This window comes from Mesorhizobium sp. AR07, from assembly GCF_024746815.1.
Classification (GTDB): Bacteria; Pseudomonadota; Alphaproteobacteria; order Rhizobiales; family Rhizobiaceae; genus Mesorhizobium.
Genome location: NZ_CP080525.1, coordinates 5,588,118 through 5,702,561 on the forward strand (window position 1 = coordinate 5,588,118; position 114,444 = coordinate 5,702,561).

Genomic DNA, 114,444 nt, shown 5'->3' on the forward strand with positions numbered 1-114,444 from the left:
AGGAATTCGAGGTCACTGACTTTCAGGACCGCGTCCTGGACATGGGCCGAAACGATGCTCAGATCCTGATCGTCGAGTGCGATAAGCTTAAGGGCGGTCATGCGGATTTCGCACCTGAGGGTTGATTGTTCAGCCTTCTGTTAGGCGGTCTTGGCGATCCGTGCAACCGCGACACGGCTTCGGGTTTGCGCTGCCCCTCATCGCCCTGCCGGGCACTTCTCCCCGTATAGAGACGGGGAGAAGGAAGCTTTCGCTGAGGATTTCGCCAATATCCGGCGTTGCAGAAATGGGGCCGACGTTGCGGACAGCCCCTTCTCCCCGTCACTATACGGGGAGAAGATGCCGGCAGGCAGATGAGGGGCGGCACCGACTTTGACAATTGGTCATATCAGCATTCATCCACCGCCTTGCGATTGAATTAAGCCGTAATCCGCTCGATCACCGCGCCGCAGTTGGACAGCTTTTCTTCCAGCCGCTCGAAGCCGCGGTCGAGATGATAGACGCGGTTGACCGTGGTCTCGCCTTCGGCCGCGAGACCAGCGATGACCAGCGACACCGAGGCGCGCAGATCGGTCGCCATGACCGGCGCGCCCTTCAGTTTCGACACGCCGTCGACGATCGCCGTCTGGCCAGAAAGCGTGATGTGGGCACCCAGCCGGGCCAGCTCCTGTACATGCATGAAGCGGTTTTCGAAGATCGTCTCGGTGATGCGCGACTTGCCCTTGGCCATGGTCATCAGGCCCATGAACTGCGCCTGCAAATCGGTCGGGAAGGCCGGGAACGGTGCCGTCGTAACGTCCACCGGTGAAATGCCGGCGCCGTTGCGCCGCACACGAATGCCGGAATTGGTCGGCGTAATCTCGGCGCCGGTCTGGGCGATCACGTCGAGCGCGGTCTGCAGCAGATCGGGGCGAGCGCCTTCCAGCACGACGTCGCCGCCGGTCATCGCCACTGCCATGGCATAGGTGCCGGTCTCGATGCGGTCGGGAATGACCCGGACGCGGGCGCCGGAGAGTGATTCGACGCCATCGATGGTGATGGTTGGCGTGCCGGCGCCGGAAATCTTCGCGCCCATGGCGTTGAGACATTCGGCAAGGTTGACGATTTCGGGCTCGCAGGCGGCATTTTCAAGTACCGTCTCGCCCTTGGCCAGGGATGCGGCCATCATCAGCACATGAGTGGCGCCGACCGAGACCTTCGGGAATACGTAGCGGTTGCCGACAAGGCGACCATTCCGGGTCTTGGCGATGACATAGCCAGTGTCGACGTCGATATCGGCGCCCAGCACCTGCAGGCCTTCGAGGAACAGATCGACCGGGCGCGTGCCGATGGCGCAACCGCCCGGCAGCGACACCTTGGCTTCGCCCATGCGGGCCAGCAGCGGGCCGATCACCCAGAACGACGCGCGCATCTTCGACACCAGCTCGTAAGGGGCCGTGGTGTCGACGATGTTGCGGGCGGAGAAGTTGATGGTGCGCGAATAGCCCTCATTCTGCTTCTCGCGGCGGCCATTGACCGAATAATCGACGCCGTGATTGCCGAGGATGCGGATCAGCTGCTCGACATCGGCCAAATGCGGCACGTTTTCCAGCGTCAGCGTGTCGTCGGTCAGGAGCGAGGCGATCATCAGGGGGAGCGCGGCGTTTTTCGCGCCCGAGATCGGAATGCTTCCGGCAAGCTTGTTGCCGCCGACAATTCTGATGCGATCCATGGAAGAACGTCCCTCTCGGCTCAAAAAGGCCGGTTCAATCGTTTGAGTATCGGCCCGTCTAGACCATTGGCCGGTCTGGTTCAAGAAATAGGATTTCCGGCTATCCGAACCAAGAGTGGCCGATTTGAGTTAATCTTTTTGCAATTCCTTCGATGCAGCGAGCCCTTCTGGCCGCTCATCGGCCTCTCCGGTGCGCTGCTTGTCGGCGTCGCCGGTGCGGCGCGAGCGCGACTGCGCCTTGCGCTTCTGCAGATTGGCGCGCAACTGCTCGGCGAGCCGGTCGTTGCGGGTCGCGCCAGACTTTTTCACTGGACCAGTCTTTGTCGTGTCGTTCATCGTCCCGTCTCAGCTGGCGACCAGCCAGCCCGCTGATCAGGGATAGCCAACATTGTGGCGCCGCCATGTCATCAAAAGCCATCCGGCAAAGGCTTTCACAGAAGCGTTGCACTTGGCCTTGCGCTTGCCGGTTCGATATGGCAGAAGCCCCGCCATCAGCGGCTGCGGTAGCTCAGTGGTAGAGCACTCCCTTGGTAAGGGAGAGGTCGAGAGTTCAATCCTCTCTCGCAGCACCATCCCATCTCTTTGAAATCGTTGCGCGACAGCGCCAAAACGCTGCAGGGATAGCCGCAGCAGACGAACGCCGATATTCCGCGTGCTCGATCAGTTCGATAGGGCGCCGATGGACTGGCGATTGTCATCAACATCGAGGCGGGCATCTCGCAAGTGCCTGCAACCAATGGAACGGAGGCGCAACGGCCCGAGCGGCGCGCCGTCGTAGGCAACACTCGGCGAGATGCCTTAGAACCAACCCCGCCACTTGAACCACGCCAACGGAATGATGGCGCTGAGAGCGATCATTGCCAGCCCATAAGGGTAGCCGAAGGCCCAGTCGTATTCGGGCATGGTCTTGAAATTCATGCCGTAGATACCGGCAATCAAGGTCGGGGGAATGCCGACGATCGAAACGATGGTGAGAATCTTGAAGATGTCGTTTTGGGCGATGCCGATCAGCCCGACCATGGCATCGAGCAGGAATTGCACCTTGTCGGATAGATGGACCTCGTAGTCGTCAAGAGAAGCCACGTCCTGCTTCAGGCCGTTCATTCGCGGCGTCATCCGCCCGTCACCCCAATCCGCGGTCATCCCGCACGCGAAATCGATGGCGCGTCCCAGCGCCAGCAAGGCATCGCGCTTTTCCGAAAGATAGTCACCCAGTCGGCCGACATGGCGCAACTGGGCGCGAATGACCTTGTTTGAGCGGATCGCCTTGCGGCCCGGGCTGTCCGGCACATGGAAAGCGGTGGCGGACAAGACGCGCAGTTCGGCCGCCGCGTGCTCGAGACCGTCGGCGAGGCGATCGATGAGTTCATCGCAGAGGTCGACGAACACCTCCAGGCTCGAGGTCGGGCATTGACCGGAATCGCTGAAGCGTCCGGCAACCGCGTCGAAGGCCGGCAACGTGGCGAAACGAACGGTGACGAGGCGCTCGCGCGACAGCACGAACCCGACCGGCGCGACTTGCGGTGCGCCACCTTCGACAAGCGTGACCATTGGCACGCTCATCGAAAGCACGCCGTCGCGGATTCTGAGCCGGCTGGAACTTTCGATCTCGCTGAGACTTTCGCGACTGGGCACCGCGACGCCGGCCAGCGAATCGGCCTCGGCGAGTTCCGCCGGTGTGGGGTCATGAAGATCCAGCCAGATCGCTTGGCGCTGCGATCCTGGCGTTCTGTTCTGGGGATAAATGCTCAACATTGACGGGGCTTGGCCATGAGAGGAGTCCGACGCTCTTAACATGCCATGGCTGTCGGGGCGAGCATCCGGATTTGCCCGAGCATCAGACATGCAAGCCATTTGGAGACCCATTCTCGGCGTGAACACTATTCGTTAACCAAGATGCTGTTCATCGACATGACGTGTTTTGGGATGGATGCCGTCTGTCCCGGTCAAGCCCATGCCTTCTCAGGTCAGGTCAGGGCGCGGAAAAGAAGGCCCTCCTCATTCCGGCGAAGACGTCAAATCGCCCCAGACAAGTACAATGTGCAAGGCATGAATGTGATTGAAAGCGAACAAAACGCGCCCGGCGTTTCCCATCGTTGGTCACGGTTGCCGGCCATCATGCTCGCATTCCTTTGCATGTGCATGACCAGCGCGTTCGCGGAGACTCGCGCCTTGAAGATTCAACATCTTCATACCGGCGAGAAGGCCGAGATCGTCTTCAAGCGAAATGGGCGCTACGATCCGGCGGGATTGAAGAAGATCAATTTCATGCTGCGTGACTGGCGTCGCAACGAGCCGACCAAGATGGATCCGCGCCTGCTCGACCTTGTCTGGCAGGCCTATAGAGCCAGCGGCTCGACGGCCTATATCAACGTGGTCAGCGCCTATCGATCGCCTGCGACGAACGCAATGCTGCGCGGTCGTTCGAAGGGCGTGGCTCGGGAAAGCCAACACATGGTTGGCCGGGCGATGGACTTCTTCCTGCTGGATGTGCCGCTGAAGAAGCTGCGCGACATCGGCCTCAAGATGCAAGGCGGCGGCGTGGGCTACTATCCTACCTCCGGTTCGCCTTTCATACACATGGACGTTGGCAATGTGCGGCATTGGCCGGGCATAGCCCGCCAGGAACTCGCCAAGGTATTCCCAAACGGCAACACACTGCATGTGCCGAGCGACGGCAGACCGCTGCCCGGCTACGAGCAGGCGCTTGCCGCCTACAAGTCGCGCAAGGGCGCAGGTACGCCCAACATCGAACTGGCCAACATCGAACTGGCCAAGATCGAACTGGCCAAGATCGAACTGGCAAGTGTCGACGGCGACCAACGCAAGCCGCGTGGCCTGCTTGCGACGCTGTTGGGTGGGCGTGGCGGAGGCGAGTCGGACGATATCGGGGAAGCGGTGCCCGCGCCGCGCAAACCGGCGAAGTCGGTCGAGCCCCGGCAGGCCGGACAGGGCATCGCGGTCGTGCCGCCGCGGGAAGCTCGGCGTGCCGACATCCAGATGGCTTCCGGCGCCCCCGATGAAGACCCGCTCACCGGACAGAAGCGGGAGACGCCTGAAGCGATCGTCATGGCGATGGCGCCGGGCGCAGTGCCGCTGCCGGCCTTCGCACCGCGCGCCGAACTCACGGCGAGTGTTCCGAGCTCCGAAACCGTGCCGTTCGCAATTGCCGGCGCTTCCATGGCGCGGGCCGAACTGCTACCCGCGAAACCGGCGGTAAACGATGCCGACATTCGCTTGGCCAAGACGGATGCCGCTCCGCCAAGCGCCGCGCCGAACATGGTGGCGCTCAACATCCCATTGCCGACATGGCGGCCGGAAAACCAGACAAGCCCGGCGCGTCAGCCGCAAGCAGCCAAATCTGGCTATGCAATCGGCACCTTGCTGGCCATGCATCACCCGGATGAGGGCCTCGATGGGCTGGCCGGCCGGCCGATCGCCCACCCCGCATCGAAACCCGAAGATCGCGTCAGGACCAGTCCGAAGGCCGACCGTGTCCAGCCGCGCACCGATCCCGGAGCGTCCGTGGTCATTGTGCCCGCGGCGTTGACCAGTCGACCGCTTGCCACAGGGCGCGGCATCACCGGCGGAACCGGGTCGACAACGGCGCCTGTCATTGCGGCCAATTTCATCCGCACGGCGCCAGAGCAGATCTATCTTGACGGATTTCGGCCGCGAAGAGAGCCGTCCGACCATCGCCGCTTCACCGGCTCCGCGGTGAAGTTCCTGCCCGTCGCCAGCTTCAAATAGGCTGGTTGCGGGCGAGATTGACGTGCGGGTAAGCTGCCGCCGAGATTCGCCGGATCGCTTCGATCCGATCTTCGCCGCTTCCTGGCAAGCGTGGATCAAGCATAGTTCGTCCGAACGGCCTATGCCACCGACCAGCCGCCATCGACAAGAATGTTGGCCCCCGTAATCATCGACGCCGCCGGCGATGCCAAAAACACCACGGTTCCCGCGACGTCGATCGGGTCGCCGATGCGGCCGAGCGGAATGTGGCCGAGCACATGGGCGTGAAAGTCCGGCTCGGCGAGCGAAGGCCGCGTGCCGTCGGTCCAGATGAAGGTCGGCGCCACGCTGTTGACGGCGATCTTGTGCTGCGCCCATTCGGCGGCCAGGCAGCGCGTCAGATGGTTGATCGCCGCCTTGCTCATGCAGTAGATCGCCTCGCCCTTCAGCGTCACCGTGCCAGCCTGCGAGCTGATGTTGATGATGCGTCCGGATTTTTGGGCGATCATCAATCGTCCGACCGCCTGGGTGGTGAAGAACGTACCCTTGAGATTGACGTTCACCGTCAGGTCGAAATCTTCCTCGGTCACGTTCTCGGCCAGGTTTTCCGGCCCGAGCCCGACATTGTTGACCAGCACGTCGATGCGGCCGAAGGCGGCGTGCGCCTCGGCGATGGCCTTTCGCACCGTGGCGAGATCGGTCAGATCCATCCGCACGGCCAGCGCCCGGCGGCCCAAGCTCCCGATCTCGGCGACAAGCTCCGCTCCGTCGGCCTTGCCGCGCACGCCGACGATCATGTCGGCGCCGGAGCCGGCACACGCCAGCGCACAGGCGCGGCCGATGCCGCGCGAAGCGCCGGTGACCAGCACCACCTTGCCGGCCAGATCGAATTTCGGCGTGAATTCTGTCATCGCAACCTCCCCTGAAAGGGTCTCGGGCCGAAACCATCGCGGCCTTTGCACTGAACACTATCGGGTCGCGGTGTGAAAGCCAGCCGGCATCTGGAGACATCTCGTGGCAAGAACACCGCCTACGCCCGGAGCCATGCCCCGGCCATCACGATGCTATCTCCCGAGGGAAGATTGCGCTGTGCGGGTTCCGGGATGGGCGATCCGGCTTGCGCGATTGACAGTCGAGAGTGCGCGCATGTGCGTGGCGGTTGCCGCGGCACTCGTGATATCAGTTAGCCGCGTGACACAGTCTATCATCTGTCGTATATTGACATAAAGATATCCTTATGTGACAGGAATAAGCCTGTCGCGAAAGGGATAAAAAATGTCGCAGAATTCTGCATCGCTGGACGCATTGTTCGGCCCCGTCGCGGCCAAGCCCGACGGTTCGGAAGTGCTGGCGGCACTCACGGTGGCGGCACGCGAACGCATCCTCATTCTGGACGGCGCCATGGGCACGCAGATTCAGGGCCTCGGCTTCGACGAGGGCCAGTTTCGCGGTAAGGCCTTCGCCGGCTGCGCCTGCCACCAGCAGGGCAACAATGACCTGCTGATCCTGACCCAGCCCGGGGCGATCGAGGAGATCCACTATCAGTATGCCATATCAGGTGCCGACATTCTCGAAACCAACACCTTCTCCTCGACCTCCATTGCGCAAGCCGACTACGGTATGGAAGATGCCGTCTATGCGCTGAACCGTGACGGGGCGCGGCTGGTGCGGCGCGCCGCTGTTCGTGCCGAGCAGCAGGATGGCAAGCGCCGTTTCGTCGCTGGTGCCCTCGGTCCGACCAACCGCACGGCCTCGATGTCGCCTGACGTGAACAATCCCGGCTATCGCGCCGTGACCTTCGACGATCTGCGACTGGCCTATGGCGAGCAGTTGCGCGGGTTGATCGATGGCGGCGCCGACATCATCCTGATCGAGACCATCTTCGACACGCTGAACGCCAAGGCGGCGATCTTCGCCTGCAACGAAATCTTCATCGAGAAGGGCGTGCTCCTGCCGGTGATGATTTCGGGCACCATCACCGACCTGTCCGGCCGCACGCTGTCGGGCCAGACGCCGACCGCCTTCTGGCATTCGGTGCGCCATGCCAGCCCCTTCACCATCGGCCTCAACTGCGCGCTCGGCGCCAAGGCCATGCGCGCGCATCTGGCCGAGATTTCGGGTGTCGCCAACACCTTCACCTGCGCCTATCCGAATGCCGGCCTGCCCAATGAATTCGGCCGGTATGACGAGAGCCCTGAATTCATGGCCGCGCAGATCGAGGATTTCGCCCGCGAAGGGCTGGTCAACGTCGTCGGCGGCTGCTGCGGTTCGACACCGGATCACATAAGGGCGATTGCCGAGGCGGTGCGGAACTATCCGCCGCGCGTCATTCCGGAGATTGAGCCCAGGATGCGGCTTTCGGGGCTGGAGCCGTTCACGCTGACCGACGAGATTCCCTTCGTCAATGTCGGCGAGCGCACCAATGTCACGGGATCGGCCAAGTTCCGCAAGCTGATCACGGCGGGCGATTATGTCGCCGCGCTCGACGTGGCGCGCGACCAGGTCGCCAATGGCGCCCAGATCATCGACATCAACATGGACGAGGGGCTGATCGATTCGAAGAAGGCAATGGTGGAGTATCTCAACCTGATCGCCGCCGAGCCGGACATCGCCCGCGTGCCTGTCATGGTCGACAGTTCGAAATGGGAGATCATCGAGGCCGGCCTGAAATGCGTGCAGGGCAAGCCGCTGGTCAACTCCATCTCGATGAAGGAAGGCGAGGAAGCGTTCCTGCATCATGCCAGGCTGGTCCGCGCCTATGGCGCGGCGGTGGTCGTCATGGCCTTCGACGAGGACGGCCAGGCCGACACCAAAGCGCGCAAGGTCGAGATCTGCACCCGCGCCTACAAGCTGCTTACCGAGCAGGCGGGCTTTCCGCCTGAGGACATCGTCTTCGATCCGAACGTGTTCGCCATCGCCACCGGCATCGAGGAACACAACAATTACGGCGTCGATTTCATCGAGGCGGCGCGCCAGATCACGTCGACGCTGCCGCATGTCCATATTTCCGGCGGTGTGTCGAACCTGTCCTTCTCGTTCCGCGGCAACGAGCCGGTGCGCGAGGCCATGCATGCCGTCTTCCTCTACCATGCTATCCAGGCAGGCATGGACATGGGCATCGTCAATGCCGGCCAGCTTGCCGTCTACGACACGATCGAGCCGGAGCTGCGCGAGGCCTGCGAGGATGTCGTGCTCAACCGCGTGCCCAAGGCAGGCGGCACCGCCACCGAACGCATGCTGGAGATCGCCGAGCGCTTCAAGGGCACGGCGGGCCAGGAGGCCAAGGAGCGCGACCTTGCCTGGCGCGACTGGCCGGTCGAGCAACGCATCAGCCATGCGCTGGTCAACGGCATCACCGAATTCATCGACGCCGACACCGACGAGGCGCGGCTGGCCGCCGAGCGCCCGCTGCATGTCATCGAAGGCCCGCTGATGGCCGGCATGAATGTCGTCGGCGACCTGTTCGGCGCCGGAAAGATGTTCCTGCCGCAAGTGGTGAAGTCGGCGCGGGTGATGAAACAGGCGGTGGCCGGGCTGCTGCCGCACATGGAGGCCGAGAAACTGGCCAACGCCGCCAACGGCATCGACAATGGCGAGCGCCAGACGGCGGGAAAGATCCTGATGGCGACGGTGAAGGGCGATGTCCACGACATCGGCAAGAACATCGTCGGCGTGGTTCTCGCCTGCAACAATTACGAGATCATCGATCTCGGTGTCATGGTGCCGGCGGCAAGGATCCTGCAGACGGCACGCGAGAGACAAGTCGACATCATCGGCCTGTCCGGCCTGATCACGCCGTCGCTCGACGAGATGGTGCACATGGCCGCCGAAATGGAGCGCGAGGGTTTCGACATCCCGCTGTTGATCGGCGGCGCGACGACCAGCCGCGTGCATACGGCGGTGAAGATCCACCCGCGATATACCAGCGGCCAGACGGTCTATGTCACCGACGCCAGCCGGGCGGTCGGCGTCGTGTCCAACCTGCTGTCGAACGAGACCAAGGGCGGCTATGTCGACACGGTGCGGGCAGAATACAAGAAGGTCGCCGATGCGCATGCCCGCTCCGAAGCCGACAAGCAACGGCTGCCGCTGGCCAAGGCGCGCGCCAATGCGCACAAGGTCGACTGGTCCGCCTACGAGCCGCCAAAGCCGTCCTTCACCGGCGTGAAGGTCTTCGAAAACTATGACCTCACCGAACTCGCACGCTACATCGATTGGACGCCGTTCTTCCAGACCTGGGAGTTGAAAGGGCGTTATCCCAAGATCCTCGAAGACGAAGCTCAGGGACCAGCGGCGCGCCAGCTGTTCGAGGATGCGCAAGCGATGCTGAAGAAGATCATTGCCGAGAAATGGTTCGCGCCACGCGGCGTCATTGGCTTCTGGCCGGCCAATGCCGTCGGCGACGACATCAGGCTGTTCACGGACGAGGCGCGATCGCAGGAATTGGCGACGTTCTTCACCTTGCGCCAGCAACTGACCAAGCGCGACGGCAAGGCCAATGTCGCGCTGTCGGATTTCGTCGCCCCGTCGGACAGCGGCAAGCCTGATCATATCGGCGGCTTCATCGTCACCGCAGGGATCGAGGAGGTGGCGATTGCCGAGCGTTTCGAACGGGCGAACGACGATTATTCCTCGATCATGGTCAAGGCGCTGGCCGACCGTTTCGCCGAGGCCTTCGCCGAGCGCATGCACGAGAAGGTGCGCAAGGAGTTTTGGGCTTACGCAGCCGATGAGAACCTGGCGCCCGACGAACTGATCGGCGAGCCCTATCGCGGCATCCGCCCGGCGCCCGGCTATCCGGCGCAGCCCGACCATACCGAGAAGGCGACGCTGTTCCGGCTGCTCGACGGCGAGGGCAATGCGGGCGTGAGCCTGACCGAAAGCTATGCGATGTGGCCGGGCTCGTCGGTGTCCGGCATTTATCTCGCGCATCCCGAAAGCTATTATTTCGGCGTCGCCAAGGTCGAGCGCGACCAGGTCGAGGACTATGCGCGCCGCAAGGCGATGCCGCTTGCCGAAGTCGAACGCTGGCTCGGACCTATCCTCAACTATGTGCAGGTGCCTCATGCCGAGGCGGCTGAATAGCGGCGGCGAGCTCTGTGGCAAGCAGCATTTGCGCTGGTTGCTGGCTTGTGATCCATGGCGTGACGGTTACACCTTCGGGGTAGCCGTCTTTTGCAGTTGGAGCGCCAATGACCGTACTCACACGCCGCGGACTTTTGAAAACGGCTGCGATTGCCGGCGCAAGCGGGGTAGGGCTCGCAGCCATGGGCAGGTTTGGCGGCTGGGCCGCCGCCTGGCCTGAGCCGATGGTGCTGCAGACGGCCAAAATCCAGACGAAACTGATGGATGTCGGCCCGACCAGGGATGTGCTGACCTATGGCGGCGCCGGAATGCCGCCGGTGCTCAGGATGAAAAAGGGCGAGCCCTTCGCCGCGCGTCTCGTCAACGCCATCGACGATCCCACGACGATCCACTGGCACGGCATTCGCGTGCCCAACAAGATGGACGGCGTGCCGTTTCTGGTCCAGCCCTACGTCTATACCGGCGATCATTTCGACTACGCCTTCACGCCGCCCGACGCCGGCACCTTCTGGTACCACCCGCATTGCAACACCCTGGAGCAGATGGGCCACGGCCTGACCGGCGTGATCGTGGTCGAAAACCCCGGCGATCCGAAATTCGATGCCGAAATGGTCATCAATCTGCGCGACTGGCGCCTCGGCGACGACGCCCAGTTCATCGACCAGTTCCGGCCGCGCGATGCCGCGAGAACCGGCACCTACGGCACCGTGCGCACCGCCAACTGGCTCGATCAGCCGCAATATGACGCGCCGGCCGGAGGGCTGGTGCGGCTCAGGGTCGCCGTCACCGACGTCACGAGGATCTATGCCTTTCGCGTCGACGGCGCCGAAGCCATGGTCATCGCACTCGACGGCAATCCGGTGCCGCAGCGTTTTTCCCCCGATGCTCTGCTGGTTGGACCCGGCCAGCGCATGGAGCTGGCCATCCGCATGCCCGACGACGAGGGCGCGGTCGTCGGCCTGCGAGACGTCAGGGGTACCAAGCCCAAGACGGTCGCGACCCTGCGCGCGATTGGAAGCTCGCTCAAGCGCGACATGCGTGATGTTGCACCCCTCGAGGCCAATCCGGTGGCGGAGGTGGATCTCTCCACCGCCGGGCATATTTCCCTGGCGCTCAGCGCCACGGCGGAAAATGTTCCGAGCGATGGCATCTGCGGTTCGCTGGGCTACAGTTTCTGGGCAATCAACAAGGTGCCGTGGCCCGGCGATACAAAGGATCCGACCGCGCCGCTGGCCGAACTGAAACTCGGCCGGAGCTATGTCATCGACATGGAAAACCTGACGCCGCAATCGCATCCGATGCATCTGCACGGCATGAGTTTCAAGGTGTTGTCGTCCTCGACACGCCCGGTTCAGCCGCTGATTTCTGATACCTATCTCATCCAGCCCAACGAGAAGGTGAGCCTGGGCTTCGTCGCCGACAATCCCGGCGACTGGCTGCTGCACTGCCACATCATCGAGCACCAGAAATCTGGAATGACGAGCTATGTCAGGGTAGTGTGAAGCCACGCTGGCCGATGTGCGATCAGGCACGCGTTGACGGGCGAGAAATGCCGCGCTTGCGGTTTCGTTGGCAAAAGGGGGCGGTTCCCTGCTATTGCCGCCTCCAAATCAGGAAATCATGGGACAACCCTGCATGACCAATGTCGCCCTGACCGGGCTTGCCCGCGATCTTGCCAGCCGTGCCGCCGAGGGCCGCCCGGTGCGCATCGGCGTCATCGGCTCGGGCGAGATGGGCACCGATCTGGTCACGCAAGGCATGCTGATGCCGGGCATTTCGGTTTGCGCCGTCTCGACCCGCCGCCCGCACACCGCGCGCGAGGCCATACGCATCGCCTATGGCGACGAAGCCATGGCGGTCGAAGCCGATACCGCGTCGAAAGTCACCGGCGCCATCGAGAGCGGCAGGATCGCCATCACCTCCAACGAGATGCTGGTCACCAATCCGCTGATCGACGTCGTCATCGACGCCACCGGCAAGCCGGGTGTCGCCGCCGATTTCGACCTGATGGCGATGGAGCACGGCAAGCATCTGGTGATGATGAACGTCGAGGCCGACGTCACCATCGGCTGCTACCTGAAGCAACAGGCCGACCGGCTCGGCGTCGTCTATTCGGTCGGCGCCGGCGACGAGCCGTCGAGCTGCATGGAGCTGATCGAGTTTGCTTCGGCGCTTGGGCTAACCATCGTCTCGGCCGGCAAGGGCAAGAACAACCCGCTCAACCACGATGCCGTGCCCGACGACTATCGCGCGGAAGCGATCCGCCGCAACATGAACCCGCGCATGCTGGTCGAGTTCGTCGACGGCTCGAAAACCATGGTCGAGATGTGCGCCATCGCCAACGCCACCGGGCTGGTGCCGGATGTGCCGGGCATGCACGGCCCCAAGGCCGACCGTGACGACCTCGCCAAGGTGCTCATTCCGCGCGAGGATGGCGGGCTGCTGTTGAAGAAGGGCGTCGTCGACTACACGATCGGCAAGGGCGTGGCGCCCGGTGTCTTCGTCATCGTCGAGGCGACGCATCCGCGCATCATCGAGCGCATGGACGATCTGCATATCGGCCACGGTCCCTATTACAGCCTGTTTAGGCCCTATCATCTGACCTCGCTGGAAGTGCCGCTCACCGCCGCCCGCATCGTGCTTTTCGGCAAGCCCGATATGGTGCCGCTGCCGCGCCCGGTGGCCGAGGTGTGCGCCGTCGCCAAGCGCAACTTGGCCGTCGGCGAGACCTTCGATGCGATCGGCGAGACCTGCTACCGCTCCTGGACGATGACCGTCGGAGAAGCCCGTGCCCAGCGCGCTGTGCCGGTCGGCCTGCTCGAGGGCGGCAAGGTGCTGAAACCGGTCCGGAAAGGCGAACTGCTGACTGCCGACAATGCCGCGCCCGACCAGACGACGAGGCTGTTCGCCTTGCGGCGGCTGCAGGACGAGATGCTTTACGGAGCCTGAACGGCTAGTTATCGACGTTGGCGCCGCCCCTCATCCGCCTGCCGGCACCTTCTCCCCGTATAGTGACGGGGAGAAGGGATTGGCCGCAACGTAATGCCGCCCCTGCAACGTTGGCGATTGGCGAAGTCATCGACGAGAGCGCCCTTCTCCCCGTCACTATACGGGGAGAAGTGCCCGGCAGGGCGATGAGGGGCGGCGCGACATCCAAAGCCTTCTTGCGGCGAGTCGGTCCCGCAAAAAGGCTGAACCGGCCAGACGGCCTTACTTCCCCAATTCGATCGACCGCAGCCGCGCCGCTTCCACTGCCTGTGTGAGCAGATTGGTCAGCCTGTCCTCGCCCATCAGCACGCCAAGCGCGGCTGCCGTGGTGCCGTTGGGGCTGGTCACCTGCTGGCGCAGCACGCCCGGCTCCTCGCCGCTTTCGGCGGCAAGCGAGGCAGCGCCGTAGACGGTCTGCATCGCGAGCAGCTTGGCGGTTTCGGTCGGCAACCCAGCCTTTTGGGCGGCGACGGTCAGAGCCTCGATGAAGTGAAAAATATAGGCCGGCCCCGACCCGGATACGGCGGTCACCGCATCCATCAGGCCCTCGTCGTCGATGGTGGCCACTTCGCCGCTCGCCGACAAAAGGTCGGCGACGAAACGCTTGGTATCGTCGGAAACCAGCCTGTTGGAAAACACCACCATCATGCCCTTGCCGATGGCAGCCGGCGTGTTGGGCATGCAGCGCACGACAGGTGCGCGGTTGCCTAGGATCTCCTCGAAGGTGGCGGCCGGCGTCCCGGCGGCGATGCTGACGAAAGTGGTGCGACCGTCGCCGAAGCGCTTGTAGGCGGCGGTGACGTCGCGGATCACTTGCGGCTTCACCGCGATGACGACGAGATCAGGCACGGCATCGGCCGGAATGTCGCCGGCGTCCGCTGCCGTGCCGCAGCCCAGCGCTGCCGCGCGCTGGCGCAAATCGGCATTGGGCTCGACCACGAAAACCGCTGATGGCGCAAGCTTGCCGGATTTCAGCCAGCCCGAGAGCATGGCGTAACCCATATTGCCGCAGCCGGCGAGAACGAGCCTGATCGTCATGGAAACCCTCCGAAGGAAAGGCCTTCACATAGACGCTCGTGGTTCAGTGGGGAAGCCCCGTCAGGACGGACGGGAAGATCGCTCATTGCGATCGGGATCGCACACCACGATCGGGCTCGCGCAACGCCATCGGCCGCAGCGAGACTTGTCTCAGGCCGAGCACACCGAGCACGAAGAACAGCCAGACCGGGTCGCCGCGATGGAAGAAGAAGCTTTCGAGGAAAGCGTTCAGCGCGGTGAACAGCACCACCATCATGAAGAAGTCGCCGAGATAGATGTTTTCCTTGCGCAGCGGAATGCGCATGTAGTCGCGCAACGGCGCGATGAGAAAGGTGTAGACCGCCACGCAAAGTGCCGGAATGCCCATCAGCACGGCGATGTCGAGATAGCCGTCATGGCCGTGCACGATGGTTCTGATGTCCCACGGCCGGTCGAAGGGCTGGTCCTGGTTGAGCAGCAGCGGCGTGCCCCAGAAGCTTTCATAGCCGTAACCGGTCCATGGCTTCTTCGCCAGCATGGAGCCGGCAAACTCCCACAGCGTCGTCCGCCCGGTATAGGTCATGTCGGGGAAATAGATCGCCGCCAGATGTTTCACCGGCGGCAGGAAGACGATGCCCAGCGTGCCGACCGCCGTGCCGATGATCGCCAGCGCAAACAGGACCGGTGTGCCGAGCCGCATGCCCATCAGGCTCGGGAACATCACGATCAGGATCGAGAACGGCACCAGCCCGGCCGTCGTCTTGGAGCCGGTGTGCAGCATGAAGACCATCGCCGCGCAGAAGATTCCGGCACCCCAGAACCGCTGCCCGCGCCGGTAGAGATACAGGCCCGCGAAACTGAAACAGGCCATGATCGGCCCGGCGATGTTCTTGTGCGTGAACACGCCGCGCCACAGGCCGGCATGTTCGGGCTCCTGCGAGTCCGCGGTGTGCAGCGCCTCGTGCGGAAAGACGATGAGGCCAAGATAGGACAGGCCCATGACCACGACGGCGGTGAAGATGATGACCTTCGAGAAGGCTTCGGCGTCGCGCGGCAAGACCAGGATCGTCGCCATCGTCAAAATGCCGATCAGCGTGAACGAGGCGGCGCGCATTGCCGAGGGCGGGTCGGTTGCCAGCACCACCGACAGGAGAAAGAAGCCCAGCATCAGCACCCAGGACGGGCTGAGCAGCGAGCGCACGATACGCGGGTCGGCGAAGGCCATCAGCGAGAAGATCGACACGGCACCGAGCGAGCCGAAACCAAGCTGGTTGACGATGTCGCCGCCGTTGCCGGTCAGTTCGGCGCCGCCCGGCTGGAACGGCCGGAAGGACACCATGATGACGGTGAACAGCAGTGCCGCGATCGCGGTCGCCACGCCGTCGCGCGTGAAAGCAGCGCTGAGCGGCGCGCGCTCAGTTTTTCTCAGGCTGGCGGTATTGCTCATTGGCATATCCGAATTCGGCCAGCACGCGGCCCAGCGCCACATGGACGGGGTAGATGGCGATCGCCGGCGAACCGGTCAGCACCAGCCGAACCAGGCCGCGAAACGGTGAGGCGGCAAGCAGCGCCAGGCTCTTCGCAAGCACCTTGGCGCCGGCCAGCGGCGTACCGGCGCGCTTCTTCTTTTCGACCAGTGTCGAGATCACGCCGTTGCGCAGGCTGCGGGCACGGATCCAGTCGGCTTCGACGCGCCGCGCCGGGACGGTCTCATGCACCTGTCCCTCGGCGCACCAGCCCAGCACAAAGCCCCTCTGTGCGGACCGGCTGAGAAAATCGGAATCACCACCGCCCATGAAGTTGAACTTCAGATCGAGAAAGGGCGGACCCATGGCGATCAGTACGTTGCGCCCGACCAAAAGATTGCCGGACGAATAGAGCGCCGGCACACGCCCGGTTTTCCGATAGGGCGGTGCGAAGACCGGGTGATCGGCCCACCTGGCATGGGCCGGGTCGGCAAAGTCAGGCACCTGCGGGCCGCCGACGATATCGGCGCCGAGCGTTTCGGCCGCCCCGCACATCCGTTCCAGCCATTGCGGATCGGCGATCTCGTCATCGTCGATGACCAGCATATGCCTGAAGTTCGGGAACTGCAGGATCGCCGTCTGCCAGCCGGCATTGTAGGCGCTGCAATTGCCGCGCTGATGCGCGATGATGACCATGCCTGATATCTCGCCACGCTCGAACAGCGGCAGTGCGGCCTTGGCGCCGGCACGCGCCTCGGCTTCGTTTTCCATGACGATGACGGCAAAGCGCCTGCCGGTCTGCTGCGCTCGTAGCGACGCCAGCGTTTCCAGCACCTGCTCGGGCCGCTTGAAGGTCGGCAAGGTGACGACCGCTTCGATGGTCTCGGCCGCAAGCCGAGGCGAGCGTCCCGCGATCGATACCGAACCGTCTGATGGCAAAGGGATCATCCGTTCCAGCCACATGGTGAATTGGGGCTCTGGTAGCACCACGGTGATAAGGTTTCGTTAATCACCTTGCACGGAGAAGCCCGTCAGGCACGGGCTTTCGGTCGTTGATTGTGCTCGCTTAATCAAGGGTTCACCGCACTTTGCTACCGGCTACACCACAGGATAGGTGAGATGCATCTGCTGTTCGCCACATCGATCGTGCCCGACGGCGCTCTTGCCTCGGGCTATGAGATCGCCAACGCTTCAATTATCGCCGCCTTGCGGCGCGCTGGCGCGCGCGTCACGGTCATCGGCTTCACCTGGCCGGGAAAACCCGCGATCGATCCCGAAAACACCGTGGTGCTAGGGGCGATCGACGTGCGCACCGACAATGCCTCCGCACCCCAAAAGCTCGCCTGGGTCGGCAAGGCCATGCTTTCTGGCCTCACCTTCGCGTCGGTCAAGTTGCGCGCCGTGTCCGACAGCGATGTTCTCGCCGCGGTCGCACGCGCCGGCCCGTTCGACGGCTATGTGCTGAATTCCGTGCAGTTCGCCGGCGCCTTCGAAAAGCTGTTCACTGAGCGGCCCTCGATTTTCGTCGCCCACAATGTCGAGCATCTTTCGGCGCGGGAGAACGCCGCTGCCGCCGGCAGCCTCTTCCAGCGCCTGCTGTTCCGCCGTGAGGCGAGGTTGCTCGAGACCATGGAGGAGCGTCTCTGCAACCGCGCGCGATTCGTCTTCACCCTGGCCGAGGAAGACCGCGCGGCACTCGGTGTCGCCTCCGACGACCGCTCGGCGGTACTGCCATTGGTGACCGGCGCGCAGGCGTCCGAACCGAAAGGCCAGCGCCGCATCGATTGCGACGCGGCGCTGATCGGCACCTGGACCTGGCAGCCGAACCGCATCGGCCTCGACTGGTTCCTGGAGAAAGTCGTACCGCACCTGCGGCCCGGTTTCCGCATCCGGATTGCCGGCAGCATGCCGTCGGGCGTCACGTCGAAGCATCCGGGTGTCGAATTTGTCGGCAGCGTGCCGGACGCGCAGGCTTTCGTGCGCAGTGCTGCCGTCATCCCGCTGATCAGCACCGCCGGCAGCGGTGTCCAGTTGAAGACCATCGAAACCTTCGAGCTCGGCCTGCCGTCCGTCGCCACCAGCCGCTCGCTGCGCGGCATCGACCATCGCCCGGCCAATTGCGTCGTCACCGACGATCCCGCCGCCTTCGCCAGCGCACTGGAGGGCGCGGCAGCAGACATTCGCGATGTTGACGGCAGCGCATTCCGTCGTTCGCAACTCAAGGCGCTCGATGCCGCCATCCGGCTCGGCCTCGAAAAACTCGGGCCTGTCAGGCAGGAGGCGTTTGCATGAACATGCACAGCGCCCGCGCCGCGTTCGGGCTCGACACCTTGAAGACGATCCTCGGCATCCCGGTGCTTGCGATCCGCTGGGACGATGCCATCAGCTTGCTGAACCGCCTGATTGCCGAACGGCGTTTCACCAAGGTCAGTTTCCTCAACGCCCACAACGCCAACATTGCCTACACCGAACCGGTCTTCGCCGAGGCGCTGGATGATTTCCTCATCCTGCCCGACGGCATCGGTGTCGATCTGGCGGCGAAACTTCTTTATGGGACGCCGTTTCCGGACAATCTCAACGGCACCGATTTCGTCCCCGCTTTCCTGCAGGCCTCGACAGCGCCGCTGACCGTCGGGCTGCTCGGCGCGACGCGCGCCAACGCCGAAGCGGCCTCGGTCAAGCTGGCGGCACTGGCCGTGCAGCACAGGTTCGTGGTCATCCATGACGGGTTCTTCTCGGCTGCCGAGGAGGCGGGAGTAATCGACCGGATCGAAGATTTGCGGCCGGACGTGCTGCTCGTCGCCATGGGCGTGCCGCGCCAGGAATTGTGGATCGCGCGCCATATCGACGCGCGCCACTGCACGCTGCCGATCGCCGTCGGCGCGTTGCTCGATTTCCTGAGCGGCGCGGTGCCGAGGGCGCCTTTGTGGATGCGCCAACTGCGGTTGGAATGGCTGTTTCGGTTGGCTGTCGAGCCGAGCCGCCTGTGGCGCCGCTATGTGGTCGGCAATCCTCTGTTCCTGCTGCGCGTCGTCAGGCAGAAATTCTCGCGCGGGACCGTCTCCGCTGGAGACATCAAGTGAACAGCCGATTCGTGCCAGGTGCCGTTGTCGACCCAAGTCCGCTTCGGCAGATCCCGACAGCGGCAATCGTGACGGCAAGCTATGCGCCCGATTTCGAGCGCTGCCGCCTGCTGTGCGAAACGCTTGACCGCCACGTTTCCGGCGCGGCGCACCACTATGTCCTGGTCGAGCATCGCGACATCAGGCTGTTTCGCCAATTGGAAAGCAGCCGTCGCAGCGTCGTCGACGAGCGGGAATTGCTGCCGCGCTGGCTGCATGCCTTCGACGATCCGCTCAGCCTGTTTCGCCGGCGCGTCTGGCTCAGCCTGAAGACCCAGCCGCTGCGCGGCTGGCACGTGCAGCAATTGCGCCGCATCGCGATATCGGCGCATGCATCCGAAGACGTGCTGATCTTCTGCGATTCCGATGTCGCTTTCCTCAAACCTTTCGACTGCGGCGCCTTTTGGCGCGACGGCAAGGCGCGGCTGTTCCGCCGCGACGGCGTGCTGGCGGATGAAGGTCATGAAGAGCATCGCATCTGGTCGCGCAACGCCGGCTCTGCGCTTGGCATCGACCCGTCCCGGACATCGGTCCACGACTACATCTCGACGCTGATCGCGTGGCGGCGCGACACCGTGTTGGCCATGTGCGGACAGATCGAGAAGGTCCACGGGCGCGGTTGGGTCGAGGTCGTCGGCTCGGCACGCAAATTCTCCGAATGCATGATCTACGGCCGCTATGTCGACGATCTGCTGGACGGTGCCGGCCATTTCCATGGCTCGGAGGAGTTCTGCCGCGTCCACTGGACTGGTGAAGCGCTGTCGGACGACGAGTTCCGCCGCTTCGTTGCCGCCATGGCGCCGGAGCAGGTAGCGATCGGCATGCAATCCTTCATCGGCACCGACGTTGGTCGCATCCGCCGCCTGATCGGCTTGGACTAAGGTGTGTTGAGATTCAGGTCAGGCCGAACCGAGAATGGTGGTTTTCGAGAACCGGAGCGGACATTCGGGTCGGTGAGCATCGGAAGCGCAGAAAGCCGTCGTTTGCACGCCTGAACATCAACACAGCCTAGACCGGCTTCGCCGGCTTGCGCATTGCCGAATAGGTGAGCAGCGTCGAGGCGAGATACAGAAGCAGGAAGACGACGTTGAGCGACAGGACCAGATTGGGCGTGTCGAGGATGGTCGTCAGCACGTAGGTCAGCAACAGCCCTTTCAGTGCGGCGAGCAGGCCCAGATTGAGCGCCCGCACCAGCGTCTGGCCACGGGCGAACAGCAGCTCCGCCTGGTATTCGACCAGATTGCGCAGTCCTGGAACGCAGATCGCCAGCGCAACGAGGGGCGCTGCCTCGGAGACATTCTTGCCGAGCGCGTTGGGAAAGAAGTGCAGCACGATGCCGAGTGTCAGCAGCGCCGCCGTCGAGACCGCGAACACGCCGCCTTCGATGCCGCTCTTGACCGCGAGGCGCGAGAGCATTTCCGGAGCCCGCATCATGCGCTGCACCAGCATCATCGAGAAGGTGCGGATCGGAATCGCCGTCAGGTCGACCAGCCGCATGATGATCGCGTAGATGCCGGCCAGATGCGGTCCGCCGATCGCCAGAACCAGCAGCTTGTCGAACTCCGATTGCAGGTAGAACAGCACTTCGGCGCCAGCCACGTAAATGGAATCGGCCAGCCGCCTGAGATAAAGCTCGATGCGCAGCCGCAGCCGCTGGCGTGGGTAGAAGAAGACGAAAGCCAGCAGCAGCGAGGCGGTATTGGCGCCGATATAGAACCACGACCAGATCCAGACGCTGTGCTGCGCCCAGAACATGAACAGCACCGCGCCGAGCGCCCGCAACGCCGTCGCCAGGATGGCCAGCAGGGCGGCGCGGCCGAATTTGCCCAGACCGTTGTTGACGATCAGCGCTACCTCCACCGGCCGCCACAGCAGCGCTTCGGCAAAGACGATTGCCGCAAACACCGACAGCGGCACGGTGTCGGCGAAGAAGATCAGATAGACGCCGAACGAGGCGGCGGCCAGCAGCGGCAGCGACAGCACGCCAAGCAGCAGGAAGCCGGCGGTGAAGGTGCCGATCAGATTGGGGCGGATGGTGGCGGTGCGATAGAGTGCCGAGATGAAACCAAAGGCGAGCAGGCGCGACAGCATGACGCCGGCCGCCGATGCGGTGGCGAACATGCCGAACTCGGAAATGGACAGCGTGTTGGCGAGTGCGATGAAATAGGCGAGTGAAAACACCAGCCGCCCGCCGGCGCCGCTGATCGCCGAGAAATAGTCGCGAAGCAGCCCCCGGCGTTCGGCCAAAAAAGTGCCGATCCGGGCGAGAGGCCGCCTTTGCGGTATGTCACTGGCTTGCGTCATGTCTCGGTGAAAAGCATAGGTGTGAAAGTTTAACGCGCCGTGTGAAGCCTAAGGGTGCGTTAAAAAATATACGCAACCGGAGCGAGAAACGGCACCTTCCGCAGGCAAAAATTAACCTTTTGTTTTCCATGCCTGTTTAGCGTGGCTTAACGAATGGCCAATCGCCGTTTTGCAGGCCGCCAAAGGTAAGCTCCAGACGATGGTCGACAGGGAAAACCGCGAAGACTGGAAGCGTGAGCGTTCGCTGCTCGCGCTCGGTCAGGCTGTGCGCGGCGACGACGAGGCCGATGCTTCGCTGGTTTCGATCGGGGATCGGGCAGATCGGTCATGGCGCGAGGATGCCGCCACACGCCATCGTCTGGCCCGTTCGCAGCGCGAAGCGCGGTCGAATCCGAAGCAGGATCCTGCAGCGACAGACATGGCTAAGGCTGGTTATGGCGCTGCTTCGTCAGCCCAGATGCCGCCCGAACACGGTCCCTCCGCCGACGATTTTTCACCTACCAGGTCGGCACCGTCGGGCTATGCACAAAATGCGTCCCGGACAGAGTCCGTTGCTGCAGAAACCGCAGGCACCCATCGCCCCGATCGGACATCCGAACCTTACTATCCAGACTATCCAGGCGACGCGCCGGCCTCCCGCAGTGACAGTGCGGACAGCCAGCAGTGGAAGCCGCTGATCAATCCGATGCAGGTGGTTCGCGGTGTCGGCAAGTCGAAGCTGCTGATCGTGGCGACGACGCTGCTGGGCGCCGGGCTCGGCATTGCCATCGCGCTGTCGACGCCGAAGAAATACGAAGCCACCACCGAACTGATCGTCGATCCGCGCGACCTGAAGCTCACCGACCGCGATCTCACCCAGTCGGTCGTTGCCTCCGACGCCACGCTGGCCATCGTCGAAAACCAGGTCCGGGTGCTGACGTCCGGCACGGTTCTCAACAAGGTTGTCGACAAGCTCAATCTGGTCAACGACCCGGAATTCAATGGGCAAGGCAGCGGCGGCCTCGGCGTCATGTCGCTCATTCGCTCCATCGTGTCGCGGCATGACGGGCCGGGCGGTGTCGACGACACCCGCCGGCGCGCGCTCGCTGTCGGCAATCTGGCCGAAAGCCTTTCGGTCGAGCGCGGCGGCAAGACCTTCGTCATCACCGTCAGCGCCACCACCCAGAACGGCGAGAAATCGGCTCTCATCGCCAACACCATGACGGATGTCTTCCTGCAGACCTTCGGTCAAATCCAGTCCGATACCGCCGGCCGCGCCACCGACGAACTGACGGCCAGGCTTGATGAACTGCGCAAGGGCGTCGAGGCTGCCGAACGCAAGGTCGAGGATTTCAGAGCCTCGCACGACCTTGTCGACGCACAGGGCCACCTCATCAGCGACGATGAGATGCTGAAACTCAACGAGCAGCTGTCGGTCGCGCGCGCCCGCACCCTGGAGCTCAATGCCCGGGCTGCGTCGGCGCGTTCGGTCGACGTCAACTCGGTTCTCACCGGCACCTTGCCGGAGGAGATCAACTCCAACACGATGAGCGATCTGCGGTCGCAATATGCGTCGCTCAAGCAGGAGGCCGACCGAGCGGCCATCAAGTTCGGCCCGCGTCACCCCGAACTCCAGGCGCTCAATGCCCAGCTTGCCGGTGCACGCGACCGCATGGCGGCGGAGTTGCGACGCATCGGCTCGTCGCTGCAGGTCGACCTCAAGCGCGCTGTCCAGCTCGAACAGGATCTCGCGTCCCGTCTGGCGCAGCTGAAGGTCCGCAGCGGCGACGTCAACAGCGACCTGGTGTCGATGCGCGAACTGGAGCGCGAGGCCGCGGCCAAGCGTTCCGTCTATGAACAATATCTGCTGCGCGCCAAGGAGACCGGCGAGCAGAAGGACATCAACACCGCCAACATCAATGTGATCTCGAAGGCTTTCGCGCCGCTCGAACCGAACGGGCCGTCGCGGGTCTTGGTGGCGCTTGCCGGCCTGTTGCTGGGCTTTGCCTCGGGCGTTGGGCTCGGCGCCATGCGTGGCGCCTATGAGAGCTTGCGCGAGACCGCGACGTCGCGCTCGCGCTACAATCGCGGCACGGACGAACGCCGCACGCCTTACGAAGACGAGGCATATCAGGCAGCACCGCCGCCGCCACCAAAACCACCGGCACCGCCGCAACCTGCACCGCCACCGCCAGCGGAACCACCGCCTGTTCAGCAGGCTGACATCACGCCGGCCGAAGGTCCCGGCCGGATCAGTGCGTTGCTGTCGATGCTGCGCAAGGCCGTGTCCCGCAAGCCGTCCGCGGAGGAGCCCGTCGATGCCGGTGAGTGGGTCTCACCCTTTGCTGAAGACGGGAAGCCAACGCAAGATCCGACAGATCCTGTCCATCCCGGATGGACCCCTCCGGTCCATCCGGGATGGACAGCTGCCTTTGCGCCTCGGCAGCCGGTTGCGGCGGCCTATCCGCCGCCGCCTTTCCAGCCCGGCGCACATATGGCGCCGCCGCCGCTGCCTCCTCACATGGTGTCGCAGCAGCGGCCGTATTCGGGGCCGCAAGCCTATCCCTATGGACAGCCGATGGGCTATCCGCAGGCGCAGCCCTGGCAGATGCCACAGCAGCCTGGCTATCCCTATCCACAGGTCGCGCCAGCGCCCAATGCCGCGCAGATGGCCTATTCCGATCTGCCCGCTGCTCCAGCCCATCCGCAGCAGCCCAACTCGCCGCGGCAGGCAGCTCAGCCTCGTGCGCCATTGCCGGACGCACCTCAGGCCGCGGGGGAAGTCGAGCCGCAAACCCCAATCGAGGAAATCCGCGACAGGCTGCGCGAATTCCGCGAAGCGGTTCGCGAACTGACCGAGACCCGCGCGCGTCGCCGTTACTTCTGAGCCACAAAATACTTTGCTGTGCCGAACAAAAACATGCCGGTTTCGCGTAAACGGCATGGGACGGCGCTTTGACGGGATTGAGCGTTGGAATTTTCGTGAAAATGCCGCCGAAAGCATTGTGCTGTTGAGGATGGTTCATGGCCGAAGTGATTGACGGTAAGAGCGTCGCCGAAGACGTGGTGCGGACGGTCAAGGCCCTGACGGCCGAGCTGGTTGCCAAGGGCAAGGCCAAGCCCGGTCTTGCCGTGGTCATCGTCGGCGAGGATCCGGCGAGCCAGGTCTATGTCGCCTCCAAGTCGCGCACCGCCAAGGAATGCGGTTTTCACTCGCTCCAGCACACGCTGCCGGCCGAGACCTCCGAACAGGCTTTACTGAAGATCATCGGCGACCTCAACGCCGATCCGGCCATCAACGGCATCCTGGTGCAGCTTCCGCTTCCTGCCCATATCGACGCCGGCAAGATCATCCAGACCATCGCCCCGGAAAAGGATGTCGACGGCTTCCATTTCATCAATGTCGGCAAGCTCGGCACCGGCGAACTCGAGACCGCCTTCGTGCCCTGCACGCCGGCCGGCTCGATGCTTCTGATCGAGCGCGTGCGCGGCAAGGACCTGTCCGGCCTCAACGCGGTCGTCGTCGGCCGCTCCAACATCGTCGGCAAGCCAATGGCCAATCTTCTGCTTGCCGCCAACTGCACCGTCACCATCGCGCACAGCCGCACCAAGGACCTGCCGGCACTCGCCCGCACCGCCGACATTCTTGTCGCGGCCGTCGGCCGGCCGGAGATGATCAGGGGTGATTGGGTGAAGCCTGGTGCCACGGTCATCGATGTCGGCATCAACCGCATTCCGGCGCCGGAAAAGGGCGAGGGCAAGTCGCGCCTCGTCGGCGATGTCGCCTATGCCGAAGCGGCGAAGGCCGCCGGTGCCATCACGCCGGTTCCCGGTGGTGTCGGGCCGATGACCATTGCCATGCTGATGGCCAATACGTTAGCCTCTGCCTACCTTGCGGCCGGATTGAAACGGCCGTCCTTCTGACCCATCAGAAAGCCGCAGCTTTGCCGAACCCAACTGTTCCTGTAGAACGGCCGGTCATGACGGATCCCGTTCAAGGCGGCCGGCAGTTCGCTTTCCTGCTGGTCGACAAGTTCTCCATGTTCTCGCTGGCCGCGGCGATCGATACGTTCCGGTCGGCGAACCGGTTGCTTGGCCGCGATTTCTACGGCTGGACGACGGTGTCGGCCGATGGCGATCCGGTGATGGCCTCCAATGGCCTGCCGCTCAAGATCGACTATGCCGTTGCAGACCTGCCGCCGGTCGACATCCTGTTCGTCTCGGTCGGACTGACGACGGAATTTCCCGGCAAGAGCAAGGTGCTGGCGGCTTTGCGCAGCTGGGGCCGGCGCGGCAATGCGCTCGGCGCGCTGTCGGTCGGCTCCTACCTGCTTGCCGAAGCCGGCCAGCTCGACGGCTATCGCTGCACCATCCATTGGGAAAACCGCGCCGGCTTCGTCGAACGGTTTCCCGACATCAACTGCACGGGCAACGTCTTCGAGATCGATCGCAAGCGCTACACATGCGCCGGCGGCACGACCTCGATCGATTTGATGCTGGAGATCGTGCGCGGCGATTTCGGCTCCAACCTCGCCAATGGCGTCGCCAACCAGTTCCAGCACGAGCGCATCCGCTCGGCCGGCGATCGCCAGCGCGTCGGGCCGGAACGCGACCTGACCGGCAAGTCGGAGAAGCTCAGGCGCATCGTCGAACTGATGGCCGACCACCTCGACGAGCCGCTGTCGGCGGTGCAACTGGCCAAATCCGCCGGCCTGTCGGTGCGCCAGGTCGAGCGCCTGTTCCTGCGCCATCTCAGTGTCACGCCCGGCCGTTATTACATGCGGCTGCGGCTGGAGCGGGCGCGCGAATTGCTGCGCCAGACCAACATGCCGATCCTCGACGTGGCGATCGCGACGGGCTTCACCTCGCATTCCTATTTTGCCCAGAGCTACCGGCTGCAATTCGGCAGGCCGCCCTCGGAAGAACGGCGCACGACCTACTGAGCGGACTTTCGCTTCGGCTCAGAAGTTTGGCATTCGGCTCCCTTCGCACCCGCGCCCGGACTTGTGTCCCGACGCCGCGTCCAATAGCTTTCCAGCCCGGATCAGGGCGGATTTGAGGAGATTTCGATGGCGGGATTTGCACGGAGCGTCGCTGCGGCGATCCTCCTTTTGTCGATGACGACGTTCGGCTTTGCCGCAAACAAGGTCATCATCATTCTCGATGCCTCCGGCTCGATGTGGGCGCAGATCGACGGCAAGCCCAAACTTGAAATCGCCCGTGAATCGCTGAGAACGGTGCTGAAGTCGGTTCCTGCCGACGACGAAATAGGCTTCATGGCCTATGGCCATCGCCAAAAGGGCAGCTGCGACGACATCCAGTTGATCGTGCCGCCGCAGGCAGGTTCGGCGAGCGCCATCTCGGCTGCCGCCGACAGCCTGAAATTCCTCGGCAAGACGCCGCTGACGGCTGCCGTCAAGCAGGCGGCCGAAGCGTTGAAATACACCGAGAACAAGGCAACGGTCGTGCTCATCACCGACGGGCTCGAAACCTGCGGCGGCGACCCCTGCGCGCTTGGCAAGGAACTCGAAGCGTCCGGCGTCGATTTCACCGCCGATGTCGTCGGCTTCGGCCTCACCGCCGATGAAGGCAGGCAGATCGCCTGCCTCGCCGACAACACCGGCGGCAAATACATCCAGGCGTCCGACGAAAAGGCATTGCAGGAGGCGCTTGTCGAAACCGTGGCGGCACCAGCTCCCGCTCCCGCTCCCGAACCAGCTCCCGCCCCGGCTCCAGCTCCAGCTCCCCCCCCGGCTCCAGCTCCCGCCCCGGCGCCTGCGCCCGCGCCGGAGCCGGCAAAACCGCAAGTCAACTTCCAGCCGACGGTGGTGATGGCCGAAGGTGGCGAGCCGATCACCGAGGGCAACGCCTGGGAGATCTACAAGGCGAACGCCGATGGCTCGCGCGGCGATTCCGTGACCACCGAATATGGCACTTACAGCGGCAATCTCGAGCCGGGCGACTATATCGTCGTCGCGCGCGACGACGAGGCCAAGGTGGAGCAGAAATTCAAGATCGAGGCCGGCCAGGTCTACAAGCCGCTCTTCACCCTGAACGCGGGCACCATGCTCATTCATCCGCGGTCGAGCCAGGGCGCCGATATCAGCGATGAAGCCCGTCTCGATTTCGCCTATCCGGGCGGCAGCACCACCCACTACGGCAACACGAAAATCATCGTGCCGGCCGGTGAGCAGAAGGTCACGGTCCAGATCGGCAGCGGCACCGTCACCGAAACCATCCAGCTCGCCGCCGGTCAGACGATGGAGAAGGACGTCATCGTCGGCGTCGGCCATGTGGTGATCAACGTCTACTATACTGCCGGCGGCGACAAGGCCGATGCCTCGGGCATCAGTGTCCAGATCGTCAAGGCGAAGAAGAAGATCGACGGTTCACGCGAAGATGTCGAACACTCCTATGGGCCGGACAGCAAGTTCTGGCTTCCGGCCGACGACTATGTGGCGGTCACCACGCTTGATCTTGCTGTTGCCGAGCAGCCGTTCAGCATCAAGGCGGGCGACAACCAGGACATCAAGGTGCCGCTCGATGCCGGCGTGCTGGCCATGTCGGCCCCCGGCGCCTACTCGATCGAGATATTGTCGCCGAAAAAGGACATCCAGGGCAAGCGCAAGGCGCTAGGCCTGAGCTATGGCGACACCTGGCAGCAGACCATTCTGGCCGGCGACTATGTGGTTGTCCGGCACATGTCCGATGACGGCCATGACAAGGAAATGCCGGTGACGATCAAGGCCGGCGAACGGAGAGAAATCACCGTCACTCCATGACTGCCATCTGCCCGGTGGCGAAAAAGGGCGGCCACGCGCCGCCCTTCTTCATGGACGGGATGATTGCATCAAGCGGTGCCGAAGGCGCTGGCGCCATGGTCGGCACGGCCGACCAATTGCCGGAAGCCGGCGAAAAGTTCGCGGCCGAAACCGAATTCATTGCCGATGAGGTCGGCATCAGCCGTCCGGCGCAGTGCGAACTCGCCGGCCGGCACCAGCACTTCGAGCGTTCCGGCGTCTGCGTCGAGCCTGATGATGTCGCCATCATGGATCCTGGCGATCGGCCCCTCTTCGACCGCTTCCGGCGTGACGTGGATCGCCGCCGGGACCTTGCCGGAGGCACCCGACATGCGCCCGTCGGTGACCAGCGCCACGCGCTGGCCGCGGTCCTGCAGGATGCCGAGCACGGTGGTCAGCTTGTGCAGTTCCGGCATGCCGTTGGCCTTCGGACCCTGGAAGCGGATGACGGCGATGAAGTCGCCGGTCAGCGTGCCTGCCTTGAACGCCTCGTTCAGCCCTTGCTGGCTGTCGAACACCTTGGCCGGCGCCTCGATGACGCGCCGCTCCGGCTTCACGGCGGAAGTCTTGATGACGGCATGGCCGAGATTGCCCGAGAGTACCTTCAGACCGCCCGTCGCCTGGAACGCCCTCTTGAACGGCGCCAGCACCTTTTCGTCGCCGCTCACGCGCGGCGAGGCCTCGCGCACCACGCCGCCGTCGGCGCCGAGCTTTGCCTCGGCGGCATAGGGTCGCAATCCTTCGCCCCACACCGTCTGCACGTCCTCATGCAGGATGCCTTCGTCGAGCAGCTCGCGGATCAGGAAGCCGAGCCCGCCGGCGGCGTGGAAATGGTTCACGTCGGCAAGGCCGTTCGGATAGACCCGTGCCAGCAGCGGCACCGCTTCCGAAAGGTCGGAAATGTCCTGCCAGGTGATAGCAATGCCGGCGGCCGCCGCCATGGCGATCAGGTGGATGGTGTGATTGGTCGAGCCGCCGGTGGCATGCAGGCCGACGATGCCGTTGACGATCGAACGCTCGTCGATCATCCGGCCGACAGGCGTATAGGCATTGCCGAGCGCGGTGATCGCCAGCGCCCGCTTCGTCGCTTCGCGGGTCAAGGCCTCGCGCAGCGGCGTGCCGGGATTGACGAAGGAGGCGCCTGGCGTGTGCAGGCCCATGATCTCCATCAGCATCTGGTTGGAGTTCGCCGTGCCGTAGAAGGTACAGGTGCCCGGCCCATGGTACGACTTGGATTCGGCCTCCAGCAGTTCGGCGCGTCCGGCCTTGCCCTCGGCATAGAGTTGGCGGACCTTGGCTTTTTCGTCGTTGGGCAGGCCGGTGGTCATCGGCCCGGCCGGAATGAACACTGCCGGCAGATGGCCGAAGGTCAGCGCCGCGATCACCAGTCCGGGCACGATCTTGTCGCAGACGCCGAGATAGACGGCGGCGTCGAACATGTTGTGCGACAGGCCGATGGCGGCAGCCATGGCGATCACGTCGCGCGAAAACAGCGACAGCTCCATGCCGGGCTGGCCCTGCGTCACGCCATCGCACATTGCCGGCACGCCGCCGGCCACCTGGGCGATGCCGCCGGCTTCGCGCGCCGCGTCCTTGATCAGCGCCGGAAAGGTCTCGAACGGCTGATGCGCCGACAGCATGTCGTTGTAGGAGGTGATGATGCCAAGGTTCGGCACCTTGTCGGCGCCCAACGCCAGCTTTTCCGAGGGGCTGCACACCGCAAATCCATGTGCGAGATTGCCGCACGACAGCACGGCCCGGTTCGCGGTGCGGTTCGACGCCTCGGCGATGCGGCCGAGATAGCGCTCGCGGCCTGGTCTGGAGCGCTGGCGGATGCGCTCGGTGATGGCTTCGATATCGCGTCTGGCGGTCATGTTACAGGTCCTTTCAGGCGAGGTCCCGGAACACCCTCCGGCTGTCTGCCGGGACCCTCGGCACGTTGAAATCAGGGCGCCCAGAAAACCTCTACGGGCTTCGGTGCTGCGTCGAGCACGGCGCGAATTGGCTTTTGCGGTCCTGGCGCGACCGCGCCGTCGAAGGCGATGCGCTTGTCCTCGCCCTCGATGTGCAGCGCGATGAAGCCTGCACCGACAATCCGCGCCAGCGACAGGGTCAGGCGCGGCTCGCCGGCGCTGACCGCGTGAACCGGCAGCACGATCCTGTCGGAGGACGGGTCGAGCAGCTTAGCCAGATCGTCGGCATCGGGAAAGAACGAGGCGGTGTGGCCGTCCGGTCCCATGCCGAGCACGACGACGTCGAGCGGCCAGGGCAAGGACCGGAGCGCCGCATCGTCGGACGCGGCGGCGGTCTCGATACCGACGGCCTCGTGATAGAGCGGCACGAAGCGTGCCGCCTTGGCCGCGTTCTGCAAGAGATTGGCGGCCACCAATCCGGCATTGGAACGCGGCGAGGAAGCCGGCACGAAACGCTCGTCGACCAGCGTCACGATCACCTTGTCCCAGGCGATCGGTATCGCCGAAAGGGCGGCGAAGAACTTTGCCGGCGTCGTGCCGCCGGAGACGGCGAGCAGCCCTGTGCCGCGCTCGGCGATCGCCTTGGTCAGGCGGCCGGCGACATGACCGGCAAGGGCGGCCGCCAACTCCTGGCGCTCGGCGAAGCCGTTCCAGCTATAGGCGGTGCTGTTCAGTTGCTCTCGTGCCATGTCCGCCCGTCACGTTCGATCAGTGCTATCGAGGCCGAGGGGCCCCAGGTACCTGCCGTATAGCCTTGCGCCTCCTGTCTGGCGCTTTCCCAGGCGTTCTGGATCGGGTCAATCCACTTCCACGCCGCCTCGACTTCGTCGCGGCGCATGAACAGGGTCTGGTTGCCGCGGATGACATCCATGATCAGCCGCTCATAGGCATCGGGCGCGCGGCCGTCGAAGGACTGCGCGAAACTCATGTCGAGCGGGATCTGGCGCAGCCGCATGCCGCCCGGGCCTGGGTCCTTGATCATGATGAACTGCTTGACGCCTTCGTCCGGCTGCAGCCGGATGACCAGCTGGTTGGCAAAGATCGGTCCAGCGCTGTCGCCGAAGATCGAATGCGGGATCGGCTTGAACTCGATGGCGATTTCCGAAACGCGGGTCGCCAGCCGCTTGCCGGTCCTGAGGTAAAACGGAACGCCCGACCAGCGCCAGTTGCCGATCTCGGCCTTGATGGCGACGAAGGTCTCGGTGTTGCTGTCGTGGGCAAGCTCCTCGACATAACCTTTCACCGGCCCGCCGGCCGAAGCTCCGGCGCGATACTGGCCGCGCACGGTGTGCTTCGGCGCTTCGTTGCCATTGATGCGCTTCAGCGCGCGCAGCACCTTCAGCTTCTCGTCGCGCACCGCGTCGGCATCCATCGACGACGGCGCCTCCATGGCGACCAGGCACAAGAGCTGCAGTATGTGGTTCTGCACCATGTCGCGCAGCGCGCCGGCCTTGTCGTAATAGGTGACGCGGTCTTCCAGGCCGACGGTCTCGGCCACGGTGATCTGTACGTGGTCGATATGGGCGGAGTTCCACAGCGGCTCGTAGAGCGCGTTGGCGAAGCGCAGCGCCATCAGGTTCTGCACAGTCTCCTTGCCGAGATAATGGTCGATGCGAAAGACCTGGCTTTCGTGGAAATCATCGCCGACCAGATCGTTGAGCGTTCGCGCCGAGGCGAGGTCGCGGCCGATCGGCTTCTCCAGCACGATGCGCGAGTTCGGCGTGATCAGCTTGTGCTCTTTCAGCTTGTGCGAGATATCGCCGAACAGCGCCGGCGCCACCGCCAGGTAGAAGGCGCGGATGCGGTCGCTGTCGCCGATCGCCTTCCTCAGCTTGTCGAAGCCGGCGCCGGTCGTTGCATCGGCCGAAACGTAGGAAAGCCGGGCAAGGAACGTCTTCAGCTCCTTGGCGTCGATATCGGCCGCTCTGACGTGATCCGAGATCGCTTGGCTTGCGAAGGCCTGGAATTCCTCGTCGGTCATCTTCGAGCGTGACGTGCCGATGATGCGGGTCGGCTCGGAGAATTGATGGTCGCGCTGGCGATGGTAGAGCGACGGCAGAAGCTTGCGTTCCGACAGATCGCCGGTACCACCGAAAATGATGAAGTCGAAAGGGTCGACGGGGATGATCTGGCTGGTCATGGTCTGTCCGCTCTGACGCCGGTCGCAGTGACGCGGCTGATATAATCTAATCGATTTAAATTTTCCAGTGCCATGGTGTCACATCTGAGTGTTGCGCCTGCCTCTTGACAGTCCGGTGCCCTCGAGGCTTGTCGACAGGCGCGGCTCCGGAAGCCTTCGCAGTTGCAGCATAGAGCGGGATCGAAGCGAAAGCCAAAGGAGAAATCGGCCATGGCCGCACATCTTTCGACCACCTCGGTCAGAAGCCGTGGTTTTGCATGTTTCGCTGGCGTACCGGTCGATCGTCACCAATCATGAGCGGGAAAAGCATGCGTCTGCAAAACAAGGTTGCCGTCATCACCGGTGCGGCGGCGGGCTTCGGCGAGGGCATCGCCAGGCGCTTTGCGCAGGAAGGCGCCAGGGTCGTCGTCGCCGACCTCAACGCCAAGGGCGCCGAGCGTGTCGCCGGCGAGATCGGCGAGGCGGCGATCTGGACCCAGACCGATGTTTCGCTGCGGTCCGAATTCGACGAGATGATCTATGCCGCGAAGAGCGCCTTCGGCCGCATCGACATCATGGTCAACAATGCCGGGTTTACCCATCGCAACGGCGACATGCTCAACGTCGACGAGGATACTTTCGATCTGATTACCGCCGTCAACATGAAAGCGATCTATCACGCCGCACGCGCCGTGGTGCCGATCATGGATCGGCAAGGTGGCGGCGTCATCCTGACAACCGCCTCCACCGCCGGTCTTAGGCCGCGGCCCGGCCTCACATGGTACAATGCCTCGAAGGGCTGGGCGATCACCGCCACCAAGTCGATGGCGGTCGAACTGGCGCCGAAGAACATCCGCGTCAACTGCCTGTGCCCGGTCGCTGGCGAGACCGGCATGCTGGAAAAATTCATGGGTGCCGATACGCCCGAGATCCGCGAGACGTTCCGCGCCTCGATCCCGCTCGGCCGGCTTTCGACACCGCTTGATATCGCCAACGCCGCACTCTGGCTGGCGTCGGACGAAGCCGCTTTTATCACCGGTGTCGCGCTGGAAGTGGACGGAGGGCGCTGCATCTGACCCACTTCATGCGCCGGATATCACGCGCCGGGCTTGATGTAGCTCTTGTATACCCAGCCGTGCTTGCCGTTGTAGACGATCTCGCACCACTGCTTGCAGCCCATCAGTTGCACTGAAGTCCGGGCCGGTATTGTGCCGATGGCGGCAGCTCCCTTCTTTGGGGCACTGCGCATGGTCACGGACCGCAGGATCCGTCCGGTTCCGGCGGTTGCGACCTTGCGTGGCTTCGCCTTGGCCTGGCTGCCGTCGCCTTCCGCTGCTGCTGGCTGCTGCCCCGGCACTTGCGGCTGCACCGCGGGGATGGCGGCGGTCCGCGCGCTATCGGGATTGCTGCCGGTCGGCGGGGTCGGCGCGGCAACCTTGGCAAGTTCGGTGCTGGCATCGGTATCGGCTGCCGGCTGCGCGAATGCCACCGCCGCCTTGTCCGGCGCTTGTTCAGCCTGGTTCGCCACCTGGGCGGGAGCAGGGGAGTCGGAAGCGGATGCGGCCTTCGACTGCGGACCGGTCCAACGGGGATCATTGGCCGGGAGCGCCGGTATGATGGCTTTCGCTGCCACCAAGGTCGGTGAAACCTGGTCGGACTTGCGCGCTGGCCGCGGCACGGCTGCTGCGGCCACTGCTGTTCCTACCGGGGCTACTTTCGTCGTCTTCACCGGAATGGCTGGAATGGTCTGCTCGGGCGCCGCCGCCGCTTGCCTGTCATTGGCCGGCAACGCCAGCCACAGCGCCACGGCGGCGACGCCAAGCAGCGCGGCCGTGCCGATCGCGGCGATCACCAGATGCGAGTTCGAACGGACCTCATGCCAGAAGGACGGCCGCATGTCATATCCGAACTGCATGGCAAAGCGCCGACGTTCCGGCGTACCGAAACTGAAGGGCTCTTTCACTCTTGCCACCTCCATAAGCGGGCCGATGTTCTTTCGATCGGTGCCGGAAGTACGGTCTACGATCGGCATCGGTCCCAAAATCAACGCGGGCAAGCCCGCAGCAATCCCCGAATAATCGCCCAGAAGCGGGACTTTTCGCCCGCGATTGTGGCATCAGTACGCCATAACAAAGGATTCTGCGCCTTTGCCGGGAATTGCGCAATGCGTCGCTTGGGCAACAAATATTACAATATTACATCAGATCAGAGCGGCTAAAGCGCGACGCGCTTTAGGTCCTTGTTTTAGGCATGCCGTTGTCCCAAAACCGGGACCGCTTTTGGGCGACATGCATTAAATCCTGTCCCGCAGCGCGAACCAGTTGAGCGCCAGGAAAAGCAACGGCGCGCGGAAACGCCGGCCACCGGGGAACGGCGGGATCTTCAGATCCTCGATCAGCTTCAGCCGGTCGCGGTTGCCGGCAACGGTCTCGGCATAGAGCTTGCCGAAGAAGTTCGACAGCATGACGCCGTGACCGGAATAGCCGCCGGCCGAGATCACATTGGGCATCACTTCGCGTACGAACGGTTTTCTCGGCACCGTGATGCCGACATAGCCGCCCCAGCCATGCGTGATCTCGACATCCCTGAGTGCCGGATACAATTCCGCGATCTGACGGCGGATGTGGATGTGGATATCCTTGGGATCGTTGACGCCATAGACCTCGCGTCCGCCGAACAGCAGCCGCCCGTCCTTGGATCTGCGGAAATAGCGCACGACGAAGCGGGAATCGTCGACCGCCTCGCCGCCCGGCAGCACGGTCGAATCCGCTCCCAGAGGCACCGTCGCACCGATGAACGACCCGATCGGCATGATGTGCGCCGCGCTCACCGGCTCAAGCGTGCCGCCATAGGCGTTGACCGCGATCAGGCATTTCTGCGCTGAAACCGTACCTCTCGGCGTTGAAACCTTCACCTTGCCGCCACTGGAAATGATGCCGGTCGACGGCGTCTCCTCGAACAGCTGCGCGCCGGCTTGCGCCGCCACCCGCGCGGTGCCGATCACCAGCTTCATCGGATGGATGTGGCCGGTGCCGGTGTCGCGCGTGCCGCCGAAATAGGCGGTCGAGCCCAGCCGCTCCGCGGTCTCCTTGGCGTCCATGAAGGAAATATGCGGGTAGGAAAAACGGCTCGCCATGATCTCGGCATGCGCCTTGTAGTCGTCGACATAGCGCGGCTTGTGCGCCACCGAGAGCTGGCCGGGCATGTAGTCGATATCGATCTGGTTGGCGGCGGCGAATTCGAGGAGATGCGCCTTCGCCTCTTCGGCAAGATCGAACAGCGCCTTGGCGCGGGAGAAACCATACTCGGCTTCCAGGTCCTCCACCCAGGCGCGCTGGCCGGTGCCAAGCTGGCCGCCATTGCGCCCCGATGCGCCATCCCCGAAGCGATACGCCTCGATCAAAACGACATTGGCCCCTGCCTTGGCCAGATGCGTTGCCGCCGACAGCCCGGTAAAACCGCCGCCAATGATGACGACGTCGCATGTCCGGTCGCCGTCCAGCACCGGGTATTCGGGTCGTGGCCCGGCGGTGTCCTCATACCAGGAACGGCCGGGGGAGATCGGGGATTGGTAGGGCATGATGCGGCGAAGACTCGGGGATTTGGAAGGGTGAGAAAGCGAATAGCGAGTAGAGAGTAGAGAGTAGAGAGTAGCGAATAGGGAAGGCAGCCGGTATTACTTCTATTCGCTATTCGCTATTCGCTATTCGCTATTCGCTATTCGCTATTCGCTATTCGCTATTCGCCTAAACATTGAGCAACAAATACTCCCGCTCCCACGGGCTGATCACTTCCATGAAGGTCTCGAATTCCGCCCGCTTGATCGCCGCATAGGTGGCGGCGAAGGACTTGCCCAGATGCGCGCAGAGTTCCTCATCGCCCTCGAACAGGTCGACGGCTTCGAGCAGGCCGCGCGGCAGGTCGATCTCGTCGGCGTTGGCGGTGGTCAGGACGGGAGGCTCAGCCTTGATCTTGTTGGTGATCCCGATCAGCCCGCAGGCCAGCGATGCCGCCAGCGCCAGATAGGGGTTGGCATCGGAGGACGGAATGCGGTTTTCGACGCGCCGCGCCGCCGGATCCGAGCGTGGCACGCGGAACGCAGTGGTACGGTTGTCGTAACCCCATTTGTTGTTGACCGGAGCCGACGCCGCCTGCGTCAGCCGGCGATAAGAATTGACATAGGGCGCGAACATCACCAGCGCGTTCGGCACATGCTTCTGCATGCCGCCGATAAAATGGAAGAAATCTTCGGTCTCCGAGCCGTCTTGGGCAGAGAAGATGTTCTGTCCGGTCTTCTTGTCGATGATCGACTGGTGAATATGCATCGCCGAGCCGGGCTGTCCCTGGATGGGCTTGGCCATGAACGTGGCATAGATCTCGTGCTTGAGTGCCGCCTCACGAATGGTGCGCTTGAACATGAACACCTGGTCGGCCAGTTCGATCGGGTCGCCGTGGCGCAGATTGATCTCAAGCTGACCGGCGCCCTCCTCGTGGATGAGCGTGTCGATCTCCAGGCCCTGGCTTTCGGAGAAATGGTAGATGTCGTCGATCAGTTCGTCGAACTCGTTGACGCCGGCGATCGAATAGCCCGCGCCGCCGCCGATGGCGCGCCCCGAGCGGCCGACAGGCGGGGTCAGGGGATAGTCCGGATCCGGGTTCTTGCGCACCAGGTAGAATTCGATCTCGGGCGCCACCACCGGCTTCAGGCCGAGCTTGTCATAGGCAGCCACCACCCGCTTCAACACGTTGCGCGGGGTGAACTCGACCGAGCGACCATCCTGGTGGACGAGATCGCAGATGACCGCGGCCGTCGGGTCTTCTTCCCACGGCACCACCGTCAGCGTCGACAGGTCGGGCATCAGTTTGAGGTCGCCGTCATCCTCGGGATAATGGAAGCCGTTGCCATCCTCGGGGTAGCCGCCGGAAATCGTCGTCATGAAGACAGCCGACGGCAGTGCCAGCGAGGTGTTGGAGGTGAATTTCTTCGACGGCATCATCTTGCCGCGCGCGACGCCGGCCTGATCGGGCGTGATGCACTCGATGTCCTCGATGCCGCGCCATTCCAGCCAGGCGCTGACTTCCTTCCAGTTCTTGACGCCACGCTGGTTCTTGACAAAGGCAGGTGTGCGGACACGTCCTCCGCGGCTCGACGGACGGACTTCCTTTTTTGCAGGCGGCATCATTCACCAGATTGGGTTGCGGATTGTGGAGTATAGCCGTGCCCCGCCGTGGAAGGGAAGGGGAGCCACGCCGGGCATTGACTGAGGCGGTTGAAAATCACGCCAATCGGCTTAGTTTCGCCCGTCCCAATCCAATCGAGACCCCAATCCCAATCGAGACCCAATCTTAATCGAGACCCAATCTTAATCGAGACATTGCATGCGGCAAGACGGCAAACTGACGACGATCGGCTTCGACGCCGACGATACGCTCTGGCAGAACGAGCAGTTCTTCCGCATGACGGAGAAGCGCTTTGCGGCCATGCTTGCCGATCATGGCGAGGCCGGACATATCTCGGCACGACTGCTGGAGGCTGAAAGGCGCAACCTTGCCGTCTATGGCTTCGGCATCAAGGGCTTTACGCTGTCGATGATCGAAACGGCGATCGAGGTCACCGACGGTCGTGTGCCGGCCTCGGTCATATCAGGGATTCTCGATGCCGGCCGCGAAATGCTGAGCCATCCGATCGAGGCCTTGCCGCATGCGCGCGAGACTATCGAGAAGCTTGCCGGCGCATTCCGCCTCGTGCTGATCACCAAGGGCGACCTCTTCGACCAGGAGCGCAAGCTGGCCGGGTCGGGCCTCGGAGATCTGTTCGACGCGGTCGAGATCGTCAGCGACAAGAGTGCCGCCACCTATGCCCGCCTCTTCAGCCGCCACGGCGATGGTCCGGCAAGAAGCATGATGGTCGGCAATTCGCTGAAGTCGGATGTGGTGCCGGCCATCGAGGCCGGCGGTTGGGGTGTGCACGTGCCGCATGAACTGACCTGGGTGCTGGAGCATGTCGAAGCTCCGCTAGCCGAGCCACGCTTCCGCCAGATACCCGATCTCGGACAACTGCCGGGACTGGTGGAAAGCATCACCAACCCAGGCTGATTGCGGGGCTCAGCGGTTGATATCGCAGGCGTCAGCGATTGATCAGGCGATCGATCACCGGTTGCAGCCGTTCGGGTGTGATCGGTTTGGCGACCACCGCATCGATGATGCTCGACAGGCCCAGGCTCTCCGGTGTGCCATTCTTGGTTGAAAGCAGGATCACCGGCGGAAGTGATTTTCCCGAGGTCCGCCGCAACGCGTCGATGCTGGACAACAGATTGTCGCAGTCCTTGTTGTCGGCGCCGCCATCAAGGACAACGGCACCGGGAATGAGGGACCGCAAGATCTTTGCCGCAGTGTCTGGGGATTCCGAGATTGGCTTGAGCCCGGATCGCTCGACGATCTTCGAAATCACCACGCGATTGATTGGTGATCTCCCGACGACCAGCACCTGCGACGGATCACGGATCGTCTCAGCGCTCGAGTCGCGGCCAACCATATTTAGATGTCTTGGAGACTCGCCTTCGCGATTCACTGGGCACACAAGTCGGCCAAGAAGCTCGCCCCTATTTCAATGCAGAGTTGAAATCTGGAGAGCAATTGGCGTGAGATCGCGGCCCATGTCAAGTTGAAATAAAAGCCCCCGAAATCGTACCCTCGGCGATGAATTTGAAGCAACGCTACTGTACTGAACTGTCCACAGGGCGGGCTGCGTAAAAAGAAAATTCACCTGCGCAGAGACTGCGCAGGTGAAGGCTCGGTTGAGTGGATTTCGATCAGCCGTGGCTCTGCTGGGTGACGATCACCGGGATCAGCAGATCGCCCCAGTTGCCGTCGCCGCCGTGATGTCGTGCCGAGCGCACGAGCTCCACCGAGACGCCGGCCTCGACCGCCTTCATCACCGACTGGTTGAGGCGGTGCAGGTCGTTGGCCAGCATGCGGATCGTCGCTTGCTGGTCGACGCTCATCGTTGTGGACTGTTCCTCGGCCCGTTCCTTGACGCGGCTTATCGATGCCATTGGTGTTCTCCTTGTTTCTCAAGCCCTGTTGGGCGTTTCCTCGGTGTTCTCGTTCGTTATTCGGCGGCCGGCTTGAATTGCGCGTGCTCGGTCGATTCATGCATGGCGGTGGTCGACGACTGGCCGCCGGTGATCGCCATCGACACGGCGTCGAAATAGCCGGTGCCGACCTCGCGCTGGTGCTTGGTCGCGGTGTAGCCATTGGCCTCCGCCGCGAACTCCGCTTCCTGCAACTCGGAATAGGCCGCCATCTGCCTTGCCTTGTAGCCGCGAGCCAGTTCGAACATGCCATAGTTGAGCTGGTGGAAGCCGGCGAGCGTGATGAACTGGAACTTGTAGCCCATGGCGCCGAGCTCCTTCTGGAACCTGGCGATCGTCGCGTCGTCGAGGTTCTTCTTCCAGTTGAACGACGGCGAGCAATTGTAGGCGAGCAGCTTGTCGGGGTGATGCTTGCGCACGCCCTCGGCGAACTTCTTGGCCTGCGCCAGATCGGGCTTCGAGGTTTCGCACCAGATCAGGTCCGCGTGAGGCGCATAGGCGATGGCGCGGGCGATGCAAGGGTCGATGCCGTTCCTGACGTGATAGAAGCCTTCAACCGTGCGCCCGGCGCCATAGTCGACGAAAGGCTGGTCGCGCTCGTCGATATCGGACGTCAGCAGCTTCGCGGCCTCAGCGTCGGTGCGCGCGACGACCAGGGTCGGCGTGCCCATGACGTCCGCCGCCAGGCGCGCGGCGTTAAGGTTGCGGATGTGCGCCGCGGTCGGGATCAGCACCTTGCCACCGAGATGGCCGCACTTCTTTTCCGACGCCAGCTGATCCTCATAGTGGACGCCGGCGGCTCCCGCCTCGATGAAGGCCTTCATGATTTCGAAGGCGTTGAGCGGTCCTCCGAAGCCGGCTTCCGCATCGGCGACGATCGGCGCGAACCAGGTCTCGACCGACAGCCCGTTGCCTTCGGACGTCTCGATCTGGTCGGCGCGCTGTAGCGTGCGGTTGATGCGCTTGACCAGTTCGGGCGCCGCATTGGCCGGATAGAGCGACTGGTCCGGATACATCGCGCCAGCCGTATTGGCGTCGGCGGCAACCTGCCAGCCCGACAGGTAGATCGCCTTCAGCCCGGCGCGCACCTGCTGCATCGCCTGGTTGCCGGACATAGCGCCGAGCGCGTTGACGAAGTCCTCCTCATGAATGAGCTTCCACAACCGGTTGGCGCCCATTTCGGCGAGGCTCTGGCGGATCTGCACCGAACCACGCAGCCGCTTCACATCCTCTGGCGAGTAGGGGCGTTCGATGCCGTCGAAGCGGCCTTCCGGCGCCGACGGGACGAGGTTGTAAAAATCAGTCATTGGTCACTCCGAAAAATTGCTGCACTATGTCCGGGCGTCAATCATCTGGCTCCGGAGTATGACTGAATTTACATTGCGGTGCGAAATAGGCCAGAAAAATCAAGAAATTCGCCCGGATATAAAGGAAAACCTGTGTTGCGTTTGACAGGGAGCTAATGTAAATTTGTCATAGTTGTAAAAGGCTGGCACGGTGAAGATTGCCGTGAGGCTGTGTAAAATCCTGTCAAAGGCAGTCAATGGCTGATCAGAAGATTTTCGCCGGGCCGCGCATCCGCCGCATCCGCAACGCCAAGGGCCTGACCCAGACGGCGATGGCCGAGGGTCTCGGCATCTCGCCGTCCTATCTCAACCTGATCGAGCGCAACCAGCGGCCATTGACGGTGCAGCTGATCCTGAAACTGGCGTCGGTCTACAAGGTCGATCCGCACGAACTGCAGGGCGAGGCAAAGGGGTCAGTCGCCGCCTTGAAGGAAGTGTTCACCGATCCTCTGCTGGTCGGCGAATTGCCGGGAGATCAGGAACTGATCGAGCTTGCCGAGGCGGCGCCCAACGCGTCCGCGGCGGTGATAAAACTGTTCCGCGCCTATCGCGAACAGGCCGAACGCCTGTCCGACCTCAATGAACTCCTGGCGCGCGAAGGTCGGGCGACGGCACTGTCCGGCGCCCGCCTGCCGATCGACGAGGTGCACGAGATTTTCGAGCGCCGGCCGAACCATTTCGCCGCTCTCGAGGAGGAGGCCGCGGCGTTCACCTCGGTGCTCGATCCCGGCGACGATTTGTTCGGCGCGCTGAAGGCCTGGCTGAAGCGCGAATATGGCATCGTGGTCAAGGTGCTGCCGGTCGCCACCATGCCGAACTGGCGCCGCCGCTACGACCGTCATTCGCAGCGCCTGTTCCTGTCCGAACGCCTGTCGCCGTTCGACCAGCTGCGTGAAGTCGCGATGGAGGCCTGCCTGATCCGCATGACGGTCGCGGTCGCCGGCGACATCCAGGCGCTCAAGCTGACCACCGACGAGGCCCGCCGTCTCGCTCGTTTCGAGCTCGGCCGCTATGCCGCGCATGCGCTGATGATGCCCTACCAGGCCTTTCACGCGGCTGCCGTACGCGCCCGCTACGATATCGACGTCTTGCGTTCGCGCTTCGGCGTCTCCTTCGAACAGGCGGCGAACCGGCTGACCATGCTGCAGCGGCAAGGCGCGCTCGGCGTGCCGTTCTTCATGCTGGAGGTCGACAATGCCGGCAACCGCTTCCGCAAGGCCGGCAGCCAGGGCTTTCCGCAAAGCCGCTTTGGCGGCGGCTGTCCCAAGCTCCCCGTGCATGTCGCCTTCTCTCAGCCCGGCCAGATCTTCGTCGAAGCGGTGGAGATGCCGGACGGCGCCGAATTCCTGTGCATCGCCCGCACGCTGGAGGGACCGCAAGGCGCGTTCTCGGAACGTCCGCGCCGCACGGCGCTGCTGCTCGGCTGCGACATCGGCTTTCGCGACGACATCGTCTACGGCGCGGCACTTCCCGGCGCGGCAATCACCGCCAAGGCGGGCAGCATAGCTGCGACGCCGGTCGGGCCTGCCTGCCGGCTTTGCGAACGCGCCGGCTGCCTGGCGCGCGCCGAGCCACCGGTGACGCGTCCGCTCGGCCTCGACGAGATGGTGACGGGCTTGAGCGCCTTCGACTTCCAGTAGGGCCATGTTCCAGTGAACCGCAGGTCAATCGCGTATGGGAAGCTGAGGCTTTCGCTCTACGAACACCCCCACCCCTAACCCCTCCCCACAAGGGGGAGGGAGACTTCCGTTGGTGCCGATCTCGGCAAATTGCCTGCTTTTCAATGCCAAAAGAGGAAGTAAAGGGCACGCGGCAGCGTTCCCTCCCCCTTGTGGGGAGGGTTAGGGTGGGGGTCCTTCTTCGCAAGAATCCATATGCGATTGCCCCACGGGAGCGAGGGCGAGGTGCCACAATTGTCGCCGGTCGCTGGCTCACCCCCGGCATGCGCCTTTGCGGTACGCGAACAGGGTATCTTTTTGTCGTCCCTTGCGCATCGTCCCGTCCACAAAAGCTCGACAGTCGCGCCCATGACCGACACAGCATCATCATCGAGCGATGTTTTATCGACCAGCTCGCCGCGCGAGGAACGCGTCGGCATGCTTTTGGTGTTCCTGTCGGCGCTGATGTGGAGTTTCGGCGGCACCATTGCCCGCTTCATCACCGCCGGCGACAGCTGGACGGTTGTTTTCTGGCGCTCTGTGTGGGCGGCCGCCTTCCTGATCTGCTTCATGGTCTGGCGCGATGGCTGGCGCGGCACGCTGAAATTGTTCCGCGACATGGGTCTGCCCGGCCTGGCCGTCGGGGTCTGCTTCGCCACCGCATCGACCGCATTCGTCGTCGCGCTTGCCTACACCACCGTCGCCAACATCCTGTTGATGCAGGCCGGTGTACCGCTTCTGGCGGCGCTGTTTGCCTGGGCGCTGTTTCGCGAAAGGGTGACTGTCGCGACCTGGCTGGCGATTGCCGCCGTCATCACCGGCGTCGCTATCATGGTGTCGGAATCGCTCGATGGCGCCGTGTCGCCGATAGGCGACGGGCTGGCGCTCCTGATTGCGGTCATGTTCTCGATCGCCACCGTCATCACCCGGCGGTTTGCCGGCGTGCGCATGACGCCGGCGACCTGCCTTGGCACCATGCTTGCGGCGGGCTTTGCCGCATCGCAGGCATCGACATTCTCCGTGTCGGCCAGTGACATGGGCTTTCTCTTTGCCTTCGGCGTGGTCAATCTCGGTCTTGGCCTCGCCTTCTTCGCCACCGGCGCGCGGCTGATCCCGGCGGCCGTCGCCGCACTGCTCGGTACGTTCGAGCCGATCCTTGGGCCGATATGGGTCTGGCTCGTCCATTCCGAAGTGCCGTCCGGCCGCACCATCATCGGCGGCGCGGTGGTGGTCACGGCGCTGCTCGTCCATATCGGGCTCGAATTCAAGCGCCAGACACGGCCCGAGCGCGCAGGGGTCACCGGGGTGCCGTCGCCTAATTGAAGCGGCGTGCAGCTTTGCCATTGACAAATTTGCCGCCGCACGGGCAGGCTGAGGCTACGGCAACAACAAGACAGGCTTATCTTGCCAAGTCTCCCCGCCGGTCAGATCGAGACCGGACCCCATCGTCGTATCTCTGCCCGCGCCACGGCGAAAGCCTCTGACGGCACCGGCACGCCACCCGGGCCGCAGCAGGGGCACACAGCCACCACCTGCCGCTCATCGAACCCTCCCCATGGCGTCGACAGTTCGCGCTTGTCGCTTCCTGGAAAGCTCAATAGTCTGAAGCAAATGCCCGGCCGCGCTGATACCGCGACGTGCCGGCGAAGGAACACTCATCAAAGGAGAATAGCATGATCCGCAAAGCGCTCTGGCTTTCGGCGACCTCGGTATTTCTGACGCTTTTTACCGTCGGCGGCCACGCCGAGGACCGCGTCGTCAACGTCTTCAACTGGTCGGATTATATCGACAGTTCGATCATCGACGATTTCACCAAGCAAACCGGCATCAAGGTCGTCTATGACACCTTCGATTCCAACGAAATCCTGGAAACCAAGCTGCTTGCCGGCGGCAGCGGCTATGACGTCGTCGTGCCCAGCGGCAACTTCCTCGCGCGCCAGATCCAGGCCAACGTGTTCCAGAAGCTCGACAAGTCGAAACTGCCGAACATTTCCAACATGTGGGACACGGTTACGGAGCGGACCGCCAAATACGACCCCGGCAACGAATATTCGGTCAACTATATGTGGGGCACGGTTGGCCTCGGCTACAACATCAAGAAAGTGCAAGCAGCACTCGGTACCGACAAGATCGACAGCTGGGATGTGTTCTTCAACCCGGACACTCTGGCCAAGCTGAAGGACTGCGGTGTCTATGTGCTGGATTCGCCGGCCGACATCATGCCGGCGGCGCTGAAATATCTCGGTCTCGACCCGAACAGCACCTCGCCTGACGATATCGCCAAGGCCGAGGAGGCCATGCTCAAGGTCCGGCCCTACATCAGGAAGTTCCACTCCTCGGAATATATCAACGCACTCGCCAATGGCGATATCTGCATGGCCGTCGGCTGGTCGGGTGACGTGTTCCAGGCCCGCAACCGAGCGGTCGAGGCCAAGCAAGGCGTGGAAATCGGCTATTCCGTGCCGAAGGAAGGCGCGCAGATGTGGTTCGACCAGATGGCGATCCCCGCCGATGCGCCGCATGTCGCCGAGGCGCTCGAGTTCATCAACTACATGATGAAGCCGGAAGTGATCGCAAAATCGTCGAACTATGTGCTCTACGCCAACGGCAACAAGGCGTCGCAGCAGTTCGTCGACAAGGCCCTGTTGAATGATCCTTCCGTCTATCCCGATGCCGAGACGATAAAGAAGCTCTACACGGTCGCTCCTTACGATCCCAAGACCCAGCGCGTCATCACACGCAGCTGGACCAAGATCGTCACCGGCCAGTAAGCAATCCGATACGGTCCCGGCAGTCCCCTGCCGGGACCAATTCTTCTGGGGCAAGAAGCAAGAAACAGGACGGAGTGGGACATGAAATCGCTTGGCAGCATCCGCAGGGATTTCGCGCCATGGAACGACCCGAACGCCAAGCCATACATCCAGTTCGACAACGTCACCAAGAAGTTCGGCGACTTTACCGCCGTCAACAATCTGTCGCTGACCATCTTCGAGCGTGAGTTTTTCGCCCTGCTCGGCGCCTCGGGCTGCGGAAAATCGACGCTGCTCAGGATGCTCGCCGGCTTCGAGGAACCGACAGCCGGCCGCATCATGCTCGACGGCCAGGATCTGCGCGGCATCCCGCCCTATCGCCGGCCGGTCAACATGATGTTCCAGTCCTATGCGCTGTTCCCGCATATGACGGTCGAGAACAACATCGCCTTCGGGCTCAAGCAGGACGGCATGCCGAAGCCCGAGATCGCGTCACGCGTCGCCGAGATGCTGAAGCTGGTCAAGCTCGAACAGTTCGCCAAGCGCAAGCCGCACCAATTGTCCGGCGGCCAGCGCCAGCGCGTCGCGCTCGCCCGCTCGGTCGCCAAGCGGCCGAAGGTGCTGCTGCTCGACGAGCCGCTCGGCGCGCTGGACAAGAAGCTGCGCGAGGAAACGCAGTTCGAACTGATGGACCTGCAGCAGAATCTCGGCCTGACCTTCGTCGTCGTCACCCACGATCAGGAAGAAGCGATGACCATGGCCGACCGCATCGCCATCATCGACAAGGGCGAGGTGATGCAGGTGGCGACGCCGGCCGAAGTCTATGAGGCGCCGGGATCGCGCTTCGTCGCCGGTTTCGTCGGCAATGTGAACATGTTCGAGGGCAAGATCGCGCGTGGCGAGGCTGGAACCGCCAGCATCGACGCCGGCAATGGCATCACCATTCGCACGGAGAATGCCGGCAATGCCGCCGCCGGGGCCGCCGTCACCTTTGCCATCAGGCCGGAAAAGATCAAGGTGTCGTCGAAGAAGCCGGCCGAGGCCGTCAATGCCATCGAAGGCGAGGTCTATGACATCGCCTATCTCGGCGACATGACCGTCTTCCACGTCAGGCTCGACGACGGACAGGTTGTGCGGGCCAGCACCATGAACGCGGCTCGTATCACCGAGGATCCGCTGAGCTGGAACGACCGCGCCTGGGTCTCCTTCCGGCCAGACGCCGGCGTCGTGCTGACACGGTAGGGGGCGGTCATGTCGAGCGTCGCCGTCACCGCCGCATCAGCCCCGGCAACCCATGCCGGCAAGTCCATCCTGGCCAGGTTGGGCGCTGCTTTCGTTGGCCGCCTGGTCATCATCATCCCCTATGTCTGGCTGCTTTTCTTCTTCCTCGTTCCCTTCATCATCGTCTTCAAGATTTCGCTGTCGCAGACGGCGATCGCCATGCCGCCCTACACGCCGGTGCTGGACTTCAAAGATGGCATCTCCGGGTTTTTCGCCGGCTTTGGCAAACTCAGCTTCGACAACTACACCTGGCTGACGCAGGACGCCCTCTACTTCAACGCCTATGTCACCAGCGTCATCATCGCCGCGATCTCGACAGTGCTGACGCTGATCGTCGGCTACCCGATCGCCTATGGCATGGCGCGGGCGCCGGCAACGATCCGCCCGACATTGCTGATGCTGGTGATCCTGCCGTTCTGGACCTCGTTCCTGATCCGGGTCTACGCCTGGATCGGCATTCTCAAGCCCGAGGGCCTGCTTAACCAGCTGCTGCTCGCCACCGGCATCATCAGCCAGCCGCTGATCATCCTCAACACCTATACGGCGATCTTCATCGGCATCGTCTATTCCTACCTGCCTTTCATGGTGCTGCCGCTCTATTCGTCGCTCGAAAAGATGGATTATTCGCTGATCGAGGCCGCCAAGGATCTTGGCTGCCCGCCAACCAGTGCGTTCTGGAAGATCACCTTCCCGCTGTCGCTGCCGGGCGTCATCGCCGGCTGTCTGCTGGTGTTCATCCCCGCTGTCGGCGAGTTCGTCATTCCCGATTTGCTCGGCGGATCGCAGACGCTGATGATCGGCAAGACGCTGTGGAACGAGTTCTTCGCCAATCGTGACTGGCCGGTCTCGTCGGCCGTGGCCGTCATCCTTCTGCTGCTTTTGACCGTGCCGATCATGCTCTTCCAGCAGGCCCAGGCGCGCGCCCAGGAGCAGGACAAATGAACACCACCTGGAGCCGCTTCAACGTCACCTCGATCGTGCTGGGTTTTGCCTTCCTGTACCTGCCGATCGTCCTGCTCATCGTCTTCTCCTTCAACGAGTCGAAACTGGTTACCGTCTGGGGCGGTTTCTCGACCAAATGGTACGTCTCGCTGTTCCACAACCAGGGCCTGATGGACGCGACCTGGGTCACGGCCCGCGTCGGCGTCATTTCGGCCACGGTGGCGACCGTGCTCGGCACGCTGGCGGCACTCACCTTGACCCGCTACACGCGGTTCAGGGGCAGGTTGCTGTTTTCCGGCATGGTCTTTGCGCCGCTGGTCATGCCGGAAGTCATCACCGGCCTGTCGCTGCTGCTGCTCTTCGTTGCCGTCGGTCTCGACCGCGGCTTCCTGACCGTCACGCTCGCACACATCACCTTGACCATGTGCTTCGTCGCCGTCGTCGTGCAGTCGCGCCTGGTCAGCTTCGACCGTTCGCTGGAAGAAGCCGCGATGGATCTTGGCGCAACGCCGGTGAAGACCTTCTTCCAAATCACGCTGCCGGTCATCATGCCGGCGATCGTGTCCGGCTGGATGCTGGCCTTTACGCTTTCGCTCGACGATCTGGTCATCGCCAGCTTCACCTCCGGGCCGGGAGCAACGACACTGCCGATGAAGATCTACAGCCAGGTTCGCCTCGGCGTAACGCCGGAGATCAACGCCGCCTGCACCATCCTGATCGCCGTTGTCGCGGTCGGCGTCATCATCGCCTCGGTCGCCAACAAGCGGCGTGAGGTGCAGCGCCAGCTCGACGAGCGGGCCGCACAACGCGGCTGAGGGTAGCTGCGGCCTATTCCCCCGAGACGCCGCGGCTGATCGGGGAAATGAACGGTGTGCTCCACGTTCCGCCGACGAAGAACGATGACTGGTTGGGGCCTTGCTTGCCGTTGGCCGGTGCTGCCGCCTGGTCGGCCTGAATGACACCGCCGGACAAGGCCAGCCCCCGTCCGGCGTAGGATGCGATACCGGACAGCCAGATCTTGTACTTCGCAGAATTGGCTTCGGCCTTGTCGATCCGCGCCACGCCCTTCGAAATGCTGGCCTTGATCTCGGCGCCGTCGATCGGCAATGTTCCGTCGGAGACGTCGTCCAGTGCGAAGAAACCGCCCTGTTCGGTATGCTTGAGGAAGGCCGGCAGGTTGAGCTTGCTCAACGCACCCGGTCCGAAGGTCGCCGAGACCGAGCCGTCGGCATTGTCGAAGATGGAGTCCCAGGTTCTACCCGGTCCTTTGAGGATCACCGAGACGGTGCCCGTGCCGACCGGCACCAGCCGGGTCATTCCCGCCGCCGTGCCGAAAGCACCGCCGTCGATATCGGAAGCCAACAGCCGGATCTCGACCTGCATGCCTTCCGGCTTGCGGTCGAAACGAAGGCTGCTCTGGATGTTGCCGCCAAAGGCCGAGGCATCGGAGATATCGAAAACGGAAAGACCATCCTTGACCTGGGCGGTGGCGGCGACGTCGGCGAGCTGGATGGGTCCCGCCGTGGCGTGCGCCGCCGACAACCGCAGATCGAGGTTGATCCGGTCGGCGAAGCTCGTGTCGATTTCGCCGGGCCCGGCCCCGCCGGTCGGGGCCAGCGGCGTGAAGGCCGACAGGAACGATCTGAGGTCGAGTGTATCGAAGGCGAGCGTGCCGGAGATCACCGGCTGCGCGTCGCCAAGAGAAAGGTCCAGCGCCCCCATTCCCGGGTTGTTGTCCAGCGCGATCGCGGTGTTGTCGAACTTGACGCGCCCGGCCGTCGCGGTGACCTTGCTCGAAATGCTGACGGAGCCGATCGCGGCACCAGGCGCGATGCCGGCCTGCGACCATTCCAGGACGCGCCGCAGCGAGGGCGCCGAGAATTTCGCCTGGCCGTCGAAATAAGCGTTTTCGGACATGCTGGCCGTGCCGTCGAAGGAGAAGGTGGCGGGGGCCGCCTTGAAATTCAGCGTGAGCGGCGCAGTGCCGCCGGCAAACAGCACAAGCGGTTTCGGCGAGGCGACGTCAAGGGCGACGCTTTCGCCCCGCCAGATCCCCGTCGCCGACAGCGTCGCATTGCTGTTCATCGCCGCCCAATTCGCCTGGCCGGTCAGGCTGCTCAGGATCTCGACGTCCTTGCCGCCGATGGACGCCACCATGCGGCCGTCGCGGAACTCCACCGTGCCGAAGGTGTCGGCCGGCAACTTGCCGAGATCGGGCTTGGCCGGGTTGGCATTGACCACGCCGCGCGCCGTGTCGATCGAACGCGTGATGCGCCCGCCGGTCGGCACGGCGGGCAGGAAAAAGCCGGCCTGCGTGCGCTGAACCCGTATCGTCGGCCGCACCAGCCGCGCCGTCGAAAACTCGACGTCGCCGCGCAAGGCCGCCATGGCGGAAAGGTCGACCTCGACCCGTTCTGCCTCGATGACCGGCGGCGCCTCGGTGTCGGTCCATTGCGAAAGCGTCACATCGGTCAGGATTGCCCGGAATTTCGGCCAGACCTCGATGCGCGGCGAGCCTTGGATGGCGACCCGAAAGCCGCTCCAGGCACTCATTTCCCAGGCGATGCGGTCGCGCACAATACGGGTGGAGGCGATCAGCGGCAGGGCGGCAACGACCAGCGCGATGACGATCACGGCAGCGCCGATCGCCCATGTTCCGCGCCGGATCAAAGATGATGGCATATCGCCCCGTATGCTTCCATTCCGACAAAATCGCCCGACGGATGTAACCCCGGTCGTCACTACGACCCCAGCCGTCACCACGACTCCGGTCGTCACTACGACTCCAGTCGTCACTACGACTTAGGGCTGAGGCATTTCAAGTCTTTATGGCCCGGCGATGGCATTTGCGCACATCTGGCCGCATCGACCGAACAAAATCTTGCTCTGCTGCGCCGCGATATGCATAAGCGGTGGCGACCGTGGAGGAACGATCATGGCTGCCGAAGTACCGCTCTGGACCCCTACGCAAGACCAGATTGATGCAGCACCCTTAACCGCTTTCACGAAGGCCGCGGCAATGAAAGCCGGCGCGGCGTTTTCTTCGTATCCCGAACTTCACCGCTGGTCGGTCGAGGACCGCGAGGGGTTCTGGAGCCTGGTTTGGGACTTCTGCGGCATCGTCGGCGACAAGGGCCAGGCCGTGCTGGTCGACGGCGACAAGATGCCTGGCGCCTCCTTCTTCCCCAATGCCACGCTGAACTTCGCCGAGAACCTGCTGAAGAAAACCGGCTCGGGCGACGCAATCGTGTTTCGCGGCGAGGACAAAGTCGAGCGCCGGCTGTCGTGGAACGAACTCAATGCGTTGACTTCGCGCCTGCAGCAGCTCTTCCTGTCGCTCAAGGTCAAGAAGGGCGACCGCATCGCCGCGATGATGCCCAACATGCCGGAGACGATTGCCGCCATGCTGGCCGCCGCCTCGATCGGCGCTGTCTGGTCATCCTGCTCTCCCGATTTCGGCGAACAGGGCGTGCTCGACCGCTTCGGCCAGATCGAGCCGGTCGTCTTCATCGCGCCCGATGGCTATTGGTACAATGGCAAGGCGATCGAGGTCGCCGACAAGATCGCCGCGGTCGCGGCCAAGCTTGGCACGGTCCGCAAGGTCCTGGTCGTCGACTACCTCGGTACCTCGAGCGATGTCGCATCAACCATCGACAAGGCGGTGGCGATGGAAGAGGCGCTGTCGCCCTTCGCCGTCAAACCGGTCAGCTTCGAACGGCTGCCGTTTTCGCATCCGCTCTACATCCTGTTTTCGTCGGGAACGACCGGCATTCCCAAATGCATCGTCCATTCGGCCGGCGGCACGCTGATCCAGCATGTCAAGGAACACCGGCTGCATGCCGGTCTCACCGACGGTGACCGCTTCTTCTACTTCACCACTTGCGGCTGGATGATGTGGAACTGGCTGGTATCCGGCCTGGCCTCGGGCGCCACGCTGCTGCTCTATGACGGCTCGCCCTTCTATCCCGACGGCAATGTCCTGTTCTACTTCGCCGATACCGAGAGGATGAGCTTTTTCGGCACCTCGGCCAAATTCATCGATTCCGTGCGTAAGGCCGGCCTCAAGCCGATCCGCACGCATGATCTGTCGAGCGTGCGAGCGATTTCCTCCACCGGGTCGCCGCTATCGCCGGAGGATTTCCGCTTCGTCTATGACGGCATCAAGAAGGACGTGCATCTGGCCTCGGTCTCCGGCGGCACCGACATCGTCTCCTGCTTCGTGCTGGGTGTGCCGACGCAGCCGGTCTGGACTGGCGAGATCCAGGGGCCTGGCCTGGGCCTTGCCGTCGATGTCTGGGATGATGACGGCAGGGCGGTGCGCCAGGAGAAGGGCGAACTGGTCTGCACCAAGGCTTTTCCGTCGATGCCGATCGGCTTCTGGAACGATCCCGACGGCAAGAAGTACCAGGCCGCCTATTTCGAGCGCTTCGACAATGTCTGGTGCCATGGCGATTTCGCCGAATGGACCGTGCATGGCGGCATGATCATCCATGGCCGTTCCGATGCGACGCTCAATCCGGGCGGCGTGCGTATCGGCACGGCGGAGATCTACAACCAGGTCGAACAGATGCCCGAGATCCTGGAGGCGCTGTGCATCGGCCAGGATTTCGACAATGACGTGCGCGTCGTGCTGTTCGTGCGGCTGGCCGCGGGCGTGCAACTGGATGACGATCTGGAAAAACGCATCCGCTCGAAAATCCGCAACGGGGCGAGCCCGCGCCATGTGCCGGCCAGGATCGTCGCCGTCACCGACATCCCGCGCACCAAGTCGGGCAAGATCACCGAGCTTGCGGTGCGCGACGTCGTGCACGGCCGCGCCATCAAGAACAAGGAAGCGCTCGCCAACCCCGAGGCGCTGGAGCTGTTCAGGAACCTGCCGCAGCTTGCGCAGTGACCGCTAATGCATGTCGCTTAAAAGTGGCCCCGGTTTTGAGACAACGACATGCATGGAAACAGAGACTCGCCATGGTTAACCAAATATGTCGCGATAATTTACCTAGATTTCATGAGTGGTACACATTCGTAAATTTTTCAGCAGCCCGGTAAGGAGTTGTTAAGGCCCGGCGTCGATAGTCGCATGTAACTTGAGGGAGAAATCCCGTTCCTCGACCCCGGAGGATCTGATTCGCTCAAGCCCCGTTGTGACAGCAATCCCATCTCTTAAGGCGTCCTTTTGGGCGCCTTTTCTTTTGCCGGGTCGATCCGTGGGAAGAGGTTGCCTATTCCGCGAGCACGCGGGTCGACGGAAACGCGACCTCGACCAGGGTGCCTTCTCCCGGTGTCGAGTTGATGGTGAACCGGGCGCGGTTGGCTTCCACCATCGCCTTGGTCAGCGGCAGTCCAAGGCCGGTGCCGTCGCCACGTCCGCGCTTCAGCGCGTTGATCTGCTTGAACGGCTTCAGCGCCTGCTCGATCTCGGCCTGGCTCATGCCGATGCCGGTGTCGCGCACCCGCATGACGACATCGCCCGACGTCTCATAGGCGGTCGAGACGATCACCTGGCCGCCGGCCTGGGTGTAGCGGATGGCATTCGACAGGATGTTGAGCGCGATCTGGCGCACGCTGCGCAGATCGGCCACCACTTCGGGCAGCCGCGAAGCGAAGCTGGAGCGGATGATGACGCGTTCGCGGTTGGCCTGCGGCTGCATCATCGCCACCGTTTCGGCCAGCGTGTCGTTGAGCGACACCGCCTCGTAGGCCATTTCCTGCTGGCCGGCCTCGATCTTCGAGATGTCGAGCAGGTCGTTGACCAGGTCGAGCACATGGTTGCCCGAGCGGTTGATGTCGCGCAGATAGTCGCGGTAGCGGTCATTGGCCACCGGCCCGAACTTCTCGTCGACCATCAGTTCGGAAAAGCCGATGATGGCATTGAGCGGCGTGCGGATCTCGTGGCTGATGCGGGCCAGGAAATCGGTCTTCTGCGAGGACGCGCGCTCGGCCACCGCGCGGGCTTGGGTGAGATCCTCTTCGGCCCGCTTCCACTGCGTGATGTCGCGCACCACGGCACAGAAGCCGCTGTCGTTGGGCAGCCGGCCGATGGTCATGAACAGCGGAATGAAGCGCCCCTGCGCCTCGCGCCCGATCACCTCGCGGCCGTCATTCATCACGCTCGCCACGCCGGGCTCCGACAGCCCGTTGAGATAGTCGCGCGCCGCGCGCTGGCTTTCGATCGCAAACAGCGAGGCGAACGGCTTGCCGGTCACCTCGTCGCTGTCGAAGCCGAACAGCGCTTCGGCCGGGCGGCTGATCGAGCGGATGCTGCCGTCACGGCCGATCAGCACGACGCCATCGGTGGCGGTGTCTATGATGGTGCGCATCTCGGCGATGCGTGCCTTGAGTTCGGGGATGTCGGGCTGTGTCTGCTCGTCGCCGACCGCATGCAGGGCTGCCGGTGCGTCATCCTCGCCGGAGCGGCGCACCACCAGCATCAGCGCCTTGCCGTCGCGCCACGGGACCGAGCGCAAAATGGCCTCGATCGGGAATTCCTGTCCGTCACGCGTCTTCAGCCGCAACGCCCGATCGGTGCCGTCGGAGGCGCCGTCGTCGGCGTAGGGATCGGCAAACAGCGCGCCGAGGCCGCCGGCATCCGCCAGGTCATCGAGCGCCTCGTAGCCGGTCAGGGTGAGGAATTCCTCATTCGCATAATGCAACTGGTCGCCGGAATGGATGAGCAGCGGCACCGGCAGCTTGCCGAGAAGCGATGTATCGGGAGCCTTGTGTTCATCGCCGGCCGAAAACGCCGACGGCATGAACCCTTCAACCTTGAGCGGCGGCACCCGCAGGCGTGGGCGCTCGACGCGTGCCTCCACGGCGGCGCTTGCGCTGGCGGTCTCCTCGACGTGCGCAACGGTCTGTCGCTGAGGTGCGGCGGCTTGCCCGCCGTCCACCCAATCCTCATTGTCCTCGGCGTCGCGAAAATCGGCTGACGTCATGCTGTCGTCATCGACGGCGTCATGTGTCGCGCCAATGGCGTCAGGTTCTTCGCCGGTCGCGACGGGTTGGGTGCTCTCTGGTTGCGCCGCCACTGGTTTGGAAACCGGGGCCTCGTCACTGTTGTCCGCGACAGGGCCGCGTTCGTCATCACGACCGGCATAGCCGAGCAGCGAGCCGGTCGCATTCGGCAAGGTGTCGGCGGGTTCTTCATGAGCCGCTTCGCTCGGGTGAGCGCCGTCAAGCCGCGCCAGATCCTGCTCGTCCTCGGCATCGACATCCGTTTCGGAGGGCTCGACCGGCACCGTTTCGGTCTCCGGCTCCGCCACCGGGAGTTCGGCGACATGCGTCGGCTCTTCGTGCGAGTCGGGCGTTGACGGAACCGCGCCGACTGCCGCTGTTTCCACCAAAAGTTCAGCAGGTGTCTCGACCGCCGGTTCAGGAGTTACGGCGCCGGGCTTCTCGGCTTCAGGCGGCTCGACCGGAGAATTTTCCTTCTTCAGCCGTTCGCCGATCTCGCGGAACGCGCTGCGCTCCAGCGTCGACAGCCCCTTGTCGTTGGCCGGCTGGCGGTGTTCGGCCAGGCGGATCACCTTGTCGGCAAAGCGCCGCTCCGGTTTCGGCACGATAGTCAGCGCCGGCACCTCGCCCTTGAACGGATCCGAGGTCTTCGGTTCCTCGGCCTTCGGCTCTTCAGCCTTCGGCTGTTCAGGCGCGGGTTCTACGGCTTGCGATTCCGGCGCCGCGCCATTGGGCACCAGCGCCATGCCGATGGCTTCCGGATCGACGGCCGCGTCACCGGCACGGGCAACGCCGAAGCCACGGAAGCCTTCAAAGGCGCGGCTGCGGCCATAGACAGGCAGGGCAGCCAGGTCGACAGGGATCTTCAGATCGGTGCCGGCGACCGGCCACAGCACGGAGCGACCCGACCAGGTGTCGCGCCGTTCCAGCAGGCCGGCGATCTCGCCGGAGGGATCGAGGCCGAAGGTGGCCGCGACATCCCTGAAGCGCCGGCCGATCACGTCGGCTGCAGGCTTGCCGACGATGTCGGCGAATTCCGGCGACAGCGCATTGAACTTGCCCTCGGCATCGGTGCGCCAGACGAAGCGCAGTGGCGCCGCCGTGCGGTCGATCGATCGCGTGACTTGGCGTTCGGCAGGGGCGGCGGCCTTGGTGTCATGCTGTGTTGGATTTTCCGCTGCAACCTCCGCAACTACCTCTGCTTCACCGGCATTGAAATACCAGTGGTCATGCTGCGCTGGCGTGCCGCCGGCGGTCCCGGGGTCGTTGTTGGCGATCTCCGCGGCCAGCCCGGCTGGATCGGCATTCTCAGGTGACGCCGGCATCGAAATGGTCTCGGCGGTCCTGGGAGCGCTCGGTTCGTCTGCCGCGGCAGCCGGGGTTTCGATATCGATTGCCGGTCTGTTGTCCTGATCCGGTTCCGGCTGGGCGACCATGCCTTCCGCAGCCGCGGTTTCTACCTGGGCCGGCTCCTGAGGGTCCACGACGCTGTCGGCAGGGGCCGTGTCGTCGAGCTGGTCCTCGTCGATCACCACCAGCAGATGCCGTTCCTCGGTCAATCTTGCAAGGCCTGCCGGATAGGACGCCGCACCGCCGGGGACGAGGCGTTTGACGATGCGGTCGCTCTCGTCCGCGACGTCGGCAACCAGCGCCGCCAGCGTCCGCGGCAAGATACCCAGTGCCGAAAACCCTTCCGAGGCCGCCTCGATGGTGCCTTTGCTATCGACGAAGGCGATGAAATGGCCGTCTTCGGTGAAGCCGCTGATGGCGCGGGTGGCGATTTCGCCGGCACTGCGCGAGCCTGTCTGCGCTGCCGGCACGGCCAGCATGATCGCTTTTTCGGCGTCCGGCATGGTCACGGCACTGGCCAGGAAGCCGACGGCGCGGCTGGTCATGCCGGTTGCCAGCCGCACCGTGATGGCGCGGTCGCGGCCGATCTCGGGAAACCCACTGGTCGCCTTGATCTGGCGTCTGGCGATCAACGGCAGCTGTGCGGAGGCGCCGATGATGGCCTCGATGTCGGGGTAGCCGAACATCGCGGCGCCCGGCCCATTGGCCCAGATCACCTGCTCCAGATCCGCCGACAGGATCGCGATCGCGTCGCCGGCGGCAAAGCGCTGGCGAACCGCGTCGAGCACGGCGACGTCGAGGAAGGAATATTCGGACGGCATGCGCTTGGCGAACCCTCACGGAGCGGCGAATTTGCAGTTAACGCTTTGTTAATAAAAGCCGGCGGCGCGAAGGTCCACAAGCCAGAACGTGCAAAGGCCTGGAATCTGGGCTCTTGGTTAACGGCCGTTAAGGTTTTATGGTGCACTGCAACAGAGATGTTGCAATGCACAAAAAACTGTGTATATTTACATCATACATGAACGAGACGGCTTTCTGTCAAAGCCGCTGCCACTGAGAAGGATGGAAAATGTCCAGGACCAAAACTGCCGAGACGATCGAAAACGTTGAATTCCCGAGCTTTGACGCTTCCAAGGCCACCGACCAGATCCGCGCTTTCGCCGAAAAGGGCGTTGAGCAGTCGAAGGAAGCCTATGCCAAGCTGAAGACCGGTGCCGAGGAGACCCAGAAGGCTCTGGAGTCGACCTACGAGACCGCCAAGACCGTTTCCAGCGACCTTTCGCTCAAGACCATTTCCGCTCTGCGCGCCAATGCCGAGGCCGGCTTCTCGCATCTCGAAGCCCTGATCGGCGCCAAGTCGCTGTCGGAAGTCATCGAACTGCAGACCGCCTTCCTGCGCAAGCGCGTCGAGACGACCGTCGAGCAGGCCAAGGATTTCCAGACCGTCGCCTCCAAGGCGGCCGAGGACGTCTCCAAGCCGATCAAGACCGCCTTCGAGAAGGCGATGAAGGAAATCAAGGTTGCCTAACATTTACGCATGATCTGAAGATGCAACAAAAGGTCGCATTTTCTTAAGGACGATCAGGCGTATGATGGTAGCCATCAAGGAATACCCGGCGGGTGGAACCTCCTCCCTCTGCCCCCGGGGTGACCAGCCAGCACCTCCTCCCGCTGGCTCGTAACAGGAAAAGGCCGGCACCTCCTCCCGCCGGCCTTTTTCTTTGCCCGGCGAAAAGTCGATACTGTTTGTCGGGAAGCGACCTTTGCCTGAAGCGCGCCGCGTTTGAACGGATTCAGGCGACGCGCTTTGGATCTTTGTTTTTATGCATGTCGTTTTCCCAAAACCAGGCCCACTTTTGGGCGACATGCATTCGCAAAAGTCTTGAATTAAAATCCATTAGCCCGTAAGGACGCATCGCCGAACGACAGAGCGGATCACGGAAAATGAACTTTCCACCTTGGTCCGGCTCAGCAACGTGCCGTTGTAGCTCAGATGGTTAGAGCGCCGGATTGTGGATCCGGAGGTCGCTGGTTCGATCCCAGCCAACGGTACCATTAGGTTTACTAAATAAGTAATTGAATTTGCTAGATAATTGCCGGCTTCTGGCCGTCGATCTCTCGCTTCATTTTCCTCATTTGTGTTACCTATTGTGTTACTTATCGGATAGATTTAGGAGTTTTGAACGAAATGATTTGGGCCTGTTCGTCAATTTTCTCGGTCTCGTTGATTGCACCCATCACACGTAGCTCAAGCTCTCTGGCTTCGAAAGACCTTGCAACGATGCATACGGTAATCGGCGGCAACGACGTGCAATTAGGCCGGTCCTGATCCTCGACCGCAGCCTCAGAATGCTCGAAGGCGCTCGCCATTCGGTTGATCTCTACCGATCTGGCAGCCCAGTCAGATGGAATCTCTTTGAACGGATCCAGGCCGGTAGGGGCAAAGGCGCTGCGGTTGGGCGCAAGGACAGGTTCCGGGGGGAACCGTTCCGATCCTTGAGCCTTTCAGCGTCATCGTCTCCGTGCCATGGATGTGATCGCTTCTCATCAGTCCGATGGGAGGCGCGCGACGCCAAGATCGATACGGACTTTCGAAGTAGGCTACCGCACGCGCGGTGCCCCCGAATTCAAAGGAGTTAATATCGGGGCGTGACGCGACGTGACCTAAGACGGCCGTGGGATATCGAGCGGGATCCTCAGTTGCCACCCAGGTCGACGGTGCCTTTCCGGACAATCACGTTGCCATAAAACAGAGTCTCGCCAGTGGCTATGACCGCGAATGCCTGCTTGGCGCGCTCGTAAAATGCGAAACGTTCAATGCGGGCGAGGTTTATCGGCTGGCCGGGCAAGGCGTCGAGCACCGCCTGTATTGCGATATGTGCCGGTACGATCTTGTCAGGATCGCCGATGACCTCCATACCCATCACTGGGTCCGGTTCGGAATCGTCCACCGGCATCACCGACAGCACCGCCTTCAACATGCGCGGCATGTCGCTCGCTTCCATGCGGACAAGACGCTTCGACACAGTTTGTGCGGGGAAGCTCCCATCGGCGATGACAATTTCGTCGCCATGGCCCATGGCACGCAATGCGTGGAGGATGTCAGCATTCAGGATAGGGTCGATTCCAATCAGCATGATGACATATCCTTCAGCTCAGATCGTGGAGATCGGTGGTGATGGCCGGACCGATCGAGAATTCCGAAAAGCGGACGCTCAGCCCGCTGCGCTCCGGTGTACAGGCCGTCGGGCCGATCGCGTAAGAGGCGGCGGCCGGAAAGGGCGCGAGGCGTAACAGCGGCCAGAATTTGCCGTCTCGCGAGGCTTGAATGCGCATGGCGCCTCTGGCCAGCGTCACTCGGATGTAAAAGTCCTCCAGTTCCTTGAAGGGCTGCGAGACCGACCAGTCGGATTTGCCATCGGTGATGACGGTGCTGAGGAAGAGTTCGCCATCGGTGAACTCCACGCCGGTCTTGACCCAGCGCTTCTCGTCGATACGGATCATGAGGCCTGCCTGATCATACAGGGTACGAAATTCGCCCTGGATGCGAATCCTGGCGGTGAATTCATCGGTCGCCGGAAAGGCGAGGAAATGACCGCTGTCCCGGGTGAAATCGTAATGGGTTTCTCGCCAGAAATCGGTCTTGGCATCAGTCGTCATGGTGAGGCTGGCATCCTCCGCCAACCAGTTTGCCGGCTGGTTGAGCCATGTGCCGTCCTTGAAGTTAACGTTCATTCCGTTTCCTCTGGTGAAAATGGTGGTCATGGCCCCGCCGCCCTACCGCAGACGATAGGCATCGATCGCGTTGAGATGGAAAAATCGGTCGGCCAATTCGGGATTGGCGTCGCCCAGCCGGCCGGCGATATCTCTCACGTCCTTGTAGCCACCCGCCAATGTGCAAACCGGCCAGTCAGAGCCGAACATTATGCGCTCCGGCCCGAAAGCATCCAATGCCAGCCGCATGTATGGATCGAAATCTTCGGCCCGCCATGATCCCCATTCCGCTTCGGTAACGAGGCCGGAAATCTTGCACCAGACATTTCCATGCGCGGCGAGCCTTTTCAGGCCGGATCGCCAGGAGGTGATGACGCCCGACGCGATCGGGGGCTTAGCCATATGATCCAGCACGAACCTCCCGCTTGGAAATTGTCGCACCAGATCGATGGCGGCAGGCACCTCCCGGGAGCGCACAAGCAGGTCGAAGGTTAGCCCGGCCTCGAAAACGGCCGAGACGCCAGCACTGACCGCAGGCCGTCGCAGCCAATCGGCATCGGGCTCGTCGTGAACATTGTGGCGGATGCCGACAAGTCGTTCCCCGCCGGGGAGAGCACGCAGTTTTCCGATCTGGCGCAAGCAATCGTTCGCCTGAAGATCGACCCAGCCGACGACGCCAGCAACGAAGGCATGATCTTTGGCCATGGCAAGAAAGTCGCGGGTTTCTTCCTGATCATGACGGCATTGCACCAAGATGGTCGCGTCGATGCCGGCTTCCGCCATCAGCGGCAACAGGTCGTCGGGGCCGAAATCACGCCGTAGCGGGCGCATGGCATCGCCCGCCATCCATGGGTTGCTGCCTGTCTCCAGATTCCAGAAATGCTGGTGAGCGTCGATCACGCGCGGTCGCATGCGGTTCAGGCGGTGGGGGCTTGAGATGAGATCAGGCCTGCGGATCGTAGGTCCTCCCACATGGCCACTGGGATGGGCTGCCGGAAGAGCTTGTCGTTTTCGATGATCTCCTTCTGACTTCTGGCTCCGGTCAGGACGCTTGCGACCGCTGGGTGCAGCGTCGGAAACTGAATGGCGGCAGCCTTCAGCGGCACGCCATGGCGCAAGCAGACCCTTTCGAGTTCCAGGGCGCGGTCGATCAGCGCCTTGTCGGCCTCCTGGTAGTTGAATTTGGCGCCGGCTCCCGGATTTGCGAGAAGGCCGCTGTTATAGACGCCGCCGATGATGATGGAGATCTGCTTTTCCACGCAAAGCGGAAGGAGCTCGTCGAGCGCACCCTGTTCGAGCAGCGTGTAACGGCCAGCAAGCAGGAAGCAGTCGAAGATGCCGTCGCGCGCGAACTCTGCCAGCATTTCGCTCTGGTTCATGCCGGCACCGACGGCGCCGATTTGACCTTCGGAGCGCAGTTTGTCCAATGCCTTGTAGGCGCCGTCCATTGCCTGCGCATAATGCGCGTCCGGATCGTGGATATGCAGCACATCGATGCGGTCGAGACCCAGACGCTGCAGGCTTTCTTCGACTGAAGTCATGACCCCGTCATAGCTGAAATCGAAGACCGGGCGCTCTGGGGGCGTTCCCTTGTAGTACGCATCCTCGCCCTGCGGTTCTTGGGGAAGCCGCAGCAGCCTGCCCACTTTGGTGCAAAGAACGTAGCTGTCGCGGGGTTTGGTTTTCAGGAAGGCACCCAGGCGTTGTTCGGCCATGCCGTTACCGTATTGTGGCGCCGTGTCGAACAATCGTATGCCGAGATCCCAGGCAGCTTCCATCGTCTCAAAAGCGGCAGCGTCGCTGGTCGCGGAGTACAGCCCGCCGATCGCCGTCGTCCCCAGGCCCAGGGCTGTGGCCTTCAGCGAGGTGCGGCCCAGAGGCCTCCGTCCAGATGTTTCCTGCATGAAAAATTCGTCCCAAAAACGCGCCCGAAATCCGCTGGACAGCTAATTCCCACCCTCTTTCCTCTATGTCAATAAATTTCTCCAAAGAAAATTATCTTGCCAGTGAGCAATTTTCTTGTCATCTTGTGCATGCCGATTTCAGGAAGTTAGAAGCATCCATGAACGCTAAGCATGCAAACGGCGTCGCCTTTAGCGATGGCAAGTTCGTCCCAGCCGGCGATGCCAAGATATCCGTTCTCGATTGGGGTTTTACCCGTTCGGATGTCACATACGACGTCGTGCATGTCCGGGACGGAAGCTTCTTTCGTATGGACGATCACCTTGCGCGGTTCGAGCGATCGATGCTGGGCATCCGGCTGACTCCACCTCATTCGATGGCAGAGATTGCTTCGATAGCAGAGCGATGTGTTGCCCTTTCTGGGCTGCGGGATGCCTATGTAGCCATGGTCTGCACCCGTGGGAGCCCGCGCGTTTTCGGCTCCAGGCGGCCGCAGGACTGCGACAACAAGCTTATCGTTTATGCCATTCCATGGATCGACGTTATCCCGCTCGATGTGCAGGCCCGCGGAGCCTATCTCCATATCGCTTCGGTGCCACGGATTCCCCCGGCCTCCATAGACCCGACCGTCAAGAACTACCATTGGGGCGATCTGACCCGCGGCCTCTTCGAGGCTCATGACACGGGGGCCGACACCGCCGTCCTGTTGGATTGCGACGGTTATGTCACCGAAGGGCCAGGATTCAACGTCTTCATCGCGCGTCACGGCGAAGTGCTCACCCCCGATCGGGGTGCCCTGGAGGGGATCACGCGCCGTTCGGTGCTCGAACTTTGCGAAATGCTCGCCATTCCGGCGCGGATTGCGCCTTTGCGGAAGCAGGATCTGCTGTCGGCGGATGAAATGTTCTGCACAACGACAGCCGGCGGCGTCATGCCTGTATCGCGCATCAACGATCACATCATGAGCGGCGGCAAACCAGGAAAAATAAGCACGCAGCTCAAGTCATTCTATTGGGAACAGCACAAGGCAGGTTGGCACCAGACACCAGTTAACTACTCCGCATAGACGGCTCAACGAAGGGGAATGAAAATGATCAGAATGAAAAGACGTGAATTTCTGTCTCTGACAACCACTATGGCAGCCGGCGCATTGGCGTCTTCCGCATTCAAGCCGGCCTGGGCGGCCGGCAAGGAGCTGCGTATCCTGACCTGGGAGGGATATGCCGACGATCAGTGGGTCAAGGCCTTCGAGCAAAAGACCGGATCGACCGTAAGCATCAGCTATACGGGCAGCGTTGATGAAATCTTCGCCAAGATGACGGCGTCGGGTGGCGCGGATTTTGACGTCATCGCCATCGAGACGTCATCCTACAAGCGGCTGACGCAGGAGAAGCTTCTCCAGCCTGTCGATCTCGCCAAAGTCCCGCAGTCGAGCAATCTTTTGCCGGCTTTCCGTTCCGTGTCGGCGATTATTTTCGATGGCAAGCCATACGCGGTTCCCTTCGCCTGGGGTTCCATTCCGCTGATCTACAGCACCGACACGTTCAAAACCGCGCCTGACAGCTGGAGCATTCTTTGGGACAAGAAATACAAGGGTCGCATCATCGTGATGGATGATGCCAACAACGCGATCGTCACCACGGCGCTCTTGCTCGGCATCAAGGATCCCTTCAACCTCTCCGCCGACCAGTTCTCACAGGTCAAGGCCAAGCTTCTGGAGCAGAAAGCCAATGTCGCGAGCTACTATGCCGGCTTCGACGACGGCGTCAGTATTTTCGCTCAAGGAGGCATCGATCTAATGATGTCGATGGGTGAGCCTCAGGCACCGATGTTGCGCAGCCGTGGCGCCAATGTCGGGCTTACAATTCCGAAGGAAGGTGCGATCGGCTGGATCGATTGCTGGGCGATCAGCGCCAAGGCCCGCGATACCGAACTCGCTCATGCATGGGTCGACGCCATGCTTGAAAAGGCGGTTGGAACCTACATCAGCGAAAAGACCGGTTACGGCAACACCACCAATGGTGACGCCAATGACAAGATCGGCTTGACCTATTCCGACAGGCTTGTCTTCCTCCAGGCGCCCGAAGATTTCGGCCGTCGCATCGAATTGTGGAACGAGATCAAGGCAACTCCGGTTCAACAATGACTGCTGCACTCTCCGAAGAAGAGGTCGTCAGACCGAACGTCATCCAGCTGGTTGGCGTAACCAAGTCCTATAGGAACCTCAACGTTCTGAAACCGGTCGATCTCGACATCAAGGATGGTGAGTTCCTCACCATCCTTGGACCATCCGGATCTGGAAAGACGACAATCTTGCGGATGATCGGCGGCTTCACGCCGCCGACATCCGGCCGCATCTTGCTGCGCGGCGCCGATATCTCCCAGGTGCCGATCTTCAGGCGGCCGTTCAACACGGTGTTCCAGGACTACGCGCTTTTCCCGCATATGACGGTTGCAAAGAACGTGGCTTACGGGTTGCGGATCAGGCGCAGACCGGCTGCTGAGATCAAGACAAGGGTCTCTGCGGTCCTTGACACCGTCAACCTGACTGACAAGGCCGAGCGCTATCCCAGCGAATTGAGCGGTGGCCAGCGCCAGCGGGTGGCGCTGGCGAGGGCCATCGTCTGCGAGCCGCAGGTCATCCTCCTGGACGAGCCGCTGGCAGCGCTGGACGCGGAGTTGCGGCGTTCGATGCAGGAGTTTCTTAAGGACCTGCAGCGGCGGATCCGCACGACATTCGTTTTCATTACCCATGATCAGGAAGAGGCGATCTCCATGTCGGATCGAATCGCCGTCATGGACCACGGCAATCTGGTTCAGGTCGGCACGCCTCAAGAGATCTACTACAAGCCGCGGAGTGAATTCGTGGCGAAGTTCTTTGGCGAGAACAATTTGCTGCCCGCGCGGCTCGATACCGATGGTCCTACGAGCGTTGTCCAAAGTCCGCTTGGGAGGCATCCCATCCCCGCATTGGCCGGCAGTAGCGCTGACCTCTTGCTCGCCATAAGGCCGGAAAGTTTCGCCATCCACGACGGCAACGAATTGCGCGGTGATCAGCGTGTTTCCCAGGCGCGTCTGGAAAACGTCACCTTCCTCGGTGCTACAACCCAATTGTCGCTTGCCATGGCGGGGGCAGAACACAGGATCAAGGTCAGAGTGCCAACAGACCAGTCAGGGAAGAATCTGAGTTCGGGCGACGATGTGCTGCTTCGATGGTCTGAAGCCGATGTTAGCTTTCTGCCGAGAGGATGATGCGATGACCGTGTCTACCGCCGACATCGTGCACGCCAACAATGGCGGCCCGCTATATTGGCGGCCGTCGTTCGGGAGACTTGCTGCCAGGATACTGGTCTATGGTGTCCCCACGCTCCTGATTCTAATGCCGCTTTTGTCGTTTCTGACTTACAGCTTTCTCGAGATGAAAGACAACCAGGTTACGGGGCAACTGACGCTGTCAAATTATGCAGCGTTTTTCCAAAGTGGCAGCTATCTCTATGTTTTCTTCGGGACGGTAAAGCTTGCCTTTGTCGTCGCGGCGGTTGCGCTCATTCTAGGATATATCATCTCCTATCTGATATGGCGGCTGGAAGGCTCGGTACGCTATCTTTTGCTGCTGCTTAGTGCACTGCCGCTGGTCATGAATTATGTAGTCAAGATCTATGCGATGCGCAGCATTCTCGGCTTCAACGGCTTCCTGAATTCCTTCCTGCTCGCCGCCGGCATCATCGATGCGCCGAGCAAACTGTTCATCTTCAACCAGACCGCCGTGATGCTAACGATGGCGGTGATCTATCTGCCATTCGGAATCCTTCCGATCTTTCTGGCACTGGAGCGCATACCGCAATCGCTGCTGAGTGCAGCGGCCGATCTCGGCGCCAAGCCTGGCCAGATATTCCTCAGCGTTGTCCTACCGCTCAGTCTGCCCGGGTCGATCGCCGGCGCGCTGTTCGTGATGGTGATCGCGCTCGGCGACTACCTCACCCCACAGATGGTAGGCGGAAGCGAGGGCTTCACGTTCGGCCGCGCCATATGGAGCCAGTTCGGCATGGCCTTCAACTGGCCTTTCGGCGCTGCATTGGCTGTTGTGCTTCTCGTTACCGTCGTCACGCTGATTAGCGTCGCGTCTCTCATCTTGCGAAATGCGAGGGTGAAATGACTAGGCTGGAACGTCTAACCGTCGCGTGTCTCTGGGTCATCGCCGGCCTTACTTTCGCGGTACTCTACGCGCCAGCGCTGATCGTAATCCTGTTTTCATTTTTCGCCATGAAGAACCATCAGATCGACTGGTCGAACTTCAGCCTGGAATGGTACGGGCGGCTGGCGGACAATTCGCAGCTATTGGCGGCCCTTTACAATTCGATCGTCGTCGGGATCTGCGCTGTGGTCAGCGCGACGATCATATCGTTAGCGCTGGCCTACTACATGAAAACCGGCGTGCGGCGTGGCCGCGCCTATGTCGAGTTCATCATCTTTCTGCCGTTCGTGCTACCGGCCATAATCACCGGAATCTCGCTGCTGGTCGCATTTCGGGAAATCGGGCTGGAGCGAAGCCTGATCACGGTCACTATCGGCCATGTCGTGCTGATCCTGGCGGTGGTCTATCGCATGGTCACAATCAGGCTCGACACACTTGAGAATTCGCAAATAGAAGCGTCTCTCGATCTTGGCGCAAACGGTCTCGAAACCTTCCTCTATGTTGTTCTCCCCCAGTTGCGATCGGCGCTGTTGACCAGCTCGCTGCTTGCTTTTGCGCTGTCGTTCGACGAAACATTAGTCACGTTCTTTCTCGTCGGCGGGGAAACGACGCTGCCCATGCGGCTCTGGGCAATGATGCGAACCGGCTTTACCCCTGAGATAAATGCGCTCGTTTCGATCGTCCTGTGCGTAACATTGTTGTTCGCGGCGTTGGGTGCGATGTCGCTTCGCGAGAGTATTGAACGCAAGCCATAGCGTGGCGAAGATTGTGGTCTAGGCAATTGGAATCGACGGCAAGATATGAACAAAAAAACCAAAGACCTTGGAAAATTGCTGAAGGAGCGGCGCGCCTATCATGGATGGACGCTTGCCGAAGTCAGCTCCATGACTGGCATTGCCACGTCGACATTGTCGAAGGTCGAGAACGGTCACATCTCACCGAATTTCGACACCATATTGAAGCTGTCGCACGGCCTTGGTGTCGAGATCGGCGACCTGCTGAATTCGGCGCCCAGCGAGCCCACGCCACCGCTTGTGGTTGCCCGGCGCAGCATCAGCCGCAATTTCGAAGGCCAGAGGCTCGATCGCCAGCATTATAGCTACAGCTATCTGTCCGCCGACGTGGCGCACAAGCGCATCATCCCGATCCATATCGAGGTGCAGGCGATGACCCCCGAGGAGATGGGGCCGCTGACGGCGCATGTGGGTGAGGAATTCATGCTCGTCCTGAGTGGCAAGGTGCGTCTGTACAGCGAGTATTATGAGCCGATGGATCTGGAGCAGGGGGACAGCGTCTATCTCGATAGCACCATGAAACACGGCTACATGTCGTTGCAAGAACCAAGCAGTTCCATCCTTGTTTGCTGCTCAAGCGCCACGCCGAACCTGGCGCAGACATTGCGGGAGATCATCAAGGACCAGATCATCCAGGAATCGCTGTCCGGCCCGAAAGCTGACTGAGCGGCGATGCCTGCGCGCGCCGGCGCTAATCGAGCAGATAAGCCATATGCGAGACAACGCTGATTTTGCGAAAGGCCCGCAAGCGCTCGATGGCCTTGTCGCTCGACCGCTGCAAATGTTCGCGCAGCGCGTCCTGCGCCGAAGCCGGGTTGCCGGCAGCGATGGCGTCCATGATTTCCAGATGCTCGTCCATGAAGGCATCGATCGGCAATCTGCCCCGCACCGCCCTCTGGATGTGCTTGCCCGCAACGAGGATGCCGCGCGTGCGGACAAGGGTTTCCAGTATGTCGGAATTGGAGCTGTACTGCAGCAGCTTCACGTGCAGGTCCTCCTCGAGCCCATCCAGTTCGGCCGGCTCCACCAGCGGAAATTTTGCCGAGGCCTGCGTCAGGCGCCCACGCATTTCGGAAAGCGCGTCGGAAGGAATGCGGGCTATCGCGGTGCGCAAAGCAGCCGGCTCGAGCAACAGCCGTATTTCATACAAATCCTGGAATCGGCGCTCGTCGAGCGGATTTATCCACCAGCGGGATTTCTCGTCGCTTATCACGATGCCGTTCTTCGCCGCATGGTTCAATATGTCGCCGGCGACGGTCCTGCCAACCTTGTAGTGGCGCGCCAGAGCAAGTTCGTTGATGCGGCAGCTTCCAAACACGGCGCGCAGGACGACCGTTTCCTCGAAATCGTAATAGTAGGATTGCCAGGCGAAGGCCTTGGCATTCTTCGGCGCTTCAAAATCGAGCATCTCGCCCGTTATTTTCAGCCGCAGCGGCGGCCCGCCCTTTCCAGCCAGCACGCCACGGCCCTCGAACCGACGGACCAGCCCCTCCGCCTCCAGCGTAGCGAGCGCCTGCTTGACCGGCGATCGGCTGGAACCAAAGAGGGCGGCGATCGGTCCCTCGAGCAGGACAGTGCCTTCCGGAACAAATCCGCCGAGGACAGCCCTTCTGAGGTTGTCGGCGATGGATTCATAAGCGAGCGGGCGATGCCCCATGCGACTCCTTTCGAGACGTCAGGTTACCGCCCCTATTTGCCAAGGGACGAATTCGGAGTCACCATAATTGTAACCTTCGCTCAGTGTGCGTTCGCCCGAAGCGACGGCGACAATCTTTTCGAAAATGCGCTCGCCTGCCTCGACGATGCTGTCGCTTCCATCGATGATGCCGCCGCAATTGATGTCCATGTCCTCGCTCATATGCTCGAACATGGCATTGTTCGTGGCAACCTTGATGCAAGGCGCCGGCTTGAACCCGGAAACGGAACCGCGCCCCGTTGTGAACACGATCAGGTTGCACCCGCCCGCGACCTGTCCTGTGACAGCGACCGGGTCGTAGCCGGGCGTGTCCATGAAGACGAAACCGGGTTCCCGGATCGGTTCGGCATACTCATAGACTTCCCGCAGCGGCATCGATCCGCCCTTGGCGACCGCGCCCAGGGATTTCTCGAGGATCGTCGTGAGGCCGCCCTCCTTGTTGCCGTGCGAGGGGTTGTTGTTGAGCTCCGCGCCGTTTTTCGCGGTGTAGTCGCGCCACCATTCAATTCGTGCCATCAGCTTGCGCGCGATCTCCGGCGTCGCCGCGCGGCGCGTCAGCAGGTGTTCGGCGCCATAGATTTCGGGCGTTTCACTGAGCACCGCGGTGCCGCCATGCTCGACCAGAAGGTCGGCGGCATAGCCGAGCGCCGGATTGGCGGTGATGCCGGAGTAACCGTCGGATCCGCCGCACTGAAGCGCCAGCTTGATGCCGGAAAGCGAAACGGTCGTCCTTTGCTCGGCGTTGATGGCCGGCAGTATGTCGCGAATAATGCCAATCGCCTCTTCGATCGTCTTGCGCGTGCCGCCAAGCTGCTGGATCGTCATGGTCCGCAGCATTGGCCCTTCCTCCAGGTCGAAGGCCTTGACGAGATGGCTGATCTGGTTCGTCTCGCAGCCGAGCCCGATCATCAGGATGGCGGCGAAATTCGGGTTCCTCGCGTAGCCACTCAACGTTCGGCGCAGATACTGATATCCCTCGGTGTTCGTGGGGATCGCACATCCCGTACCGTGAGTGAGCGCTACGACGCCGTCGACATTGGTGAATTCACCGAAGCCGTTTGTCTTGAAATGATCGGCGACCGCTCGAGCCACCGTGGCCGAGCAATTCACCGAGGTGATGATGCCGATATAGTTCCTGGTGCCGATCAGTCCCGATGCGCGCCGGTAACCTTGGAAGGTCCTGCGTTCATTTTCGGGCAGCAGAGGCGTCGGTCCGCCGTCGACGGCGAATTCATGCGAAACGGCGCTGTCGAGCATTGCCAGATTGTGCAGGTGGACGTGGCTACCGGGAAGGATGTTGGTACTCGTACGGCCAATGATCTGTCCGTATTTGGACACCGGTTCGCCTTCGCCGATCGCTCGCAAGGCAATTTTATGTCCGCTGGGAATCTCGGCTTGAGCGATAACCTCGCCGAGGTCTTCAGCTATTTCAATCCGCCTCGTGGCTACCGCGACATTGTCCGCGTTGTGCAGTCGGATGATGGCCGGAGCCGATCGACGAACTGGCATAATCACCTCCATTAATGAGTATTGCATGCAAAAATCATTCATGTTAGGCAGGTGAAAGTCAAGAGAAGACTTTGAATCACGAAGATTCTTGGGGGATTTTCCGAAAATGGCTAAGGACGAACCGTATTCGGGCCTGTTTCCGGTGGCGCCGACACCCTTCACCGAAACCGGAGAGATCGATCTTGCAGGCCAGCGCCGGGTGCTGGATTGCATGATCGATCAGAAGGTCGACGGCATCTGCATTCTGGCCAACTATTCAGAGCAGTTCCTGCTTTCAGACGACGAGAGGGCGCAACTCACTGACCTATGCCTGGAGCACGTGGCGGGTCGCGTGCCGGTGATGGTCACCTGCAGCCATTTCAGCACCGAGATCGCCAGTGTGCGCGCGCGCCATGCGGCTGATCACGGTGCCAAGCTGATCATGTTGATGCCTCCCTATCATGGCGCCGGCATTAAGCTCGACGAAGCGTCGATCCAGGAGCATTTCGCCAGGGTTGCGGACGCGGCGCGGTTGCCGATCATGGTCCAGGACGCTCCATTGAGCGGCGTTTCTCTCTCTGTCGAATTCCTCGTACGCCTGGCGCAGACCTTTCCCCTGGTCCGTTATTTCAAGATCGAAGTGCCGGGCACGGCCGGCAAGCTGCGCGAGCTGATCGAAAAGGGTGGAGATGCGATCGAGGGTCCATTCGACGGCGAAGAAGCAATTACCTTGATGGCTGATCTCGACGCTGGCGCAACCGGCATCATGTCGAGCGCGTTGCTTCCCGACCTCATTCGCCCCGTCATCCAGCATCATTACGCCGGCCGTCGGCAAGATGCGATGAAGGCTTACGAGCGTATTCTGCCTCTGATCAACTATGAAAACCGGCAATGTGGATTGCGGGCGACGAAGACAGTGATGGCCGAAGGCAAGGTTATCAAGTCCGACCATGTCAGGCATCCGCTGAAGGCCCTGCATCCAGCGACGCGCGATGGCTTGCTGGAACTTGCCCGTAGTATCGATCCCTTGGCCCTGCATTGGGGCAAGTGAGACTTGACGGTATCGCTCAACCACATGATGCCGTCACGGACAGCGCATCGCCGTAAAACCGCACGCGGGACGGAGCTCGACCGGTCTGCGACAAAGCAAAGTTTCTCTGCCCGTAGAAGGGACTTGCCTTAGATGCCGTCAGGTCTTGAGCGCCCAAATGGCGAAATCACCGGTAGAACGCGCCTTCTCGGAATCCTGGCTCATCCAACCGAACATGTCAAAGCGCCACCTGAGATCAACCGCATTGCCCGGCTGAGGGGCACAGACGCTGTGATGGTGCCTCTGAATGTGGCACCGGCCGATCTGGAGAGCTTTGTTGGCGGACTGCGCGTACTGAAAAGTTTCGACGGAGCGATCGTTACCGTCCCACACAAGCAGGCGATCATCCGTCTTTGCGACGTGGTCAGCCCGCAGGCTCGCGCTGTCGGCGCTGCCAATGTGCTGCGCCGGGATCATGACGGCCGGATAATAGCCGACCAACTCGACGGCATCGGTTTCGTCGAGGGGCTGCGGCACGCCGGAATTGAGGTCGAGGGCAAGTCTGTCTACATCGCAGGCGCAGGCGGGGCGGCAAATGCCATTGCCTTTGCGCTTGCTGAAGCGGGCGTGCGGCGTCTAACCCTTGCCAACCGTACGCAGGGCAAGATCGAGGCGCTTCGCGAAAAGCTGATCGCTGCCTATAGTAACATTGATGTCCGACTGGGTTCTGGGAACCCGACCGACCACGATCTTATCGTGAACGGAACAACGCTGGGCATGAACATATCCGATCCGCTTCCACTCGACACGCTCCTGCTGAGGGCGGACATGGTGGTTGCCGAAGTGATCATGGAGCCGGAGATAACACCGCTTCTCGACGCTGCACGCAGAATCGGGTGCAGGATCCATCTCGGCCGACACATGCTTGAGCATCAGCTTCAACTCATGGCCAACTTTCTCGGCCTTTAAGCATCCCCAAGACCTTAATTTGCCGGCACACAAATGTTCCAGAACCCGAAGAGAGACATCCTAATGCAAGACCTGGCCATCAATGGTGGCCCTCGCGCTATCGAGGGGACCCTTCCGAGCTTTCGCGATGCATCGGGGCGCACGCTCGGCGACGAAGAGATGAAGGAGCTGTCGGACGTCCTTAAGTCTGGCAGCCTTTCCTTTCTCGTTGGTCCGAAAACAGGTGAGTTCGAAAGGCAATTCGCGGCGAGATATGGTGCCAGCCACGCGGTCGCCGTCAGCAGCGGGACCGCAGCACTTCACACAGCAGTCATTTATCTCAACCCCGAGCCTGGCGATGAAATCATACTCTCGCCCATTACGGATGTCGGCACGGTCATCCCGATCATTTCCCAACTCGCTATCCCGGTTTTTGCCGATGTCGATCCGAACACCCACAACATTGACCCGGCGTCCATCGAGCGGAACATCAGCACGCGCACCCGAGCGATCATCGTCACGCACGTCTACGGTCATCCTGCGGACATGGATGCGATCATGGCGATCGCGAAAAAACACAACCTCTTCGTCATCGAGGACTGCGCGCAAGCCCATCTTGCCTTGTACAAGGGAAGGCTGTGCGGCACCTTGGGTAATCTCGGCTGTTTCAGTTTCCAGCAGTCGAAACACATGACCACCGGCGACGGTGGCATGGTGATAAGCAATGAAGACGAGCGTTTCGGGCGCGGGCTCAGGCATTGCAGCGACAAGGGTTGGCCGCGCGAAAGGGGAGGCCGAGACCATTTGTTCCTTGCGCCGAACTACCACATGACGGAGTTGCAGGCAGCGGTGGGCCTAGCCCAGCTGAAGAAACTGGACCAGTTCGTCAAGGCGCGGGTCAGCGCCGCCGACAGGCTGACCGCTCTGCTTTCCGATGCAGACGTCGTTCCGGTCCTGCCATTGCCGGGGACAACCGGCGTCTATTTCTTCTACTCATTTCGCTTAGATTCCCAAAGATTGTCGCGGCCGATCCCGGAAGTCATGAAAGCCCTGACGGGCGAGGGCATCGACGGTTTCATAGGCTATCCCGGTCAGATTCCGCTCTATCGATATCCCTTGATCAGGGAACACAAAACGTTCGGCAATTCCGGCCTGCCGTTCACGCTCGATGGCGTTCGCAAGGACGACTTCGACACCGAACTTTGTCCGGTGGCAGAGCGTGCCTGCCGAGAAACCATCTGCATGTGGTGGACGGACAGAATGGAGGATCACCATCTCCGGCAGATCGCCGATGCGATCCGCAAGGTGATCATGGCCTATCGCAACTAGGATTTCATGGCGACGCGATGCGATTCGCGGGAAAGTTTCAAACTGTCCATCGACACGAGATTGAAACAGCAACTGCATGCTCTCGCACCGCTGGAGTTTTGCAGCCAACCCCGCTGCGCTTGCTAAGAGCCTGACAGCGTGGCGCTGCGTGCCTTGTCCATGCGGCTATCAGCTATTTTTCGATCCCATCCCATCCCATCCCATCACGACACCTCACCAGCGCCGCGAACGCTAGGATGCTTTTGGCTTGGGGGCCATATTCTTCCTTCGACGATAGCACCTGCCGCACTAGGGTGAATCCGGAGTGGGAGACCCGAGCGGACGCGTCCTAACTTAAGTTAGCTGAGGATTGGCGTGAGGGCGTGATCAGGCGTAAAAATCCATCGACAAATTGCCCAAGTTCGCTTGTGCGACCTCATTGTCGATGGCTCGAGCTCGAATGTTTCGCTCGCTGATTAATAAGCAGAGCCAATAAATCATGTTGAAAAATGTATTTCTAGGGCGGTGGCTTCGTACCTAACATACGTCCCAACGCCGCGATTTACGACGGCACTATAAAGGGGACACGCATGACCACAACTTATGAGCGCGCTAGCCTACTCATTGACTCAAATGACGAGGATGACCTCGCGGCACTTGGTTATACTCAAAAACTTCACCGGACGATGAGTCCGTTTACGTCTTTCTGTTTGGCATTTTCAATGGTGTCGATCAACACCGGTGTTATTACTCTGTTCTCAGATCCGTTCAACCGGGTTGGCGGGTTTGGCGTGTTGCTTTGGTTTCTGGTCATTCCGTTTGTCTCCTGCATCGTACTGGTTTACTCGCATTTGTCGGCCCGTATCCCAGTCACCGGCTATGCTTATCAGTGGTCCAGCCGCCTCGTGAACAAGAGCTATGGTTGGTTCACAGGCTGGATTGCCATGATCTCGTTCATGGCTGGCACGGCCGGTACGGCGGCAGCCATCGGTTCAGTTTTTGCCCCTGAGATTTGGGCTAATCCGACGCAGGTGCAGGCGCTTAGTATCTCGGCGACAATTGTCGTCTGCGCGATCAACATCTTCGGCATCAAAGTCGCTAGCAAGATAAACGACGTTGGGGCGGTTGTAGAGTTGCTCGGAACTGTTGTCTTGATGGCCGGACTTATTGTCGGTGTCTTTTTCGTCTTTGGCGACAGCCAGGGCTTCGGCTTGTTGGTTGACACCACGCCGGCCAGCGGAGAGCCGCTGTCGCTGACAACGTTTGCGCTTGCGATGTTGCTCCCAGTCAACGTGTTGCTGGGATGGGAGGGCGCCGCGGATCTGGCAGAAGAGACCCTGGATCCGCGCCGCGCCGCTGCACAGGCCATGATCCGCGCCGTTGCCGTGTCTAGCATTTTCGGGGTTGGTCTCTTCGCGTTGCTTGCCCTGGCTATTCCTGGCCCCGTCGCGGACTTTCTGGCGCATCCAGAAAACCCGGTCATTGCCATCGTTCGGCTGCGTTTTGGAAACTTTGCCACCCTTCTCATGCTGTTTGTCGCATTCGCCTCGATTTTCGCGTGCCTGATCGCCAACATGGCAGTTGCCACGCGGATGATCTACGCCTTGTCACGTGACAAAATGCTCCCCGGTTCCAAGCATTTGATGGGGGTCAATGAGCGCACGGGAACGCCTGTGGTTGCAATTATCGTGGTTACTGCCATCGCGATTGTTATGAACGTTGCCAACGGTGGGTTTGTGGCCGCGATCTACTCGATGGTTGGTCTGACCTATCTCTTGACCCTTGTTGGTGCATATATAGCCCATCGTGGCAGGCGCATTCCGTCGGCACCGATTGACGCCTTCGGCCTTGGAGCCTGGCTTGTTCCGACCATCGGTGTGGGCGTTCTCTGGACTCTCGTTGTCATTGCGACGTTCTCAATTCCTGACGAAAGTCACCCGGGGGCGTTCATGACGATGTTTATGCTGGCAATCGGTGCCACGTGGTGGCTCTTAAAGCTGCGCGGTGATCTTTCCACGGGAAGGGCGGGCCCGCCGGACCTAGCTCCGAAGAAGCTATAAAGCACGCAGTCACAGTCGCAACCATGGGGCCGCGCCTTCATTTTGGAGGCGCGGCCTTGGCGTTTGTATCGTAAGCGCGCAGCCGAGGCCGTTCAGGCCTTGTAATTCCAGGGCATGAGCTGGTCGATTTGGGAGAGATGGGCAAGCGGTTGGCGATGCGCTCGAGGGTCTGGGTGAGCAAGGCGAGCGGATCGACGTTGTTCATCTTGGCGGTCTGCAGAAGGGTCGCGACAGTCGCCCACGTGCTTCCACCGCCGTCGCTGCCGGCAAGAGCGCATTCTTTCTGACGATGGTCTGGGGTCTGATTGCCCGCTCGACGATATCGGAGTCGATCTCGACACGGCCATCGGCGAGGAAGCGTTCGAGGGCAGCCCGCCTGGAGGCAGCGTAGCGGATCACCTCAGTTTGATTTTCCCGAGATCCGCCGCAGCTCCTTTTCCCTGCGCCTGAAGGGATCGGCGACGATGGCGGCGGAACGGTCCTGACGGGCGGCGCCGCGTGCGGCAGGAACAGGCCGCGAACCTCCTCCTCGACGGACCAGAGCTTGGCCATGGTGGTAACGCTCTGCGTCGCGACCTGGGAACTGCCGTTGGTGTGCAGCTCGTAAAACCGGCGGCGTAGCCGTGTCATGACTAGTGACAAAGTGTGAGCTGTCGAGGGGTCGACCACCGATGGAGGTCCGCTTAGTTAAGACCCTCCATGCATCGCACAAAGATATCGATAGCACTCGCAGCCTCCTTGCTATGTGGATTGGCCGTGGCCTGGGTCGCCGCATCGTCATACGCGCCTGTGAGCCCGGCGGTGGTTACGCCGATCGAAGCTTCCAGGGCGACGACGGCCAGGACAAAAATGCGATAGCCGCGTCCGCGAGTTCTACGGCCGGTCCACCAACCGCTTCGACGGGAACGAGCCGCTCCAGCCGGCACCATCGATTGGCCGATAGACTCTCTGTGTTGGGCGATGCCATTGGACGCAGCCGGGAAACAAAGGTCAGCTGTCAGCACGAACGGCTTGGGGCAGAGCGCCGTGTGCCTTCTTACGGGTTTGGTGCTATATTATCGCAGTGACCCTGCCTGCCGCATCGAAGCGACAACCGACCTGCGCTTGCCGGACTTCGACGCCACCCTGTCGTGCGTAGTCTATTCGCACCTTGATCGGCGCCGTGAGCGCACCCCCACGTCGATGCAAGGCGCCTGCGCTAACTGCCTGGACACGGACGCCGCCAAGCGGCTTCGCCGCGGACATGATCGCCGCGCGGCAGGCTAGCACGACCGCGGCCGGCGTGCCGGGTTTCGCTTTCAGTGGTTCCAGGGATCCAAAGGGATATCCCTTGGTGAGGTTGCCGCCGCTGGCCTCGGAAGGCCTTAGAACGGGTGGCAGGACGATCGATTGCCTGGCGGTCTTGGCAAAGACAGTGGCCGTCTTGGCAGAGCCAGTGGCTGTCGTGGCGGAGCCAGTGGCTGTCGTGGCGGAGCCAGTGGCTGTCGTGGCAGCGGCCGGACTCCCGGGAGCGGCCGCCGATCCGTTCTCAGCGGACGGATTGGCGCCCAGGCCAACACCCGTCGAAAGGCTTCCGCTCGTGCTGCCGACGTTGCCGCTGGCACTGACGCCGGCGCCGAGCGATCCACTATTTGCGCCGACCGAAGCTCCGACGTTCGCTCCGCCTACACCGTCGACGCTCGTGCCTACCCCGACCGATGCGCCTTGCGAGCCGGCGCTCACTCCAGCACCGACCCCGAGGCCGCCGACCTTACCGCCTAGACCTGCATCGAGAGCCGAGGCAGGTCCGGTCGCGATACCGATCGCCAACGCGGCTGCGAAGTATTTTTTCATTTCTCATCCTCCCCTGCGGCATGCATTCCGCTCACCTGTCTTTCACTGCGCAGGTGGTCGGGTTGGGAGCAACGCGGCGGGAAGAGCGATGGTTGCCAGCATAACAGGTTGCGATGACTTTGGGCCCTTCACTTTATGTTTTTGCGGCAAGCCCGGTTTGCGGGCTGGTCGAGCGTCCGAACGCGGTAATGAACTTGCGAGTGCGCTTGTGGGGGGACGTGCTTTAGGCGCGCGCTCCACGGCCGCGGTCCGACGCTTATCCCTAGCCATGTCGATTTCCTCACGCGCGGCACTGAGGCTGCGGGCTAAACCGTTGGCCCTTTCACGCTCTTGATCCAGCGCCGCACTCAAGTCCATCGAGTCCTGCCTGAAGGCATCGCGTTCCTTGCGAGCAATGTCGAGGTCACGTATGGCTGAATCCGCTCGTTCACGTTCCAGTGCGAGTGCTTCTCCAGCTTGGTTTGAAGCTGCGTCGGCCATCTGCCGGTCCTTCACGGCCTTGGCCTGCTCCACCGCGGCCAGATTCGCGCCTGTCTTGAGAGCATCGATCGTTTGACGAGCCGTGGCGAGTTCTTGTTCCAGGAGCTCAACCTTATGGCGCTCCTCATCAAGCGCCTGGTTCGCAGCGGCGTCGGCCACTTGCCGGTCCTTCACGCCCTTGGCCTGCTCCGCTACGGCCAGATTCGCGCCTGTCTTGAGAGCATCGATCGTTTGACGAGCCGTGGCCAGTTCTTGTTCCAGGAGCTCAACCTTATGGCGCTCCTCATCAAGCGCCTGGTTCGCAGCGGCGTCGGCCATCTGCCGGTCCTTCACGCCCTTGGCCTGCTCCGCTACGGCCAGATTTGCGCCTGTCTTGAGAGCATCGATCGTTTGACGAGCCGTGGCCAGTTCTTGTTCCAGGAGCTCAACCTTATGGCGCTCCTCATCAAGCGCCTGGTTCGCAGCGGCCTGAGAGGCATCCGTGGAGGGGTGCGCTTCAGGCATCGCACCTTTCTTGCTGTCCCAGAGACTGGCTTCCGCCCTGAAATTTTCGACGGCACGCTGCGCCGTCTCCAGATTGAGCGTGAGCGCTTCGTCTGTTTGCTGCTGCTCTTTCAGGGCCTGCGCTTGCTTGGCCAGCTCAGCTCGTGCGGCGGCCAATTCGCGGCGTAAGGCCTCCTTATCCTCGCCGGGCGCCGTTTGCGCGCCCTTGAGTGCCTGTGCTTCACTGAGCGCAAGATTGGATATGTCGGTTCCGACCGCGCCGGGTTGCGCGTTGCCCGGTTCTTTCGCGATATCGGTGTGGTCCGAAACCACGACCGACGAGCCGCTCTTAGCCGCAGCTACCGCTGATGTTTCGGGCGCCAGCTGGCTATTCGCCGGAGATGCCAACAGCATAACGAGGAGTGACGGAACGAGGGACAGCATGGCGTTACACCCCCTGCCACGTACCCCGTGAAGTAAAATCAAAGGCCGTCGTTTAATAAAGGTGAAGTCGCAGCGTAGACATTTTGACCTGGTACCCTGCAAATTAGTCATCACTTGATCCCACCTTGTCGCGACCCTCACCGCGATCCTATTCTCCACTTGATTCGAGCTACGGCGCTGGATCGCGCACCAAAAAGGTCAATGCTATCAAGCGCCCTCGGCAACGCCAAAGCACCTGATAGGGCGTAGAGGCTATCTCCTATTTTGTCGTCATTCGAACGAACGGAACTTTCGTTCATTTACCCTTGGGTTGTCTGAGACTCGGCAAAGCTGCCAGCTCAATGCCCCAAATTGCTCTGTCTGGTCACTCCAGAACCTCGGAAATGCTGGAAGGTGACAGCCTAATGTTCCCGCTGTTTCTTGCAGAATTGGCCGGTCGCCTCGGCAATGCCAGACGCCAAGCGCACGGCCTTGGGCACCGTTAGGCGAGCGTTGAGCAAGTCCGGAAGCGAAGTGGTTTATCCAGGCTCGACGGAATCGCCCTTGTGGGGACTCGGATCGGAGCCCTAAGCCGCATCGCCGAACCGGTTCGCATCTTCAGCCGTTCTAAAAAGGGCGTAGCGAAGCGGCTATTCTACTGTCGCGTTGCAGCATCACCGCGTCGAGCCAATATGTTTGCGCCCCGACGACTCCGCCATGTGGAGCAGCACCCTGTTGCGTCCGGTTTGCTTGGCAAGATAGAGTGCAGCATCCGCCTGACGCTGTAACTGCTCCGGTGAGATGGAGTCGTCAGCCTTCTGAACTGCAACACCAATGCTGAGGGTGACGCGGCGCGATACACGGGATCCAGGGTTGGGAAAAGCGGCGGCCTCAACGCTCTTACGAATTCGCTCAGCCACAGAGACGGCCTCTTCCTCATTCACCCCTGGCAGGAGCAAGAGGAACTCTTCGCCGCCGTAGCGGGCCACGTGATCGCGGTCGCGCCTGACGTTTTCCTGAATAATCTTGGCGACCTCAACCAGACAGCGATCACCCTCGGCATGGCCAAGGTGATCGTTCAGCTTCTTGAAGTGGTCTATGTCGCACATCAGCATCGCGGCGCCATTGGGGCAACATCTGCCACTTCCCCATAGGTGGTCGAGTCGTTCCGTCATCCAGCGCCGGTTGGCGATGCCAGTGAGCGGATCGGTCCTCGCCAGGAGTTCCAATCGATCGTTCGCTTTCGCCAGTTCGGCGACCCTGTGCCGGTCGCGAAGCTCAAACAGGAACGTCTTCTGCGCAAGAATTGTCATGATGCGCCGCGCGGCAACCGTTGCGAAGATACCGCTGGCGAAAAACAGGGTCGCAGCCACGGCGCTGCCAAGTTCGATAGCCGGGTTCTGCAGCTGAAAAACGAGATAGAGACCGAGCGCCAAGGCGGCAATGGTCACCGTCCAGGCCAGCGGGATGCCGAAGATGATAATGGCTGTAATGGCCACGAACAGCATGATGTTCAAATGCCGTTCGTAGAACTCGCCACCAGCGCTTACACCGACCAACGCAACTGACAACAGGATGAGGAACATGCCTGCGATCAGCGAAGCCGTTTGGAGCCAGGGGGCCTGCGGTTTTCGCCAGATAAGGACGACGGCCGTAGCGACGGGCGGAACGATGGCGCCAGGCAGCAGCATGGATAGCGCGACCCCCCTTGGAAGGATCAGCATGTTGAGCGCCAGGGTCAGCACATCCAACAAAGCCACCCAGACCATCCAGGCGCGGATGATCTTGGCCGTTTGCGACCATATACGTGCTCGAAACAGGCGCTTGATCTCGCCTTTGAGGCGGATATCGCGCGTGCGCCGGGCCAGAAGTCGGTCGACTTCTGCAGCTATGGCAGGGTCATCCTGCGCGTCGAGATGCATCCGATCTGGCACAATCGAGGGGTCCTTAAATCGCTTTCTCCTGACATCCATTCGACGCATCCGGTCGTCGGAAATGGGAAAGCATGCCATTTTATCCTGAAGATTTGATTTCTATCAGGAGCCGATTTGATATTCACTTGGACTCCGGGTGTGCAGAGCCATTGGCCAGTCAATTCTCAGGATGAATCTGGAGAGTGATAGGAACCCGGAACAGCTCTTGCCGGCTGTCGTCGCGGACTTCGATCCTCAGAGCGCCTCGGAAAGAACCTTCGGGCAATATCTCGCTCGCGATCTCGATAAGGGCTTTCATCGGCTCGTTTCGAGCTGACTCGATGCTATGAAGCTCTATCCCTTCGCCGTCAGGGAAGCTCTCGCCAGTGTCGCAAAAATCGAAAAAGCACAGGACAAAAAGCCCAAAAATTCCAGGTCGACAAAATGTTCAACGAACGCTTAACAAGATGCCGCGCGGTCATGCCATATCATCCCGTCATCCGGGCGAGCCAGGATCGAAGTGTATGATTCATGCGAACAGTGCGCGGTAGAGACTATCCAGCTTTTCATCGATCTCAGCCCGCTTGATCCCGACCGCCTTGGCATCGGTGAATAGGTTATGCGTGGTTTCGGTTATCGAAGCGACATCCGCTTTCGCCGTCTCCGGAACATTGACGTTGATCCATTGGTGAAGGAAATTGATTTCGCGCGTGTTCATGCAGCCTTAAATCCGTCTGTTGGTTCCCGCGTCCGCTCGCACGATGTGATCAAAAGTCTGGCAAAATTTAACGGACCCGCAACTGCAAAGCTTAACTGACCTGCAACTCGCGACGATCTATTAGTAAAGTAAGCGGTTAGCTGATGGCGTCTGGCTTGAAGTTCCAGGGCATGAGCATTTCGATTTCGGCTACGGGCCAGCGCTGAGCGATGCGGGTCAAGGTCTTGGAGAGCCAGGCGAGCGGATCGACGTTGTTCATTTTGGCCGTTTGCAGAAGTGTGGCCACGGTCGCCCAAGTTCGTCCACCGCCCTCGCTGCCGGCAAATAGGCTGTTTTTACGAGTAATTGCCTGGGGCCTGATGGCGCGCTCGACGATGTTGGAGTCGATCTCGATGCGACCGTCCGTCAGAAAGCGTTCAAGCGCCTCTCGTCGGGTGAGCGCATGCCGGATTGCCTCGGCGGTTTTGGATTTCCCGGAGACCTTGCCCAGTTCCTTTTCCCACTGCTCGAAGAGGCTCGCGACGATGGCCGCGGACTTTTCCTGACGCAGCGCAGCGCGGCTGTCCGCATCCTTGCCGCGGACCCCGTCCTCGACCTCCCACAGTTTGCTCATGGCTGTGACCGAAGCCGTCGCGCCCTGCGAGATCCCACTGATATGCAGTTCGTAAAACTTGCGCCGCAGATGCGCCCAACATCCTGCGAGTTTGATCGTTTCGTTGCTGCCGGATTTGGCACGCGCCTTGAGCAGGTGGGTATAGGCCGAGTAGCCGTTCGGAACGCTTGCCTTATTGCGCACGCTCCAGCACCTTCACGATCGACGTGAGGTTGGCGATCCGCTCGTTGGCGCTTCTCTCGACGGCCGTCAACCGGGCGACCTCCGCCGTCGCTGCCGCAAGCTGAGCTTCGTTTGCAGCCCGCTCGCTGGCCATCGCGAGGATCATCGCCTTCAGCGTATCGGCGGAGCGCCGGCCCGAATGAGGGCGAGGCGTGCCATCGCAACGCGAGTTGAATCAGGGAGGGCGTCATCATCCCGTAATATTCACTACACATACTAAAGGCATGTAGCGATATCGACATGAGGGTGAAAAATGGGTGCGTCACCGCTTTTGGCCGCTGTACCAACGTCCGACCGGGCGCCATTCGCCGATCGTGTGGCCGAGTCAATTGGTCGATTGTCGCCCGCCGAGCAGCGTGTCGCGCGTTGTCTGGTCGAGCAGAAAGATGCGGCTCTGCTGGGTTCGGCGGCTGCGATCGCGGCCTTGGCGGGAACGAGCGATGCAACCGTTGTGCGGACTGTTCGCTCCCTTGGCTTCGATGGCCTCTCCGATCTGCGGCAGACGCTGCTTGCCGATATCATTGCTACCCCTACACCGAGCGCCCGGCTTCGCCTCACGCTCGAAGGTGCGGGCGACGACAGCGCGCAGGTCCTCGACCATGTGATCGGGATGCACGAAGAAGCGCTCGCGGCGATGAAGACCCCGCCCTTTCAGGCCAGCTTCTCGCGGTCGGTCGACATCCTCTTTGCCGGCAAAAGACGGCATGTCTTCGGAGTCGGCCCGTCTGGGGCAGTCGCTGATTATGCGAGCCTGCAATTCAACCGCATCGGTCTCGCTTCGACCGCACTTTCGGCCTCGGGAGTGGCGCTCGCGGACCGGCTGCTGGCGCTTGGCGAAGGCGACGCCGTCCTGATGATCGCCTATGCCCCTCTCTATCGGGAGATCGAGATCGTCATCGAGCGCGCCCGGCAACTCGGCAACCCCATCGTCCTTGTCAGCGACAGCCTTGGCCCTTTCGTCGCCGAACACATTGCGGAAGTCCTCCCGGTGCCGCGTGGACGGGCGGATCATTTGGCCATGCATAGCGGCACGATGGTGCTGATCGAGGCCATGATCGTCGGCTTGGCGGCGCGCGATCGTGCCAAGGCGATCGCAAGTCTTGAGTCGCTCAGCAGTCTGCGGGGAACAATAGACAAGGCCTGGCTCAAGCGCGGCATAAGTCGAAGTAAAATTTAATAATATGACTTTTCATTTAAAGTAGTGTCATAAACATCGTATAAGATGAACACGTCAAATTATATCCAACACTACACGTATGGAGACAGAGATGAAAAGTGTTATTCTTGCCGTGCTATCGTCAGCTTTGATGCTGGGCACCGCTGTGCGGGCCAGCCAGGCCGAGACTCTCGTTGTTTATACCGCGCTCGACACGGCGGACGCGGCTGCCAAAGCCTTCACCGAGAAGACCGGCATCGATGTCAATCTGGTGTCTCTGAGCACCGGCGAGCTTCTCGGCAAGGTGTCGGCGGAAGGCAACAATCCCAAATTCGACATCCTGTGGGTCGAAGGCTCAGCCGTCATGAGCCGGCTCGCTCAACAGGGTATCCTGAAGCCGGAACATGGCCTCACCACCAAGGCAGATTATACCGCGCTTGGCAAAAAACTTGTTCCCGGCAGCGAGGCCTTTTTCCCGATCTCGGTGTCGACGACGGCAATCGAAGTCAATACCAAGAAGATCGGTACGCTGCCTCTACCGACATCATGGGCCGATCTCCAGAATTTCGCCGGCTCTGTCGCCGCCAAGGATCCGAACCTCTCGGGTCCTGCTTTCCAGTGGCTGTCCGGCTACTTTCAGACGGTCGGCGTCGACAAGGGACAGGGCCAGCTTGAGAAAACCCTGACCAACAAGGCGTTAAGCGGTCTTCAGAGTGGTGAAACGGTCAATCGCGCCGTCATTTCCGGCGATGCGAAGATCGCCATCCAGCAGGACAGCACGATCTACGATCTGATAGCCAAGGGCGAGCCAATCAAGGTCGTCTATCCCAGCGAAGGTGTGACCGCGCTTCCCTCGACTGCCGGTGTCGCGACAGCCAGCAAACATGAGGAGGCAGCAAAGGCGTTCATTCAGTTCCTGCTGACTACCGAGGGCCAGAAGGCCATGCTGACGACCGACGGCGGCGATGGCTACTTCGCGCCATTGATCACGGGCGTCAAGGGCAACGGTGCGCGTGTCGACAACACCGCGTCCTGGGCAATCCTCGATGACGATGTCGCAGCGAAGAATGAGGCGGCCTGGAAGCAATGGTTCCGCGACCAGTTCGTTCCGTGAGGCAATCGCTTCGAACTGCGGCTTAGGACAATCTAGTTATGGCGCGGGCGTTTGACATCTCCGTAGAGCGCTGGGGCAGCGGCGTCGCCGCCCCGGCGCTTTGGGCGGTCGCCTTCATCCTGATCGGCCTGCCGCTTGGGCTGGTTGTGGTCCAGGCTTTCCTGCCGGGGCTGTTCGACCTTGCAGGGCCGAGCTTCGTCCCCTCGCTTGATGCCATCAGCCGCCTTGTCACCTCGCCCCGTCTGGCGCGGGGCATCATTGATACGGTGGTGCTCGGCGTCGTCGGCGCGGTCCTTTCAACCGTGGTCGGCACGGCACTGGCGCTCCTGCTCGCATTGACCGACATTCGCGGCAAGAGCGCTTTTTCCGCCCTGCCTTGGGTGGTGTTCGCAACGCCAAGCTATTTCAAGGGCCTTGCCTGGGTGCTCCTGATGTCGCCGGGCGGATATTTCGTTGGCCTCGGTCTCGTCAGTCCGGCAACCGGCAGTGCCTTCTTCGGCCCGGCTGGGCTGATGATGGTGATGGCTTTTTCACTGTTTCCCATACCGTACTTCATCGTCGGATCCCGCCTTGAGGGGCTCGGCGGCGAGTTCATCGACGCAGCGCGTGTCGCTTCGGCTGGACCGTGGCGGATCGTGCTGCGGGTCGTATTGCCTATGCTCGTGCCGGCCATTGCCTTGGCGCTTCTCACGACCTTCGCGGAGGTCGTCGGCGATTTCGGTATTGCGACGACAATCGCGCGGTCGATGAATTTCGGGCTGATCACCTACAATATCTACGCCGCGACCGCGAACTATCCCGTTGATTTCGCTTCCGCGGGGGCACAGGCCCTGGTTCTCGTCCTGCTCGTAGCCGGCTCGATTGTGGTAGCCGGCCTGATGGGCGGCGATCGTACGACGACTTTCGTCACTGGCCGCAATCGCTCGCTTGCCCGCTTCCACCTTGGTGCCTGGCAGGCGCCGGCGCTGGCCCTGATGGCGCTTTTTACGATAGGCTCGGCGGTCCTCCCGCTGATAGCGATCGTCTTGCGCTCGCTCACTGTCTCGCTCGGCGGGGGTCTTGCCCGGTCCAATTTTTCGCTCGCCGCGGTCCGAACAGTCTTTGATGTTTCGAGCATACCCGGCCAGGGCCTCGTCTGGAGCGTGGTCTACGGTCTTGCGGCCGCTGTTCTCGCAGTCGCCTTCGGGTTGATCTTCGCCTACCAGATATCGCTCGCCAGCCGCACGACCCGCCTCGTGGCGTCGGGCCTCGCTCTGACAACGGTGGCGCTGCCGGGTATCGTGCTCGCCTTCGGCTATATCCTTGTCTATGACCGGCTGCCCGGCTTCAAGGATGTGCCACTCTATGGATCGCGGCTGCTTCTCGTCATCGGCTACGCAGCAACGGCGCTGCCCTATTGCCTGATCTTGATGTGGTCGGCCCTTGGGCGCCTGGGCGGGTCGCTGCATGAAGCCTCGCGTCTCGCCGGTGCTTCACCCGGTCGCCATCTGGTCAAGGTGGTGCTGCCGCTTATCGGCAGCGCCATACTGATCGCTTTCGGCGTCACGACAATCCGCTCGATCTTCGAATTGCCGATGTCGCAATTCCTGCTTCCGCAAGCAGGTCCGCCCGTCCCCGTGGTCATCGTCGACGACTTCACCCAAGGCCGCGACGCCGTAGCTTGCGCGCTCGCCATCGCCACCCTTGGCGTCGTCGCGGCAATCGGCGTGCTCACCTCGCTCGCCAGGGGACCCAAGACTTTGTCGCAAGGAGATTCATAGGTCATGACGTCCTCCATTTCGCTGCCTTCCGCTCTCCAATGCTGCAACCTGGTCAAGATGCTCGGCGACAAGACCGTGCTTGCGGCACTGGACCTCGTGGTCGCCCGGGGCGAAGTCGTCTCGCTCGTCGGTGCGAGCGGTTCGGGCAAGACCACACTGCTGCGGGCCATCGCGGGCCTGGTGACGCCCGATAGCGGTGAGATCTACCTGATGGGTGATCCGGTCTGGTCGAAGCGGCACCGCGTGCCGGCTGAGCGCAGGCAGATCGGCTTGATCTTCCAGGATTACGCTCTTTGGCCACACATGACGGTGGCGCAGAACCTAAGCTTCGGCCTTGAGGCCCAGCATATGAAGAGCGACGAGATCAAGCGGCGCGTCGACCATGCGCTCGACGTAACGCGTCTCGGCGCCTTGCGGGGGCGAAGGCCAAGCCAACTCTCGGGTGGACAGCAGCAGCGCGTCGCGATCGCGCGGTGTCTGGCCGCGCGGCCGCAAATTCTGCTTCTTGACGAGCCTCTCAGCAACCTCGACGCTGCACTGCGCGACGATCTTCGCTCCGAGATGGTGCGGTTGATCCGTGCCGAGGGCATCAACGCCATCTATGTCACGCATGACCAGGCGGAAGCCATGGCGGTCTCGGATCGCCTCGCGGTCATGGATCGCGGCACGATTGCCCAATTTGCAACGCCGCAGGAGATCTACGAGGCTCCGGCTAATGCGTTTGTGGCACAGTTCCTCGGCGGTTTCTCACTGCTCAAGGGACGGACCGAGAACGACGCCTTCCATGCCGAAGGTGGCACGATCAGGCTACGCCATCGCTCGCCTTGCGCGAGCGGCGATGGCGTGCTTGTCGTCCGGCCGGAGGATTGCCGGCCCGCGGCCAGCCATCCCGAAAACAGGATTTGCGGCGAAGTGATCGACAGTGCCTATCAGGGCCGCTGCTGGCGGCTGATGATCAAGGTCGCCGCCGACATCATCCGCCTGGACTGGCCCACGCGCGAGAACCCGGGCACCGTGATCGAATTCTCGCTGCCGCCAGACCGTTGTACCGTGCTTTCGAACTAAGCACCCGGTAGCCGCTCTTACTTTTTGTGGGAAAACTTGATGACAAACATAACCACCATCTCATCGGCAATCACCGCGTCATTCCTTGGCTCCTTCGTCGAGGTCGTTGAAGCCTTCACCATAATCCTCGCCGTCGGGTTGTCGCGGAATTGGCGATCCGCTTTCATCGGAACAGCGCTGGCGCTTGCGGTTCTGGCGGCGCTGATCATCGTACTTGGGCCGCTGCTCGGCCGGATACCGATCGAGATTCTGCAATATGTCGTCGGTGTTCTGTTGATCCTGTTCGGCATCCGCTGGCTGCGCAAGGCGATCCTGCGCGCCTCCGGCTACATTGCGCTCCACGACGAGGCGAAAGCTTTTGCGGCAGAGACCGATGCGTTGCAGCGGGAGGCTGATGACCGGCGCGCAGATTTCCTCGCCGCGTTCGCTGCTTTCAAGGCGGTGCTTCTGGAGGGCGTCGAAGTTGTTTTCATCGTGATCGCAGTCGGGGCTGGAAACGGCCTGCTTGGCTATGCCAGCCTGGGCGCAGCTGCGGCTTGCGTGCTTGTCATCCTGATCGGGCTTCTCATACACCGCCCACTGTCCGTGGTGCCAGAGAACACACTCAAGTTCGTCGTCGGACTGATGCTGACGTCTTTCGGGATCTTTTGGACCGGCGAGGGACTCGGTGCCGCATGGCCAGGAGCCGATCTGGCGATTCTGGCTATCATGGGCATCCTTGCTTTGGTCGCCCTCGCAGCTGTCCGTATTCTTCGCGACTTTTCCACCGCAAAACTTGAGCCCAAATCGCCATGAACGTCATCCGTACCGCGGTCTCTGAATTCTTGGGCCTGTTTGTCGACGACGGCAGCCTGGCGCTGTTTGTCATCATACTGATCATGCTTGTGACAGCCGCAGTGAAAATGGAGATCATCTCGCCTCTTATTGGCGGAGGGGCTTTGCTTCTGGGCTGTATAGTGGTCTTGTCCGAAAGCCTCTATCGAGCCGCTAAAAAGCGATAGAGTGCGGGAGCATTACCCGCTACCATGTCGATGCCATCGCAGCTCGTTTCGTCATGAACCCCGAGACCCTTGACGTGGTCGTCGCCTCAAATCTCTTTGGTGACATCCTGACCGATCTGGGCGCAGCCATTCAGGGCGGGCTGGGCTTTGCCCGTTCTGTCGTCGAAAAAAGGGCTTGAGAGATATTCAAACGTCAGAACGAACAAGACCCGGCTAGCTTGCTGCCGCAATCTCAGGCCGCAGACGATTGTTGATCACAGTCGTTACTTCCGATTGGTTCTGACTCGCCACTCTGCAGCAGAGCAACGAAGTCGCGACTGCTAACGCGAGCATTCGAAATACGTCAGGTTGTCCCAAGTCGGGGCGACCCCATCGATCGCTGGCGAGGGTTCGAAGAGATGCATGCAGCGTCCTCAAGCCTCATTGTTGGCTTCTGTCGTTGCTTTTCCAGGTTCTGCCAATTTGATCGCGGGGACTATCTGCGCCGATCCACCGTGATCCGCTTCATCACGCATATTGGGTTTCGCAATCTTGCCCATGCGCGCGGAATTTTCCAGGCTGAGCTTCGGCGTCGTTTGAACTAATAGCGACGTCTGCACCGCCTTGCCGAGATTGGATGTGCGGAACCTCAACTGGAGTCGTCATTACTGGGTGCGCGGCAGTGCGCGTGCGGATCCGCAGACAACGAGGATCGACTTGTCCCAGCGATCCAGCTCGCCGCTTGGATAGAGGATTGCCTTGCCGATTTTGAGGAGGGAGGCCCGATCCGCATGCAACGCCAGTTGCGAAGCGTCCCTTCGCTCAGCTGTCCGCGGCAGGGAGCGATGACTTCTTCAGGAGTGAGGTAGTTTGGGTCAGGCGTAGGTAACAGGGTTGTGCAACAGCTTGTTGCACATCTGCAGAGCTTTAAGATGTACCGATTGATGCCCTTAGCCGTCCAATTTTGAAAACGTGGCAGCCGGGCTTCGGCTCATCGCAAGGAACCGTTCTCCGCTTCCATCTCTGCGATGTCTTGAAATCTGTCAGCGATCCGTGCGTGCACCCGTCCGCCATTGGCTGCTCCAATGGCAACAAGCACTTCGTCGGCACCTGGCGCGTCGGCGATCTGGAAATTTGCGGTCAGGAAGTGCGATCGCCTGCCGTTCTCGCTCTTGTGCATCATCGGCAGCGACAGCAATGCCCCGGGCGCGTTGCGCGTATTGCAGAACTCGAGATAGGTCGTGCCGCCAACTGCATCACGGAACAGATTGCCGAACCGCAGCGTGTGGATCAGCGCCGAGGCATGCTCGATCTCGCCGTTGATGCCGACCGCCGCGGCCTTGCCGTAGGATTCGATCTCCGCTGGCGGCATCAAGGCGATCAGGCGCTGGGTGAGTTCGGCGCCGACCTTCGGGGCGATGGCCAGGATATCGGGACGAAGATTCTCGACGAAGCCTCGACCTGCCCATGGGTTTTTCAACACCGCGGCGACGACGATTGCGGTGACCGGCTTGCCGGCGGCCTTTCCGCCTTCGACAAGAACCTCCTCGATGAAGGTGCAGATCTTCCTGATTTCCATTTGCTCCGCCGGCCCTTCCTGTGCAGAATTTGGATGTCAGGCTAGGAAACGGCTGGTCGTGCGTCTTCCTCCGCTTCGGAGGAAAATCCGGATGTCTCGCTATCGGAAGACGTGTAGCTTCGGAAGGTCCCGAATTGCTTATATTCGGCTCTCAACATGCTGGCAGGAACAAACCGGAACGTGAATCACCCGTCGCAGATCCTCTCCTTGCGGGATGCAGCCAGCCTGATCAACTCGGGCGGCGACCTCGGCACAGTGCTGCGCGATTTGGTGCTCGCCGCGTGCCGGCACGCGAAGTGGACGATGGGCTCGATCATGAGCATCGACGCGCCGCACGGCCACGCTTACGTTATCGTTCGTCACGATCCAACGTTGATCCAGCGCTCGCTCCCCGACCGCTGGGAACTCGCAACCAGTCCGTCAGTTATCGCGCTGCAACGCAACGAGCCGGTCTACATCCGTGATGCGCGTGTCTCGGAGGAGTTTTCCGGCTATCGCCGCGAAGCCTTCGAGCGGGACTACCGCAGCGTTCTCGTGATGCCGATGAACTGCGTCGACGAAGCCGGCCGGCCGATGGTGCTCAGCGTCGTTTCTCGCGAAATCATGGATGTCAGTGCCGACGATCTCGCCTTCATTGGCATGATCGTCCATCTCGGTGAGATCGCGGTCGAGAAACAGCACAAGCTGCGCGAGGAAAAGCGCGCGGCGGAACGGCTCCAGAAGGCCTTGCAGGCACATACATCACTGCTGCAGCAGGCGTTGGCGGAAAGCTCGGTTTCTTCGCTTGCCAGCAAGATCAGCGCGCTTGTCCCCAATCCGGTGATCGTGGTCGATTTCTCGGCGAACCTGATCGTTGCCAGTCGCTCGCCGAGCGAGAAACATTTCGACGATGCGGCCTGGCAGCTTGCCGCGAACACGACCTTGCACCGGCAGATCATGAAGGTCGCTCGGTCGGCGGTGGATCTGCCGCAGAGCGAGGCCCATACTTTCTTTCTCGACGACGGCACGCGCCGTCTGCGCGTCACCGCGAAAATTGAACCGCTGAGCGTCGACGCGGAAGCCGTCGGCGCGCTGGTCATCTTCACCATGCAACAGCCGTTCAGCCAGCTGGACCTGCTCTTGCTCGACAGCGCCAAATTCGCGCTCAGCGTCCAGATGATGCGCAGCTTCATCCGCTTCCGTTTCGAAACGCGCACGCTGACGGACCTGTTCATGGAGGTCGTCGAGCATCGTTGGCACGATGCCGCCGATGTGCTGCAGCGGGCACAGCGACTTGGCATCGGGCTGGCGTCACCGCAGCAGATGATCGTCATCGATCTGCCTGAGGCCGCGCAAAGCAGCGCCGGCCGTTCGGTCGATCCGCATCATGCCGTGATCCGGCTGCTGCAGCAGAGTTCGGTCGCCGCGGGCATCATCGTCGTCGACAACGGCCTCGTCTGTCTGATCCCGCCCGAACTGGGCGATGACAAGGAGCGTGTCAGCAAATTGCTGCGCAAGATCGCCGAGGAACTGGGGCGCTATTTCGGCCAGAAGCCGTTTGTCGTTCTTTCCGGGCTCTGCACAAAGCTCTCGGACTATCCGGCGGCGTGGGACCGCTGCCGGCGGATGATCCGCATCGGCCGCTCATTCGGCCGCACCGGGGTGTTTGCCAGCCAGGATTTCGGTCCGCTGCCGATGCTGGTCGCGGCCGCCGATGTCGAGGATGTGCGCGGCTTTGTGCAGGACAGCGTCGGCGCGATCGCCGATCATGATCGCCAGCACGGCACACCGTATATGGAAACGCTGTTCTCCTATCTGCGCGAGGGTTGCCGCAGCCAGGCCTGTGCCGACGCGATGGGCTTGCACGTGACCACCTTGCGATATCGGCTGGCACGCATCCAGGAACTGTTCGGCGTCAATCTCGAAACGCCCGAGCGGCGTTTTGCTTTTGAACTCGCCATCCGCTTGCGCGAAGTCATCGACAGCCGCGGCTCCACAGAAAAATAACATCAGTCCAGTCTCCGCCGAACGGACAGTTTCCGGCTCGGGAACACGACCCTTGCTGGTCGGACCGCGCCTTGGCCTCTTGCTCGCAAACACAGCAGTGCCTCCGGTGCCTGTTCCTCTCAACAGGAGGAAGAATGGGCCCGAATGAGCGGCTAACGTTTCGTGCAATCCGAGAGGGAACACGAGGCCAGATGCTGACGACCCCGCAACCAACGATCGATCCGATTGCCCTCAGAAGGGCATTCGGAACTTTCGTGACCGGCGTTACGGTCATCACCACCCGCGACAGCGACGGCACGCCGCGCGGCATGACCGCCAACTCCTTCACCTCGGTCTCGCTCGATCCGCCGCTTCTGTTGGTGTGCGTTGGCAAGGCGGCGGCGAGCTACTCGGCGTTCAACGCTTCCGATTCCTTCGCCGTCAACCTGCTGCATGAGGGGCAGACCGACGTCTCGGCAGTCTTCGCCTCCAAGGCTCACGACAAGTTCGGGTCCGTCAGCCATGACCGTGTCCATACCGGCGCGCCGATCCTCAACGAGTGCCTGACCTGGTTCGACTGCACCGTGCACAACCGGGTCGATGCCGGCGATCATGTCGTGCTGATCGGCGCGGTGCAGGCGTTCGGCACCAGCCCCTCGGCGCCGCTCGGCTTCTGCCGGGGGCGCTATGCGTCCGTGAAGGATCCGCTGCCGCCGGGCTGGCTTGCTTCGCACAGCATGATCGTCGGCTACCTGATCGAAGCGGATGGAAACATCCTGCTGCGCTCCGACGGCAAGGGGGGCTGGGTGCTTCCCAGCGCCAAGAGCCGGAAGGCGGAAAACGAACTCAAGCTCGAAGGTGGCGATGCGCTCACGTTGCTGCCGGACGAAACGTTCCTCTATTCGGTCTTCGATGTCGCCGACAGCGATCCTGGCTACCTCATCTATCGGGCTCGTCTCTCTGGCACCTCGGGCGCCTTCACCATGCCTGCGGGGTTCCGGTTCTTTCCGCTCGCGGATCTTCCATACGAGGACATTCCAGCCCGCGAAATTCGCGCGCTGCTGCGTCGCTACAGCCGCGAGCGGCGCGACGACTCCTTCAGCATCTACATGGATTCGGGCGATGGCGGCCGTCTTGCCCGGATCGACGGTGGCTCGCAGCCATGGACACAAGGCCCCCAGGACGCGGAACAGGAAAAGCCATGAAAACGACCGTCGCATCGCTCGAGAACTCCCGCCAGACGCTTTTCATCGGCGGCAGCTTCGTCGCCCCCAAGAGCGGTCAATATCTCCCGAGCTATGATCCGACGGCCGGCGAGCCCTGGTATGAACTGGCCGAGGCTGACGCATCCGATGTCGACGCCGCCGTGGCCGCCGCGCGGGCGGCCTTCGCCGATCCGGCATGGCGGCGGATGACGCAGACCGATCGCGGCAAGCTTCTGCATCGCCTCGCGCAACTCGTGCTGGCCCATGCCGACGAGTTGGCGCTGATCGAGACGCGCGACAACGGCAAGCTGCTCAAGGAAATGCGGGCGCAGATGCGCGCCATGCCGGATTCCTACAGCTATTTCGCCGGTATGGCCGACAAGCTGCTGGGCGACACCATTCCCGTCAACAAGCTCGACATGCTCAACTTCAATCTGCGCGAGCCGCTTGGCGTCGTCGGCATGATCACGCCCTGGAATTCGCCACTGATGCTCCTCACAGGGACGTTGGCGCCTTGCCTTGCGCTCGGCAATACCGCCGTCATCAAGCCTTCCGAGCACGCCACGGCCTCGACGCTGGCGCTGGCCGAGTTGATCATCGAAGCCGGTTTTCCGGCTGGCGTCGTCAATGTGGTGACCGGCACCGGCGCCAGTGCGGGCGAAGCACTGACACGCCATCCCGGCATCGCCAAGATCGTCTTCACCGGCAGCACGGCCACCGGCCGGCGCATTGCGACAAATGCGGCGGCCAACCTGGTTCCCTGTCAGATGGAGCTTGGCGGGAAATCACCGCATGTGGTCTTCGCCGACGTCGACATCGAACATGCCGTCAACGGCGTCGTGTCGGGCATATTCGCGGCGGCGGGCCAAAGCTGCGTCGCGGGATCGCGATGCTTTGTCGAAGCCAGTGCCTATGACCGGTTCGTGGACGCGCTGGTCGAGCGCACCAGGCGGGTCAAGGTCGGCCATCCCATGAACGATGATACCGACATCGGGCCGCTGGCGCTCTCGGCCCAACTCACCAAGGTTGAAGCCTATGTCGCGTCGGGTGTGCGGCAGGGAGCCAGGATCGCCGCCGGCGGCCGCCGGCCGCAATCGCCGGACCTCGGCGGCGGCTGGTATTTCGAACCGACCGTCATGGTCGACGCTCGCAACGATATGGAGTTCATGCAGGACGAGATTTTTGGGCCTGTCGTCGGCGTCATCCCGTTTTCTTCGGAAGAGGAGATGACCGCGCTTGCCAATGATACGCGCTATGGACTGGCTTCCGGCATCTGGACCAAGGACATCGACCGCGCACTGCGTTTCGCTCGCAACGTCGATGCCGGAACCGTCTGGATCAACACCTATCGTGCTTCCTCCTTCATGTCGGCGAATGGCGGCTTCAAGGAAAGCGGCTACGGCCGCCGCGGCGGCTTTGATGTGATGCAGGAATTCTCGCGGCTGAAGAACGTGGTGATCGATTACTCCGGGGCCATGCAGGACCCGTTCGTCATCCGGCTGCGCTGAGCTTCATCCAAGCCCGATCAGAAACGTCAAACGGGATAAGAAAATGAAATTTGCAGTTTCGCTGACCATGGAGCGTTTCTCGCCCGAAGTACCGATGGCGACGGTCAAGAACAATCTGCTCGAATTGGCTGTCATGGCCGACGAGGGCGGGTTCGAGACATTGTGGACGGCGGAGCACCATACGATCGAATGCACCATCTCGCCCAATCCGCTGATGACGCTGACATGGCTGGCGCAGCACACCCAGCAGATCAGGCTTGGCACCTCGACCCTCGTGGCGCCGTACTGGAGCCCGATCCGGCTGGCTGGCGAAGCAGCACTTTGTGATCACCTGACCGGCGGCCGGCTGGAGTTCGGCATCGCTCGCGGCTCCTACCAGTATGAGTTCGACCGCATGGCCGAAGGCATGCCGCAGCAGGAGGGCGTCGCCTATCTGAAGGAACTTGTACCGGCCGTGAAGAAGTTGTGGGCCGACGACTACGCGCATGATGGCCACTACTGGAATTTTCCACTCGCTGCCGGAGTGCCCAAGCCGCTGCAGAAGCCGCATCCGCCGATCTGGGTCGCGGCGCGTGATCCGGGGACGTTCGACTGGGCCGTCGGCATCGGCGCGAACATTCTGTCGACGCCGCTTTCCGCACCGGCCGCCGAAATCGCCGTGCTTGGGGAAAAGTTCCGCAAGGCGGTTGCCGATCACCCGGAAGTGCCCCGTCCGCGCCTGATGATGCAGCGCCGCACCTGCGTCTACGAGAGGCCTGAAGAGTGGGAAGTCGCGGTCCGGCACGCCATCGACTACGGACGTTCCTTCGAGAACCTGTTCCAGAACATCGGCACGGTGAAGAACGGTTTCCCCGAAGTGGTCCCTTACGAAAGCGTCAAGGGCAAGGACAACTACAATCCCGAAAGCATCCGGAAGAACCTGATGTTCGGCACGCCGGACGAGATCATCGAGAAGCTTCAGGACTACGAGACCGCGGGCGTCGATCAATATTGCCTTGGGCTCACTTTCAATCTGCCGTTCGAGCTGCAGAAGAAAACGATCAGACTGTTCGTCGACGAGGTCATGCCGCATTTCGCGGCGCGCGACCGCACCCTGGCTGTCGCGGCGGGGCGTTGACGGCAATGGCGGCCAATTCCTTCGCGGCTGGTGACGTCACGCTCAACTACCGCGTCGACGGGAACGGCCCGCAGCCGCTGGTCTGCATTCATGGTGTCGGCTCCTATCTGGAAGCATGGGACGGGGTCGTGGCTCGTTTGCCGGGGCAGTTCACGGTGTTGACATTCGATCTTCGTGGTCATGGCCGGTCGGCCCGCATCAAAGGCCGCTACGAGATCGACGACTTCGTCGATGACACGCTGGCGTTGGCGGATCATATCGGGTTCCGAAGTTTCCACCTAGCCGGGTTCTCGTTGGGCGGCCTGGTCGCCCAGCGCCTGGCGCTGACCCATCCCGACCGGCTTCGCCGGCTCGTGCTCCTCGCAACCGTCGCCGGGCGTCTCCCGGAGGAACGCCAGGCGGTTCTGGGTCGCCTTGCCGCCCTGACTGCCAACCAGGCGGGCGCGCATCATGCCGCGTCGCTGTCGCGCTGGCTGACCGAAGATTATCAACAGCGCAATCCGGATGTGATCGCTGAGCTGCGCCGGCGCGACGCTGAAAACGATCCGGGATGCTACGCCGCCGCCTACCGCGTTCTCGCGGAGACCGACTTCGGCGGCATTCTCGACCAGATCAGATCCCCAACACTGATCGTGACCGGTGAGGACGATCAGGGGTCCAACCCACGCATGGCGCGCCACATGCACGATCAGATCCGTGGCTCGCAACTCAAGATCCTGCCCGGATTGCGACATTCGATCCTGGTCGAGGCGCCGGCGCAGGTTGCCGGCCTGATGGCGGATTTCTTGACCGAACAGGGAGGTAGCCATGGATAAGGAGCTGCGGAAAGCCGGCGAAACAGTCCGGCGTACGGTTCTCGGCGATGATTATGTCGATCAGGCCATCGGCAATGCCGACGATTTCTCGCGGCCCTTCCAGGACGTCCTCAACGAATATTGCTGGGGCACGTGCTGGGCCGATGTGGCGCTGGATCTCAAGCAGCGCAGCCTGCTCAATCTCGGCATGCTTGCGGCGTTGGGGCGGATGCACGAGTTCGGCGTGCATTTCCGTGGAGCGATCCGCAACGGTCTGAGTGACGACGAACTCCGGGCCGCGTTAATCCAGATCGCCGTTTATTGCGGCATTCCGGCCGGCGTCGAGAGCTTTCGCGTTGCCCGCGCGGTGCGCGACGCAATGAAGGCGGATGCCCGATGATTGCAACGAGGGGCCTGTATCTATGCCGGAATGACCTCTTCGACGGTTCGGGCTGGCTTACCATCCTTCCGAGCAACCGGCGCGAAAAACCTCCTCTGCCTCGCCGGAAGACGGCGGCAGGCTGCTTGTCTCTAAATTAGCAAACAACAACAAAGGGAACGGAACATATGAAAACATCTGTCAAACTGACCACGCTGGCGGCTTCGCTGGCTTTTGCCTTGGCGACGCTTCCTGCCTACGCCGGAGCCGTGCTGGACCGCGTCGTGGCGGCCGGCACACTAAAGGTCGCGACCGACGCCAATTGGGCGCCGCAGTCTTTCCTCAATTCGAGCAACGAACTGGACGGATTCGATGTCGACGTGGCCAAGGAGATCGGCAAGCGCATCGGGGTCAAGGTGGAATTCGTCACGCCGGGCTGGGATATCATCACGGCTGGCAACTGGGTAGGCCGCTGGGACATGCATGTCGGCTCGATGACGCCGACCAAGAAGCGGGCCGAGATTTTCGATTTTCCCGCTGTTTACTACTTCACCCCGGCCGCCGTTGCCGTTCACAAGGATAGCAAGGCCGCATCCTTGAGCGATCTGGATGGCAAGGTTGTCGGCGCGACGACGACATCGACCTTCGAAGCCTATGCCAAAAAGGATCTGACGCTCGACGCGGCAGGCGCGCCGCCATTTGAGTACAAGCTTAATCCGAAAACGGTGCACTCCTACGAGAACTCCACCACCGCCTTCGACGATCTGCGGATCGGTGATGGCGCTCGGCTCGACGCCGTTGTTTCGTCCTTGCCCAGCATCCTCGATGCGGTAAAAGCCGGCTATCCGATCAAGCAGGTCGGCGATCCGGTGTTTTACGAACCACTGGCCGTCGCCATCGAACACGGCGATCCTGAATTCTCCGCCAAGATCGCCGATGCAGTGAAGACCATGAAAGGAGACGGCACGCTCAGCACGCTCTCCAAGAAGTGGTACGGGGTGGACTATTCAGTCGTAAAATAGTCTCGACTTTCGATGGCGGCCTGCTGGAGCAGGCCTCCATCCACCCGAGGGGACAGACGATGCTCTATCCGGATACCGTCGAATCCGAAATTCTCGTGCACAAGCCGTGGTTTGTCACGACGATGTTCGGCATCGTCTTCGCGATCTTCCTCGCCTTCAATCTGACGTCCACGGGCTTCGGCGAATTGATGCGCCCCGTCATCGGCGAGCCTTCCGAGAGCGGTCTCTACGGCAGATTTGCCATTGCCTTCGTCATAGCAATTCTCTTCGTCTTCAATGTCGTATTGATCGGTTTCGCCTCGCTGCGGCTCCAGATCGCCATCGTCTGGCTGGAACTTCTGCTGCTCTTCCTGGCCTTCTTCGAGACCTTCCACCTCAGCTTGCCCTTCATCTGGGAGAAGTTGCCGTTCCTGATTTCCCAAGGCGTCGTTACGACGCTCTACGTCTCGGCGATTTCCATCATCATCGCCTCCTTGATCGCCATCCTGGGGGCCGTCGCCAAGTTGTCCACCAACGGCTTTGCCTATGCCATCGCCAGCTTCTACACCTCGTTCTTTCGCGGGTTGCCGCTTCTGATGCAGGTCTATCTGATCTATCTCGGCCTGCCGCAGCTGGGCTTCGTGGTCGGCGCCGTCCCAGCCGGCATCCTGGCGCTGTCGCTGTGTTACGGCGCCTATATGACCGAGATTTTCAGATCGGGAATCCAGAGCATCGACCGTGGTCAATGGGAGGCTTCTCGCTCCATGGGCTTTGGCTTCTCGCTGACCATGCGCAGGATCATCCTGCCGCAGGCGCTTCCGGTGATCATTCCGCCGACGGGAAACCAGTTCATCTCGATGCTCAAAGACAGTTCGCTGGTCTCGGTCATCGGCGTCTGGGAATTGATGTTCCTTGCCCGCACGCTCGGGCAGAAAACCTTCCAGCACATGGAAATGCTCATTTCGGCTTCAGTCATCTACTGGATCCTGTCGATCTGCCTCGAGCTGATCCAGTCCCGCATCGAACGGCACTACGCCAGGAGCAAGGTGCGATGAGCTCGGAGCCAATCATTCAAGCCCAAGCCGTATCCAAATGGTATGGTAAATTTCATGCGTTGAAAGACATCAACCTGACTGTCCACAAGGGCGAGCGCATCGTCATCTGCGGGCCGTCCGGTTCCGGGAAGTCAACGTTGATCCGCTGTTTCAATCGTCTCGAAGCGCATCAGGCCGGCGATATCACCGTGAACGGTGTGCACCTCCACCCAAGGATGAAGAACGTCGCGGACGTGCGCAGCAATGTTGGCATGGTCTTCCAGCACTTCAACCTGTTTCCCCATATGACCGTGCTGATGAACTGCATGGCGGGCCCGATGTGGGTCAAAGGCGTTTCGGCAGTTGAAGCACGCAAGACCGCCCTTCAGTTCCTGGAACGAGTGCGTATCCCCGAACAGGCGAACAAATTCCCGGTCCAACTATCTGGCGGCCAGCAGCAGCGCGTCGCGATTGCGCGAAGCCTGTGCATGAAGCCGGCGGTGATGCTCTTCGACGAGCCGACGTCGGCACTCGATCCCGAAATGGTGTCGGAAGTGCTCGACACAATGACAGGACTTGCGCGTGACGGCATGACGATGGTTTGCGTCACCCATGAAATGGGCTTTGCGCGCGCAGTGGCCGATCGTGTGATCTTCATGGATGCAGGCCAGATCGTCGAGGAAGGCAAGCCGGACAGCTTCTTCGGCAATCCTCAACATGCCCGTACCAAGCTGTTTCTCAGCCAGATTTTGAAACACTGACCCAGCCCTGCTGAGCTGATCCAGGTTTCTTTTCTGATGCCAGGTTATTCGGACAAGTTCGTTCCGGATCTTATTGCCGGTCGAGGCTGGCTGGTCGTCGCCGCCATCACCGCCGGCAACTGGATGCCGTTCAGGGTTGTCGGTGCGATCTTCATCTTCGCGTTTCTGGAGGCGTTGGGCATCCATGCACAAGTGGTGGGGATACCGGTCCCCCACCAGATATTCCTCGTACTGCCTATGTGGCGTCGCTGGTGCTGCTTGCCGGTCTGCGCTCGCGGACGCATCAGCCGGTCGCGCTCGGCGTACCTTACAACAGGGAATAGCCGGAGAGACAAACTCCAAACGTCTGTTAGTTAGGTCGCCGAGCGGAAGGGCTTTGCAAGCGAAGCCGGGAAATGTAGCGCCAGCATCTGGCGGTTCCGTGAGATGAGCACCAACACGATGATGGTGGCCAGATAGGGCAGGGCCGACAGCAGCTCGGACGGCACTTCCAGTCCGAGCGCCTGCCCTTGCAGCTGCAGGATCGTCATGCCGCCGAACAGCCACGCGCCAAGCAGGATGCGCAGCGGCCGCCAGGTGGCGAAAACCACCAGCGCCAGCGCAATCCAGCCCTTGCCGGCGGTCATGTTCTCGACCCACAGCGGCGTGTAGGCGACCGACAGGTAGGCGCCCGCCAGTCCGGCCATCAGCCCGCCGAACAGCACGGCCATGTAGCGGATTTTGATCACCGGATAGCCGATCGCGTGTGACGTCTGCGGCGACTCGCCAATCGTGCGCAGAACCAGCCCAGCCTTGGTCCGGTAGAGAAACCAGCTGATGGCGGCGAACATCAGCAAGGCCAGGTAAACCATCGGGTCGAAGCGGAACAGCATCGGGCCGATGACCGGCATATCGGACAAATAGGGGATGTCGACGCGACGCAAGGCCTCGATCGGGGCGCTGCCGAAGCCGCGCCCAAGGAAGGCTGAAACACCTGAGCCGAAGATCGCCAGCGCCAAACCGGCGGCATACTGATTGGTCAGGAAGGTCAGCGCCAGAACCCCGAACAGCAGCGACGCAGCGGCGCCTGCCAGTGCGCCGGCCATGATCGCGACAGGCATGGAAAAGCCTGCCGTGACAGCCCAGAACGCCAGTGCGGCCCCCATCAGCATCATGCCTTCGATGCCGAGATTGAGAACCCCGGATTTCTCGACCACGAGTTCGCCAAGCGCGGCGAAGATCAATGGCGTCGCGGCAATGATGGTGCCGGTGAAGATGGCAATGAACAGGTCCATCAGGCTTTCTCCCGGACTAGGCGCACGCGATAGAAAATGAAGAAGTCGGCAGCGAGCAGGAAGAACAGCAGGATGCCCTGGAAAATCCGCGTCAGCGCCGAGGGCAGGCCCAGCGTCATCTGCACGCCTTCTCCGCCGAGAAAGAGCAGCGACATCAACAACCCGCCGAGCACGATGCCAAAGGCGTTCAGTCGCCCGATGAAGGCGACGATGATGGCCGCGAAACCATAGCCCGGCGATATTTGCGGCGAGAGCTGGCCGAGCGGTCCAGCCGCTTCGGCCATGCCGGCAATGCCGGCTGCGGCGCCGCCGGCCAGCAGGCCGATCCAGACCGCCGCCGACTCGCGAAACCCCGCATAACGCGCGGCGAGGGGGGCCGCACCGCTCACCGACATCTTGTAGCCGAGGAAGCTGCGGTCGGTGAACAGCCACATCAGGATGACGGCAGCGACGGTGATCAAGATCGAGGAATTGAGCCGGTACGCCGGATCAAAGGATTGGAGCATCGCGGCGGCCGGCAGGAGGGCGGTCTGCGGATAGTTGAATCCGGCCGGATCGCGCCACGGTCCATGCACGAGATAGGACAGGAACAGCGTGGCGATGTAGGTCATCATCAGCGTAACGAGGATTTCGTTGGTGTTCATGCGGGCGCGCAGGAATGCGGGTATTGCGGCCCATGCCATGCCGGCGCCCATGCCGGCCACGAACATCAAGGGCAACAGCAGCAGGCTCTCCGGGTTTGGCCAGAACAGCCCGACGCCGCTGGCGGCGATCGCACCCATCGTGAACTGGCCTTCGGCGCCGATGTTCCAGACATTGGCGCGGAAACCGACCGCCAGCCCGCAAGCGATGAGGATCAGCGGCGAGGCCTTGAGCAGCCATTCCGACAGTCCGTTCATCGAGCTGAGCGGCTCGACAAAGAACGCATAGAGCGTGGCCAGCGGATCATGTCCGAGGGAGGCGAAAAAAATCGAGCCGACGGCGACCGTCAAAATTGTCGCCAGAACCGGTGCGGCGACACGCATCGGTGCGGAAGGCTCCGGTCTCTGTTCAATCCTGAAGTGCAACTTCGCCACCCCCGTTCGCCAATGCGCCCTCGCTCATGCTCCGGCCGGTCATCAGAAGTCCGATTTCCTCGCGGTCAGTCGTCATGCGGATGAGCGGCGGAGACACCTTTCCCTGGCAGATGACCAGAAGCCGATCACAAATCTCGAACAACTCGTCGAGTTCCTCGGAGACGACGAACACGGCCGCCCCGGCGCGGCTGAGATCGATGATGGTCTGGCGAATGAAGGCACTGGCGCCGACATCGACACCCCAGGTCGGCTGTGACACCAGGAAAAGCTTTGGTTTGAGCGCGATCTCGCGCCCGACGATGAATTTCTGCAGATTGCCGCCCGACAGGCTTTGCGCGATCGATTGCGCTCCGTTGGCCTTGACCTTGAATTTGTCGATGATGCCCTTGGCGAAAGCCCTGGCCTTGCCGCGATCGACCAGCCCGTTGCGTACCGTGCCGAAGCGATGCGCGGTCAGCACGGCATTCTCCCACAGCGTATGCGATGGCACGGCTCCGCGCCCGAGCCGTTCTTCGGGAACAAAGGCGACGCCGAGCTTGCGTCGTTCATGGGGACGGAGGCGGGCCGCGGCGGTTCCGCAAATCCTGATCGCATCGCCGCGCTCATGCGTCCGCTCGCCGCTGAGCAAGGCGATCAGTTCGGCCTGGCCGTTTCCGGAGACGCCCGCCAGCCCGACGATTTCCCCGCCATGCACATTGAACGACACATCCTTGAGATCGACGCCGAAATGGTCCCGGGCCTTGACCGAAAGATTGGTGACCTCAAGCACCGGCTTGTCGCTCGGGGCCGGCGGGCTGACATGTATTTCAGGCAGCTTGGAACCGACCATCATGCGGGCAAGCTCCAGCGATGTTGTCTCTTTCGGGCGGGCGGTGCCGGTAACCTTGCCGTTGCGCAGCACGGTGGCGGTGTCGCAGAGTTCCTGCACCTCGTCGAGCTTGTGGCTGATATAGACGATGCTGCAGCCTTCGGCAGCGAGTTGCCGGAGCGTCTCGAACAGCTTGACCACTGCCTGTGGCGTCAACACGGATGTCGGTTCGTCGAGGATCAAGAGTTTCGGTGCTTGTAGCAGGCAGCGCACGATCTCCACGCGCTGGCGCTCGCCAACCGACAGGTCGTGCACCTGGCGATGCGGATCGATCGGCATGCCGTAGCGCACGGAGAGGTTGCGGATCTTTTCGGCAAGTGTGGGAAGGTGAAACGCGCTGCTTGTTGACAAGGCAATGTTCTCGACCACCGACACGGATTCAAACAGCGCGAAGTGTTGGTAGACCATCTCGATGCCGAGCGCGCGGGATACCGCCGGGTTGTGCGCGACGATCGCATTGCCATCGCTATAGATTTCCCCGGAGTCGGCTTGCGCCGCGCCGTAGATGATCTTCATCAGGGTGGATTTGCCGGCGCCGTTCTCACCGAGGACAGCGTGGATTTCGCCGGGTTGGATCGACAACGAAACGTCGTCATTGGCGACGACGCCGGGGTAGCGCTTGCAGATATTGCGCAGTTCTAGACGCGGGTGCATGGCGGGTCCTGCCGTGGCGTGAAGCGAGGTTGGACTGAGCGCAAGCTGGCAGGCGCCGAAGCATTCCAGCTTCGGCGCCGGCTGGCTCTTTGAGCGACGATCAGCTCAGCTTGCCGATCATCCCCTTCACGAACCAGTTCATGCCGCGAATGTCGTCGTCGGCGAGAACCGAACCGGCGGCGACCTTGACGTTGCCGTCCTGGTCCTTCAACTCTCCGCCGTAGGGGTGCACCTTGCCGCTGCCGATATCGGCCTCGAGCTGTTTGAGCTTGGCCTTGGTGTCGGTCGGAATGCCGTCATTGTAGGGCGCCATTTTCACGACGCCTGCTGCCAGTCCGTCCCAGCGCACTTCCGGCTTCCAGGTGCGTGCGGCAACGGCCTTGGCGGCACCAACATAGTCGCTGGTCCAGTCGAGGACGAATGCCGTCAACTGCTTACCCGAACCGAATTTCGCCATGTCGCTGGCATAGCCGATCGACCAGGCGCCACCTTCGCCGGCGACCTGGACACCGGTTGCCGTGTCCGTCATCGAGCAGATGACGTCGCAGCCCTGTGAAAGCAACGTCTTGGCGGCTTCCTTTTCCTTGCCCGGATCGAACCAGGAGTTGAGGAAGATGGTGTTGCAAGTGGCGTTCGGGTTGACGCTTTGCGCGCCGAGCAGCAGCGCATTGGCCGGGCCGACGATGTCGGGGATCGGGAAGCCGCCGATGAAGCCGATCTTGCCCGATTTCGACATATAGCCGCCGGCCGCGCCGGCGACGAAAGTACCCTCGTAATATTTGGCTTCGAAAGTTCCCAGATTGGCGAGATGGACAATGCCGGAACAATGTTCAAAGGCCACCTTGGGAAACCGCGGCGCCACTTTCTGCATCGGCGTTCCGTGAGAAAAACTGGTGCCGAAGATCAGCTTGTTACCGGCGCTGGCCAGTTCACGAAAAATGCGCTCAGCGTCCTGCGGCATGAAGATGTTGTCGATGACGGTAAGCTCGACCTTGTCGCCGAATTCGGCCTTGATGGCCTCGACGCCGAGGCTGTGCTGCTTGGTCCAGCCGATTTCAGCCACCGGCGAGACATAGACGGCGCCGATCTTCAGCACCTCTTGTGCTTGCGCGATCGTGCTCAAACCTCCGGCGCCAAGCGCGGCCCCGAGCGCACCGCTGTACTTCAGGAAATCCCGTCTTGTTACGTCGTTCATGATGGTAACCCTCTGTTGGTTTTTTTGGTTGATGCCTGGCTTGTGGGTGCCGGATCTGTTTTTGGAAGATGGACGTGTAGATGCGTTGTCGTGCCACCATTCCCGGGCGTGTTCGATGACTTTCTTGGTTGCACCCTTGGTTGCACCGCTGCTGATCCATCGGCCTTGCCGTCGAGATAGGGCGCGAGAGCTTCGGCGGGCGTCAGTTCCGGAAACACCTCGCGATCCATGATGTAGCCGCGCACCACGGAGCGGTGATGGGTGTCGATCATATCCATCGCCTGTTTCAGACGACCCTTCTCCAGAAGGTCGACAACCCGCGAGTGGTCGTCAAGCAGGTTGCAATAGTCGAAATCGGCTGTAATGAGCGACCGCAGCAGCGTCGTGCGGCGCACGAGCTGTCCATGGATTTCCTGCATCACCTTGTTGCGACTGAGGCGCACGAACACGGTGTGGAATTCCTGGCCAAGCACGTCGGCCAAGGCATCGTTGCCTGAGGCTACGGCCTGGCGTTGCCGCTCGACATGCTGACGCAGTTCGGCCCAGCCGGCCGGACCCAGCCGATCGCTGAGCTGGGCTGCCACGCCCTGCTCGACAAGCGTCAGCGCGTCATAGATTTCCATCGCCTCCTGCATGCTCGGCTTGGCGACGAAGGCGCCACGATTGCGCTCGATCTGGGCCAGCCCATCATCGGCGAGCCGTATCAGTGCCTGGCGGACCACGATGCGGCTGACGTCGAATATCTCGGCGAGTTCGCGTTCGCCGAGCTTGCAGCCGGGGACGAGCCGATGGTCAATGATGGCGCGCGTCAGCGTGTCCGCAATTGCCTGGGAACGGCCGCTCATGAGACGGCGCTCCGCTTGGGTTTCCACGCGCTTTTCGCAATGTCACTGCCGATCATCGACATCATTCCAGCGCCCCATATCCCAGGTTGCGGTGTGGCATATATGGGATGCAATCTTTTCAATCTGTCAATCAAAAAACATTCATTGTCTACAAAAAATACATTGATTGATATCCAATCTTGTGTTTGCAATGGTGATGCTGACCAAGCCGGGTTCGCAGTGAAGAGCCGGCCAGGGAGGACAATTGCGATGACAAGCCCTTGCAGTGACAGGGTTCTCCTGAATGACTGGCATATTGTTGCGGATTGCTCGATGCTTTCCGCCGGCGCTCCGTTCGCGACACGGCTTCTGGGCGTCGATCTCTCGATCACCTGCATGGGGCGCTACAACAAAGAGATCGTCCGCTCGGACACCGGCGAGCAGGTCAATTCGGCCGAGCGTTACGGCTTTGTCTGGGCCTGCCTCGGCAAGCCCTGGCAGGACATCATCTATATTCCGGAGTCGAACGAGGCGGACCGGCATCTGGTCACCGGCGGTTCGGTCGCGGTCAAGGTGTCGGGCCTGCGTGCCGTCGAGAATTTTCTCGACATGGGGCATTTTCCCTTCGTGCATACCGGCCTGCTGGGAGATGAGCCACACACCGAAGTGGTGCCTTACAAGGTGGAGATCACGGACAAGGACGAGGTACTGGCGACCGAATGCAAATTCTATCAGCCGCTTGCCTCGCCGATCGCCAAGGAAGGATTTGTCGTTGATTACATCTTCAAGGTGATCAGGCCCTACACTGTGGCTCTGTACAAAAGTAATCCGGTCCAAAAGGACCGGCTCGACGTCATCACGTTGTTCGTGCAGCCGGTTGACGAGGAGAACTGCGTCGCCCATCCCTTTCTTTGCTATCTCAGGGACGGCATCGACGCGGCAACGATTCGCAGCTTCATGCAGCTGATCTTCGCCCAGGACAAGCCGATCCTGGAAAACCAGGTGCCGCGAAGACTGCCACTCGACCCGCGCGCCGAAACGCCGATCCGGGCCGACGCCGTCTCTGTCTCCTACCGGCGCTGGTTGCGTGAGCGGGCAATAACATACGGTGCCATCCCGGCCCAGGCCTGACAGGATCGACGCTGGCTTTGGCTCCTTCGAAGGACATGAAAATGATACAGACGAGATGTTCAGACCCGGTCATTCTCAATCTCTGGCATCCGATCGGCGCCATTGCCGAGACGGCGCCTAACAGGATTGTGGAGACGACCCTGCTCGGTGAGCAGATCAGTTTCGCGGTCGGCGCAACCGGCGCTGTTAGTGCCTGGAAATCTCGGCCCGACCTGCGGCCGGGGGAACAGATCGATCCTGCGTCAATCCGTGAAACGCTGCCCGCCAAGAGCGCCTATGGCTATGTCTGGACCTCGCTCGGCTCGCCGCCAGCCGAGCTGTTTCCGATCCCGGAATATGAAGAGCCGGACCGCCGCAAGCTCAATGCGGCAACGTTTGGCGTCAACGTCTCGGCGCCGCGCGCCATCGAGAATTTTCTCGATATGGGCCACTTTCCCTACGTGCACACCGACATCCTCGGCGTCGAACCGCATACCGAAGTCAAGGAGTACGACGTCGAGATATCCGTCGACCGCGACGAGATCCTGGCCACGCGTTGCCGCTTCTTCCAGCCGATGGCTTCGACCACTTCGGATGGCGGCGCGGACGTGGACTATGTGTACCGCGTGCCGCATCCCTATTGCTCGGTGCTCTACAAATCGAGCCCGGTCGACGAGGCCAGGCGCGATGTCATCGCCATCTTCCTGCAGCCGATCGACCAGGAGCACGTGCGCGCCCACATGCTACTTTGCGTGCTCGACGAAGACAATGAAGACAAGGTGATCAAGCGCTTTCAGCAGACGATCTTCGGTCAGGACAAGCCGATCCTGGAGAACCAGGTGCCAAAGCGCCTGCCGCTGGATCCGCGCGCCGAAACACCAATCCGGGCCGACAAGTCGGCCATCGCCTACCGGCGCTGGCTTAGCCAGAAGGGCGTGACCTACGGCGTCATTCCGGTTGCGGCCTGACGAGATTTTTGGAGACGACGAATGTTGGAAGAAGCCAGAAACCGGTGGCATCCGATCGCCGCTGCCTATGATTTGCCGTACCGCCACGTTTTCCATGGCCAGTTGCTTGGCCGGGAATTTGCAGTCTGGCGGGCTGATGACGGTTACGTCAACATCTGGGAGAACCGCTGCCTGCATCGCGGCGTCAGGCTGTCGATCGGCATCAATGACGGCCGCGAGTTGAAGTGCCAATACCATGGCTGGCGCTATTCGAACCGCACCGCCGGCTGCACCTATATCCCCGCGCATCCGGCTGACGCGCCGGCCCGCACCATCACCAACCGCACTTTTCCGGCAGTGGAGCGCTACGGCCTCGTCTGGTCGTCCGAAGAGCCGCAGGGTGAAGTTCCCGATGTCGCCGGGCTGCCGGAAGGCAGATTGCTCACCTTGCGCGGGATCCCGGTCAATGCGCCTGCCGACAAGGTCGTGGAGAAGCTGAAGGCCTATCGTTTCCAGCCCAGCGGGGCCGTCGGGGGCGACGGTGCCGAGACCCTCGTCGAAGCCGTGCAGGATTTTGCCGTGGCGCTCCGCTCGCGTGCCGGCGGCGAGGAGACGCATAGCGTCTTCTTCGTCCAGCCTGTCGATTCCAACCGATCAGTCATTCGCGGCGTGCTCGATCGGGATTTCGAGGGAGCCGCGCGTATCGCCGTCCTGCGCCATCACAATGAACGGCTTGGCAAGCTGCGCGATGCGGTGGAGCGTGAGGCGGCAAACTCGGCCGCCCTCGCGCCGATCGAGCCTGTCTACGAAAAGGTGTCCGCCGAACTCGCCGAAATGCCGGAACTGACGACGCATGGCCGCAAGGCGGCGCTGCGCGTCACGGTGGCGAGGAAGTGGCAGGCCGCCGACGGCATAGCCGGGTTCGAGCTTCGCCCGATCAAGGGCCTTCTGCCCACCTTCCAGCCGGGCGCCCATATCGATGTCCACATGCCCAATGGCGAGGTCCGGCAATATTCGATCACGAACGGCCCTGGCGAAACCGACAGTTTTACCATTGGCGTCAAGCTGGAAAGGGATTCGAAGGGCGGCTCGAAATGCATGCACGAGACCGTGCGTGAGGGCGACGTGCTGGCGATTTCCGAGCCGCGCAATAACTTCCCCCTGCGCCGCGATGCGATCAAGACCCTGTTCGTCGCCGGCGGCATCGGCATCACGCCGCTGCTGGCCATGGCACAGGCGCTGAAGAACCAGGATCTGACGCACGAACTGCACTATTTCGCGCAAGGAGAAGAACATCTCGCCTTCCCCGATCGGCTGCGGCATCTCGGCGGTTCTCTGGTGCCGCATCTTGGCCTCACGCCCGAACAGACGGGTGCGAAATTGCGCGAACTGCTTTCCCCATACCGGAACGGCATGCATGTCTACATTTGTGGCCCCGGCCCGATGCTGGAAGCCGCCCGCAGGACCGCGGCGGAGCAGGGCTGGCCGGACGCTGCCGTGCATTTCGAATATTTCAAGAACACCAACAAGATCGACGACAGTTCCAGCTTCGAAGTGGCCCTGGCGCGCTCCTGCGTCACGCTCAGGGTGCCCGCCGGCAAGACGATCATGCAGGTGATGCGCGAGAATGGCATCAATGTGCCATCGTCTTGCGAGCAAGGCGCTTGCGGCACCTGTGTGGCGACCGTGATCGAAGGCGAGCCGGACCACCAGGACGTCTATCTGAACGATGCCGAGAAACAGGCCGGGACCAAGATCATGACCTGCGTCTCGCGGGCCAAATCGGCACGCCTTGTGCTGGACATCTAGGAGCAGCCGATGATCACGCTTTACGACTACGAACTGTCGGGCAATTGCTACAAATTGCGTCTGCTGATGAGCTTTCTCGGCATCGACTACAAGACCGTGCCTGTCGACTTCTACCCGGGCCGCGAACACAAATCCGAATGGTTCCTGAAGCTCAATCCGCTCGGGCAATTGCCGGTGCTCGACGACGACGGGCTGGTGCTGCGCGACGCGCAGGCGATCCTTGTCTATCTCGCAGCCAGATACGATCCGTCGAAGAGCTGGTATCCTTTGAACAATCCGGCGCTGCTTGGCGAGATTAGCCAGTGGCTGGCCTTCGCCGACGGCATCACCGGAACCGCGTCTGCCGCGCGCCTTCATGACGGCCTGTTCTACGATTTCGACATCGATGCCGCCCGCGCCGGCGCCCACCGGCTGTTTCGTATTCTCGACGAACATTTGTGGTTCGGGGAACAGCAAGGCCGCAACTGGATCTGTTCGGCCGGTCACCCCACCATCGCCGACATCGCCTGCTTTCCTTACATAATTCTGTCGGAGGAGGGGGGTATTCCGCGTCAGGATTATCCGGCAATCCGGCGCTGGTGCGATCGGGTCAAGCGCATCAAGGGATTTACCGTCATGTCGGGCGTGTTCCCAGCCGGCCCTGCCAAGGTCGCCGCGTAGTCTGATCAGAAAAAGCCGGAGCCATGGCTTCGGCAAAACGAGTTTTGGGAGAGAAGAAAGAATGAAAACCCGCGCCGCAGTCGCTGTCGCCGCCGGAAAGCCGCTGGAGATCATGGAGGTCGACCTCGACGGTCCACGCGATGGCGAGGTGCTGGTCGAGATCAAGGCGACCGGCATCTGCCACACCGATGAATTCACTTTGTCGGGTGCTGATCCCGAAGGCCTGTTTCCGGCCATCCTCGGCCATGAGGGCGCCGGTGTCGTCGTCGATGTCGGCAAGGGCGTCACCTCGGTCAAGAAGGGCGACCACGTCATCCCGCTCTATACGCCCGAATGCCGCCAGTGCCCGTCCTGCCTGTCGAGGAAGACCAATCTGTGCACGGCGATCCGCGCCACGCAGGGCCAGGGCCTGATGCCCGACGGCTCGTCGCGCTTCTCCATCGGCAAGGACAAGATCTTTCACTATATGGGCTGCTCGACCTTCTCCAACTTCACCGTGCTGCCCGAGATCGCGCTGGCCAAGGTCAATCCCGATGCCCCCTTCGACAAGATCTGCTACATCGGCTGTGGCGTCACCACCGGCATCGGTGCGGTGATCAACACCGCCAAGGTCGAGATCGGCGCCACCGCCGTGGTCTTCGGCCTCGGCGGCATCGGCCTCAATGTCATCCAGGGCCTGCGGCTTGCCGGCGCCGACATGATCATCGGCGTCGACCTCAACAACGACAAGAAGGCCTGGGGCGAAAAGTTCGGCATGACGCATTTCGTCAACCCGAAGGAGATCGACGGCGATGTCGTGCCGCATCTGGTCAACATGACCAAGCGCGGCGCCGACCAGATCGGCGGCGCCGACTACACCTTCGACTGCACCGGCAACACCAAGGTGATGCGGCAGGCGCTGGAAGCCTCGCACCGCGGCTGGGGCAAGTCCGTCGTCATCGGCGTTGCCGGCGCCGGCCAGGAGATCTCGACGCGGCCGTTCCAGCTGGTCACCGGGCGCACCTGGATGGGCACCGCCTTTGGCGGGGCGCGCGGCCGCACCGACGTGCCCAAGATCGTCGACTGGTATATGGACGGCAAGATCGAGATCGACCCGATGATCACCCACACGCTGAAGCTCGAGGACATCAACAAGGGTTTTGACCTGATGCATGCCGGCGAAAGCATTCGCAGCGTCGTGGTCTACTGATCGGTTTGAGCCATACGCCGCGCTGAAGGCCTGTGTTCCCAAAATACTCTGCCTCCCCAGCATTGGCGTAAGACCGGCGGCACGACAAGGCATTCCGGAATGCCCGTGCCGCCGGTCGATCCACAACGCTTGCGGCGGTCACAGCAGCGGCGGCTTCGAAGGCTCACCTTGGTCGAGTCCGTGAAGTCGCCGCAAATGTGCTACCTATTGTGACACCTATTGTGATACAAATCGGCCTTAAAAGACAAAAAAATATAATAGAAACAACAGGATAAGATCGCCAACGATCCCAGCCAACGGTACCATCGGTTTTCCTAAGAAAATCAACAAGTTGTCAGGCAGGGCAGGGGCGTTATTTCACCTTTCCATGTCGCGGCATGTTGCAAACCGCTCCCGTTGATTTCCAAGGGTTTCCTGCGACTATCGGCAGGTCCACGCGACATGGATGCAACATAGGAGACGCGCGTAATGCGGCTGATCAGCGGGTTGGTGCGTCTGGCTTGGGAATGGACACGGCTGCAACTGGCGAAGGCCAGGAAGCGGTAAAGCCCGCTGGTGGCGGGCGTGGCACCATTCAAGATGTCGTGGCGCACGCATTTTGATTTTCTGCCAAAGTGGCCTTATCGCGCGAATCAAACCGCGCAGGTTTTCAAAGGCGATCAAAAGCCTTTGCTAGGCTACCGGGCCTATCAATCGATCCGGGCTGGACCTTCTGGTTGTTACGCAAAGCCTATTCGCCGCACGTAACCGGCGCTCTCACACTCTCCTGAAGTTCGAACTTCGTTTTGAAATGGAATGAGCTGAGCGCTCGGCTCCTGAAAAGGAGCAACCCCAATGGACGTCACGTATGTCTACGGGAAGGGCTTCAGAATACATATTAGCGCTCGCTTCATCGCGTCGCTGGTCGTTCTGCTGACCTATTTTGCCTGAATGATGGAGGCGGCTTTTGTCGCCTCCGTTTTCGCCACCCCGAGGCAGCGGGCGGGTCGGCCAATTGGCGGATGCTCTCAGCATGCGGCGAGTTGTTCCAGCGCTACGGCCTGCCCGCTCCGTTGAACCGAGCGGTGAACTGGCGCTAAAGTGGGCGACGCGTGCACCTCTCCTTGACCCCAATGTCGCCGACGAGGCACCGACTTCGTCTGTGCTGACTGGCTACGACGAGGAACGCCTCCTCACGTACATTCGCCTCCTGGATGCAGCGGCTGAGGATGCCGACTGGAGTGAAGTCGCCCGCATCGTCTTGCATCTCGATCCTGAGAAGGAACCTGAACGGGCTTACAGAGCTTGGGCGACGCATCTCGCCCGCGCCCGCTGAATGACGACAAGCGGCTATCGTCACCTGCTTGCCGGCGGCGCGCCGCACTAAGCCTCAATCTTCGCTGCCCCCGCTCGGAAAGGCCTAATGCATGTCGCCCAAAAGTGGCCCCGGTTTTGGGGCAACGACATGCATAAAAACAAAGACTTAAAGCGCGTCGCCTGAATCCGTTTCAAGGCGACGCGCTTTAACTTGCGTAACGCGGATGGTCGCAGCCCGGAATCGCCCCGATCAAAGATTGAAGACGTGCGAAGCGGTCAGCCCGGCGAGCAGCACGCCCGCAAGGAGAGCGATGATCGAGGCGAGGAACCAGCGCAGCGTGACTCGATAGACCGGCTCGTCGTCGTCCCGCGGGAGCAGCGACCGCCACAGTGTGACGAGCTGAAGGACGATGGCCAGTGCGAGGAGCAGCGTCGCCAAGATCGAGGCAACCGTCCATCCGCCTTCAGCTTCGAAGTTCCAGTACCGCAGGAAAAGAAGCGAAAATCCGAGCAGCACGGTGATCGCGGAGATGACACCCTGTCGGTAGCCGCCGGGCAAGGGAACTCTGCCCGCCTTGATTGCCTGGAAACCTGGCTCCATGGCCTCTTGGCAGTCGATCTGGCGATCGGAATGGTCATCCTGGCGCTTGGGCGTGTCGATCATGAGGCAACATTTAATTTGGCAGGCCCTTGGAGGTCGGCGCAGGTCTTGTTCGGTCGATACGATCGAGGAAACCTTGTAGCGCAGTCATCATTATCCTTACGCCTTCCTCGCGCAAGGTGAACGACTTGACGCGATCCACGGTGAGAAGCCCGACCAGGCACATGGTTGGGGCGTCCCGGTCATCCAGATCAAGCTGAATGCCTCTCACCGCCGGCAACATCTCGTCTTTCGGCTTCCTCGGCATGCTCTGCCTCCTAAAGGTGTCGTTCCCCGTCGTCGCGGTGCTCAAAACAAAACCAGTGTGAAACCTGGCGCGGCCGGGCGAAGCCGAACCCGGTATGCTTGCCGCAGCCAGGATGCTCACAGTAATGGCCAAGGAGTGCGACGCGCTCTCGCGTTACGGGCGTCATGCCTTCGGCAAGTCTCGCGGGCTCATCGCTCACGAATACGCTTCCGCGAGGATGAGCCCTTGAGAGCATCAAGCTCGTCCTGAAGGTGCCCGTTCGGCACGATCATCTCCTTCAATGCCTTCACCGGGTCGCCCTTATGCGAAGCGACGAACTTGTCGGCGACTGCCTGCAATGCCGCCTCTTGGCGGCTATTTAGCGTGATGACGCATGACGCCCTGCTGCACGCGCCTCTCACTGTGGCAGGCTTTTGCATGACCTTTTGCCTTATAGCTTAGGCTTACGGATCAGCTTCGTTCGGGATTTTGCGGGCGGCGCTTTTCGGGCTGCCTCTCGGCTGCCCATTTGGCTTTCTGCTCAGCTCGATACTCCTCCAGCCGTCGAATGGCTGCGAGCAAGTCCTTCTCGCCGTGGTCTTCCTGAAAGCGCCGCCGAGCGGGTCGCAGACATGTCGCGTGCGGATCTGCAGATCATCCTTCGTCGGGCCGCATTAATGCTCAGAAACGTTGCTGGCGTGTCGCTTGAGCCGGCGACAGAAGACGCGCTCAACTCGATCGCTGCCGAGATGAAAATCGCCAGAGCGGACCTCATCCAGATCGTGCTGCGTGAATGGCTGGAAACGAATGCCTATCTGCCGGTGCGCCATATCGACGAGGAAAGCGAAACCGACGGGAGCGCGCAGCTGGCGCCTTACTTCTGCTGGCATCCCGAGACAGGCTGTAGCGATGACCAACGCTGACATCATTACCCGATCTCCAATCATGAGCGCGCGCCTGGGTGGAACGACACTCGCGCGGCTACGGGAGACTCTGATCGCGGCTGGCGTTGAGTTCATCCCCGAGAATGGCGGTGGCGCCGGGGTAAGATTGCGGAAGTCATGAGCATCATTCCAGAGTGGGGTCTACGGTGACGAGGGCGGCCATCTGTCTGTTGGTTGTCGCGGCGGTATCTTCCGGGACCGCTGAAGCCGAAACGCTGAGAGAAGCCTATGACGCTTGTCTTGCAGCCAGCATCCCTAAATTCGAGCATGTTTGTGGCCGTGCAGACTTGATAGCGAGGGACATAATCTTCGAGTGCAGTCCGCAACTTCTGGCAATTTTGCGTTCGATGCCGCTTGCCGACGATGAAAATCAAAAGGTCGTGGCTGATCTGTTGAAATTTCGGCTTCAGCATCCCTGCGAAGTAAATTAACGCCTCTTCATCTTCGGCGTGATCTCCGCCACCCACCCCAAGTTTGTTGATTTCGCTCGCTCCATTGCGTGTCCGAACGGACAGCACAAGGAACTTCCCATGGCTTCGATCGCAGGCTCCTAACCTACCGCTTGCGGTCGACCTTATGCTGCGCAATACTACCCCCTTGGAGGGAACTATAGCGTTGTTGGGTGGACAGCATGCCAATCTATGTTGTTGCTGAAATGCACTATGATCGCGTGATTAGGTCTCAGGCGGTCGAAGCGACTAGTCCTGCTCTAGCCGCATCGGAAATGAATGCCAGCAAGACGGTCTTTAAACGATGGGCGAAGGATTGGATTCGAGTGACGGATGAGGGTGGCGGGCAAGTATTCGCC

At 61.7% G+C, this 114,444-nt stretch carries 95 protein-coding genes, 2 tRNA genes and 3 pseudogenes (1 of these 100 cut by a window edge); 55 read left to right on the forward strand and 45 right to left on the reverse strand.

Features of this window, described 5'->3' with window-relative positions:
• The 3 genes from BPNPMPFG_RS27870 to BPNPMPFG_RS27880 form a co-directional block, all read right to left on the reverse strand.
• A protein-coding gene (locus BPNPMPFG_RS27870; RefSeq protein ID WP_258591794.1) for a DUF2948 family protein crosses the window boundary here: on the reverse strand, window positions 1-101 show its start. 334 nt of this gene lie to the left of the window's left edge; the window shows 101 of its 435 coding nt (coding positions 1-101); the start codon lies at window positions 99-101; the stop codon falls past the left edge of the window.
• A gap of 317 nt (window positions 102-418) precedes the next feature.
• Window positions 419-1,711, reverse strand: a complete 1,293-nt coding sequence (gene murA / locus BPNPMPFG_RS27875) for a UDP-N-acetylglucosamine 1-carboxyvinyltransferase (protein WP_258591795.1) — start codon at window positions 1,709-1,711, stop codon at window positions 419-421.
• Between the two features lie 129 nt (window positions 1,712-1,840).
• Window positions 1,841-2,047, reverse strand: coding sequence for a hypothetical protein (locus BPNPMPFG_RS27880; protein WP_258591796.1), 207 nt, complete (start codon window positions 2,045-2,047; stop codon window positions 1,841-1,843).
• A 161-nt stretch (window positions 2,048-2,208) separates the two neighbouring features.
• Here BPNPMPFG_RS27880 and BPNPMPFG_RS27885 point away from each other — a divergent pair.
• Window positions 2,209-2,283, forward strand: a tRNA-Thr gene (locus BPNPMPFG_RS27885).
• 226 nt (window positions 2,284-2,509) lie between these two features.
• On the opposite strand, the gene BPNPMPFG_RS27890 is transcribed toward BPNPMPFG_RS27885, so the two are convergent.
• A complete protein-coding gene (locus BPNPMPFG_RS27890) occupies window positions 2,510-3,466 on the reverse strand; it encodes a magnesium transporter CorA family protein (protein ID WP_258591797.1) in 957 nt (318 codons plus the stop codon).
• Window positions 3,467-3,760: 294 nt separating this feature from the next.
• Between BPNPMPFG_RS27890 and BPNPMPFG_RS27895 the strand changes: the two genes are divergently transcribed.
• Window positions 3,761-5,461, forward strand: a complete 1,701-nt coding sequence (locus BPNPMPFG_RS27895; RefSeq protein ID WP_258591798.1) for a peptidoglycan L,D-endopeptidase MepK — start codon at window positions 3,761-3,763, stop codon at window positions 5,459-5,461.
• 119 nt (window positions 5,462-5,580) lie between these two features.
• Here BPNPMPFG_RS27895 and BPNPMPFG_RS27900 read toward each other — a convergent pair whose 3' ends face one another.
• Window positions 5,581-6,351 (reverse strand): SDR family NAD(P)-dependent oxidoreductase, encoded by a 771-nt coding sequence (locus BPNPMPFG_RS27900; RefSeq protein ID WP_258591799.1) that lies wholly within the window; start codon window positions 6,349-6,351, stop codon window positions 5,581-5,583.
• Window positions 6,352-6,715: 364 nt separating this feature from the next.
• Here BPNPMPFG_RS27900 and metH point away from each other — a divergent pair, with 364 nt between their 5' ends.
• The 3 genes from metH (at window position 6,716) to BPNPMPFG_RS27915 (ending at window position 13,474) form a co-directional block, all read left to right on the forward strand.
• The gene (gene metH / locus BPNPMPFG_RS27905) at window positions 6,716-10,525 is read left to right on the forward strand and encodes a methionine synthase (RefSeq protein ID WP_258591800.1); all 3,810 of its coding nucleotides are present in this window, start codon (window positions 6,716-6,718) and stop codon (window positions 10,523-10,525) included.
• 107 nt (window positions 10,526-10,632) lie between these two features.
• Entirely contained in the window at window positions 10,633-12,027 is a 1,395-nt protein-coding gene (locus tag BPNPMPFG_RS27910) for a multicopper oxidase family protein (RefSeq protein ID WP_258591801.1), read from the forward strand.
• 133 nt (window positions 12,028-12,160) lie between these two features.
• Window positions 12,161-13,474 (forward strand): NAD(P)H-dependent oxidoreductase, encoded by a 1,314-nt coding sequence (locus BPNPMPFG_RS27915; RefSeq protein ID WP_258591802.1) that lies wholly within the window; start codon window positions 12,161-12,163, stop codon window positions 13,472-13,474.
• 261 nt (window positions 13,475-13,735) lie between these two features.
• On the opposite strand, the gene proC is transcribed toward BPNPMPFG_RS27915, so the two are convergent.
• From proC to BPNPMPFG_RS27930, 3 genes are all read right to left on the reverse strand, one after another.
• On the reverse strand, window positions 13,736-14,551 hold the full coding sequence (proC, locus tag BPNPMPFG_RS27920) for a pyrroline-5-carboxylate reductase (RefSeq protein WP_258591803.1): 816 nt from the start codon (window positions 14,549-14,551) through the stop codon (window positions 13,736-13,738).
• Between the two features lie 82 nt (window positions 14,552-14,633).
• Entirely contained in the window at window positions 14,634-15,977 is a 1,344-nt protein-coding gene (locus tag BPNPMPFG_RS27925) for an O-antigen ligase family protein (RefSeq protein WP_258591804.1), read from the reverse strand.
• Window positions 15,946-16,944 (reverse strand): glycosyltransferase family 2 protein, encoded by a 999-nt coding sequence (locus BPNPMPFG_RS27930; protein WP_258591805.1) that lies wholly within the window; start codon window positions 16,942-16,944, stop codon window positions 15,946-15,948. Before BPNPMPFG_RS27930 ends, BPNPMPFG_RS27925 begins: the two co-directional genes overlap by 32 nt.
• 171 nt (window positions 16,945-17,115) lie before the next feature.
• Here BPNPMPFG_RS27930 and BPNPMPFG_RS27935 point away from each other — a divergent pair, with 171 nt between their 5' ends.
• From BPNPMPFG_RS27935 to BPNPMPFG_RS27945, 3 genes are read left to right on the forward strand one after another with little or no spacing between them, the layout of a single operon-like run.
• Window positions 17,116-18,288 carry a glycosyltransferase gene (locus tag BPNPMPFG_RS27935; RefSeq protein WP_258591806.1) on the forward strand — a complete coding sequence of 391 codons (1,173 nt, stop codon included), beginning with the start codon at window positions 17,116-17,118 and terminating at the stop codon, window positions 18,286-18,288.
• Entirely contained in the window at window positions 18,285-19,079 is a 795-nt protein-coding gene (locus BPNPMPFG_RS27940; RefSeq protein ID WP_258591807.1) for a WecB/TagA/CpsF family glycosyltransferase, read from the forward strand. Before BPNPMPFG_RS27935 ends, BPNPMPFG_RS27940 begins: the two co-directional genes overlap by 4 nt.
• Complete coding sequence (locus BPNPMPFG_RS27945; protein ID WP_258591808.1) at window positions 19,076-19,999, forward strand: DUF6492 family protein; 924 nt, start codon at window positions 19,076-19,078, stop codon at window positions 19,997-19,999. Before BPNPMPFG_RS27940 ends, BPNPMPFG_RS27945 begins: the two co-directional genes overlap by 4 nt.
• Window positions 20,000-20,126: 127 nt before the next feature.
• Here BPNPMPFG_RS27945 and BPNPMPFG_RS27950 read toward each other — a convergent pair whose 3' ends face one another.
• Window positions 20,127-21,422 carry a lipopolysaccharide biosynthesis protein gene (locus BPNPMPFG_RS27950; RefSeq protein WP_258591809.1) on the reverse strand — a complete coding sequence of 432 codons (1,296 nt, stop codon included), beginning with the start codon at window positions 21,420-21,422 and terminating at the stop codon, window positions 20,127-20,129.
• Between the two features lie 199 nt (window positions 21,423-21,621).
• Between BPNPMPFG_RS27950 and BPNPMPFG_RS27955 the strand changes: the two genes are divergently transcribed.
• From BPNPMPFG_RS27955 to BPNPMPFG_RS27970, 4 genes are all read left to right on the forward strand, one after another.
• Complete coding sequence (locus tag BPNPMPFG_RS27955; protein WP_258591810.1) at window positions 21,622-24,288, forward strand: GumC family protein; 2,667 nt, start codon at window positions 21,622-21,624, stop codon at window positions 24,286-24,288.
• Window positions 24,289-24,425: 137 nt separating this feature from the next.
• Window positions 24,426-25,325 (forward strand): bifunctional methylenetetrahydrofolate dehydrogenase/methenyltetrahydrofolate cyclohydrolase FolD, encoded by a 900-nt coding sequence (gene folD, locus BPNPMPFG_RS27960; protein WP_258591811.1) that lies wholly within the window; start codon window positions 24,426-24,428, stop codon window positions 25,323-25,325.
• Window positions 25,326-25,381: 56 nt separating this feature from the next.
• On the forward strand, window positions 25,382-26,344 hold the full coding sequence (locus BPNPMPFG_RS27965; RefSeq protein WP_258591812.1) for a GlxA family transcriptional regulator: 963 nt from the start codon (window positions 25,382-25,384) through the stop codon (window positions 26,342-26,344).
• A gap of 126 nt (window positions 26,345-26,470) precedes the next feature.
• Window positions 26,471-28,183 (forward strand): vWA domain-containing protein, encoded by a 1,713-nt coding sequence (locus tag BPNPMPFG_RS27970; protein WP_258591813.1) that lies wholly within the window; start codon window positions 26,471-26,473, stop codon window positions 28,181-28,183.
• Between the two features lie 68 nt (window positions 28,184-28,251).
• On the opposite strand, the gene edd is transcribed toward BPNPMPFG_RS27970, so the two are convergent.
• The 3 genes from edd to zwf all read right to left on the reverse strand — a co-directional run bounded on the left by edd (window position 28,252) and on the right by zwf (window position 32,314).
• Window positions 28,252-30,075 (reverse strand): phosphogluconate dehydratase, encoded by a 1,824-nt coding sequence (edd, locus tag BPNPMPFG_RS27975; protein WP_258591814.1) that lies wholly within the window; start codon window positions 30,073-30,075, stop codon window positions 28,252-28,254.
• A gap of 71 nt (window positions 30,076-30,146) precedes the next feature.
• Window positions 30,147-30,863, reverse strand: coding sequence for a 6-phosphogluconolactonase (gene pgl, locus BPNPMPFG_RS27980; RefSeq protein ID WP_258591815.1), 717 nt, complete (start codon window positions 30,861-30,863; stop codon window positions 30,147-30,149).
• Entirely contained in the window at window positions 30,845-32,314 is a 1,470-nt protein-coding gene (gene zwf, locus BPNPMPFG_RS27985; RefSeq protein ID WP_258591816.1) for a glucose-6-phosphate dehydrogenase, read from the reverse strand. Before zwf ends, pgl begins: the two co-directional genes overlap by 19 nt.
• A 308-nt stretch (window positions 32,315-32,622) precedes the next feature.
• Between zwf and BPNPMPFG_RS27990 the strand changes: the two genes are divergently transcribed.
• Window positions 32,623-33,369, forward strand: coding sequence for an SDR family oxidoreductase (locus BPNPMPFG_RS27990; RefSeq protein WP_258591817.1), 747 nt, complete (start codon window positions 32,623-32,625; stop codon window positions 33,367-33,369).
• 20 nt (window positions 33,370-33,389) lie between these two features.
• Here the strand turns inward: BPNPMPFG_RS27990 and BPNPMPFG_RS27995 are convergent, their stop codons facing one another.
• The 3 genes from BPNPMPFG_RS27995 to BPNPMPFG_RS28005 all read right to left on the reverse strand — a co-directional run bounded on the left by BPNPMPFG_RS27995 (window position 33,390) and on the right by BPNPMPFG_RS28005 (window position 37,476).
• Complete coding sequence (locus tag BPNPMPFG_RS27995) at window positions 33,390-34,256, reverse strand: SH3 domain-containing protein (protein WP_258591818.1); 867 nt, start codon at window positions 34,254-34,256, stop codon at window positions 33,390-33,392.
• 330 nt (window positions 34,257-34,586) lie between these two features.
• Window positions 34,587-35,873 (reverse strand): NAD(P)/FAD-dependent oxidoreductase, encoded by a 1,287-nt coding sequence (locus tag BPNPMPFG_RS28000; RefSeq protein WP_258591819.1) that lies wholly within the window; start codon window positions 35,871-35,873, stop codon window positions 34,587-34,589.
• Window positions 35,874-36,039: 166 nt separating this feature from the next.
• Entirely contained in the window at window positions 36,040-37,476 is a 1,437-nt protein-coding gene (locus BPNPMPFG_RS28005; protein ID WP_258591820.1) for a glutamine synthetase family protein, read from the reverse strand.
• 196 nt (window positions 37,477-37,672) lie between these two features.
• Here BPNPMPFG_RS28005 and BPNPMPFG_RS28010 point away from each other — a divergent pair, with 196 nt between their 5' ends.
• Window positions 37,673-38,389, forward strand: a complete 717-nt coding sequence (locus BPNPMPFG_RS28010) for an HAD family hydrolase (protein WP_258591821.1) — start codon at window positions 37,673-37,675, stop codon at window positions 38,387-38,389.
• A 31-nt stretch (window positions 38,390-38,420) separates the two neighbouring features.
• On the opposite strand, the gene BPNPMPFG_RS28015 is transcribed toward BPNPMPFG_RS28010, so the two are convergent.
• The 3 genes from BPNPMPFG_RS28015 to aceA form a co-directional block, all read right to left on the reverse strand.
• Window positions 38,421-38,828 carry an ANTAR domain-containing protein gene (locus BPNPMPFG_RS28015; protein ID WP_258591822.1) on the reverse strand — a complete coding sequence of 136 codons (408 nt, stop codon included), beginning with the start codon at window positions 38,826-38,828 and terminating at the stop codon, window positions 38,421-38,423.
• A gap of 277 nt (window positions 38,829-39,105) precedes the next feature.
• The gene (locus tag BPNPMPFG_RS28020; RefSeq protein WP_006202762.1) at window positions 39,106-39,348 is read right to left on the reverse strand and encodes an SMc00767 family acetate metabolism repressor; all 243 of its coding nucleotides are present in this window, start codon (window positions 39,346-39,348) and stop codon (window positions 39,106-39,108) included.
• Window positions 39,349-39,404: 56 nt separating this feature from the next.
• The gene (aceA, locus tag BPNPMPFG_RS28025; protein WP_258591823.1) at window positions 39,405-40,694 is read right to left on the reverse strand and encodes an isocitrate lyase; all 1,290 of its coding nucleotides are present in this window, start codon (window positions 40,692-40,694) and stop codon (window positions 39,405-39,407) included.
• A 236-nt stretch (window positions 40,695-40,930) separates the two neighbouring features.
• On the opposite strand from aceA, the gene BPNPMPFG_RS28030 reads away from it, so the two are divergent.
• From BPNPMPFG_RS28030 to BPNPMPFG_RS28055, 6 genes are all read left to right on the forward strand, one after another.
• Window positions 40,931-42,373 carry a helix-turn-helix domain-containing protein gene (locus tag BPNPMPFG_RS28030; protein WP_258591824.1) on the forward strand — a complete coding sequence of 481 codons (1,443 nt, stop codon included), beginning with the start codon at window positions 40,931-40,933 and terminating at the stop codon, window positions 42,371-42,373.
• 387 nt (window positions 42,374-42,760) lie between these two features.
• Window positions 42,761-43,714: a DMT family transporter gene (locus BPNPMPFG_RS28035; protein ID WP_258591825.1), complete on the forward strand. Its 954-nt coding sequence runs from the start codon at window positions 42,761-42,763 to the stop codon at window positions 43,712-43,714.
• Between the two features lie 350 nt (window positions 43,715-44,064).
• On the forward strand, window positions 44,065-45,162 hold the full coding sequence (locus BPNPMPFG_RS28040) for a polyamine ABC transporter substrate-binding protein (RefSeq protein WP_258591826.1): 1,098 nt from the start codon (window positions 44,065-44,067) through the stop codon (window positions 45,160-45,162).
• 81 nt (window positions 45,163-45,243) lie between these two features.
• On the forward strand, window positions 45,244-46,383 hold the full coding sequence (locus tag BPNPMPFG_RS28045) for an ABC transporter ATP-binding protein (RefSeq protein WP_258591827.1): 1,140 nt from the start codon (window positions 45,244-45,246) through the stop codon (window positions 46,381-46,383).
• Window positions 46,384-46,392: 9 nt separating this feature from the next.
• Window positions 46,393-47,364: an ABC transporter permease subunit gene (locus BPNPMPFG_RS28050; RefSeq protein WP_258591828.1), complete on the forward strand. Its 972-nt coding sequence runs from the start codon at window positions 46,393-46,395 to the stop codon at window positions 47,362-47,364.
• On the forward strand, window positions 47,361-48,179 hold the full coding sequence (locus BPNPMPFG_RS28055) for an ABC transporter permease (RefSeq protein WP_095088554.1): 819 nt from the start codon (window positions 47,361-47,363) through the stop codon (window positions 48,177-48,179). Before BPNPMPFG_RS28050 ends, BPNPMPFG_RS28055 begins: the two co-directional genes overlap by 4 nt.
• A gap of 13 nt (window positions 48,180-48,192) precedes the next feature.
• Here the strand turns inward: BPNPMPFG_RS28055 and BPNPMPFG_RS28060 are convergent, their stop codons facing one another.
• Window positions 48,193-50,046 carry an AsmA family protein gene (locus BPNPMPFG_RS28060; protein ID WP_258591829.1) on the reverse strand — a complete coding sequence of 618 codons (1,854 nt, stop codon included), beginning with the start codon at window positions 50,044-50,046 and terminating at the stop codon, window positions 48,193-48,195.
• A gap of 253 nt (window positions 50,047-50,299) precedes the next feature.
• On the opposite strand from BPNPMPFG_RS28060, the gene BPNPMPFG_RS28065 reads away from it, so the two are divergent.
• Window positions 50,300-52,258: an acetoacetate--CoA ligase gene (locus tag BPNPMPFG_RS28065; RefSeq protein WP_258591830.1), complete on the forward strand. Its 1,959-nt coding sequence runs from the start codon at window positions 50,300-50,302 to the stop codon at window positions 52,256-52,258.
• Window positions 52,259-52,583: 325 nt separating this feature from the next.
• Here the strand turns inward: BPNPMPFG_RS28065 and BPNPMPFG_RS28070 are convergent, their stop codons facing one another.
• Window positions 52,584-56,486, reverse strand: a complete 3,903-nt coding sequence (locus tag BPNPMPFG_RS28070) for a PAS domain S-box protein (RefSeq protein ID WP_258591831.1) — start codon at window positions 56,484-56,486, stop codon at window positions 52,584-52,586.
• A 248-nt stretch (window positions 56,487-56,734) separates the two neighbouring features.
• Here BPNPMPFG_RS28070 and BPNPMPFG_RS28075 point away from each other — a divergent pair, with 248 nt between their 5' ends.
• Window positions 56,735-57,193: a phasin gene (locus BPNPMPFG_RS28075; RefSeq protein WP_258591832.1), complete on the forward strand. Its 459-nt coding sequence runs from the start codon at window positions 56,735-56,737 to the stop codon at window positions 57,191-57,193.
• Window positions 57,194-57,643: 450 nt separating this feature from the next.
• Window positions 57,644-57,720: transfer RNA gene (locus tag BPNPMPFG_RS28080), tRNA-His, on the forward strand.
• A 641-nt stretch (window positions 57,721-58,361) separates the two neighbouring features.
• Here the strand turns inward: BPNPMPFG_RS28080 and BPNPMPFG_RS28085 are convergent.
• The 4 genes from BPNPMPFG_RS28085 to BPNPMPFG_RS28100 are packed head-to-tail and all read right to left on the reverse strand — an operon-like array spanning window position 58,362 to window position 61,283.
• A complete protein-coding gene (locus BPNPMPFG_RS28085; RefSeq protein ID WP_258591833.1) occupies window positions 58,362-58,802 on the reverse strand; it encodes an RbsD/FucU family protein in 441 nt (146 codons plus the stop codon).
• 13 nt (window positions 58,803-58,815) lie between these two features.
• Entirely contained in the window at window positions 58,816-59,400 is a 585-nt protein-coding gene (locus BPNPMPFG_RS28090; RefSeq protein ID WP_258591834.1) for a DUF1349 domain-containing protein, read from the reverse strand.
• A 42-nt stretch (window positions 59,401-59,442) separates the two neighbouring features.
• Window positions 59,443-60,279, reverse strand: a complete 837-nt coding sequence (locus BPNPMPFG_RS28095) for an amidohydrolase family protein (protein ID WP_319945961.1) — start codon at window positions 60,277-60,279, stop codon at window positions 59,443-59,445.
• A 17-nt stretch (window positions 60,280-60,296) separates the two neighbouring features.
• The gene (locus BPNPMPFG_RS28100; RefSeq protein ID WP_258591836.1) at window positions 60,297-61,283 is read right to left on the reverse strand and encodes an aldo/keto reductase; all 987 of its coding nucleotides are present in this window, start codon (window positions 61,281-61,283) and stop codon (window positions 60,297-60,299) included.
• A 158-nt stretch (window positions 61,284-61,441) separates the two neighbouring features.
• On the opposite strand from BPNPMPFG_RS28100, the gene BPNPMPFG_RS28105 reads away from it, so the two are divergent.
• From BPNPMPFG_RS28105 to BPNPMPFG_RS28130, 6 genes are all read left to right on the forward strand, one after another.
• On the forward strand, window positions 61,442-62,347 hold the full coding sequence (locus tag BPNPMPFG_RS28105) for an aminotransferase class IV (protein ID WP_258591837.1): 906 nt from the start codon (window positions 61,442-61,444) through the stop codon (window positions 62,345-62,347).
• 84 nt (window positions 62,348-62,431) lie between these two features.
• A complete protein-coding gene (locus tag BPNPMPFG_RS28110) occupies window positions 62,432-63,427 on the forward strand; it encodes an ABC transporter substrate-binding protein (RefSeq protein WP_258591838.1) in 996 nt (331 codons plus the stop codon).
• The gene (locus BPNPMPFG_RS28115) at window positions 63,424-64,533 is read left to right on the forward strand and encodes an ABC transporter ATP-binding protein (RefSeq protein WP_258591839.1); all 1,110 of its coding nucleotides are present in this window, start codon (window positions 63,424-63,426) and stop codon (window positions 64,531-64,533) included. The genes BPNPMPFG_RS28110 and BPNPMPFG_RS28115 overlap by 4 nt, the downstream gene beginning before the upstream one ends.
• Entirely contained in the window at window positions 64,481-65,437 is a 957-nt protein-coding gene (locus BPNPMPFG_RS28120) for an ABC transporter permease (RefSeq protein WP_258591840.1), read from the forward strand. The genes BPNPMPFG_RS28115 and BPNPMPFG_RS28120 overlap by 53 nt, the downstream gene beginning before the upstream one ends.
• Entirely contained in the window at window positions 65,434-66,231 is a 798-nt protein-coding gene (locus BPNPMPFG_RS28125; protein ID WP_258591841.1) for an ABC transporter permease, read from the forward strand. Before BPNPMPFG_RS28120 ends, BPNPMPFG_RS28125 begins: the two co-directional genes overlap by 4 nt.
• A gap of 45 nt (window positions 66,232-66,276) precedes the next feature.
• Entirely contained in the window at window positions 66,277-66,936 is a 660-nt protein-coding gene (locus BPNPMPFG_RS28130) for a helix-turn-helix domain-containing protein (protein ID WP_258591842.1), read from the forward strand.
• 25 nt (window positions 66,937-66,961) lie between these two features.
• Here the strand turns inward: BPNPMPFG_RS28130 and BPNPMPFG_RS28135 are convergent, their stop codons facing one another.
• A complete protein-coding gene (locus BPNPMPFG_RS28135) occupies window positions 66,962-67,927 on the reverse strand; it encodes a GntR family transcriptional regulator (protein ID WP_258591843.1) in 966 nt (321 codons plus the stop codon).
• 18 nt (window positions 67,928-67,945) lie between these two features.
• Window positions 67,946-69,475, reverse strand: coding sequence for a UxaA family hydrolase (locus BPNPMPFG_RS28140; protein ID WP_413776809.1), 1,530 nt, complete (start codon window positions 69,473-69,475; stop codon window positions 67,946-67,948).
• A gap of 106 nt (window positions 69,476-69,581) precedes the next feature.
• On the opposite strand from BPNPMPFG_RS28140, the gene BPNPMPFG_RS28145 reads away from it, so the two are divergent.
• The 4 genes from BPNPMPFG_RS28145 (at window position 69,582) to BPNPMPFG_RS28160 (ending at window position 74,800) form a co-directional block, all read left to right on the forward strand.
• Window positions 69,582-70,505: a dihydrodipicolinate synthase family protein gene (locus BPNPMPFG_RS28145; protein WP_258591844.1), complete on the forward strand. Its 924-nt coding sequence runs from the start codon at window positions 69,582-69,584 to the stop codon at window positions 70,503-70,505.
• Between the two features lie 132 nt (window positions 70,506-70,637).
• A complete protein-coding gene (locus BPNPMPFG_RS28150; RefSeq protein ID WP_258591845.1) occupies window positions 70,638-71,453 on the forward strand; it encodes a shikimate dehydrogenase family protein in 816 nt (271 codons plus the stop codon).
• Between the two features lie 33 nt (window positions 71,454-71,486).
• On the forward strand, window positions 71,487-72,761 hold the full coding sequence (locus tag BPNPMPFG_RS28155; RefSeq protein ID WP_258591846.1) for a DegT/DnrJ/EryC1/StrS family aminotransferase: 1,275 nt from the start codon (window positions 71,487-71,489) through the stop codon (window positions 72,759-72,761).
• Between the two features lie 569 nt (window positions 72,762-73,330).
• Entirely contained in the window at window positions 73,331-74,800 is a 1,470-nt protein-coding gene (locus BPNPMPFG_RS28160; RefSeq protein ID WP_258591847.1) for an APC family permease, read from the forward strand.
• A 37-nt stretch (window positions 74,801-74,837) separates the two neighbouring features.
• Here the strand turns inward: BPNPMPFG_RS28160 and BPNPMPFG_RS43220 are convergent, their stop codons facing one another.
• The 9 genes and pseudogenes from BPNPMPFG_RS43220 to BPNPMPFG_RS28195 all read right to left on the reverse strand — a co-directional run bounded on the left by BPNPMPFG_RS43220 (window position 74,838) and on the right by BPNPMPFG_RS28195 (window position 81,591).
• Complete coding sequence (locus BPNPMPFG_RS43220; protein ID WP_413776810.1) at window positions 74,838-75,005, reverse strand: hypothetical protein; 168 nt, start codon at window positions 75,003-75,005, stop codon at window positions 74,838-74,840.
• Window positions 75,002-75,430, reverse strand: coding sequence for an IS66 family transposase (locus BPNPMPFG_RS28165; RefSeq protein WP_258591848.1), 429 nt, complete (start codon window positions 75,428-75,430; stop codon window positions 75,002-75,004). Before BPNPMPFG_RS28165 ends, BPNPMPFG_RS43220 begins: the two co-directional genes overlap by 4 nt.
• Before the next feature lie 420 nt (window positions 75,431-75,850).
• Window positions 75,851-76,633 carry a hypothetical protein gene (locus tag BPNPMPFG_RS28170; protein WP_258591849.1) on the reverse strand — a complete coding sequence of 261 codons (783 nt, stop codon included), beginning with the start codon at window positions 76,631-76,633 and terminating at the stop codon, window positions 75,851-75,853.
• A gap of 42 nt (window positions 76,634-76,675) precedes the next feature.
• Window positions 76,676-78,040 (reverse strand): coiled-coil domain-containing protein, encoded by a 1,365-nt coding sequence (locus BPNPMPFG_RS28175; RefSeq protein WP_258591850.1) that lies wholly within the window; start codon window positions 78,038-78,040, stop codon window positions 76,676-76,678.
• Between the two features lie 653 nt (window positions 78,041-78,693).
• A complete protein-coding gene (locus BPNPMPFG_RS28180) occupies window positions 78,694-79,941 on the reverse strand; it encodes a GGDEF domain-containing protein (protein WP_258596952.1) in 1,248 nt (415 codons plus the stop codon).
• 169 nt (window positions 79,942-80,110) lie between these two features.
• Window positions 80,111-80,362, reverse strand: coding sequence for a DUF6894 family protein (locus BPNPMPFG_RS43225; RefSeq protein ID WP_413776888.1), 252 nt, complete (start codon window positions 80,360-80,362; stop codon window positions 80,111-80,113).
• A 99-nt stretch (window positions 80,363-80,461) separates the two neighbouring features.
• Window positions 80,462-80,650: a DUF768 domain-containing protein gene (locus BPNPMPFG_RS28185; protein ID WP_258591851.1), complete on the reverse strand. Its 189-nt coding sequence runs from the start codon at window positions 80,648-80,650 to the stop codon at window positions 80,462-80,464.
• Window positions 80,651-80,786: 136 nt separating this feature from the next.
• A pseudogene (gene tnpC / locus BPNPMPFG_RS28190) lies at window positions 80,787-81,422 on the reverse strand (IS66 family transposase); the annotation flags it as partial.
• A 13-nt stretch (window positions 81,423-81,435) separates the two neighbouring features.
• Window positions 81,436-81,591, reverse strand: a complete 156-nt coding sequence (locus BPNPMPFG_RS28195; RefSeq protein ID WP_258591852.1) for a hypothetical protein — start codon at window positions 81,589-81,591, stop codon at window positions 81,436-81,438.
• 231 nt (window positions 81,592-81,822) lie between these two features.
• Here BPNPMPFG_RS28195 and BPNPMPFG_RS28200 point away from each other — a divergent pair, with 231 nt between their 5' ends.
• The 7 genes and pseudogenes from BPNPMPFG_RS28200 to BPNPMPFG_RS28230 all read left to right on the forward strand — a co-directional run.
• Complete coding sequence (locus BPNPMPFG_RS28200) at window positions 81,823-82,662, forward strand: MurR/RpiR family transcriptional regulator (protein WP_258591853.1); 840 nt, start codon at window positions 81,823-81,825, stop codon at window positions 82,660-82,662.
• A 91-nt stretch (window positions 82,663-82,753) separates the two neighbouring features.
• Window positions 82,754-83,755 (forward strand): ABC transporter substrate-binding protein, encoded by a 1,002-nt coding sequence (locus BPNPMPFG_RS28205; protein ID WP_258591854.1) that lies wholly within the window; start codon window positions 82,754-82,756, stop codon window positions 83,753-83,755.
• 38 nt (window positions 83,756-83,793) lie between these two features.
• Entirely contained in the window at window positions 83,794-85,515 is a 1,722-nt protein-coding gene (locus BPNPMPFG_RS28210; protein WP_258591855.1) for an ABC transporter permease, read from the forward strand.
• A 3-nt stretch (window positions 85,516-85,518) separates the two neighbouring features.
• Window positions 85,519-86,580, forward strand: coding sequence for an ABC transporter ATP-binding protein (locus BPNPMPFG_RS28215; RefSeq protein ID WP_258591856.1), 1,062 nt, complete (start codon window positions 85,519-85,521; stop codon window positions 86,578-86,580).
• Window positions 86,581-86,619: 39 nt separating this feature from the next.
• Window positions 86,620-87,375, forward strand: coding sequence for a COG4280 domain-containing protein (locus BPNPMPFG_RS28220; RefSeq protein WP_258591857.1), 756 nt, complete (start codon window positions 86,620-86,622; stop codon window positions 87,373-87,375).
• Window positions 87,372-87,581, forward strand: coding sequence for a hypothetical protein (locus BPNPMPFG_RS28225; protein ID WP_258591858.1), 210 nt, complete (start codon window positions 87,372-87,374; stop codon window positions 87,579-87,581). Before BPNPMPFG_RS28220 ends, BPNPMPFG_RS28225 begins: the two co-directional genes overlap by 4 nt.
• 11 nt (window positions 87,582-87,592) lie before the next feature.
• Window positions 87,593-87,739, forward strand: a pseudogene (locus tag BPNPMPFG_RS28230) (isocitrate/isopropylmalate family dehydrogenase); the annotation flags it as partial.
• Window positions 87,740-87,994: 255 nt separating this feature from the next.
• Here the strand turns inward: BPNPMPFG_RS28230 and BPNPMPFG_RS28235 are convergent.
• On the reverse strand, window positions 87,995-88,213 hold the full coding sequence (locus tag BPNPMPFG_RS28235; protein WP_258591859.1) for a hypothetical protein: 219 nt from the start codon (window positions 88,211-88,213) through the stop codon (window positions 87,995-87,997).
• 338 nt (window positions 88,214-88,551) lie between these two features.
• Complete coding sequence (locus tag BPNPMPFG_RS28245) at window positions 88,552-89,139, reverse strand: amino acid synthesis family protein (RefSeq protein ID WP_258591860.1); 588 nt, start codon at window positions 89,137-89,139, stop codon at window positions 88,552-88,554.
• 180 nt (window positions 89,140-89,319) lie between these two features.
• Here BPNPMPFG_RS28245 and BPNPMPFG_RS28250 point away from each other — a divergent pair, with 180 nt between their 5' ends.
• The 9 genes from BPNPMPFG_RS28250 (at window position 89,320) to BPNPMPFG_RS28290 (ending at window position 98,903) form a co-directional block, all read left to right on the forward strand.
• A complete protein-coding gene (locus BPNPMPFG_RS28250) occupies window positions 89,320-91,125 on the forward strand; it encodes a helix-turn-helix domain-containing protein (RefSeq protein ID WP_258591861.1) in 1,806 nt (601 codons plus the stop codon).
• A 191-nt stretch (window positions 91,126-91,316) separates the two neighbouring features.
• Window positions 91,317-92,309 carry a flavin reductase gene (locus BPNPMPFG_RS28255; RefSeq protein ID WP_258591862.1) on the forward strand — a complete coding sequence of 331 codons (993 nt, stop codon included), beginning with the start codon at window positions 91,317-91,319 and terminating at the stop codon, window positions 92,307-92,309.
• The gene (locus BPNPMPFG_RS28260) at window positions 92,306-93,817 is read left to right on the forward strand and encodes an aldehyde dehydrogenase (RefSeq protein ID WP_258591863.1); all 1,512 of its coding nucleotides are present in this window, start codon (window positions 92,306-92,308) and stop codon (window positions 93,815-93,817) included. Before BPNPMPFG_RS28255 ends, BPNPMPFG_RS28260 begins: the two co-directional genes overlap by 4 nt.
• 43 nt (window positions 93,818-93,860) lie before the next feature.
• The gene (locus BPNPMPFG_RS28265) at window positions 93,861-94,934 is read left to right on the forward strand and encodes an LLM class flavin-dependent oxidoreductase (protein ID WP_258591864.1); all 1,074 of its coding nucleotides are present in this window, start codon (window positions 93,861-93,863) and stop codon (window positions 94,932-94,934) included.
• 5 nt (window positions 94,935-94,939) lie between these two features.
• On the forward strand, window positions 94,940-95,749 hold the full coding sequence (locus BPNPMPFG_RS28270; protein WP_258591865.1) for an alpha/beta fold hydrolase: 810 nt from the start codon (window positions 94,940-94,942) through the stop codon (window positions 95,747-95,749).
• The gene (locus BPNPMPFG_RS28275; protein WP_258591866.1) at window positions 95,742-96,128 is read left to right on the forward strand and encodes a carboxymuconolactone decarboxylase family protein; all 387 of its coding nucleotides are present in this window, start codon (window positions 95,742-95,744) and stop codon (window positions 96,126-96,128) included. The genes BPNPMPFG_RS28270 and BPNPMPFG_RS28275 overlap by 8 nt, the downstream gene beginning before the upstream one ends.
• Window positions 96,129-96,295: 167 nt before the next feature.
• Window positions 96,296-97,129: a transporter substrate-binding domain-containing protein gene (locus tag BPNPMPFG_RS28280; RefSeq protein WP_258591867.1), complete on the forward strand. Its 834-nt coding sequence runs from the start codon at window positions 96,296-96,298 to the stop codon at window positions 97,127-97,129.
• A 59-nt stretch (window positions 97,130-97,188) separates the two neighbouring features.
• Entirely contained in the window at window positions 97,189-98,163 is a 975-nt protein-coding gene (locus tag BPNPMPFG_RS28285; RefSeq protein WP_258591868.1) for an amino acid ABC transporter permease, read from the forward strand.
• The gene (locus BPNPMPFG_RS28290) at window positions 98,160-98,903 is read left to right on the forward strand and encodes an amino acid ABC transporter ATP-binding protein (RefSeq protein ID WP_319945962.1); all 744 of its coding nucleotides are present in this window, start codon (window positions 98,160-98,162) and stop codon (window positions 98,901-98,903) included. The genes BPNPMPFG_RS28285 and BPNPMPFG_RS28290 overlap by 4 nt, the downstream gene beginning before the upstream one ends.
• Window positions 98,904-99,256: 353 nt before the next feature.
• Here BPNPMPFG_RS28290 and BPNPMPFG_RS28295 read toward each other — a convergent pair whose 3' ends face one another.
• From BPNPMPFG_RS28295 to BPNPMPFG_RS28315, 5 genes are all read right to left on the reverse strand, one after another.
• Window positions 99,257-100,177: an ABC transporter permease gene (locus BPNPMPFG_RS28295; RefSeq protein ID WP_258591869.1), complete on the reverse strand. Its 921-nt coding sequence runs from the start codon at window positions 100,175-100,177 to the stop codon at window positions 99,257-99,259.
• Window positions 100,177-101,244: an ABC transporter permease gene (locus BPNPMPFG_RS28300; RefSeq protein WP_258596956.1), complete on the reverse strand. Its 1,068-nt coding sequence runs from the start codon at window positions 101,242-101,244 to the stop codon at window positions 100,177-100,179. The genes BPNPMPFG_RS28295 and BPNPMPFG_RS28300 overlap by 1 nt, the downstream gene beginning before the upstream one ends.
• The gene (locus BPNPMPFG_RS28305) at window positions 101,228-102,775 is read right to left on the reverse strand and encodes an ABC transporter ATP-binding protein (protein ID WP_258591870.1); all 1,548 of its coding nucleotides are present in this window, start codon (window positions 102,773-102,775) and stop codon (window positions 101,228-101,230) included. The genes BPNPMPFG_RS28300 and BPNPMPFG_RS28305 overlap by 17 nt, the downstream gene beginning before the upstream one ends.
• Window positions 102,776-102,875: 100 nt before the next feature.
• Complete coding sequence (locus BPNPMPFG_RS28310; protein ID WP_258591871.1) at window positions 102,876-103,970, reverse strand: BMP family ABC transporter substrate-binding protein; 1,095 nt, start codon at window positions 103,968-103,970, stop codon at window positions 102,876-102,878.
• Window positions 103,967-104,815 carry a GntR family transcriptional regulator gene (locus BPNPMPFG_RS28315; RefSeq protein ID WP_258591872.1) on the reverse strand — a complete coding sequence of 283 codons (849 nt, stop codon included), beginning with the start codon at window positions 104,813-104,815 and terminating at the stop codon, window positions 103,967-103,969. The genes BPNPMPFG_RS28310 and BPNPMPFG_RS28315 overlap by 4 nt, the downstream gene beginning before the upstream one ends.
• A 249-nt stretch (window positions 104,816-105,064) precedes the next feature.
• Between BPNPMPFG_RS28315 and BPNPMPFG_RS28320 the strand changes: the two genes are divergently transcribed.
• From BPNPMPFG_RS28320 to BPNPMPFG_RS28340, 5 genes are all read left to right on the forward strand, one after another.
• Window positions 105,065-105,925 carry an aromatic ring-hydroxylating oxygenase subunit alpha gene (locus BPNPMPFG_RS28320; RefSeq protein WP_258596958.1) on the forward strand — a complete coding sequence of 287 codons (861 nt, stop codon included), beginning with the start codon at window positions 105,065-105,067 and terminating at the stop codon, window positions 105,923-105,925.
• 41 nt (window positions 105,926-105,966) lie between these two features.
• Entirely contained in the window at window positions 105,967-106,872 is a 906-nt protein-coding gene (locus BPNPMPFG_RS28325; RefSeq protein WP_258591873.1) for an aromatic ring-hydroxylating oxygenase subunit alpha, read from the forward strand.
• Between the two features lie 21 nt (window positions 106,873-106,893).
• Complete coding sequence (locus BPNPMPFG_RS28330; RefSeq protein WP_258591874.1) at window positions 106,894-108,660, forward strand: Rieske 2Fe-2S domain-containing protein; 1,767 nt, start codon at window positions 106,894-106,896, stop codon at window positions 108,658-108,660.
• Between the two features lie 9 nt (window positions 108,661-108,669).
• The gene (locus BPNPMPFG_RS28335; protein WP_258591875.1) at window positions 108,670-109,320 is read left to right on the forward strand and encodes a glutathione S-transferase family protein; all 651 of its coding nucleotides are present in this window, start codon (window positions 108,670-108,672) and stop codon (window positions 109,318-109,320) included.
• Between the two features lie 61 nt (window positions 109,321-109,381).
• Window positions 109,382-110,509, forward strand: a complete 1,128-nt coding sequence (locus BPNPMPFG_RS28340; RefSeq protein ID WP_258591876.1) for an S-(hydroxymethyl)glutathione dehydrogenase/class III alcohol dehydrogenase — start codon at window positions 109,382-109,384, stop codon at window positions 110,507-110,509.
• 1,546 nt (window positions 110,510-112,055) lie between these two features.
• Here BPNPMPFG_RS28340 and BPNPMPFG_RS28350 read toward each other — a convergent pair.
• The 3 genes from BPNPMPFG_RS28350 to BPNPMPFG_RS28360 form a co-directional block, all read right to left on the reverse strand.
• Complete coding sequence (locus BPNPMPFG_RS28350) at window positions 112,056-112,469, reverse strand: hypothetical protein (RefSeq protein ID WP_258591877.1); 414 nt, start codon at window positions 112,467-112,469, stop codon at window positions 112,056-112,058.
• A 10-nt stretch (window positions 112,470-112,479) separates the two neighbouring features.
• Window positions 112,480-112,713 (reverse strand): hypothetical protein, encoded by a 234-nt coding sequence (locus tag BPNPMPFG_RS28355; RefSeq protein WP_258591878.1) that lies wholly within the window; start codon window positions 112,711-112,713, stop codon window positions 112,480-112,482.
• Between the two features lie 188 nt (window positions 112,714-112,901).
• Window positions 112,902-113,051 carry a hypothetical protein gene (locus BPNPMPFG_RS28360; RefSeq protein WP_258591879.1) on the reverse strand — a complete coding sequence of 50 codons (150 nt, stop codon included), beginning with the start codon at window positions 113,049-113,051 and terminating at the stop codon, window positions 112,902-112,904.
• A 273-nt stretch (window positions 113,052-113,324) separates the two neighbouring features.
• On the opposite strand from BPNPMPFG_RS28360, the pseudogene BPNPMPFG_RS28365 reads away from it, so the two are divergent.
• Window positions 113,325-113,555, forward strand: a pseudogene (locus BPNPMPFG_RS28365) (hypothetical protein); the annotation flags it as partial.
• Window positions 113,556-114,444 lie beyond the last annotated feature (889 nt).

Excerpts from the sequence above, each read along its gene's own strand:
- BPNPMPFG_RS28295 (WP_258591869.1), bottom strand. The coding sequence starts at position 100,177 with ATGGACCTGTTCATTGCCATCTTCACCGGCACCATCATTGCCGCGACG.
- BPNPMPFG_RS28310 (WP_258591871.1), bottom strand. The coding sequence starts at position 103,970 with ATGAACGACGTAACAAGACGGGATTTCCTGAAGTACAGCGGTGCGCTC.
- BPNPMPFG_RS28010 (WP_258591821.1), top strand. The coding sequence starts at position 37,673 with ATGCGGCAAGACGGCAAACTGACGACGATCGGCTTCGACGCCGACGAT.
- BPNPMPFG_RS28120 (WP_258591840.1), top strand. The coding sequence starts at position 64,481 with ATGTGCTGCTTCGATGGTCTGAAGCCGATGTTAGCTTTCTGCCGAGAG.
- BPNPMPFG_RS28180 (WP_258596952.1), bottom strand. The coding sequence starts at position 79,941 with ATGCATCTCGACGCGCAGGATGACCCTGCCATAGCTGCAGAAGTCGAC.
- BPNPMPFG_RS28155 (WP_258591846.1), top strand. The coding sequence starts at position 71,487 with ATGTTCCAGAACCCGAAGAGAGACATCCTAATGCAAGACCTGGCCATC.
- BPNPMPFG_RS28330 (WP_258591874.1), top strand. The coding sequence starts at position 106,894 with ATGTTGGAAGAAGCCAGAAACCGGTGGCATCCGATCGCCGCTGCCTAT.
- BPNPMPFG_RS27935 (WP_258591806.1), top strand. The coding sequence starts at position 17,116 with ATGCATCTGCTGTTCGCCACATCGATCGTGCCCGACGGCGCTCTTGCC.
- BPNPMPFG_RS27900 (WP_258591799.1), bottom strand. The coding sequence starts at position 6,351 with ATGACAGAATTCACGCCGAAATTCGATCTGGCCGGCAAGGTGGTGCTG.
- BPNPMPFG_RS27950 (WP_258591809.1), bottom strand. The coding sequence starts at position 21,422 with ATGACGCAAGCCAGTGACATACCGCAAAGGCGGCCTCTCGCCCGGATC.
- BPNPMPFG_RS28075 (WP_258591832.1), top strand. The coding sequence starts at position 56,735 with ATGTCCAGGACCAAAACTGCCGAGACGATCGAAAACGTTGAATTCCCG.
- BPNPMPFG_RS28335 (WP_258591875.1), top strand. The coding sequence starts at position 108,670 with ATGATCACGCTTTACGACTACGAACTGTCGGGCAATTGCTACAAATTG.
- BPNPMPFG_RS28085 (WP_258591833.1), bottom strand. The coding sequence starts at position 58,802 with ATGCTGATTGGAATCGACCCTATCCTGAATGCTGACATCCTCCACGCA.
- BPNPMPFG_RS28260 (WP_258591863.1), top strand. The coding sequence starts at position 92,306 with ATGAAAACGACCGTCGCATCGCTCGAGAACTCCCGCCAGACGCTTTTC.
- proC (WP_258591803.1), bottom strand. The coding sequence starts at position 14,551 with ATGACGATCAGGCTCGTTCTCGCCGGCTGCGGCAATATGGGTTACGCC.
- BPNPMPFG_RS28130 (WP_258591842.1), top strand. The coding sequence starts at position 66,277 with ATGAACAAAAAAACCAAAGACCTTGGAAAATTGCTGAAGGAGCGGCGC.
- BPNPMPFG_RS27965 (WP_258591812.1), top strand. The coding sequence starts at position 25,382 with ATGACGGATCCCGTTCAAGGCGGCCGGCAGTTCGCTTTCCTGCTGGTC.
- BPNPMPFG_RS28145 (WP_258591844.1), top strand. The coding sequence starts at position 69,582 with ATGGCTAAGGACGAACCGTATTCGGGCCTGTTTCCGGTGGCGCCGACA.
- folD (WP_258591811.1), top strand. The coding sequence starts at position 24,426 with ATGGCCGAAGTGATTGACGGTAAGAGCGTCGCCGAAGACGTGGTGCGG.
- BPNPMPFG_RS28340 (WP_258591876.1), top strand. The coding sequence starts at position 109,382 with ATGAAAACCCGCGCCGCAGTCGCTGTCGCCGCCGGAAAGCCGCTGGAG.
- BPNPMPFG_RS28245 (WP_258591860.1), bottom strand. The coding sequence starts at position 89,139 with ATGGAAATCAGGAAGATCTGCACCTTCATCGAGGAGGTTCTTGTCGAA.
- BPNPMPFG_RS28090 (WP_258591834.1), bottom strand. The coding sequence starts at position 59,400 with ATGAACGTTAACTTCAAGGACGGCACATGGCTCAACCAGCCGGCAAAC.
- BPNPMPFG_RS28280 (WP_258591867.1), top strand. The coding sequence starts at position 96,296 with ATGAAAACATCTGTCAAACTGACCACGCTGGCGGCTTCGCTGGCTTTT.
- BPNPMPFG_RS28070 (WP_258591831.1), bottom strand. The coding sequence starts at position 56,486 with ATGCCGTCCGAATATTCCTTCCTCGACGTCGCCGTGCTCGACGCGGTT.
- BPNPMPFG_RS28020 (WP_006202762.1), bottom strand. The coding sequence starts at position 39,348 with ATGGCATCGATAAGCCGCGTCAAGGAACGGGCCGAGGAACAGTCCACA.
- BPNPMPFG_RS27930 (WP_258591805.1), bottom strand. The coding sequence starts at position 16,944 with ATGATCCCTTTGCCATCAGACGGTTCGGTATCGATCGCGGGACGCTCG.
- BPNPMPFG_RS43220 (WP_413776810.1), bottom strand. The coding sequence starts at position 75,005 with ATGAACAACGTCGATCCGCTCGCCTTGCTCACCCAGACCCTCGAGCGC.
- BPNPMPFG_RS28100 (WP_258591836.1), bottom strand. The coding sequence starts at position 61,283 with ATGCAGGAAACATCTGGACGGAGGCCTCTGGGCCGCACCTCGCTGAAG.
- BPNPMPFG_RS28045 (WP_258591827.1), top strand. The coding sequence starts at position 45,244 with ATGAAATCGCTTGGCAGCATCCGCAGGGATTTCGCGCCATGGAACGAC.
- BPNPMPFG_RS28150 (WP_258591845.1), top strand. The coding sequence starts at position 70,638 with ATGCCGTCAGGTCTTGAGCGCCCAAATGGCGAAATCACCGGTAGAACG.
- BPNPMPFG_RS28355 (WP_258591878.1), bottom strand. The coding sequence starts at position 112,713 with ATGCCGAGGAAGCCGAAAGACGAGATGTTGCCGGCGGTGAGAGGCATT.
- BPNPMPFG_RS27990 (WP_258591817.1), top strand. The coding sequence starts at position 32,623 with ATGCGTCTGCAAAACAAGGTTGCCGTCATCACCGGTGCGGCGGCGGGC.
- zwf (WP_258591816.1), bottom strand. The coding sequence starts at position 32,314 with ATGACCAGCCAGATCATCCCCGTCGACCCTTTCGACTTCATCATTTTC.
- BPNPMPFG_RS27970 (WP_258591813.1), top strand. The coding sequence starts at position 26,471 with ATGGCGGGATTTGCACGGAGCGTCGCTGCGGCGATCCTCCTTTTGTCG.
- BPNPMPFG_RS28030 (WP_258591824.1), top strand. The coding sequence starts at position 40,931 with ATGGCTGATCAGAAGATTTTCGCCGGGCCGCGCATCCGCCGCATCCGC.
- BPNPMPFG_RS28055 (WP_095088554.1), top strand. The coding sequence starts at position 47,361 with ATGAACACCACCTGGAGCCGCTTCAACGTCACCTCGATCGTGCTGGGT.
- BPNPMPFG_RS28185 (WP_258591851.1), bottom strand. The coding sequence starts at position 80,650 with ATGAACACGCGCGAAATCAATTTCCTTCACCAATGGATCAACGTCAAT.
- BPNPMPFG_RS28210 (WP_258591855.1), top strand. The coding sequence starts at position 83,794 with ATGGCGCGGGCGTTTGACATCTCCGTAGAGCGCTGGGGCAGCGGCGTC.
- pgl (WP_258591815.1), bottom strand. The coding sequence starts at position 30,863 with ATGGCACGAGAGCAACTGAACAGCACCGCCTATAGCTGGAACGGCTTC.
- BPNPMPFG_RS28265 (WP_258591864.1), top strand. The coding sequence starts at position 93,861 with ATGAAATTTGCAGTTTCGCTGACCATGGAGCGTTTCTCGCCCGAAGTA.
- BPNPMPFG_RS28135 (WP_258591843.1), bottom strand. The coding sequence starts at position 67,927 with ATGGGGCATCGCCCGCTCGCTTATGAATCCATCGCCGACAACCTCAGA.
- BPNPMPFG_RS28350 (WP_258591877.1), bottom strand. The coding sequence starts at position 112,469 with ATGATCGACACGCCCAAGCGCCAGGATGACCATTCCGATCGCCAGATC.
- aceA (WP_258591823.1), bottom strand. The coding sequence starts at position 40,694 with ATGACTGATTTTTACAACCTCGTCCCGTCGGCGCCGGAAGGCCGCTTC.
- BPNPMPFG_RS28140 (WP_413776809.1), bottom strand. The coding sequence starts at position 69,475 with ATGCCAGTTCGTCGATCGGCTCCGGCCATCATCCGACTGCACAACGCG.
- edd (WP_258591814.1), bottom strand. The coding sequence starts at position 30,075 with ATGACCGCCAGACGCGATATCGAAGCCATCACCGAGCGCATCCGCCAG.
- BPNPMPFG_RS28255 (WP_258591862.1), top strand. The coding sequence starts at position 91,317 with ATGCTGACGACCCCGCAACCAACGATCGATCCGATTGCCCTCAGAAGG.
- BPNPMPFG_RS27895 (WP_258591798.1), top strand. The coding sequence starts at position 3,761 with ATGAATGTGATTGAAAGCGAACAAAACGCGCCCGGCGTTTCCCATCGT.
- BPNPMPFG_RS27915 (WP_258591802.1), top strand. The coding sequence starts at position 12,161 with ATGACCAATGTCGCCCTGACCGGGCTTGCCCGCGATCTTGCCAGCCGT.
- BPNPMPFG_RS28125 (WP_258591841.1), top strand. The coding sequence starts at position 65,434 with ATGACTAGGCTGGAACGTCTAACCGTCGCGTGTCTCTGGGTCATCGCC.
- BPNPMPFG_RS28215 (WP_258591856.1), top strand. The coding sequence starts at position 85,519 with ATGACGTCCTCCATTTCGCTGCCTTCCGCTCTCCAATGCTGCAACCTG.
- BPNPMPFG_RS28275 (WP_258591866.1), top strand. The coding sequence starts at position 95,742 with ATGGATAAGGAGCTGCGGAAAGCCGGCGAAACAGTCCGGCGTACGGTT.
- BPNPMPFG_RS28035 (WP_258591825.1), top strand. The coding sequence starts at position 42,761 with ATGACCGACACAGCATCATCATCGAGCGATGTTTTATCGACCAGCTCG.
- BPNPMPFG_RS28170 (WP_258591849.1), bottom strand. The coding sequence starts at position 76,633 with ATGAAAAAATACTTCGCAGCCGCGTTGGCGATCGGTATCGCGACCGGA.
- BPNPMPFG_RS28115 (WP_258591839.1), top strand. The coding sequence starts at position 63,424 with ATGACTGCTGCACTCTCCGAAGAAGAGGTCGTCAGACCGAACGTCATC.
- BPNPMPFG_RS28285 (WP_258591868.1), top strand. The coding sequence starts at position 97,189 with ATGCTCTATCCGGATACCGTCGAATCCGAAATTCTCGTGCACAAGCCG.
- BPNPMPFG_RS28040 (WP_258591826.1), top strand. The coding sequence starts at position 44,065 with ATGATCCGCAAAGCGCTCTGGCTTTCGGCGACCTCGGTATTTCTGACG.
- BPNPMPFG_RS28000 (WP_258591819.1), bottom strand. The coding sequence starts at position 35,873 with ATGCCCTACCAATCCCCGATCTCCCCCGGCCGTTCCTGGTATGAGGAC.
- BPNPMPFG_RS28205 (WP_258591854.1), top strand. The coding sequence starts at position 82,754 with ATGAAAAGTGTTATTCTTGCCGTGCTATCGTCAGCTTTGATGCTGGGC.
- BPNPMPFG_RS28325 (WP_258591873.1), top strand. The coding sequence starts at position 105,967 with ATGATACAGACGAGATGTTCAGACCCGGTCATTCTCAATCTCTGGCAT.
- BPNPMPFG_RS28065 (WP_258591830.1), top strand. The coding sequence starts at position 50,300 with ATGGCTGCCGAAGTACCGCTCTGGACCCCTACGCAAGACCAGATTGAT.
- BPNPMPFG_RS28015 (WP_258591822.1), bottom strand. The coding sequence starts at position 38,828 with ATGGTTGGCCGCGACTCGAGCGCTGAGACGATCCGTGATCCGTCGCAG.
- BPNPMPFG_RS28060 (WP_258591829.1), bottom strand. The coding sequence starts at position 50,046 with ATGCCATCATCTTTGATCCGGCGCGGAACATGGGCGATCGGCGCTGCC.
- murA (WP_258591795.1), bottom strand. The coding sequence starts at position 1,711 with ATGGATCGCATCAGAATTGTCGGCGGCAACAAGCTTGCCGGAAGCATT.
- BPNPMPFG_RS28315 (WP_258591872.1), bottom strand. The coding sequence starts at position 104,815 with ATGAGCGGCCGTTCCCAGGCAATTGCGGACACGCTGACGCGCGCCATC.
- BPNPMPFG_RS28305 (WP_258591870.1), bottom strand. The coding sequence starts at position 102,775 with ATGCACCCGCGTCTAGAACTGCGCAATATCTGCAAGCGCTACCCCGGC.
- BPNPMPFG_RS28195 (WP_258591852.1), bottom strand. The coding sequence starts at position 81,591 with ATGATCCTCGCGATGGCCAGCGAGCGGGCTGCAAACGAAGCTCAGCTT.
- BPNPMPFG_RS27925 (WP_258591804.1), bottom strand. The coding sequence starts at position 15,977 with ATGAGCAATACCGCCAGCCTGAGAAAAACTGAGCGCGCGCCGCTCAGC.
- BPNPMPFG_RS28270 (WP_258591865.1), top strand. The coding sequence starts at position 94,940 with ATGGCGGCCAATTCCTTCGCGGCTGGTGACGTCACGCTCAACTACCGC.
- BPNPMPFG_RS28220 (WP_258591857.1), top strand. The coding sequence starts at position 86,620 with ATGACAAACATAACCACCATCTCATCGGCAATCACCGCGTCATTCCTT.
- BPNPMPFG_RS28050 (WP_258591828.1), top strand. The coding sequence starts at position 46,393 with ATGTCGAGCGTCGCCGTCACCGCCGCATCAGCCCCGGCAACCCATGCC.
- BPNPMPFG_RS28160 (WP_258591847.1), top strand. The coding sequence starts at position 73,331 with ATGACCACAACTTATGAGCGCGCTAGCCTACTCATTGACTCAAATGAC.
- BPNPMPFG_RS27880 (WP_258591796.1), bottom strand. The coding sequence starts at position 2,047 with ATGAACGACACGACAAAGACTGGTCCAGTGAAAAAGTCTGGCGCGACC.
- BPNPMPFG_RS27940 (WP_258591807.1), top strand. The coding sequence starts at position 18,285 with ATGAACATGCACAGCGCCCGCGCCGCGTTCGGGCTCGACACCTTGAAG.
- BPNPMPFG_RS27890 (WP_258591797.1), bottom strand. The coding sequence starts at position 3,466 with ATGTTGAGCATTTATCCCCAGAACAGAACGCCAGGATCGCAGCGCCAA.
- BPNPMPFG_RS28320 (WP_258596958.1), top strand. The coding sequence starts at position 105,065 with ATGACAAGCCCTTGCAGTGACAGGGTTCTCCTGAATGACTGGCATATT.
- BPNPMPFG_RS28165 (WP_258591848.1), bottom strand. The coding sequence starts at position 75,430 with ATGACACGGCTACGCCGCCGGTTTTACGAGCTGCACACCAACGGCAGT.
- BPNPMPFG_RS27910 (WP_258591801.1), top strand. The coding sequence starts at position 10,633 with ATGACCGTACTCACACGCCGCGGACTTTTGAAAACGGCTGCGATTGCC.
- BPNPMPFG_RS27955 (WP_258591810.1), top strand. The coding sequence starts at position 21,622 with ATGGTCGACAGGGAAAACCGCGAAGACTGGAAGCGTGAGCGTTCGCTG.
- metH (WP_258591800.1), top strand. The coding sequence starts at position 6,716 with ATGTCGCAGAATTCTGCATCGCTGGACGCATTGTTCGGCCCCGTCGCG.
- BPNPMPFG_RS28005 (WP_258591820.1), bottom strand. The coding sequence starts at position 37,476 with ATGATGCCGCCTGCAAAAAAGGAAGTCCGTCCGTCGAGCCGCGGAGGA.
- BPNPMPFG_RS28225 (WP_258591858.1), top strand. The coding sequence starts at position 87,372 with ATGAACGTCATCCGTACCGCGGTCTCTGAATTCTTGGGCCTGTTTGTC.
- BPNPMPFG_RS28105 (WP_258591837.1), top strand. The coding sequence starts at position 61,442 with ATGAACGCTAAGCATGCAAACGGCGTCGCCTTTAGCGATGGCAAGTTC.
- BPNPMPFG_RS28175 (WP_258591850.1), bottom strand. The coding sequence starts at position 78,040 with ATGCTGTCCCTCGTTCCGTCACTCCTCGTTATGCTGTTGGCATCTCCG.
- BPNPMPFG_RS28290 (WP_319945962.1), top strand. The coding sequence starts at position 98,160 with ATGAGCTCGGAGCCAATCATTCAAGCCCAAGCCGTATCCAAATGGTAT.